101 protein-coding genes, 2 tRNA genes and 1 pseudogene (1 of these 104 cut by a window edge) are annotated in these 102,912 nt (G+C 59.2%); 54 read left to right on the forward strand and 50 right to left on the reverse strand.

Annotated elements, in window-relative coordinates; genetic code table 11:
- The 4 genes in view from GOV79_RS10540 to trpS are tightly spaced (at most 60 nt apart) and all read right to left on the reverse strand, a layout consistent with a single transcriptional unit that may run on beyond the window.
- Nucleotides 1-23: the beginning of a 2-hydroxychromene-2-carboxylate isomerase gene (locus GOV79_RS10540; RefSeq protein ID WP_170789747.1), read on the reverse strand. Its footprint begins 571 nt before the window's first position; 23 of the gene's 594 nt are visible here — the first part of the coding sequence; the start codon lies at nucleotides 21-23; the stop codon falls past the left edge of the window.
- A gap of 9 nt (nucleotides 24-32) precedes the next feature.
- On the reverse strand, nucleotides 33-488 hold the full coding sequence (locus GOV79_RS10545; protein ID WP_170772489.1) for a universal stress protein: 456 nt from the start codon (nucleotides 486-488) through the stop codon (nucleotides 33-35).
- A 60-nt stretch (nucleotides 489-548) separates the two neighbouring features.
- Nucleotides 549-1,412: a branched-chain amino acid aminotransferase gene (locus GOV79_RS10550; protein ID WP_170789748.1), complete on the reverse strand. Its 864-nt coding sequence runs from the start codon at nucleotides 1,410-1,412 to the stop codon at nucleotides 549-551.
- Between the two features lie 59 nt (nucleotides 1,413-1,471).
- Complete coding sequence (gene trpS, locus GOV79_RS10555; RefSeq protein WP_170789749.1) at nucleotides 1,472-2,500, reverse strand: tryptophan--tRNA ligase; 1,029 nt, start codon at nucleotides 2,498-2,500, stop codon at nucleotides 1,472-1,474.
- 86 nt (nucleotides 2,501-2,586) lie between these two features.
- Between trpS and GOV79_RS10560 the strand changes: the two genes are divergently transcribed.
- Entirely contained in the window at nucleotides 2,587-3,273 is a 687-nt protein-coding gene (locus tag GOV79_RS10560) for a rhomboid family intramembrane serine protease (RefSeq protein WP_170772483.1), read from the forward strand.
- Here GOV79_RS10560 and murJ read toward each other — a convergent pair whose 3' ends face one another.
- Genes murJ through GOV79_RS10575 form a run of 3 tightly spaced genes read right to left on the reverse strand, consistent with a single transcriptional unit; the run spans nucleotide 3,274 to nucleotide 8,763 of the window.
- A complete protein-coding gene (gene murJ, locus GOV79_RS10565) occupies nucleotides 3,274-4,815 on the reverse strand; it encodes a murein biosynthesis integral membrane protein MurJ (RefSeq protein ID WP_170772481.1) in 1,542 nt (513 codons plus the stop codon).
- Nucleotides 4,812-7,631 carry a [protein-PII] uridylyltransferase gene (locus GOV79_RS10570; RefSeq protein WP_170789750.1) on the reverse strand — a complete coding sequence of 940 codons (2,820 nt, stop codon included), beginning with the start codon at nucleotides 7,629-7,631 and terminating at the stop codon, nucleotides 4,812-4,814. Before GOV79_RS10570 ends, murJ begins: the two co-directional genes overlap by 4 nt.
- Complete coding sequence (locus tag GOV79_RS10575; RefSeq protein WP_170789751.1) at nucleotides 7,591-8,763, reverse strand: penicillin-binding protein activator; 1,173 nt, start codon at nucleotides 8,761-8,763, stop codon at nucleotides 7,591-7,593. Before GOV79_RS10575 ends, GOV79_RS10570 begins: the two co-directional genes overlap by 41 nt.
- Nucleotides 8,764-8,851: 88 nt before the next feature.
- Between GOV79_RS10575 and rsmI the strand changes: the two genes are divergently transcribed.
- The 3 genes from rsmI (at nucleotide 8,852) to gshB (ending at nucleotide 11,076) form a co-directional block, all read left to right on the forward strand.
- Nucleotides 8,852-9,709, forward strand: coding sequence for a 16S rRNA (cytidine(1402)-2'-O)-methyltransferase (gene rsmI / locus GOV79_RS10580; protein ID WP_170789752.1), 858 nt, complete (start codon nucleotides 8,852-8,854; stop codon nucleotides 9,707-9,709).
- A 1-nt stretch (nucleotide 9,710) separates the two neighbouring features.
- Nucleotides 9,711-10,082, forward strand: a complete 372-nt coding sequence (locus GOV79_RS10585; RefSeq protein ID WP_170789753.1) for a YraN family protein — start codon at nucleotides 9,711-9,713, stop codon at nucleotides 10,080-10,082.
- 61 nt (nucleotides 10,083-10,143) lie between these two features.
- Nucleotides 10,144-11,076: a glutathione synthase gene (gene gshB, locus GOV79_RS10590; protein ID WP_170772470.1), complete on the forward strand. Its 933-nt coding sequence runs from the start codon at nucleotides 10,144-10,146 to the stop codon at nucleotides 11,074-11,076.
- Here the strand turns inward: gshB and GOV79_RS10595 are convergent.
- The 4 genes from GOV79_RS10595 to cobU are packed head-to-tail and all read right to left on the reverse strand — an operon-like array spanning nucleotide 11,073 to nucleotide 14,666.
- Nucleotides 11,073-12,584, reverse strand: a complete 1,512-nt coding sequence (locus tag GOV79_RS10595; protein ID WP_170789754.1) for a YifB family Mg chelatase-like AAA ATPase — start codon at nucleotides 12,582-12,584, stop codon at nucleotides 11,073-11,075. The two genes, gshB and GOV79_RS10595, sit on opposite strands and share 4 nt — an antisense overlap.
- A gap of 45 nt (nucleotides 12,585-12,629) precedes the next feature.
- Nucleotides 12,630-13,511: a glutathione S-transferase gene (locus tag GOV79_RS10600; protein ID WP_170789819.1), complete on the reverse strand. Its 882-nt coding sequence runs from the start codon at nucleotides 13,509-13,511 to the stop codon at nucleotides 12,630-12,632.
- Between the two features lie 58 nt (nucleotides 13,512-13,569).
- On the reverse strand, nucleotides 13,570-14,148 hold the full coding sequence (locus GOV79_RS10605) for a histidine phosphatase family protein (RefSeq protein ID WP_170772466.1): 579 nt from the start codon (nucleotides 14,146-14,148) through the stop codon (nucleotides 13,570-13,572).
- On the reverse strand, nucleotides 14,145-14,666 hold the full coding sequence (gene cobU / locus GOV79_RS10610; RefSeq protein ID WP_170789755.1) for a bifunctional adenosylcobinamide kinase/adenosylcobinamide-phosphate guanylyltransferase: 522 nt from the start codon (nucleotides 14,664-14,666) through the stop codon (nucleotides 14,145-14,147). The genes GOV79_RS10605 and cobU overlap by 4 nt, the downstream gene beginning before the upstream one ends.
- Nucleotides 14,667-14,766: 100 nt before the next feature.
- Here cobU and GOV79_RS10615 point away from each other — a divergent pair, with 100 nt between their 5' ends.
- The 6 genes from GOV79_RS10615 (at nucleotide 14,767) to GOV79_RS10640 (ending at nucleotide 21,296) form a co-directional block, all read left to right on the forward strand.
- Nucleotides 14,767-15,645, forward strand: a complete 879-nt coding sequence (locus tag GOV79_RS10615) for an RNA polymerase factor sigma-32 (RefSeq protein WP_170772462.1) — start codon at nucleotides 14,767-14,769, stop codon at nucleotides 15,643-15,645.
- Nucleotides 15,642-16,457: a ChaN family lipoprotein gene (locus GOV79_RS10620; protein ID WP_170789756.1), complete on the forward strand. Its 816-nt coding sequence runs from the start codon at nucleotides 15,642-15,644 to the stop codon at nucleotides 16,455-16,457. The genes GOV79_RS10615 and GOV79_RS10620 overlap by 4 nt, the downstream gene beginning before the upstream one ends.
- Nucleotides 16,458-16,520: 63 nt before the next feature.
- On the forward strand, nucleotides 16,521-17,717 hold the full coding sequence (coaBC, locus tag GOV79_RS10625; protein ID WP_170789757.1) for a bifunctional phosphopantothenoylcysteine decarboxylase/phosphopantothenate--cysteine ligase CoaBC: 1,197 nt from the start codon (nucleotides 16,521-16,523) through the stop codon (nucleotides 17,715-17,717).
- A gap of 15 nt (nucleotides 17,718-17,732) precedes the next feature.
- Complete coding sequence (dut, locus tag GOV79_RS10630) at nucleotides 17,733-18,188, forward strand: dUTP diphosphatase (RefSeq protein ID WP_170789758.1); 456 nt, start codon at nucleotides 17,733-17,735, stop codon at nucleotides 18,186-18,188.
- On the forward strand, nucleotides 18,188-19,225 hold the full coding sequence (locus tag GOV79_RS10635; RefSeq protein ID WP_170772454.1) for a HesA/MoeB/ThiF family protein: 1,038 nt from the start codon (nucleotides 18,188-18,190) through the stop codon (nucleotides 19,223-19,225). Before dut ends, GOV79_RS10635 begins: the two co-directional genes overlap by 1 nt.
- Nucleotides 19,226-19,283: 58 nt before the next feature.
- Entirely contained in the window at nucleotides 19,284-21,296 is a 2,013-nt protein-coding gene (locus tag GOV79_RS10640) for a M3 family metallopeptidase (RefSeq protein ID WP_170789759.1), read from the forward strand.
- Here the strand turns inward: GOV79_RS10640 and GOV79_RS10645 are convergent.
- The 6 genes from GOV79_RS10645 to GOV79_RS10670 are packed head-to-tail and all read right to left on the reverse strand — an operon-like array spanning nucleotide 21,285 to nucleotide 27,849.
- Nucleotides 21,285-22,217 carry a 2-hydroxyacid dehydrogenase gene (locus GOV79_RS10645; protein ID WP_170789760.1) on the reverse strand — a complete coding sequence of 311 codons (933 nt, stop codon included), beginning with the start codon at nucleotides 22,215-22,217 and terminating at the stop codon, nucleotides 21,285-21,287. The two genes, GOV79_RS10640 and GOV79_RS10645, sit on opposite strands and share 12 nt — an antisense overlap.
- 15 nt (nucleotides 22,218-22,232) lie before the next feature.
- Nucleotides 22,233-23,372, reverse strand: a complete 1,140-nt coding sequence (gene rodA / locus GOV79_RS10650; RefSeq protein WP_170784822.1) for a rod shape-determining protein RodA — start codon at nucleotides 23,370-23,372, stop codon at nucleotides 22,233-22,235.
- The gene (gene mrdA, locus GOV79_RS10655) at nucleotides 23,369-25,318 is read right to left on the reverse strand and encodes a penicillin-binding protein 2 (protein WP_170772450.1); all 1,950 of its coding nucleotides are present in this window, start codon (nucleotides 25,316-25,318) and stop codon (nucleotides 23,369-23,371) included. The genes rodA and mrdA overlap by 4 nt, the downstream gene beginning before the upstream one ends.
- Entirely contained in the window at nucleotides 25,315-25,851 is a 537-nt protein-coding gene (locus GOV79_RS10660; protein WP_170784820.1) for a rod shape-determining protein MreD, read from the reverse strand. Before GOV79_RS10660 ends, mrdA begins: the two co-directional genes overlap by 4 nt.
- Nucleotides 25,844-26,746, reverse strand: a complete 903-nt coding sequence (gene mreC, locus GOV79_RS10665; RefSeq protein ID WP_170784818.1) for a rod shape-determining protein MreC — start codon at nucleotides 26,744-26,746, stop codon at nucleotides 25,844-25,846. The genes GOV79_RS10660 and mreC overlap by 8 nt, the downstream gene beginning before the upstream one ends.
- A gap of 56 nt (nucleotides 26,747-26,802) precedes the next feature.
- A complete protein-coding gene (locus tag GOV79_RS10670) occupies nucleotides 26,803-27,849 on the reverse strand; it encodes a rod shape-determining protein (protein WP_039523195.1) in 1,047 nt (348 codons plus the stop codon).
- A 155-nt stretch (nucleotides 27,850-28,004) separates the two neighbouring features.
- Between GOV79_RS10670 and rlmJ the strand changes: the two genes are divergently transcribed.
- Nucleotides 28,005-28,790: a 23S rRNA (adenine(2030)-N(6))-methyltransferase RlmJ gene (gene rlmJ, locus GOV79_RS10675; protein WP_170789761.1), complete on the forward strand. Its 786-nt coding sequence runs from the start codon at nucleotides 28,005-28,007 to the stop codon at nucleotides 28,788-28,790.
- A 153-nt stretch (nucleotides 28,791-28,943) separates the two neighbouring features.
- Here the strand turns inward: rlmJ and GOV79_RS10680 are convergent, their stop codons facing one another.
- Entirely contained in the window at nucleotides 28,944-30,512 is a 1,569-nt protein-coding gene (locus tag GOV79_RS10680; RefSeq protein WP_170772442.1) for a 2-isopropylmalate synthase, read from the reverse strand.
- Between the two features lie 286 nt (nucleotides 30,513-30,798).
- On the opposite strand from GOV79_RS10680, the gene GOV79_RS10685 reads away from it, so the two are divergent.
- Complete coding sequence (locus GOV79_RS10685) at nucleotides 30,799-31,464, forward strand: SDR family NAD(P)-dependent oxidoreductase (RefSeq protein WP_170789762.1); 666 nt, start codon at nucleotides 30,799-30,801, stop codon at nucleotides 31,462-31,464.
- Between the two features lie 2 nt (nucleotides 31,465-31,466).
- On the opposite strand, the gene GOV79_RS10690 is transcribed toward GOV79_RS10685, so the two are convergent.
- Nucleotides 31,467-32,924 carry an MORN repeat-containing protein gene (locus GOV79_RS10690; protein ID WP_170789763.1) on the reverse strand — a complete coding sequence of 486 codons (1,458 nt, stop codon included), beginning with the start codon at nucleotides 32,922-32,924 and terminating at the stop codon, nucleotides 31,467-31,469.
- A gap of 146 nt (nucleotides 32,925-33,070) precedes the next feature.
- Between GOV79_RS10690 and GOV79_RS10695 the strand changes: the two genes are divergently transcribed.
- The 3 genes from GOV79_RS10695 to GOV79_RS10705 all read left to right on the forward strand — a co-directional run bounded on the left by GOV79_RS10695 (nucleotide 33,071) and on the right by GOV79_RS10705 (nucleotide 36,704).
- A complete protein-coding gene (locus GOV79_RS10695; RefSeq protein WP_170789764.1) occupies nucleotides 33,071-34,729 on the forward strand; it encodes an NAD+ synthase in 1,659 nt (552 codons plus the stop codon).
- A 282-nt stretch (nucleotides 34,730-35,011) separates the two neighbouring features.
- Nucleotides 35,012-35,245 (forward strand): hypothetical protein, encoded by a 234-nt coding sequence (locus tag GOV79_RS10700; protein ID WP_170789765.1) that lies wholly within the window; start codon nucleotides 35,012-35,014, stop codon nucleotides 35,243-35,245.
- Between the two features lie 130 nt (nucleotides 35,246-35,375).
- Nucleotides 35,376-36,704, forward strand: a complete 1,329-nt coding sequence (locus tag GOV79_RS10705; protein WP_170789766.1) for an NAD(P)/FAD-dependent oxidoreductase — start codon at nucleotides 35,376-35,378, stop codon at nucleotides 36,702-36,704.
- A gap of 3 nt (nucleotides 36,705-36,707) precedes the next feature.
- On the opposite strand, the gene GOV79_RS10710 is transcribed toward GOV79_RS10705, so the two are convergent.
- Nucleotides 36,708-37,640, reverse strand: coding sequence for an MBL fold metallo-hydrolase (locus GOV79_RS10710; protein ID WP_170784802.1), 933 nt, complete (start codon nucleotides 37,638-37,640; stop codon nucleotides 36,708-36,710).
- A gap of 218 nt (nucleotides 37,641-37,858) precedes the next feature.
- On the opposite strand from GOV79_RS10710, the gene gltX reads away from it, so the two are divergent.
- Nucleotides 37,859-39,184 (forward strand): glutamate--tRNA ligase, encoded by a 1,326-nt coding sequence (gene gltX / locus GOV79_RS10715; RefSeq protein ID WP_170789767.1) that lies wholly within the window; start codon nucleotides 37,859-37,861, stop codon nucleotides 39,182-39,184.
- 143 nt (nucleotides 39,185-39,327) lie between these two features.
- On the opposite strand, the gene GOV79_RS10720 is transcribed toward gltX, so the two are convergent.
- A complete protein-coding gene (locus GOV79_RS10720; RefSeq protein ID WP_170789768.1) occupies nucleotides 39,328-39,897 on the reverse strand; it encodes a gamma-glutamylcyclotransferase family protein in 570 nt (189 codons plus the stop codon).
- A gap of 94 nt (nucleotides 39,898-39,991) precedes the next feature.
- Between GOV79_RS10720 and GOV79_RS10725 the strand changes: the two genes are divergently transcribed.
- Nucleotides 39,992-40,438: an RrF2 family transcriptional regulator gene (locus GOV79_RS10725; protein ID WP_170789769.1), complete on the forward strand. Its 447-nt coding sequence runs from the start codon at nucleotides 39,992-39,994 to the stop codon at nucleotides 40,436-40,438.
- A 2-nt stretch (nucleotides 40,439-40,440) separates the two neighbouring features.
- On the opposite strand, the gene GOV79_RS10730 is transcribed toward GOV79_RS10725, so the two are convergent.
- Nucleotides 40,441-42,969, reverse strand: coding sequence for an ABC transporter permease (locus GOV79_RS10730; RefSeq protein WP_170789770.1), 2,529 nt, complete (start codon nucleotides 42,967-42,969; stop codon nucleotides 40,441-40,443).
- The gene (locus GOV79_RS10735) at nucleotides 42,966-43,661 is read right to left on the reverse strand and encodes an ABC transporter ATP-binding protein (protein ID WP_170789771.1); all 696 of its coding nucleotides are present in this window, start codon (nucleotides 43,659-43,661) and stop codon (nucleotides 42,966-42,968) included. Before GOV79_RS10735 ends, GOV79_RS10730 begins: the two co-directional genes overlap by 4 nt.
- 50 nt (nucleotides 43,662-43,711) lie before the next feature.
- Here GOV79_RS10735 and GOV79_RS10740 point away from each other — a divergent pair, with 50 nt between their 5' ends.
- A complete protein-coding gene (locus tag GOV79_RS10740) occupies nucleotides 43,712-44,347 on the forward strand; it encodes an arylesterase (protein WP_408015517.1) in 636 nt (211 codons plus the stop codon).
- Here the strand turns inward: GOV79_RS10740 and GOV79_RS10745 are convergent, their stop codons facing one another.
- The 5 genes from GOV79_RS10745 to ettA form a co-directional block, all read right to left on the reverse strand.
- On the reverse strand, nucleotides 44,348-44,908 hold the full coding sequence (locus tag GOV79_RS10745) for a L,D-transpeptidase (RefSeq protein ID WP_170789772.1): 561 nt from the start codon (nucleotides 44,906-44,908) through the stop codon (nucleotides 44,348-44,350). It lies immediately after the preceding gene.
- 160 nt (nucleotides 44,909-45,068) lie between these two features.
- On the reverse strand, nucleotides 45,069-45,275 hold the full coding sequence (locus GOV79_RS10750; protein WP_170378838.1) for a cold-shock protein: 207 nt from the start codon (nucleotides 45,273-45,275) through the stop codon (nucleotides 45,069-45,071).
- Between the two features lie 404 nt (nucleotides 45,276-45,679).
- Entirely contained in the window at nucleotides 45,680-46,309 is a 630-nt protein-coding gene (locus GOV79_RS10755) for a hypothetical protein (RefSeq protein ID WP_170789773.1), read from the reverse strand.
- 129 nt (nucleotides 46,310-46,438) lie between these two features.
- Nucleotides 46,439-47,035: a hypothetical protein gene (locus GOV79_RS10760; RefSeq protein ID WP_170789774.1), complete on the reverse strand. Its 597-nt coding sequence runs from the start codon at nucleotides 47,033-47,035 to the stop codon at nucleotides 46,439-46,441.
- Between the two features lie 128 nt (nucleotides 47,036-47,163).
- The gene (ettA, locus tag GOV79_RS10765; RefSeq protein WP_170789775.1) at nucleotides 47,164-48,819 is read right to left on the reverse strand and encodes an energy-dependent translational throttle protein EttA; all 1,656 of its coding nucleotides are present in this window, start codon (nucleotides 48,817-48,819) and stop codon (nucleotides 47,164-47,166) included.
- 137 nt (nucleotides 48,820-48,956) lie between these two features.
- Between ettA and GOV79_RS10770 the strand changes: the two genes are divergently transcribed.
- The 3 genes from GOV79_RS10770 to dacB all read left to right on the forward strand — a co-directional run bounded on the left by GOV79_RS10770 (nucleotide 48,957) and on the right by dacB (nucleotide 51,625).
- Nucleotides 48,957-49,427, forward strand: coding sequence for an MOSC domain-containing protein (locus tag GOV79_RS10770; RefSeq protein WP_170789776.1), 471 nt, complete (start codon nucleotides 48,957-48,959; stop codon nucleotides 49,425-49,427).
- A 32-nt stretch (nucleotides 49,428-49,459) separates the two neighbouring features.
- Complete coding sequence (locus GOV79_RS10775) at nucleotides 49,460-50,080, forward strand: nicotinate-nucleotide adenylyltransferase (protein ID WP_170772406.1); 621 nt, start codon at nucleotides 49,460-49,462, stop codon at nucleotides 50,078-50,080.
- 66 nt (nucleotides 50,081-50,146) lie between these two features.
- On the forward strand, nucleotides 50,147-51,625 hold the full coding sequence (gene dacB / locus GOV79_RS10780; protein ID WP_170789777.1) for a D-alanyl-D-alanine carboxypeptidase/D-alanyl-D-alanine endopeptidase: 1,479 nt from the start codon (nucleotides 50,147-50,149) through the stop codon (nucleotides 51,623-51,625).
- A 2-nt stretch (nucleotides 51,626-51,627) separates the two neighbouring features.
- On the opposite strand, the gene GOV79_RS10785 is transcribed toward dacB, so the two are convergent.
- Together GOV79_RS10785 and GOV79_RS10790 are read right to left on the reverse strand one after the other, a co-directional pair.
- Nucleotides 51,628-52,050: a tellurite resistance TerB family protein gene (locus GOV79_RS10785; RefSeq protein WP_170772402.1), complete on the reverse strand. Its 423-nt coding sequence runs from the start codon at nucleotides 52,048-52,050 to the stop codon at nucleotides 51,628-51,630.
- A gap of 83 nt (nucleotides 52,051-52,133) precedes the next feature.
- Entirely contained in the window at nucleotides 52,134-52,601 is a 468-nt protein-coding gene (locus GOV79_RS10790) for an Lrp/AsnC family transcriptional regulator (protein ID WP_170789778.1), read from the reverse strand.
- Nucleotides 52,602-52,703: 102 nt separating this feature from the next.
- Between GOV79_RS10790 and phhA the strand changes: the two are divergent.
- The 4 genes and pseudogenes from phhA to GOV79_RS10810 form a co-directional block, all read left to right on the forward strand.
- Nucleotides 52,704-53,510, forward strand: a pseudogene (phhA, locus tag GOV79_RS10795) (phenylalanine 4-monooxygenase); the annotation flags it as partial.
- 131 nt (nucleotides 53,511-53,641) lie between these two features.
- A complete protein-coding gene (locus GOV79_RS10800) occupies nucleotides 53,642-55,216 on the forward strand; it encodes a lysine--tRNA ligase (protein ID WP_170789780.1) in 1,575 nt (524 codons plus the stop codon).
- A 48-nt stretch (nucleotides 55,217-55,264) separates the two neighbouring features.
- On the forward strand, nucleotides 55,265-55,666 hold the full coding sequence (locus tag GOV79_RS10805; RefSeq protein ID WP_170789781.1) for a DUF4864 domain-containing protein: 402 nt from the start codon (nucleotides 55,265-55,267) through the stop codon (nucleotides 55,664-55,666).
- Nucleotides 55,667-55,795: 129 nt separating this feature from the next.
- Entirely contained in the window at nucleotides 55,796-58,084 is a 2,289-nt protein-coding gene (locus GOV79_RS10810; RefSeq protein ID WP_170789782.1) for a glycosyl hydrolase family 28-related protein, read from the forward strand.
- A 9-nt stretch (nucleotides 58,085-58,093) separates the two neighbouring features.
- On the opposite strand, the gene GOV79_RS10815 is transcribed toward GOV79_RS10810, so the two are convergent.
- A complete protein-coding gene (locus GOV79_RS10815) occupies nucleotides 58,094-58,777 on the reverse strand; it encodes a hypothetical protein (protein ID WP_237217996.1) in 684 nt (227 codons plus the stop codon).
- A gap of 123 nt (nucleotides 58,778-58,900) precedes the next feature.
- On the opposite strand from GOV79_RS10815, the gene GOV79_RS10820 reads away from it, so the two are divergent.
- The 5 genes from GOV79_RS10820 to GOV79_RS10840 all read left to right on the forward strand — a co-directional run bounded on the left by GOV79_RS10820 (nucleotide 58,901) and on the right by GOV79_RS10840 (nucleotide 61,081).
- Complete coding sequence (locus GOV79_RS10820) at nucleotides 58,901-59,227, forward strand: antibiotic biosynthesis monooxygenase family protein (RefSeq protein ID WP_170772389.1); 327 nt, start codon at nucleotides 58,901-58,903, stop codon at nucleotides 59,225-59,227.
- A gap of 66 nt (nucleotides 59,228-59,293) precedes the next feature.
- A complete protein-coding gene (locus GOV79_RS10825) occupies nucleotides 59,294-59,701 on the forward strand; it encodes a universal stress protein (protein ID WP_170772387.1) in 408 nt (135 codons plus the stop codon).
- Between the two features lie 82 nt (nucleotides 59,702-59,783).
- Nucleotides 59,784-60,209 (forward strand): excalibur calcium-binding domain-containing protein, encoded by a 426-nt coding sequence (locus tag GOV79_RS10830; RefSeq protein ID WP_170789783.1) that lies wholly within the window; start codon nucleotides 59,784-59,786, stop codon nucleotides 60,207-60,209.
- Nucleotides 60,210-60,226: 17 nt separating this feature from the next.
- A complete protein-coding gene (locus GOV79_RS10835) occupies nucleotides 60,227-60,580 on the forward strand; it encodes an MmcQ/YjbR family DNA-binding protein (protein ID WP_170789784.1) in 354 nt (117 codons plus the stop codon).
- A gap of 210 nt (nucleotides 60,581-60,790) precedes the next feature.
- On the forward strand, nucleotides 60,791-61,081 hold the full coding sequence (locus GOV79_RS10840) for an antibiotic biosynthesis monooxygenase family protein (RefSeq protein ID WP_170784767.1): 291 nt from the start codon (nucleotides 60,791-60,793) through the stop codon (nucleotides 61,079-61,081).
- A 121-nt stretch (nucleotides 61,082-61,202) separates the two neighbouring features.
- Here GOV79_RS10840 and GOV79_RS10845 read toward each other — a convergent pair whose 3' ends face one another.
- Both GOV79_RS10845 and uvrB read right to left on the reverse strand, forming a co-directional pair.
- Complete coding sequence (locus GOV79_RS10845) at nucleotides 61,203-61,631, reverse strand: hypothetical protein (RefSeq protein ID WP_170789785.1); 429 nt, start codon at nucleotides 61,629-61,631, stop codon at nucleotides 61,203-61,205.
- A 90-nt stretch (nucleotides 61,632-61,721) separates the two neighbouring features.
- Nucleotides 61,722-63,908 (reverse strand): excinuclease ABC subunit UvrB, encoded by a 2,187-nt coding sequence (uvrB, locus tag GOV79_RS10850; RefSeq protein ID WP_170789786.1) that lies wholly within the window; start codon nucleotides 63,906-63,908, stop codon nucleotides 61,722-61,724.
- A gap of 153 nt (nucleotides 63,909-64,061) precedes the next feature.
- Between uvrB and GOV79_RS10855 the strand changes: the two genes are divergently transcribed.
- From GOV79_RS10855 to GOV79_RS10865, 3 genes are all read left to right on the forward strand, one after another.
- Complete coding sequence (locus GOV79_RS10855) at nucleotides 64,062-64,373, forward strand: ETC complex I subunit (RefSeq protein ID WP_170772375.1); 312 nt, start codon at nucleotides 64,062-64,064, stop codon at nucleotides 64,371-64,373.
- Nucleotides 64,327-64,851 carry a GNAT family N-acetyltransferase gene (locus GOV79_RS10860; RefSeq protein WP_237217997.1) on the forward strand — a complete coding sequence of 175 codons (525 nt, stop codon included), beginning with the start codon at nucleotides 64,327-64,329 and terminating at the stop codon, nucleotides 64,849-64,851. The genes GOV79_RS10855 and GOV79_RS10860 overlap by 47 nt, the downstream gene beginning before the upstream one ends.
- A 21-nt stretch (nucleotides 64,852-64,872) precedes the next feature.
- Nucleotides 64,873-64,949, forward strand: a tRNA-Arg gene (locus GOV79_RS10865).
- A gap of 41 nt (nucleotides 64,950-64,990) precedes the next feature.
- Here the strand turns inward: GOV79_RS10865 and GOV79_RS10870 are convergent.
- Entirely contained in the window at nucleotides 64,991-65,182 is a 192-nt protein-coding gene (locus GOV79_RS10870) for a hypothetical protein (RefSeq protein ID WP_170772373.1), read from the reverse strand.
- Nucleotides 65,183-65,355: 173 nt separating this feature from the next.
- On the opposite strand from GOV79_RS10870, the gene iolG reads away from it, so the two are divergent.
- From iolG to iolB, 8 genes are all read left to right on the forward strand, one after another.
- The gene (gene iolG, locus GOV79_RS10875; RefSeq protein ID WP_170789787.1) at nucleotides 65,356-66,354 is read left to right on the forward strand and encodes an inositol 2-dehydrogenase; all 999 of its coding nucleotides are present in this window, start codon (nucleotides 65,356-65,358) and stop codon (nucleotides 66,352-66,354) included.
- 163 nt (nucleotides 66,355-66,517) lie between these two features.
- Nucleotides 66,518-67,432 (forward strand): sugar ABC transporter substrate-binding protein, encoded by a 915-nt coding sequence (locus tag GOV79_RS10880; RefSeq protein WP_237215832.1) that lies wholly within the window; start codon nucleotides 66,518-66,520, stop codon nucleotides 67,430-67,432.
- Nucleotides 67,433-67,516: 84 nt separating this feature from the next.
- On the forward strand, nucleotides 67,517-68,641 hold the full coding sequence (locus GOV79_RS10885) for an ABC transporter permease (RefSeq protein ID WP_170784759.1): 1,125 nt from the start codon (nucleotides 67,517-67,519) through the stop codon (nucleotides 68,639-68,641).
- 1 nt (nucleotide 68,642) lies between these two features.
- Nucleotides 68,643-69,461 (forward strand): ATP-binding cassette domain-containing protein, encoded by an 819-nt coding sequence (locus tag GOV79_RS10890; RefSeq protein WP_170789788.1) that lies wholly within the window; start codon nucleotides 68,643-68,645, stop codon nucleotides 69,459-69,461.
- A 79-nt stretch (nucleotides 69,462-69,540) separates the two neighbouring features.
- Nucleotides 69,541-71,373, forward strand: coding sequence for a 3D-(3,5/4)-trihydroxycyclohexane-1,2-dione acylhydrolase (decyclizing) (iolD, locus tag GOV79_RS10895; protein ID WP_170789789.1), 1,833 nt, complete (start codon nucleotides 69,541-69,543; stop codon nucleotides 71,371-71,373).
- On the forward strand, nucleotides 71,370-72,269 hold the full coding sequence (gene iolE / locus GOV79_RS10900; protein ID WP_170789790.1) for a myo-inosose-2 dehydratase: 900 nt from the start codon (nucleotides 71,370-71,372) through the stop codon (nucleotides 72,267-72,269). The genes iolD and iolE overlap by 4 nt, the downstream gene beginning before the upstream one ends.
- Nucleotides 72,270-72,316: 47 nt before the next feature.
- Nucleotides 72,317-73,498, forward strand: coding sequence for a phytanoyl-CoA dioxygenase family protein (locus tag GOV79_RS10905; protein ID WP_170789791.1), 1,182 nt, complete (start codon nucleotides 72,317-72,319; stop codon nucleotides 73,496-73,498).
- A gap of 48 nt (nucleotides 73,499-73,546) precedes the next feature.
- Nucleotides 73,547-74,353 (forward strand): 5-deoxy-glucuronate isomerase, encoded by an 807-nt coding sequence (gene iolB, locus GOV79_RS10910; protein ID WP_170772357.1) that lies wholly within the window; start codon nucleotides 73,547-73,549, stop codon nucleotides 74,351-74,353.
- A 2-nt stretch (nucleotides 74,354-74,355) separates the two neighbouring features.
- On the opposite strand, the gene GOV79_RS10915 is transcribed toward iolB, so the two are convergent.
- Genes GOV79_RS10915 through GOV79_RS10925 form a run of 3 tightly spaced genes read right to left on the reverse strand, consistent with a single transcriptional unit; the run spans nucleotide 74,356 to nucleotide 77,005 of the window.
- Nucleotides 74,356-75,195, reverse strand: coding sequence for a class II fructose-bisphosphate aldolase (locus tag GOV79_RS10915; RefSeq protein ID WP_170789792.1), 840 nt, complete (start codon nucleotides 75,193-75,195; stop codon nucleotides 74,356-74,358).
- Complete coding sequence (locus GOV79_RS10920) at nucleotides 75,192-76,028, reverse strand: 5-deoxy-glucuronate isomerase (protein ID WP_170789793.1); 837 nt, start codon at nucleotides 76,026-76,028, stop codon at nucleotides 75,192-75,194. Before GOV79_RS10920 ends, GOV79_RS10915 begins: the two co-directional genes overlap by 4 nt.
- A gap of 8 nt (nucleotides 76,029-76,036) precedes the next feature.
- A complete protein-coding gene (locus GOV79_RS10925) occupies nucleotides 76,037-77,005 on the reverse strand; it encodes a PfkB family carbohydrate kinase (protein ID WP_170789823.1) in 969 nt (322 codons plus the stop codon).
- A gap of 127 nt (nucleotides 77,006-77,132) precedes the next feature.
- On the opposite strand from GOV79_RS10925, the gene GOV79_RS10930 reads away from it, so the two are divergent.
- Together GOV79_RS10930 and GOV79_RS10935 are read left to right on the forward strand one after the other, a co-directional pair.
- Complete coding sequence (locus GOV79_RS10930; RefSeq protein WP_170789794.1) at nucleotides 77,133-78,236, forward strand: Gfo/Idh/MocA family protein; 1,104 nt, start codon at nucleotides 77,133-77,135, stop codon at nucleotides 78,234-78,236.
- Nucleotides 78,237-78,272: 36 nt separating this feature from the next.
- Nucleotides 78,273-79,406 (forward strand): Gfo/Idh/MocA family protein, encoded by a 1,134-nt coding sequence (locus tag GOV79_RS10935; RefSeq protein ID WP_170789795.1) that lies wholly within the window; start codon nucleotides 78,273-78,275, stop codon nucleotides 79,404-79,406.
- On the opposite strand, the gene GOV79_RS10940 is transcribed toward GOV79_RS10935, so the two are convergent.
- Both GOV79_RS10940 and GOV79_RS10945 read right to left on the reverse strand, forming a co-directional pair.
- A complete protein-coding gene (locus tag GOV79_RS10940; protein WP_170784741.1) occupies nucleotides 79,407-80,405 on the reverse strand; it encodes a LacI family DNA-binding transcriptional regulator in 999 nt (332 codons plus the stop codon).
- A 506-nt stretch (nucleotides 80,406-80,911) separates the two neighbouring features.
- Entirely contained in the window at nucleotides 80,912-81,916 is a 1,005-nt protein-coding gene (locus GOV79_RS10945) for an AraC family transcriptional regulator (protein ID WP_170789796.1), read from the reverse strand.
- A gap of 142 nt (nucleotides 81,917-82,058) precedes the next feature.
- Here GOV79_RS10945 and GOV79_RS10950 point away from each other — a divergent pair, with 142 nt between their 5' ends.
- The 4 genes from GOV79_RS10950 (at nucleotide 82,059) to GOV79_RS10965 (ending at nucleotide 87,376) form a co-directional block, all read left to right on the forward strand.
- A complete protein-coding gene (locus GOV79_RS10950) occupies nucleotides 82,059-83,456 on the forward strand; it encodes an amidohydrolase family protein (protein WP_170464209.1) in 1,398 nt (465 codons plus the stop codon).
- A gap of 26 nt (nucleotides 83,457-83,482) precedes the next feature.
- Entirely contained in the window at nucleotides 83,483-84,247 is a 765-nt protein-coding gene (locus GOV79_RS10955; RefSeq protein WP_170789797.1) for a DUF3299 domain-containing protein, read from the forward strand.
- Nucleotides 84,248-84,267: 20 nt separating this feature from the next.
- Complete coding sequence (locus GOV79_RS10960) at nucleotides 84,268-85,422, forward strand: carbohydrate porin (protein WP_237217998.1); 1,155 nt, start codon at nucleotides 84,268-84,270, stop codon at nucleotides 85,420-85,422.
- 163 nt (nucleotides 85,423-85,585) lie between these two features.
- Nucleotides 85,586-87,376, forward strand: a complete 1,791-nt coding sequence (locus GOV79_RS10965; protein ID WP_170789799.1) for an amidohydrolase family protein — start codon at nucleotides 85,586-85,588, stop codon at nucleotides 87,374-87,376.
- Nucleotides 87,377-87,826: 450 nt separating this feature from the next.
- Here GOV79_RS10965 and GOV79_RS10970 read toward each other — a convergent pair.
- Together GOV79_RS10970 and GOV79_RS10975 are read right to left on the reverse strand one after the other, a co-directional pair.
- Nucleotides 87,827-87,902 (reverse strand) — tRNA-Val (locus GOV79_RS10970).
- A 62-nt stretch (nucleotides 87,903-87,964) separates the two neighbouring features.
- Nucleotides 87,965-89,218, reverse strand: a complete 1,254-nt coding sequence (locus GOV79_RS10975) for an aminotransferase class V-fold PLP-dependent enzyme (protein WP_170789800.1) — start codon at nucleotides 89,216-89,218, stop codon at nucleotides 87,965-87,967.
- Between GOV79_RS10975 and modA the strand changes: the two genes are divergently transcribed.
- From modA to GOV79_RS11000, 5 genes are all read left to right on the forward strand, one after another.
- On the forward strand, nucleotides 89,217-90,194 hold the full coding sequence (gene modA, locus GOV79_RS10980) for a molybdate ABC transporter substrate-binding protein (RefSeq protein WP_331252523.1): 978 nt from the start codon (nucleotides 89,217-89,219) through the stop codon (nucleotides 90,192-90,194). The genes GOV79_RS10975 and modA overlap by 2 nt on opposite strands.
- Before the next feature lie 3 nt (nucleotides 90,195-90,197).
- The gene (gene modB, locus GOV79_RS10985) at nucleotides 90,198-90,890 is read left to right on the forward strand and encodes a molybdate ABC transporter permease subunit (RefSeq protein ID WP_170789801.1); all 693 of its coding nucleotides are present in this window, start codon (nucleotides 90,198-90,200) and stop codon (nucleotides 90,888-90,890) included.
- The gene (gene modC / locus GOV79_RS10990) at nucleotides 90,887-91,984 is read left to right on the forward strand and encodes a molybdenum ABC transporter ATP-binding protein (RefSeq protein WP_170789802.1); all 1,098 of its coding nucleotides are present in this window, start codon (nucleotides 90,887-90,889) and stop codon (nucleotides 91,982-91,984) included. Before modB ends, modC begins: the two co-directional genes overlap by 4 nt.
- Nucleotides 91,985-92,110: 126 nt before the next feature.
- The gene (locus GOV79_RS10995; protein WP_170775789.1) at nucleotides 92,111-92,524 is read left to right on the forward strand and encodes a hypothetical protein; all 414 of its coding nucleotides are present in this window, start codon (nucleotides 92,111-92,113) and stop codon (nucleotides 92,522-92,524) included.
- A gap of 31 nt (nucleotides 92,525-92,555) precedes the next feature.
- A complete protein-coding gene (locus GOV79_RS11000; protein WP_170775791.1) occupies nucleotides 92,556-92,963 on the forward strand; it encodes a hypothetical protein in 408 nt (135 codons plus the stop codon).
- A gap of 2 nt (nucleotides 92,964-92,965) precedes the next feature.
- Here the strand turns inward: GOV79_RS11000 and hemF are convergent, their stop codons facing one another.
- The 4 genes from hemF to clpS are packed head-to-tail and all read right to left on the reverse strand — an operon-like array spanning nucleotide 92,966 to nucleotide 96,021.
- Nucleotides 92,966-93,850 carry an oxygen-dependent coproporphyrinogen oxidase gene (hemF, locus tag GOV79_RS11005; protein ID WP_170789803.1) on the reverse strand — a complete coding sequence of 295 codons (885 nt, stop codon included), beginning with the start codon at nucleotides 93,848-93,850 and terminating at the stop codon, nucleotides 92,966-92,968.
- A gap of 4 nt (nucleotides 93,851-93,854) precedes the next feature.
- Nucleotides 93,855-94,652: an SDR family NAD(P)-dependent oxidoreductase gene (locus GOV79_RS11010; RefSeq protein WP_170775794.1), complete on the reverse strand. Its 798-nt coding sequence runs from the start codon at nucleotides 94,650-94,652 to the stop codon at nucleotides 93,855-93,857.
- A gap of 37 nt (nucleotides 94,653-94,689) precedes the next feature.
- Nucleotides 94,690-95,655: a class I SAM-dependent methyltransferase gene (locus GOV79_RS11015; RefSeq protein WP_170789804.1), complete on the reverse strand. Its 966-nt coding sequence runs from the start codon at nucleotides 95,653-95,655 to the stop codon at nucleotides 94,690-94,692.
- A gap of 24 nt (nucleotides 95,656-95,679) precedes the next feature.
- Nucleotides 95,680-96,021, reverse strand: coding sequence for an ATP-dependent Clp protease adapter ClpS (gene clpS, locus GOV79_RS11020; RefSeq protein ID WP_170789805.1), 342 nt, complete (start codon nucleotides 96,019-96,021; stop codon nucleotides 95,680-95,682).
- A gap of 94 nt (nucleotides 96,022-96,115) precedes the next feature.
- On the opposite strand from clpS, the gene GOV79_RS11025 reads away from it, so the two are divergent.
- Nucleotides 96,116-96,817 (forward strand): HAD family hydrolase, encoded by a 702-nt coding sequence (locus tag GOV79_RS11025; protein ID WP_170789806.1) that lies wholly within the window; start codon nucleotides 96,116-96,118, stop codon nucleotides 96,815-96,817.
- 281 nt (nucleotides 96,818-97,098) lie between these two features.
- Nucleotides 97,099-98,478 carry a D-alanyl-D-alanine carboxypeptidase family protein gene (locus GOV79_RS11030; RefSeq protein WP_170789807.1) on the forward strand — a complete coding sequence of 460 codons (1,380 nt, stop codon included), beginning with the start codon at nucleotides 97,099-97,101 and terminating at the stop codon, nucleotides 98,476-98,478.
- An 85-nt stretch (nucleotides 98,479-98,563) separates the two neighbouring features.
- Here the strand turns inward: GOV79_RS11030 and GOV79_RS11035 are convergent, their stop codons facing one another.
- The 5 genes from GOV79_RS11035 to GOV79_RS22265 form a co-directional block, all read right to left on the reverse strand.
- Nucleotides 98,564-99,811 (reverse strand): hypothetical protein, encoded by a 1,248-nt coding sequence (locus GOV79_RS11035; protein ID WP_170789808.1) that lies wholly within the window; start codon nucleotides 99,809-99,811, stop codon nucleotides 98,564-98,566.
- A gap of 150 nt (nucleotides 99,812-99,961) precedes the next feature.
- Entirely contained in the window at nucleotides 99,962-100,723 is a 762-nt protein-coding gene (locus GOV79_RS11040) for a LamB/YcsF family protein (protein ID WP_170789809.1), read from the reverse strand.
- Nucleotides 100,724-100,736: 13 nt separating this feature from the next.
- Nucleotides 100,737-101,735 (reverse strand): 5-oxoprolinase subunit C family protein, encoded by a 999-nt coding sequence (locus GOV79_RS11045; protein WP_170789810.1) that lies wholly within the window; start codon nucleotides 101,733-101,735, stop codon nucleotides 100,737-100,739.
- Nucleotides 101,732-102,487, reverse strand: a complete 756-nt coding sequence (locus GOV79_RS11050) for a 5-oxoprolinase subunit B family protein (RefSeq protein ID WP_170775810.1) — start codon at nucleotides 102,485-102,487, stop codon at nucleotides 101,732-101,734. Before GOV79_RS11050 ends, GOV79_RS11045 begins: the two co-directional genes overlap by 4 nt.
- A gap of 224 nt (nucleotides 102,488-102,711) precedes the next feature.
- On the reverse strand, nucleotides 102,712-102,912 hold a 201-nt coding region (locus tag GOV79_RS22265; RefSeq protein ID WP_214648128.1), incomplete at its 5' end, for a hypothetical protein.

A 102,912-nucleotide genomic window follows, 5' to 3' on the forward strand; every position in this document is an offset into this window, starting at 1 on the left:
CAGAACTGAATGCTGAGCGTCATGGTTGACCCTTAGGTAATCGCTTCCAGCTTTTCCTTGCTCAGGTCACCCGGAACGATAGTGATCGGAATTGGCAGGCTACCCGAGTTCTTGGTCAGTTGCGTGACCAGCGGGCCGGGCCCTTTCTTTTCGACACCTGCACCCAGAACGAGTACGCCAATCTCGGGGTCGGATTGCACGTGTTCGATGATCTGCGGCACGGGGTCGCCTTCGCGAATGGCCAATTCGGGGTCGACGCCCTGCTTGTCACGCATCCACTTTGCGAAAACCTCATAATGGGCGTGGATACGTTCACGGGCTTCTTCGCGCATCACTTCTGCCACGCCGATCCAGTGGTTGAACTCATCGGGGGGAATGACCGACAGGATCGTCACGCCACCGCCGGTATGCGCCGCGCGCATAGCTGCAAAACGCATTGCGTTCAGACATTCGCGGCTGTCATCCAATACCACCAGGAACTTACGCATGGGTGTCCTCATTCATTTCGGGCGATCATGCCCGACCTGATGCGCGCTGGCAACCGAAGCCTATCGCGAGCTGGCAGCCCAATCCCAATACAACTCGCGCGCACGACGGGCGATAGGCCCGACCTGATATTGCGTATCCTGCAGCGCCGTGACCGGGGTGATTTTGCTCATGTTGCCGGTCATGAAGACCTCATCAGCTTTGTGGAAATCCTCGAAACTCAGGATCGCTTCGTGCACGGTCACACCGTCTGCACGCAGGTTTTCGATATGGCGCGCGCGGGTGATTCCGGCCAGAAAGGTGCCGTTCGGGGTGGGGGTAAGCACCTCGCCATCCCGGACCATAAAGATGTTGGCGGTCGCGGTTTCAGCCACATGTCCCAACGCATCCGCGACCAGCGCGTTTGAGAAACCGTTGGACCGAACCTCTTGCAACATTCGCGCGTTGTTGGGGTAGAGACAGCCTGCCTTGGCGTTCACAACCGCCGACTCCAGAACCGGGCGACGGAAGCGCGTATAGCCCAGTGTCACCGACGCAGATTCGGGCGCCATTGGAATCTCTTCCAGGCAAATCGCGAAGCCCGTACTGTTCTCCAGTGGCACGATCGCCGTGCGGTCGCCGTCGATGCCCCAATACATCGGACGGATATAAACCGCTGCGTCCGGCGCATAACTTTCCAGCCCTTCGCGGATGATCTCGACCATCTGCTCGGTGGTCACAAACGGCGTCAGCATCAAAGCCTCGGCTGAGCGGTTCACGCGGGCACAGTGCGCCTCAAGATCTGGGACCAGACCGTCGAAATAGCGGGCTCCATCGAAGACGGACGACCCCAGCCAAGCGCCGTGATCGGCTGCCCGCATGATGGGCGCATCCCCGTCATGCCACTGACCTTCGAAATACGTGCGAATATTCTTGCCGACTGCCATCACGCCCTCCCAAGCTTTGCGGCAAACCTAGGAAGACGCCGCGGTAACGTCCAGAGCAATCAGCCCTGTTTTGCGCCAACCATGCCCACGATTTCGTAAGTTTGTTGCAGGATCGGGGCGGCAACAGCGCGCGCCTTTTCTGCCCCATTGGCCAGAATCCGGTCAATCTCGTCCTCTTCGCCCATCAGGCGGGCCATCTCGCCCGAAATCGGAGCCAGTTTCGACACGGCCAGTTCGGCCAGCATCGGTTTGAACTCGCCAAACTGCTTGCCGCCAACCTCGGTCAGAACCTGCTCGGCGGTCTGATCGCTGAGCGCCGCGTAGATATTGACCAGATTGCGCGCCTCAGGGCGTTCGGACAGGCCATCCACATCCGAAGGCAGAGCATCGGGGTCGGTCTTGGCCTTGCGGATTTTCTTGGCAATCGTGTCGGCGTCATCGCTCATGTTGATCCGCGTCATATCCGACGGGTCCGAGGACGACATCTTGCGCGACCCGTCCCGCAGGTTCATCACGCGCGGGGCGGGGCCGCCGATGACGGGTTCGGTCACCGGGAAGAACTCGACGCCATAGTCATGGTTGAACTTGATGGCGATGTCGCGGGTCAGTTCCAGATGCTGTTTCTGATCCTCACCCACCGGCACATGCGTCGCGTGATAGGTCAGAATATCCGCCGCCATCAGCGCCGGATAGGCAAACAGACCCAGTGAGGCATTCTGAGCATTCTTGCCGGCCTTATCCTTGAACTGCGTCATCCGCTGCATCCAACCCATCCGGGCGATACAGTTGAAAATCCAGGCCAGTTGCGTGTGCTCGGGCACTTGGCTTTGATTGAACAGGATGGATTTTTCCGGGTCCAGGCCAGCAGCGATAAAGCCTGCGCAAACCTCGCGGGTCTTTTCGCGCAGGCGGGTGGGGTCCTGCCAGACGGTGATCGCGTGCAGATCGACCATGCAATAGATGGTCTCAAAATCGTCGCCCTGCATATCCACGAACCGCTTGAGCGCACCCAGGTAGTTGCCAAGGTGCAGGTTCCCCGACGGCTGGATGCCGGAAAACACGCGCGGTGTGAACTGGGTGTCGGTCATCGAAGGGAACTCCCGTCTGGAAAAATCAGCCCCCGTCGCTTACCCATGAGGCAAAGGGACGTCAACAGCCGCGAAAGGCCAGCCCAATGAGCAGTGAGCATTATACACCCGCCGTGAACCCTTTGCCGCCCGTGGTGGTGGCGCTGGTCTTGTTCATTTTCGGGATCGAGGTGATCTTCATGCTGGGCGCGCGTGGTCTGGTCGGCGGACCAGGAGCGATTGGTTGGCGGCTGGATGCCTTGCAGCACTACGCGTTTTCGCCGGACATTTTCGATTGGATGATGAAAAACGGGCGCTGGCCGTTTGAACACCTGATCCGCTTTGTGACTTACCCGTTTGTCTCGGCCAATTTCACGCAGGCGGTCTTTGTCTGTGTTTTTGTTCTGGCCATGGGCAAGATGGTGGCCGAGGTTTTTGGCAGTGTTGCGATGCTTGTGATCTTTGTTGTCTCGGGCATTGGCGGTGCGCTGGTCTATGCACTGCTCTTGGACCCGCGCTATCCCTTGGTAGGAGGGTTCCCTCCGGTCTACGGCCTGATCGGCGCGTTCACGTGGATCTTGTGGCGCAAGCTGTCGCTCGTCGGTGAGAACCAGTCGCGCGCGTTCAGTCTGATCGCGGTTCTGATGGGCATCCAACTTGTGTTTGGCCTGCTTTTTGGCGGAACGCTGGATTGGGTGGCGGATCTGGGCGGGTTCGCTACAGGCTTTGCTCTGTCATTTGTGGTTGGTCCCGGCGGTTGGACAAGGATCATTGGGGGTATCCGCCGCGATTGATCAGGACCGCCGCAGTGCCTTTTTGAACTCGGTGATTTCAAAGGCGCGCAGAAGGTGGCCCAGCACAAAATACAACGCTGCCGCACCGATGATGAGGGCCAACAGTGCCACATAACGCCAGCCTGGCAGGTGAAATGCCCACCCGAACAGGGAAAGCGCGGCAAAAAGGCCAACGCCCATCCCAAGCGATGCGGCCACGATCCGCCATGCCCGGCGTTTGAACCGGTCATCAAAGCGCGCCTCCTCGCCCATGCGACGAGCGCCCAGCGCCAGCAGTCCGACCATGGCCCACCCGGCGACCGAGGCCGCAATCGCAGGCGCAATCCAGCCCAGCAGCGGATAAAGCCCAAAGGCCAGCCCCGCGTTCACCACCATCGCCACCACCGCATAGCGGAACGGAGATTTTGTGTCCTCGCGCGCGAAGAACAGCGGTTGCAGCAGCTTTTGCAGCATGAAAGCAGGCAGGCCGATACCATAGATCGCCACGGCCAGCGCGGTGGCGGCGGTATCCTCGGCGGTGAATTGGCCACGCTCGAACAGGACCGAAACCAGAGGGATCGGCATGATCACAAAGGCCACGGTTGACGGAAGGGTCAGCAGGAGCGTGAACTCTCCGGCGCGGGAAAAGGCGTTGCGGGCACCGTCTTTGTCACCCGCACGCAGGCGGCGAGACAGGTCAGGCAGCAACACGATTCCCACGGCGATGCCCACCACACCCAAAGGCAGTTGATACAGCCGGTCCGCGGCAAACAACCAACTGACCGCGTTTTCGGTTTTTGAGGCCACAAGCTGCCCCACCACCAGATTGACCTGTGTCACCCCCATCGCCAGCGCGGCGGGAACGGCTATACGGACCATACGCCTCATCTCGGGGCTGAGTTTCGGCAGGCCGGGGCGGATACGGATACCCGCGCGCTCGGTCGCGACCCAGACCAGTGCAAGCTGCGCCACACCGGCCAAGGGGATGATGGCGATCAGCCAGCGTATGACTTCGCCGCCCGACAGGGCTCCGGCGATCATGGCGGTGCAGGCAAAGATGTTCAGCAGAACGGGCGCTGCGGCAGCGGCCGCAAAGCGGCCCGTGGCGTTCAGAACGCCCGAAAACAGTGCTGCCAGTGACATGAACAGGATGTAGGGGAAAACCACGTAACCATAATCCACGGCCAGATCGAACCGGTCGTCGCCATAGAACCCTTCGGCGGTTATCCAGACCAGTGCGGGCATGAACACCATCGCCAGCCCAACCAGCGCTAAAACGGCCACGGCCAGCAGGTTGAAGGCATCCTGTGCGAATCCTTCGGCGTTCTCGTCCCCTTCCAGCCGTTTGGAAAACATCGGCACGAAGGCCGCGTTGAACGCACCTTCGGCAAAGAAGCGGCGGAACATGTTGGGCAGGCGGAAGGCGGCCACAAAGGCGTCCATCACAGGGCCCGGCCCGATAAAAGCCGTCAGCAGGATTTCCCGCAGAAACCCCAATATCCGACTGGCCAGGGTCCAGAACCCGACCGTGAACAGGCCCGAGAACAGCCGGATCTGCTTCATGATTCCGCGCGCTCGGCGCCCTCGGTGATGGCTTTGCGCAGCTTGGCCTCAAGCCCACGCTGCTTGCTTTCGGAGTGGTATTTCAGCCCGAACATATCCTTGACATAGAACGTGTCCACCACCTGCTCGCCATAGGTCGCGATCACCGCGTTGGCGACATAGACATTCGCTGCGGCCAGCGTGCGTGCCAGATCATAGAGCAGACCGGGGCGGTCGCGGGTATCGACCTCGATAATCGTATAGATCTCAGACCCGTCATTGTCGAAGATGATATGTGTCGGCACGTTAAAGGCGCGTTCGCGTTTCTTGATCTTGTCGCGCGATTTCAGCGCGTCGCGCGCCACAACTTCGCCCTTTAGCGTTTTGTGTATCATCTGCGTCAGGCGTGGCAGGCGGCTGGCTTCGAATGGGCGACCATCTGCGTCCTGTATCCAGAATGCATCCGTGACATAACCATCCTTGGTCGTATAGCTGCGCGCGTCGACCACGTTCGCCCCAACCAGCGCCAAGGCCCCCGCAATCCGTGCAAAGATGCCCGGATGGTCGCCCATGGCGAAACAGGCGCGGGTGGCGTCGCGGTCCTCGTCCGGTTGCAGGCGAATCTCCATCGCGCCCGCGTCGCCACTGCGGTCAAGTGCCTGCAGCATCTCCGCGAATTCCACATGGGTCGAGAGGTTGAGCCCCTGCCAATACGGGTCGTAATGCCGCCCGGTCTCGGTCTTGAGGTCGGCCTTGGACCAATCGGCCAATTCGGCGCGTAGGGTCTTTTTCGCCTCAGCCCCGCGATTGGCACGGTTGAGGTCTTCCATCCCGGTCTCAAGCGCGCGTTTGGTTTCCGCGTGCAGTGCGCGCAACAGGGTGGCCTTCCAGTTGTTCCAGGTATCCGGACCGACGCCGCGAATGTCACAGACCGTCAGGACAGTCAGCAGGTCCAGCCGCTTGACCGTCTTCACCGCCTTAGCAAAGTCGCGCACTGTGCGCGGGTCGGAAATATCGCGCTTCTGCGCCATGTCGGACATCAGCAAATGATAGCGCACCAGCCATTCGACCGTTTCCGCGTCAGCCTTGTTCAACCCAAGCCGAGGTGCAATTTTGCGGGCCAACTGTGCGCCGAGGATCGAGTGATCTTCGGGCCGCCCCTTGGCAATATCGTGGATCAGCAGGGCGACATACAGAACCTTGCGGTTCACCCCCTTTTTCAGAATCGAAGAGGCCAGCGGTAGTGACTCGATCAACTCGCCCCGTTCGATCTGGGCGAGGTTCACGATGCACTGGATGGTGTGCTCGTCCACCGTGTAGCTGTGATACATGTTGAACTGCATCATCGCGACGATGTGCTCGAATTCCGGGATAAAGGCCGACAGGACCCCCAACTCGTTCATCCGGCGCAGGGCGCGTTCTGGATTGCCATGTTTAAGCATCAGATCAAGGAAGATGCGCTGGGCTTCCTTGTCCTCGCGCATGTCGTCGTCGATCAGGTTCAGATTGGCTGTTACCAAGCGCATCGCATCCGGGTGAATCAGCATCCCCGTGCGCAACCCTTCTTCGAACAGGCGCAGCAGGTTCAGCTTATCGGCCAGAAACGTCTCGGCGTTGGCCACATCCAGACGTCCATGCACCACCTTGTAACCCGGTTTGGCCTTTGGACGGCGACGGAATATCCGCTCAAGCAGAGGCGCACCCTTCATATGGGTGGCTTCCAACTTAGTCAGGAAGATGCGGGTCAGCTCACCCACCTTCGTCGCTTCGCGGAAATAGCGCTGCATGAACACCTCGACCGCGCGTCGTCCGGCGCGATCCTCGTATCCCATGCGCTCGGCCACCTCGACCTGCATGTCAAAGGTCAGTTGTTCAGTTGCGCGCCCAGTGACCAGATGCAGGTGCGAGCGCACGGCCCACAGGAAATCTTCGGCCTGAACGAATGTGTTGAACTCATCAGGTGTGAACAGGCCAAGTGGCACCAGTTCGGCCACGTCCTGCACGCCATAAATGTACTTGGCGATCCAATAGAGCGATTGCAGATCACGCAGCCCGCCTTTGCCCTCTTTGACATTGGGCTCGACCATATAGCGCTGGCCTTGCTTCTGGTGGCGTTCGTCACGCTCTTGCAGTTTGGCTTCGATAAAGGCCCGTTCGCTGCCTTTGAACAGCTCATCCCGCAAGCGGGTGTTCAGTTCATCTGACAATGTTGTTTCACCAGCCAGATAGCGCTGTTCCAGCATCGCCGTTCGGATGGTGAAATCCTCGGCCCCCAGCCGCAGGCAATCCTTGATCGTGCGCGAGGAATGCCCGACCTTCAGCCGCAGATCCCACAGGATATACAGCATGGATTCGATAACACTCTCGGCCCAGGCGGTGATCTTGTAGGGGGTCAGAAACAGCAGATCGACATCCGATGACGGGGCCATTTCACCCCGGCCATAGCCGCCCACTGCCAGAACCGCGATCCTTTCGCCCTGCGTTGGCGTCGCCAGAGGGTGCAGATCTTGGCTGGCCACCTGCATCGCCGTACAGACCAGCCCATCGGTCAGATAGGTGTAGGAATGGGTTAACGGGCGCGCGTCGAACGGACGCTGGGCAAAGGCGTCGGCAATGGCCTGACGCCCAGCCTTTTGCGCAGCACGCAGGACGCGCACAGTCTCGGATCGCCGTGCGCTGTTGTCTGCGGTGTTTTCAAAGGCCTCCGAAAGATCGGCCATGACGGCGGCACTGTCGAAAATATCTTCGGCCGAGCAAATCAGCTCACCCTTGGGGGTCAGCGTCAGGGCCGGTCGATCAGAAACCGGCGCCAGAGAAGCTTTGTGGGGCAGGGTCAATCACTACTACCTGTTTATTCTGGATCGTGGCGACTGCCAGACCGCGTTCATTGGTGCCATCGGGGCGCAGGCGGAAGATGCCGCCGACACCTTGGAAACCGGCATTCTGGGTCAGGGCAGAAGCCGTCAGCGCGTCTGCTTTCCCCTGACTGACCAGAGCGCCGATCGCGGCAATACCGTCATAGGCCAACCCGCTGATCGGATGAGGCGCTTCGCCATAGGTGTTGTTATAACGCTGGCGGTAGGCTTGCGCCTTGGCAGGGTCGGGCAATGCGAACCAGCCCCCCTGCACACCCGGCAGCTCTAGTGTTTGTGCCGGGATGTCCCAGCGGGTCAGGCCAATATATTGCGTTATGGTCGGTGACACGCCTGCTTCGGGCAAAAGCTGCGACAGCAGCGGCAGAGCCCCCGCCGTAGTCGCTGTCAGGATGATCGAATCCGCGCCTGCGGCATCGACGGTTGCTTTGATCGTCGGCACCGAGTTGATCACGCCCTGTTGTGACCGGTCATAGCCGACCGTGCCCGCATTATTCACCCGGCTGGTGCTCAGCGCGCGGGCAATTGCGGATTGGCCCAACTGGCCCGCGGCATCGTTGGAATGTACGATGACCATTCCGTTCTTGCCTTGCGATCCAGCGAAATTGACCAGCCTGTTGGCCGTGTTGTCAAAAGTCGGACCCAGAACAAAAACATTGCCACCTGCAATGCTTGTGTTGTTTGAGAAGGAGAGGACATTGACGTTGTTGTTCAAAACCGCCAGACCGGCCGAGTTTGCGGCCTGCGCATAAACCGGCCCCAGGATGATTTTGGCCCCCTCGGCAACCGCACGTTGCGCCGCAGCCGAGGCTGTGCCCGAGTTGCCTTGCGTGTCATAGACCCTCAGATCAATTTGCACATTCTGCAAGTCCGCCATGGCCAGGCGGGCCGCGTTCTCCAGGCTACGGGCCAGCGCTGCGTCACCCGAATTCGCTGAACCTGCTGGAACCAGCAGGGCCACGGGAACGGGTTTGGACGTGTTGATCGAGGGGCCACCACCGGTTCCGCCGGGGACGCAGGCGGTCAAAAGCGCCGCGGTTGCCAATGCGATGGCGGATTTCGCCAGTTTGCGAACGGGCTTGCAAACGCTAAACATCTAAAAGAAAACTCCCTGTCCCAGCGGCTTGATGCTCCGCCATTCTGTTAGGCCGCGATAATAAACGTCACGCTGTGAGGGTCCAGCTTTGAATCACCAAAAAGTCAGATTGGGCGCGGGCCTGTATTTTGTTGCCACTCCGATCGGCACGGCGCGCGACATTACGCTCAGGGCACTGGACGTGTTGGCCTCGGCAGATGTGATCGCGGCTGAAGACACCCGCAGCCTGCGCCGGTTGATGGAGATACACGGTGTTCCGCTGGAAGGCCGTCGTATTCTGGCCTATCACGATCACAGCGGCGCTGGCGCGCAACAGAAAATTCTGCAAGCTCTGGCGGATGGCAGCTCGGTGGCCTACGCGTCCGAAGCCGGGATGCCTTTGATTGCCGATCCGGGCTATGACCTTGGCCGCCAGGCGGCCGAAGCGGGGCACACCGTCACCTGCGCCCCAGGTCCCTCGGCGGCTTTGATGGCGCTGACGCTTGCTGGCCTGCCCACGGATGCCTTCTTTTTCACTGGATTCCTGCCCAACACATCGAACGCGCGAAAGTCAAGGATCGAGGCGCTGCGCGATGTGCCGGGCACACTGATCTTCTACGAATCACCCAAGCGCGTTGCGGCCTGCCTGTCGGACTTGGCCGCAATGTTGGGTGACACAAGACAAGCGGCAATGTGCCGGGAACTGACCAAGAAATTCGAGGAAGTGAAACGCGGAACTCTGGCCGAGTTGGCTGCTGATTTAAGCGGACAGACTGTCAAAGGCGAAATTGTCCTGCTTGTGGATCGCGGGCATTCGGAAACTGTTAACGAATTGGACGTAGAACAGGCTTTGAAGGAAGCCTTGGAAACCCATTCGGTTCGGGATGCGGCAGATCTGGTGTCGGATATGTTCAAACTGCCCCGTCGCCCGATCTATCAAAAGGCTCTGAAGCTAGGAAAGAGATGACATGTCCGCACGCGCTGTTCGAAGTTCAGTTTCTTATCAGGCAGGCCAATCCGCTGAATTGCAGGTGGCTACGGACTATGAACGTCGCGGCTATTCCATCGCACATCGCCGCTGGCGCGGGGCCGGAGGGGAGATTGACCTGATCGCGCGGGATGGTGACTGCCTTGTGTTCATTGAAGTTAAGAAAAGCAGCAGTTTTGACCGAGCTGCGGCACGGATCAACCAGCGTCAGATGAAACGGATCTGCGCCTCTGCTTCACAGTTTTTGGAAAATGAACCCGCAGGACAACTGACGAATGTGCGCTTTGACGCAGCGCTGGTGGATGCAACTGGCGCAGTCAAAATCGTTGAAAACGCCTTTGGGCAAGTCTGACCCCCATTGAACCCTCGGGCTCGCTGGGCCATGTATCTGGCGTGAAACTGAGGGACACGCCATGAAAATCGCCTTTCAGATGGACCCAATCGGGGCCGTGGATATCAATGCAGACAGCTCATTCCGACTGGCCGAAGAGGCGCAGGCACGTGGGCATTCGCTGTTTTTCTACGGACCGGATCAGTTGGCGTATCAGGAAGGGCGCATAAAAGCACGCGGCCATGACATGACGGTGCAGCGTGTGGCAGGAAACCCGGCTGAACTGGGGCCTGAGCGTGAGGTTGATCTGGCCGATTTCGATGTGGTCTGGCTGCGGCAGGATCCACCGTTCGATATGCACTACATCACCTCGACGCATTTGTTAGACCGTTTGAAGGGCAAGGCGCTGGTGGTCAATGATCCGTTTTGGGTGCGCAATTACCCCGAAAAGCTGCTGGTGCTGGATTTCCCCGATCTGACGCCACCGACAACGATTGCGCGCGATCTGCAGACAATCAAAGCTTTCAAGGAAAAGCATGGCGATATCATCCTCAAGCCGCTTTATGGCAATGGTGGTGCGGGCGTGTTCCGGCTGGATGCCAACGACCGCAACCTGACTTCGTTGCATGAGTTGTTCACCGGTTTCTCGCGCGAGCCGCTGATTGTTCAGAAGTTCCTGCCCGATGTAAGCAACGGCGACAAACGTGTGATCCTTGTGGATGGTGAGCCGGTTGGCGCAATCAATCGCGTGCCAGCCAAGGGCGAGACGCGGTCGAACATGCATGTGGGCGGTCGCCCTGAAAAGATTGGCCTGTCCGACCGGGATTTGGAGATTTGCGCCGCCATTGGTCCTTTGCTGAAGGAAAAAGGCCAGATTTTCGTCGGCATCGACGTGATCGGAGATTACCTGACCGAGATCAACGTGACCTCGCCCACCGGCATTCAGGAGCTGGAACGGTTCGACGGTGTCAACATCGCTGAAAAAATCTGGCAGGCGATTGAAGCCAAGGTTTAAGACGCCGCCCGGGCGCTGATACGAAAGCTCAGCGCCTCGGCCACATGGGGGCGGCGGATATCCCGCGCGCCCTCAAGATCGGCAATGGTGCGCGCGACCCGCAGGATGCGGTGATAGGCGCGCGCCGACAGGCCGAACCGTTCGGCGGCTTTCAGCAACAGCTCTTTGCCTTCGGCGTCGGGGGCGGCGATTTCCTCCAGCAGCTTACCCTCCATATCCGCGTTCTGGCGGGGCTCCATGCCCTCGAACCGCTGAGCCTGCACGGCGCGTGCGGCTTCGACCCGTGCGGCAACGGTGGCGGAGCTGTCCCCAGAAGGCGGCAGGTCCAAATCGGTGAACCCGACCGGAGGCACCTCGATCCGCAAGTCGAACCGATCCATCAGCGGGCCAGAGATGCGGCCCAGATAATCCTCGCCACAGACCGGCGCGCGGGAACAGGCGCGGGCAGGGTCGGTCAGGTAGCCGCATTTGCAGGGGTTGCCGGCGGCCACCAGCATGAAGCGGCAGGGGTATTTCACATGGGCATTGGCGCGGGCCACCATGACCTCGCCCGTTTCAATCGGTTGGCGCAGGGTTTCCAGAACGGTGCGTGGAAATTCAGGGAATTCGTCCATGAACAGAACTCCGTTATGAGCCAAGGAAATCTCACCGGGTTTCGCGCCTCGACCACCGCCGACAATCGCAGCCATCGAGGCGGTGTGATGCGGTTCTCGGAATGGGCGGGTGCGGCTGATCCCGCCTTCGTCAAGCAATCCGCAGAGCGACTGGATCATAGAGGTTTCCAGTGCCTCGGATGGGGTCAGAGGCGGCAGAATTCCCGGCAGACGCGCGGCTAGCATCGATTTGCCCGACCCCGGTGTGCCGATCATGATCAGGTGATGCCGCCCGGCAGCGGCGATCTCTAACGCGCGTTTGGCTCGCTCTTGCCCTTTCACGTCGCGCAGGTCGCGGACGCTGGGCGCAAGGCAGACCTCGCCGGGTTGGGCGGCGGATAAAGGGGCCTGACCTGAGAAATGCCGCACCACATCGCCCAGTGATGTGGCCCCGATAACCTGTGTAGCATCGACCCAAGCCGCCTCGGCGCTGGAGGCTTTGGGGCACAGCAGCGCGCGATCTTCGGCGGCGGCGGTCATGGCGGCGGGCAGGGCGCCGACGACGGGTACGAGCGATCCGTCCAATGACAGCTCACCCAGCGAAACCGCGCCTTCGGCAGCATCGGGAGGGATTATTTCCAATGCAGACAGCAGCGCGACGGCGATGGGCAGGTCGAAATGGCTGCCCTCTTTCGGCAGGTCGGCGGGCGAAAGGTTGATGGTGATGCGTTTGGACGGCAGCGCGATGGCCATGGAACTGAGCGCGCTGCGCACCCGGTCGCGGGCCTCGGACACGGCCTTGTCGGGCAGGCCGACGATGGAAAAGGCGGGCAGGCCCGGCGAGACGGCGCATTGCACCTCGACCGGGCGGGCCTCGACCCCTTGGAAAGCGACGGTATGAGAGCGGGCGACCATGAACGACCTTTTGGGTTAACAGGTCGTTGCTGGCACGCAGGCGGTTTAGGAATCGTTAACGCCTGCGACCATGTCAGAGAATTTCGGCCAAGCGCCAGGGTCTGCGGCGGTTTTGTCACGGCAGAACGGGTTGCAGAAGCCCCAGATGCGCCCGTCCAGTTCAAGGAAATCCGTCACAGGGTCGCCGGAATAGGGGCAGGTGGCGTTGACCGAGGGGCCTGCATCAACGGCGCGGGCTGGGAGCGACCCGACTGGCCAGGGTTGTGTTGCCAATCCCAGTGCGTATGGGAAAGGGTCATAGGTCACAGTCAATCCCATCGCGCGCCATTGGCGTGCGGACAGGTCCGACAGCAGAGCTAGGCAATAGGTTCGGTTTGCGTCCGAAACGGGCAGGCCATAGCCGATAATCCGCGCGGCCACGGGTGTGTAGAACACATCCGCAAGGGAATAGTCCCCAAACAGTGGGCCGCTGGCCGCCCCGGATACGCCGCGAGCATGCGCCCAAAGGGTCTCGATCCGATCAAGGTCACGCAGTGTATCGGCCGATGGTTCAAACCCAGTCCAGCAATGGTGCAACTGCATCGGGCATTCGCCGCGCAAGGCGGTGAACCCGGCCACCATCTCGGCGCATAACCAGCGCGCGGTGGCGCGGGCGGCTGGATCTGCAGGCCACAATCGGGCCTCGGGGTGGCGTTCGGCCAGCGTTTCGGCCATGGCGAGGCTTTCGCCCACCACCGTTCCGTCGGGCAGGCGTAAGGCGGGCACCAAACGGGCGGGGGCGAGTGGCTTCATATCCTCGGCCATGGTGCCGGAATAGAGGCCGATCATATGGGCTTTGTAAGGCAGGCCGAACCGTTCTAGCATCAGCCAGCCGCGCATGGACCAGCTGGAAAACAGGCGGTCCCCGATTAACAGATCATAAGTCATGTGGACAGAATGGCGCGGCATGACGCGGCGGTAAATCAGTGATTTGTGCGCAGGTGCATCACGCCAGGTGATTGATCCGCCCGACCGACCAGCGATCCCCGTGATGTGTCAGTTCCGTGACCGAGAGGTTGTCGATCTTGTGGCTGAACGCCTCTTGCGCGGTCACGTCCAGCGCGCGCTGCACCTGCGTCAAGATCACGCCGAAATGCACCACGACGACCAGATCGTGCCCTGTATGATCGGCCATCAGCCGGTCGATCACGGCATCCACCCGTGCGCGCACCTCGTTCCAGCTTTCGCCATCCGGAGGGCGCACGTCGCCGGGATTGTCCCAATAAGCAAAGGCGAGGTCGGGGTCTTCGGCCTCAATCTCTCGGAACCCACGCAGCTCCCAAGTGCCGAAATTGATCTCGCGCAGGTCGGGGTGGTGGGGCAGGCGGGTGCGTGTCCCCTGAATGGCCGAAGCCGTATCGGCGGCGCGGGACAGGTCGGACGAGATCACAACCGCATCAGACGGCAGATGGTCATGCAAGCGCTGGAGCGCCACTGTGTCGCTGAGGTCAGCGGGCAGGTCGGACCAGCCGACCATGGTTTTCGCATGGGTCGGCCCATGGCGGACAAGGTGCAGCCGGGTCATGGAAGCTGCCCTTTCAAAACCAAGGGCAGGCCCACCGTGACCTGCACCACCAGATCGGCCTGCGCCGCCAGCGCGATGTTCAGCCTTCCCTGCGCCTCGCGGAACCTGCGGGAAAGGGCGTTGTCGGGGACAATGCCCTGGCCCACCTCGTTCGAGACGACGATGACCGGGGCCCGACATCCGGCCAGAGCATCCAAAAGGTCCGCCTGCGCCTGATCCAGATCGTTGTCAGCCAGTAGGTGATTGGTCAGCCACATGCTGGCGCAGTCGATCAGGCAAACTTGGCTTTTGTCCAGCGTGGCCAGCGACGGGCGCAGGTCCAGCGGGGCCTCAATGGTGGTCCAGCCATCGCCCCGCTGGGCGACATGCCGCTTCACCTTTTTGTGCATCTCGTCATCAAACACTTGTGATGTCGCCAGATAAATGCGGCTTTTTTCTGTTGAAACAGTAAGTTGTTCTGCAAATGCAGACTTGCCCGAGGCAGCTCCGCCTATCACAAAGGTTAAATCCGGATACACTATTCTTACCTTCCATGTGATCCACCCGGTTTCGTTCTGCGTATCGACCATAGGTCGGCAAGGCAAGGCCGGGGTGCGCCTGCGAAAAGGGGAGGTTTCCATGGCACTGGATAACGCAAACGATTTTTCGATGTCACGGCAGGCAATGAAGGCCGAATTGCTGGACGCGGAGACCGAATTGAAATTGGCCTATGCGTGGCGTGACCACCGCGATGAAAAGGCGCTGCATCGGTTGATCACCGCATATATGCGGCTGGCGATCTCTATGGCGGCCAAGTTCAAACGCTATGGCGCGCCGATGAATGACTTGATTCAAGAGGCCGGTTTGGGCCTGATGAAAGCCGCCGACAAGTTCGACCCGGACCGGGGTGTGCGGTTCTCGACCTATGCGGTCTGGTGGATCAAAGCTAGCATTCAGGACTATGTGATGCGCAACTGGTCGATGGTGCGCACCGGGTCGACATCGTCGCAGAAGTCGCTGTTTTTCAATATGCGCCGAGTGCAGGCTCGTCTGGAACGTGAAGCCGCGACTGAAGGAATGGAATTGGACAGGCACCAGCTTCATCAGATGATCGCTACCGAAATCGGTGTTCCTCTTCGTGATGTCGAAATGATGGAAGGTCGTTTGTCTGGATCAGATTTTTCGCTGAATGCGGTGCAATCTGCGGATGAGGATGGGCGCGAGTGGATTGACGCGCTGGAGGATGAGCGCGAGCAAGCTGCCGAAACCGTCGAGAACAGCCATGACACCGCACAGTTGCGTGAATGGCTGGTAACTGCCATGCGATCCCTGAACGATCGTGAGCAGTTCATCGTGCGCGAACGCAAATTGCGCGAACCGGCGCGGACATTGGAAAGTCTGGGTCAGGAATTGGGTCTGTCGAAAGAGCGTGTGCGTCAGTTAGAAGCCGCCGCTTTCGTCAAAATGCGCAAGAACCTTGAAGCGCAATCGCGCGAGGTGCAACACTTCATCGCATGAGACAGTTAGCGATTCTGCTGTGTGCGCTTGTAGTTACAGCCGGTGTAGGCCGGGCCGACGGACTGATTCCTGATGATGTTGCCGACGCAATGCGCGCGGCGGACGTGGTGATCCTGGGTGAAATCCACGACAACCCACAACATCACATTGTCCAAAAAGAAGCGTTAGAGATAATCAACCCCTCGGCCGTGGTCTGGGAAATGGTCACTGAAGAGGGCGCGCAACGGCTGGCTCAGAAAGCTGCGACCAACCCCGAGGAATTGGACCGTATCCTGAAATGGGCCGAGATGGGGTGGCCGTCCCTCAGCATGTATTACCCGGTCTTTCAGGCTACCGATGCGCCGGTCTATGGGGCGATGGTTCCCCGTGCGGCGGCGCGCGCTGCAATGGAACGGGGTGCTGCCACGGCGCTGGGCGCGGATGCGGCGCGCTATGGGCTGACCGTGCCTCTTTCGGCTGCGGATCAGGCTGAACGCGAGGCAGATCAACTGGCGGCGCATTGCGATGCGCTCCCGCAAGAGGCGCTGCCTCAGATGGTGGCCATCCAACGTTTGCGCGACGCGGTTCTGACGCGTTCGATCTTGCGTGCCGATGACGAAACAGGCGGGCCGATTGCTGTGATCACTGGTAATGGGCATGCCCGCAAGGATCGCGGGATTCCGACATTCACGTCCCGGCTGCGCCCCGGCCTGAAAGTCTTTGTGTTGGGGCAGTCCGAGGATGGCGCGATCTCAGGCGAGTTTGACGCGGTGATCGACAGCCCTTCGGTCGAACGCGAAGACCCCTGTCTGGCATTCCAGACGCAGAATTAACCGCTGGAACTGTCTGGCCTGCTTGCCTAATGTCAGGGCCGACCGGGACGGGAAGGGCTGAACATGCTGGCATCGAAACGAATTCTGCTGATCATCGGCGGAGGCATCGCAGCCTATAAATCGCTGGATCTCATCCGCCGCCTGCGCGAACGCGGCGCGGCCGTAACCCCGGTTCTGACCCGCGCGGCTGAGGAATTCGTGACCCCTTTGTCCGTGTCTGCCTTGGCCGGAGAGAAGGTCTATCGCGATCTTTTCGATCTGACCGATGAGGCCGAGATGGGCCATATCCAACTCTCCCGCTCTGCCGATCTTGTAGTGGTTGCCCCGGCCACTGCCGATCTGATGGGCAAAATGTCCAGCGGGCTGGCCAACGACATGGCCTCGACCCTGTTGATGGCGACGGACACGCCGGTTCTTTGCGCGCCTGCGATGAATGTACGGATGTGGGATCACCCAGCGACGCAGCGCAATCTGGCGCAATTACAGGCGGATGGTGTCCGCTTTGTTGGCCCGAACGAGGGCGACATGGCCTGTGGCGAATACGGCCCCGGTCGTATGTCCGAGCCGCTTGAAATCGTTGCTGCGGTCGAGGCGCATCTGTGCGGCGGCCCCTTGCAGGGCAAGCGTATTCTGGTCACTTCGGGCCCCACCCATGAACCCATCGATCCGGTGCGCTATATCGCCAACCGGTCCTCGGGCGCGCAAGGAACGGCGGTGGCGAGGGCGCTCGCCGCGCTGGGGGCCGAGGTGGTGTTTGTCACCGGCCCGGCGGATGTGGCTCCGCCCCAAGGCGTAAAGGTGGTTTCGGTCGAGACCGCGCAACAGATGTCGGATGCGGTGGACGCCGCCTTGCCCGTGGATGCGGGCGTGTTTGCGGCGGCTGTGGCGGATTGGCGGGTGGCCAGCGCCTCGGACCGGAAGCTGAAGAAAACCCGCGACGGCCTGCCCGCGCTGGAATTTGCGGAAAACCCCGACATTCTGAAACGCGTCTCGCATCTGGAAACGGGTCGCCCCGCGCTGGTCGTGGGCTTCGCCGCCGAGACCGATAGTGTGATCGAACACGCCACCACGAAGCGCGCGCGTAAGGGGTGCGACTGGATTGTGGCCAATGATGTCAGTCCCGCCACCGGCATCATGGGTGGGTCCGAGAATGCGGTCACGTTGATTTCGGACGCAGGGGCCGAAGAATGGCCACGTATGAGCAAGGACGCTGTGGCCGAGCAGTTGGCGCGCAAGATCGCTGACGCGCTGACCGCGTGAGGGAAAGGAAACAAGATGGTTGCAATTCGCGTGATCCGCGAGGACGGCTCTGACCCCTCAGTACCGTTGCCGTCCTACGAAACCACTGGTGCGGCGGGCGCGGATGTTCGAGCCAACCTACCGGATGGAGCGTCGATAACGCTGGACCCCGGACAGCGCGCCTTGGTTCCCACCGGCCTGCGGATCGAAATCCCGAATGGCTATGAGGTGCAGGTGCGTCCAAGGTCCGGGCTGGCGTTGAAACATGGGATCACGCTACCCAACACGCCGGGTACGATCGACAGCGATTATCGCGGCCCGCTGGGTGTGATCGTGCTGAATGCCGGGCAGGAGGTGTTCGAGATCACCCACGGCGAACGCATTGCGCAGCTTGTCGTGGCCCCGGTCGTTCAGGCCACGTTTGAGTCTACCGATACGCTCAGCGACACCGAACGCGGCGCGGGTGGGTTCGGCTCGACCGGGCGCGGCTGATGCTGTTGGTTTTCATTCTGGCTGCCGGGCTGTGGGGCGTTGGCTATCTGGCTGGCGTGTCGCGCACCGCGCGGATGACATCCGTCGGGGTGTTGCTGTTGGGCGTGATCACGGCGCAGCTGGTTCTACCGGACGGGCACCCCTTGCGTCAGGCGACTGGCGGCTCTGCGGCGATGTGGCTGATCCTGGCTGGTTTCGCGGTTCTGGTTCTGGTTTATGGAAGGGTGCTGAAAGCGTTACGCAACCGCGCGACGCCCGCCACGAAGGAGTCCGCCATGCCATCCGACCAATTCTCTGAAACCGAGCTGGAACGTTATGCCCGCCATATCGTGTTGCGGGAACTGGGTGGGCCGGGTCAGAAAAAGATGAAACAGGCCCGTGTGCTGGTTATCGGTGCCGGGGGGCTGGGCGCGCCAGCGCTGCAATATCTGGCTGCCGCCGGGGTTGGGACCATCGGTGTTATCGACGATGACGAGGTCGAAAATGCCAATCTGCAACGTCAGGTCATACACCGCGACGCGGATATCGGGATGCCCAAGGTTTTCTCGGCGCAGCAGGCCATGCAGGCGCAAAACCCTAATGTGATCGTGCTGCCTTACCACCGCCGTCTGACTGATGAGATCGCGCAGGATTTGTTTGCCGATTTCGATCTGATCCTCGATGGCACTGACAATTTCGACACTCGCTATCTGGCCAACCGCACGGCGGTTGCGCTGGGCAAGCCGCTGATCTCGGGTGCTCTGTCGCAATGGGAAGGGCAGCTGAGCGTCTTTGATCCCGCCCATGATGCCCCTTGCTATCAGTGTATATTCCCAGAGGCTCCGGCCCCAGGGCTGGCGCCTTCCTGCGCCGAGGCTGGCGTGATTGGCCCTCTGCCCGGCGTTGTGGGCTCGATGATGGCGGTGGAGGCGATAAAGGTGATCACCGGAGCTGGGCAGGCTCTGCGCGGTGAGATGCTGATCTATGACGCGCTTTATGGGGAAAGCCGCAAGATCACCCTGTCGCGCCGCGCCGATTGTCCGATTTGCGGTAAGTGAGCGCGCGCACTGGATCATCCCGCCCTGCGTTCCTAGGTTGTGCTCAAAGGAGAGTTTCATGACCAACCCGATCCTGTCCGACTGGACCACACCGTTTGAAATCGCGCCCTTCGACACGATTGCCGACACCGATTTCGCGCCCGCGCTGGATGCGGCCTTGCAGGCGCATAACGCGCAGATCGCCGCCATCGCGGACAACCCCGACGCGCCCAGCTTTGCCAATACGGTTGAGGCGCTTGAGGCTGCGGGTGAGCAATTGGACAAGGTCCTGTCCGTCTTCTTCACTGTGGCCGGGGCTGACAGCAACCCGGCGCGAGAAGAGCTGCAGCGTGACTTCTCGCCCAAACTAGCGGCGCATTTCTCAGGCATTTCGTCGAACAAGGCGTTGTTTCAGCGGGTGGCCGATCTGTGGGCGCGCAAGGATGATCTGGGCCTGACGGACGAACAGGCGCGGGTGTTGATGTTGACCCATCGTGGCTTCGTTCGCGCAGGCGCGGCGCTGACCGGGGATGCAGACGCGCGGATGCAGGAAATCAAGGCGCGGCTGGCCTCGCTGGGTACATCCTTTACCCAGAACCTGCTGGCGGATGAGCGTGAGTGGTTCATGGACCTGTCCGAGGATGATCTGGAAGGTCTACCAGATTTCGTCGTGGATGCGGCCCGCGCTGCCGGGCAGGAAAAGGGTGTAGATGGTCCCGTTGTCACCCTGTCCCGCTCGATCATCGTCCCATTCCTGCAATTCTCGCCCCGCCGCGATCTGCGCGAGGTGGCCTATAAGGCCTGGACTGCGCGTGGCGCGAATGGGGGCAAGACGGATAACCGCGAAAATGCCGCCGAAATCCTCAGCCTTCGCCAAGAGCGCGCCAAGCTTCTGGGCTATGACAATTTCGCGGCCTACAAGCTGGAAACCGAGATGGCCCGCACGCCGGACAAGGTGCGTGACCTGCTGATGCAGGTCTGGGAACCCGCCAAGGCCCGCGCCGATGCGGACGCCGAGATTCTGACGCAGATGATGCAGGCGGATGGGGTCAATGGCCCACTGGCCGCGTGGGATTGGCGCTACTACGCCGAGAAACGCCGCAAGGCCGAGCATGATCTGGATGAGGCGGCGCTGAAACCCTACCTGCAGCTGGACCGGATGATCGAGGCCGCCTTTGCCTGTGCCAACCGCTTGTTCGGGTTGGAGTTCGGGCCGCTGGACGTGCCGCTCTACCACCCCGATTGCCGCGCTTGGGAGGTCACGCGCAATGGTCAGCATATCGCGGTGTTCATCGGGGATTACTTCGCGCGGGGCTCCAAGCGATCCGGCGCGTGGTGCAGCGCGATGCGGTCTCAGGCCAAGTTTCCCAAGGTGCAGGCTCCGGTCGTGATCAATGTCTGCAATTTTGCTAAGGGCGATCCGGCGCTGCTGTCTTATGATGACGCCCGGACGCTATTTCATGAATTCGGCCATGCGCTGCATCAGATGCTGTCGGATGTGACTTATGAAAGCATATCGGGTACGTCTGTCGCGCGTGATTTCGTAGAACTGCCCAGCCAGCTTTACGAACACTGGTTGGAAGTGCCCGAAGTTCTGGCCGAGTTCGCCACCCATGCCGAAACCGGCGCGCCGATGCCGCAAGACATGCTGGACAAGGTGCTTAAGGCCGCCAATTTCGATCAGGGGTTTCAGACGGTCGAATATGTCGCCTCGGCGCTGGTCGATCTGGAGTTCCATGACGGCGCGGCCCCGGTGGACCCGATGGCAAAACAAGCGCAGGTGCTGGACGGTCTTGGGATGCCTCCGGCCATCGGGATGCGCCACGCCACCCCGCATTTCGCGCATGTCTTTGCGGGCGACGGCTATAGCGCGGGCTATTACAGCTATATGTGGTCCGAGGTCATGGACGCCGACGCCTTCGCCGCCTTTGAAGAGGCCGGTGGCGCATTCGATCCCGACCGCGCCAAGGCGCTGGAGGAGAACATCCTGTCCACCGGAGGCTCCCGCGAGGCCGAAGACCTGTATCTGGCCTTCCGGGGCCGGTTGCCGGGGGTCGAGGCGTTGCTGAAAGGGCGCGGGCTAGTAGCCTAAAGCGCGGTCGACGAGGTGCAGGTAGGGTTCACCCGCCTCACCGCGTTGAATGTTTTCAACGATCACCTGCGCGGCTGTCACTGGCCGCGTTTCCGAGGCGATATGCGGCGTGACCGTCACGTTCGGATGCGCCCAATAAGGGTGGTCGATTGGCAAGGGTTCAACCCGGAACACGTCCAGCGTGGCGTGGCCGATTTGTCCGGCGTTCAGCGCATCCAGCAGGGCGCTGTCGTCGATGAGAGGGCCTCGGCCCGGATTGATCAGACATGCGCCCTTAGGCAGCAGGGCGAGAGTTTCCGCGTTCAACAGGTTCTCGGTCGCCGGTGTGTCGGGCAGCAGCAGAACGACGATTTCAGCTGTGGTCAGCGCCGCGCGTAGCCCGTCTTCGCCGTGCAGGCAGGTGACACCGGGGATGTCCTTGGGCGACCGACTCCAGCCCGTGACGTTGAAACCCAATACAGCAAGTGCCCGCGCGGATGCCTCGCCCAACATGCCAAGGCCCAGTATGCAGACGGTGCGTTCAGGGGCCAGCGGTGGGGCCTCGGGTGTCCATGTGCCGTCCTGAACAGTGATATGGCGGTCCATTCCAAGATGGTATCGCAGCGCGTGGCCGACCACCCATTCGGTCATGCCTTGCGTCAGGCCGAAATCCACCATTCTAGCGAGGGGAACGGTTAGGGTCGCGTTATCTGCGATGCTTTCGACCCCGGCCCACAGGCTGAGCACGGCCTTCAGCCGCGAATACGGCGTGAAGTCCAATAGCCCACCGTTTGGCGCATAGACCACGTAATCGACCTGATCCGGGTCCATCTGCGTTCCGATTGCCGCATCCACCCCCGCATTGGTCAAGCCGTCTGACAAGAGGGGTTCATACACGGGCCACAATTCAGGGCGCGCGGAAAACAGGACGTTCACGGGCATCGGAGGCCTTTCAAATCAGCGAGGACGATGGATATGCGCGCTTTGCACAATACCGAAGGCCGCCATCAGGACAAGCATGGCCGAGCCGCCATAGCTGACCATTGGCAGGGGCACACCCACGACCGGGGCCAGTCCCATCACCATCGACATGTTCACCGCGAAGAACAGGAAGAAGTTCAGCGCGATGCCCAGCGTCACCAGCGACGAAAACCGGTCCTTGGTCGACAACGCCGTCACCAGACAGAACACGATGATCAGGCCATAAAGGATCAACAGGGTAATGCCACCGACAAAGCCGAACTCCTCGGCCAATGTGGTGAAGATGAAATCGGTATGTTTTTCCGGCAGGAAGTTCAGCCGCGATTGCGTGCCCTGCATGAAGCCGCGCCCGTTCCAACCACCTGATCCAAGCGCGATTTTGGACTGAGTAATGTGATAGCCCGCGCCCAGCGGGTCGGTGGAGGGGTCTAGAAAGGTATCAATCCGGCGGAATTGGTAGTCCTTAAGCAACTGCCACTCGGTTCCGCGGCTGTTGAAAACGGTTGCGATCAGCCCGACCACGGCGGCGATGACAGCGGCGAAATAGGCCCAGTGGACCCCTGCCAGAAACATCATCCCGCCTCCAGCCGCCAGCAACAGGATCGAGGTGCCAAGGTCGGGTTGTTTCAGCACGAAGAACACGGGGATCAGGATCAGGATCACCGGAAGGATCACCCACAGCGGGCGCGAGGTTTTGTGCGAGGGCAGCCAGTCGTAATAGGCGGCCAGCACCATCACAAGGGCGACCTTCATCACCTCGGACGGTTGCAGGCGCATGAAACCAAGGTCGATCCAGCGCTGTGCGCCCATGCCAATCGTCCCGAACAGCTCGACCACGATCAGCAGGCCAATTGAGCCCAGATAGGCCAGAACCGACATGTTGCGCCAGAACCAGATGGGGACAAGCGCGATGATGAACATCACCGTCAGGCCCAGCCCGAACCGTTCCATCTGCGGTTCGGCCCATGGGGTCCATGACCCGCCTGCGACCGAGAACAGCATCAAGAACCCAGCACTGGCCACGCTGATCAGCAGCAGGGTCAGGGGCCAGTTCATATACAAGAACTTGCGGAACCCCGAGGGCGTGGATTTGACCGTATATTCAAGATAGCTCATGCGCGGTCCTTTTCGGACGGGCGCGCTTTGGGACGGCGATCGCCTTCAAGCTTCTTTTGCAGTTCCTTGATCCGGTCGCGGTCTGCCACCGGATAGGCGTCCAACGGCGGCGTTCCATTATAGAGCGCCTGTAACATGATATCCCTCGCCACAGGGGCTGCGGCTTTCGACCCGCCGCCGCCATGTTCCACCACCACGGCAATCGCGTATTTCGGCTTGTCATAGGGCGCGAAGCTGACAAACAGAGCATGGTCTCGACGCTCCCACGGCAGGTCTTCGTTGCGGATGACGCCGGCGGCACGTTCGGCCTTAGTGATGTTGCGCACCTGGCTGGTGCCGGTTTTGCCCGCCATTCGGAAATCATCGGCTATGATGCGGCTGCGATAAGCTGTACCGCGCCGGTCATTCGATACCGTCCACATCGCCTGCCGAACTTGTTCCAGATTACGCGGGTTGACGTCCAGCGGCTCACCTGCGCCCGAGGGTTGCTCGACCCCGTTCATCGACCGAACAAGACGCGGCGAGACAGATCGCCCGGTCGCAATCCGTGCGGTCATCACGGCCAGTTGCAGCGGCGAGGCCAGCATGAACCCTTGACCGATCGAGGCATTGGCCGTGTCACCCACCAGCCATTCCTGCCCATGCACACGCCGCTTCCAGTCTTGATTGGGCGCCAGCCCGGCGGCCACGGCGGACATCGGTATGTCATGCTTGATGCCCAGCCCAAAAGTCCGTGCCATGTCCGAGATTTTGTCGATCCCCGTGCGCAGGGCCACGTCATAGTAATAGACATCGCAACTGCGTTTGAGCGAGGTTTCCAGATCGACTGTGCCATGCCCGCCGCGTTTCCAGCAATGGAACCGGCGGCTGCCAACCTTCAGGTGGCCAGGGCAATAGACGGTGTTCGATGGTCCGATCACTCCGGCCTCCAACGCGGCCATGGCGGTGATCATCTTGAAGGTCGATCCCGGCGGGTAGGTGCCCTGCACGGTCTTGTTGGCCAGCGGGCGGTAATTGTCCTGCGTCAGGGTCCGGTAATCCGCGACCGAGATGCCGCGCACGAACAGGTTGGGATCAAAACTGGGGGCCGAACTTATCGCCCGGATATCGCCGGTTTCGCAGTCGATCACGACCGCAGCGGCGCTTTCGCCCGCCAGACGTGCCTGCGCGTATTGCTGCAGATCGGCATCGACAGACAGTTGCAGATCGGCCCCGGCGGTACCTTCCTGCCGGTCAAGCTCGCGCATGACGCGGCCAGTGGCGTTGACCTCGACTCGTTTGGCCCCGGCCTTACCCCGCAGGCTGATTTCCTGTTTGGCCTCTAGCCCGACCTTGCCGATCTGGAACCGAGGTATGCGCAGCACGGGTTCGGGGTCTTCGATCTGGCTGAGGTCATAGTCGCTGACCGGGCCGACATAGCCAACGACATGGGCGAAGTCCTCGTATCTGGGATATTGTCGTGTCATGCCGACCTCGGGCGTGACACCGGGCAGGGCGGGGGCGTTGACGGCGACTTTCGAGATATCTTCCCACGTGACCTGATCGGCCAGCGTGACCGGCAGGAACGGGGCCGAGCGGCGCATCTCGGTCTTGGCGCGCTCGATCTCATCATCGGTCAGCGGGATTAGGTCAGACAGTCTGGCGATAACGGCGTCTACGTCGCCCGCATCCTCGCGCACCATCACGATCCGGTAAGAGGGCGAGTTCTGTCCGATGATCTGCCCGTTGCGGTCGTAAATCCGACCGCGTGTCGGTGGGATCAGGCGGATGTTGATGCGGTTTTCTTCGGCCAGCAGGCGGTATTCATCCGCTTGATCCACCTGCATATACCGCATCCGTGCGGCCAGACCGCCAATAAACACGGCCTGCAATCCGCCAAGAACAAAGGCGCGACGGGGCAGTCTTTTATAGGCCAAACCCTGCGATTTCTGTTTGCGTGGCTTCATGGGCGGGCTCCTACTGCGCCGGACTCCGAGGTCGAAACCCGCCGCACGCCGAATCCGCTCTGGCTGAGCAGAACAATCAGCGGATAAACCGCAATCGTCAGAACCACTTGTATCACGACCGGACCCAATGCTGCCTGTTGCACGGACAGAATAGCAAGAATGACGCGGTTGAGGGCAAAAACAGCCGTGATGACGACGGCGGCGCTGGTCCATTCGCCCATGAACCCGGCGTCACGTAGGCCGGGTGCTGCGTTGCGCAGATAGGACGCGCCCATCACAACCAGCGCGGCCAGCAGACCCGGAGGACGTTGCAGCAGCAGATCGGCCAGCAACATCACCACCGCGATCAGAGGGATGGGCACAAACTCGGGACGCCGCAACACCCAGGCGAATGTCAGCGCAATTATCAGATCAGGAAAGGGCCAGCGATCTGGCCGCGCGTTCAGTGGCAGCAGATGAAAAAACAGGATCAGAAGGGCCAGAAACAGATACAAGCCGCGTTTGGCCCAAAGCTGCGAAGTCTGACTATCCATCGCCGACCTCCGATGGGGTCAGGGCCGCTTCGGGGCGTCTGGGGCCGACGACATCGCCGGAATCTTCGATACGTGGAGCCGAATGGAAGCGCAGCACGCGCAAAAATTCCAGTCGCTCGAAATCGGCGGACAGGCGCACACGTAGGCGCCCACCGGGGTCGGCGGCGATCTGTCCGATCAGCAGGCCGCCAGGAAACACCCCGCCATCGCCCGAGGTCACGACCCGATCACCCGGTCGTACAAGCTCGCGGTTTTCCAGGAATTCCACAGCGGGCGAAGGCGTATTGTCGCCGGTGATCAGCGCGGTTTGACCCGAAGGCTGGATCGTCGCCGGAATGGCGCTTGACGCATCAGTCAGCAGAATGACCCGCGCTGTATCGGGGCCGACTCCGGAAATGCGCCCGACGACGCCGATCCCGTCCATCGTGGCCCAGCCATCCATGATGCCGTCCCGTTCGCCCACATTCAGCAACACCGATTGCCTGAAGGGCGAGCCGCTATCGGCCATCACAACCCCGGTAATATAGGTCAAGCGCGGGTCAAGCCGCACATTGTTAAGGTCCAGCAGGCGCGCGTTTTCCTGTTCAAGCTGTAGCGCGGCCTCTTTCCAGGCCCGCATCAGGCGCAATTCGCTGCGCAGCTCCTGGTTCTGTGCGCTCAGCCGCTGATAGCTTTGGAAATCGCGGACAAGGTTTACAACTGCGGTGACTGGCACCATCGCCCATTCCATCGACGGCACCACGCGGTCCACCACCTGCGCGCGAAACCGCTCGACCCGAGGGCTGTCAATGCGCCAGACCAGAAAGATTCCCAGCAAGCAAAGCACCACGATCCCCAACAGCAGGCGGCGCAGAGGGGCCGTGTATTCATCGCGCTGTGATCGGTCGTTTGCCACAGGTTACCTTCCCGTGCTGCTCTTGCCCGAGTTTTCACCCCGAAAGGGTGCGCGCCTTAGCTTTCGTAGTCAATCGCGTGGCGCAGTTGTTTTTCATATTCCAGCGCTTTGCCGGTGCCCAAAGCCACACAATTCAGGCTTTCATCGGCAATCGACACAGCCAGACCAGTCTGTTCGCGCAGGGCAAGGTCCAGATCGCCCAGCAGCGCGCCGCCGCCGGTCAGCATCACGCCCCGGTCCACGATGTCGGCGGCCAGATCGGGCGGTGTGGTTTCCAATGCTGTCATTACCGCCTCGCAAATCTGTTGGACGGGTTCCGACAGAGCCTCGGCGACCTGAGCCTGGCTGATCTCAATCTCTTTGGGTACGCCGTTAAGCAGGTCACGGCCCCGGATATGCATCGACTGGCCACGACCGTCGTCAGGCATCCGGGCAGTGCCGATGGTGGTCTTAATGCGTTCAGCGGTGGATTCGCCCACGAGAAGGTTCTGCTGACGGCGCAGATACGAGATGATCGCCTCATCCATTCGGTCTCCGCCCACGCGGACCGAGCGCGCATAGACGATGTCGCCCAGCGACAGAACCGCAACCTCGGTGGTGCCGCCGCCGATATCAACGACCATGTTGCCGGTCGGGTCGGTGATCGGCATGCCTGCACCAATGGCGGCTGCAATCGGTTCGGCAATCAGGCCCGCGCGGCGCGCACCTGCCGACAGAACCGACTGACGGATCGCACGCTTTTCTACGGGGGTCGCACCGTGTGGGACGCAGACGATGATCTTGGGCTTCGAGAAGGTAGACCGTTTATGCACCTTGCGGATGAAGTGCTTGATCATTTCCTCGGCAGTGTCGAAATCAGCAATCACGCCTTCACGCATCGGACGGATCGCCTCGATCGAACCGGGGGTTCGGCCCAGCATCAGCTTGGCGTCCTCGCCGACGGCCAGCACCTTTTTGACACCGTCCTTGACGTGATAGGCGACAACCGAAGGCTCCGACAGGATCACACCGCGCCCTTTGACATAAACCAGCGTGTTTGCCGTCCCAAGGTCGATGGCCATGTCCGCTGTGAACAAGCCGCCCAGATTGCCAAAGATTCCCATGCTTTTAATGATCCCGTTCGTCAAAATTACCACTGCCCGCGACTCGACGGTTCCGGGACGGATGTCTTATAGGGTGCCATCTCGCCCGGTAAAAGGGCTGATTCCGCGTCAATCAGCACCTTTCCGCCTTATTGATAGGGACTTTAGAAGGCAACATGCTCTCATATCAACATATTTACCATGCTGGAAATCTGGCTGACGTGCAAAAGCACGCTTTGCTGGCGTGGATGCTGGATTATCTGGCGCGCAAGGACAAACCCCTGACCTATGTCGAGACTCATTCGGGGCGGGGTTTGTACAAGCTGGACGCTGCTGAAGCGGTCCGCACCGGCGAGGCCGCTGCAGGAATTGAGCGCGCGCGGCGTGACGGGTGGTTTGGTGCTGATCATCCTTTGTCGAAGGCGTTGTCCAGCGTTCAGGCAACGCACGGGGCGCAGGCATATGCGGGATCGCCCCTGATTGCGGGCAATTTGCTGCGTGATCACGACAGTTTGCATCTGGCTGAAATGCATCCGCAGGAATATGAGGCGCTCTCACTGGCCGTTTCGCGGTTCGGAGCGAAGGTCTACAAGCAGGACGGCTATCCGCTGGCGCATTCATTGCTGCCGCCTACCCCTCGGCGGGGTTTGCTGCTGATCGATCCAAGCTATGAGGTGAAATCGGAATATGACCGCCTGCCGGGGTTCATTTCCAAGGTGCACCGAAAGTGGAATGTTGGGGTCATCGCGTTGTGGTATCCGATCTTGACCGATGGGCGACACAAGCCGATGATTGCGGCGCTGCGGGCGCAAACCCTGCCCAAAGCAGCATGCCACGAGGTGCGCTTTCCAGCCGCGCGCGAGGGGCACCGTATGATCGGGTCGGGAATGTTCATTGTGAACGCACCGTTTGGCATTCAGGACGAGTTTATGCGCCTATCCACCTTGTTTGAGCGGTTGTAGAAAGCCCTCCCGCCCCGATTGCCAGCATCAAAGATGCCGTCAATCGAGTTGGGCCCGGCAGCGCGCCGCAGGCGCGCTGCCGGGCCCAAAACCCAAGAAGGGTCGGCGAAGCCGGGCCGCCGCGGGTGCGGGAGCCTCTGCGCTCTCAGACGATCAGGTCAGGTCCTTGTAGCTGATCTCACGTGCATCCGCGCCCGGACCGGCCTTTTCGCGTCGCATGATCAGGCGGTTCAGCGCGTGGATATAGGCTTTAGCCGAGGCAACGACGGTATCGGTGTTGGCCGATTGACCGGTTGCAATCATGCCATCCTCTTCCAGCCGCACCGAGACTGTGGCCTGGGCGTCTGTGCCTTCGGTCACCGCGTGCACTTGGTACAATTGCAGATGCGCCTTGTTGGGATAGATCGCACGGATTGCCTTGAAGGTCGCATCAACCGGCCCATCGCCGTGTTCTGTGGCGATGATGTCCTTGCCGTCCATCTCAAGTTCGACCGTCGATTCCGCCTGACCGCCTGTGCCGCAAGTCACTTTCATCGACACCAGTTGCAGATAGTCGTCATGCTCATCCATGGTCATCAGCGCGATGAGATCGTCGTCAAAGACTTCTTTCTTGCGGTCGGCCAGATCCTTGAACCGAACAAAGATGTCCTTCAGCTGGTTGTCGCCAACATCAAAGCCTAAGGTTTCCAGCTTGTCACGCAAGGCCGCGCGGCCTGAGTGTTTGCCCAGGGGCAAAGACGTGCCGGACAAACCGATATCTTCAGGGCGCATGATCTCGAAGTTTTCGCGGTTCTTCAGCATCCCGTCCTGATGGATGCCGCTTTCATGCGCAAAGGCGTTCTTGCCGACAATCGCCTTGTTGAACTGCACGTTGAAGCCCGACACCGTCGCCACACGGCGCGAGATATGCATGATCTTGGTGGTGTCGATACCCGTGTGCCACGGCATGATGTCATTGCGGGTGCGCAGTGCCATGACGACCTCTTCCAGCGCGGTGTTGCCCGCGCGTTCCCCCAGACCGTTGATGGTACATTCGATCTGTCGCGCTCCGCCCGCGACGGCGGCCAGCGAGTTTGCAGTCGCCATGCCGAGGTCGTTGTGGCAGTGGGTGGCGAAGATCACCTCATCCGCGCCCGGTACGGTCTCGATCAGGCGCTTGATCAGGTCGGCGCTTTCCACCGGCGCGGTATAACCCACCGTGTCGGGGATGTTGATCGTGGTCGCGCCCGCCTTGATCGCAATCTCGATCACGCGGCACAGGTAATCCCACTCGGTCCGCGTGGCGTCCATCGGTGACCACTGCACGTTGTCGCACAGATTGCGCGCGTGGCTAACCGTTTCGTGGATTTTATCGGCCATCTCGTCCATCGTCAGGTTCGGAATGGCGCGGTGCAGCGGAGAGGTGCCGATGAAGGTGTGAATGCGGTTTTGCCGTGCGTGTTTAACGGCGTCCCAGCAGCGGTCAATGTCTGCGAAATTGGCGCGGGCCAGACCGCAGATGCGGCTGTTTTTCGACCGCTCGGCAATTTCGCTGACGGCCTTGAAATCACCTTCAGAGGCGATGGGGAAGCCTGCTTCGATGATGTCGACGCCCATTTCGTCCAGCAGCTCGGCAATTTCGAGCTTTTCGTTATGGGTCATGGTTGCGCCGGGGCTTTGTTCGCCGTCGCGCAAAGTGGTGTCAAAGATCAAGACGCGGTCTTGGTCGGTCACGTTGGTCATGGGAATCTCTTTCTTCTTCTGTCCTAAAGCCTATGGCGCGCGGGCGTCCTCCTCTGAGCGGGCGCGCCGGATGGCACGCTCAGAGGCGGATTAGGATCAGTAGGCCACGCAGCCACGTACCGCGAAGGGCGGTGTCGGCAACAAGGATATCTGCGTGGTTGATCATGGGATTGAGGTTATACAGTGCGGAACGCGAATGAAAAGACGGAATTTACAGGTCTTACACGCGCAGGGACGTTTTTTGCGATGCGTTGAAGTAAGCGCTTGGGCTGCTAGGTGATCGGCTATGAAAAAAGCACTCATCATTGGCGCGTCGGGCGGGATCGGATCGGCGCTTTGTAGGCGGTTGGAGAAACAATCGGTCGCGGTAACAGGTTTGTCCCGGTCTTCGGTTGGGTTTGACCTGACCAAGCCAGACACCGTCAGTACCGCTCTGGCAGCGCTTGAAGGACCCTATGACCTGATCTTCGTTGCGTCTGGTGCGCTTGAAATCAACGGGGCTGAGCCGGAAAAGACGATCCGCGCTTTGTCAGCCAAGGCGATGATGGATCAGTTTGCCTTGAACGCGGTGGGGCCAGCTTTGGTTTTGGCACAAGCTGCGCGGTTGTTGCCGCGGGACCGGCGGGCCGTCGTGGCGGTGCTGTCGGCGCGGGTCGGGTCGATTGGCGACAACCGTCTGGGCGGGTGGATCAGCTACCGCGCGGCCAAAGCTGCTGTGAATCAGATCGTTCATACCTCGGCGATCGAACTGGCGCGGACACACAAGCAGGCGGTATGCGTTTCGCTGCATCCCGGCACGGTGCGCACTGAGTTCACTCGAAAATACGCAGGACGCCACGCGACCGTTGAACCAGACGAAGCCGCGCAGAATTTGCTGTCAGTGATCGAGGCGCTGGCCCCGGACGATACAGGTGGTTTTTTCGATTGGGCCGGGCAGCCGGTGCCTTGGTGAACCTAGCCGTCCGAAGGCGCGTCGGATGTGGTGTTTTCGGCCGGTGCAGCCTCGGGCTCGGCGGCGGTTTTGCCCGGTAGGACACCGTTTTCCCACACGCCTGATTCTTCTTGGCCGTTGGCATAGCGCATGGTTCCGTCGCCGTGGCGTTTGTTGTCCAGAAAGCCACCCTCATAGACGTCGCCCGTGGCATAGGTGGCGATCCCAGTGCCGCTGATTTTGCCACCCGCCCAATCGCCGGTATAGGTAAACCCACGGGGAGTGGTGATCGATCCGAGCCCTTCGCGGACGCCATCTACGAATTCGCCTTCGTACACGGTTCCATCCGGGAAGCTGGCGCGCCCTTTGCCGTGGCGGGCGCCCTCGATCCAATCGCCCTCGTACGTATAGCCGTTGGCAAAGGTCAGAACGCCGGTGCCATGGCTGAGGCCGTTTTTGAACTCACCCGAATACACGACGCCGTTGGGGTAGGTTGCCTTGCCGGTGCCTTCGAAGATGCCTGCGATCCAGTCGCCCTCGTAGATGATGCCGTCCGGGTAGGTGTGCAGCCCTTTGCCATGGGGCAGGTCGGCGCTGAAGTCACCCACATAGGTGGAACCGTCGGGATAGGTCATCTCGCCAAAGCCTTCGATCTGCCCGTCCTGCCATTCGCCGGTATATTCAAAACCGTCCGTGCCCACGAACCGGCCTTTGCCGTGGCGGCGGTCGTCGGTGTAGTCGCCCTCATAGGTCGCGCCATTGGCGTAGGTGGCCTTGCCCTTGCCCTGACGCCGCCCGTCGACCAGATCGCCTTCGTAGACGTCACCGTTGGCCTGTACCATGCGCCCCTTGCCGGTCATGCGATCCTGCACCCAGTTCCCGGTATAGGTCATGCCGTCGGGCACAGTCAGCGTACCCTGTCCATGGCGCACACCATTGTCGATGTCGCCCTCATAAACGCTGCCTTGGGTCGAGGTGATCTTGGCCTTGCCCTGTTTCGCGCCCTCAACCCAGTCGCCCTCATAGATATATCCGCTGGGGTCGGTCAGAGTTCCTTTGCCGTGGTACTGCGCCTGCTTGAACCCGCCTTCATAACGCGCGCCATTGGCATAGGTGGCAATGCCTTGCCCGTTGATCGTGCCATCAGACCATTCGCCCTCATAGCTGCCACCATCGGGATAGATGATCCGGCCGCGCCCTTCCGGCTGACCCTTTGCAAACGCGCCGTCATAGATTGACCCGTTCGCATAGCGGGCAATACCCCGGCCTTGAATTTCACCTTCGGACCACTCGCCCTCATATTCGAAGCCGTCGGGCAGGCGATAAGTGCCGGTGCCGTGCCGTAGCCCGTTCAGGAAAGTGCCTTCATAGACGCCGCCAACCTCATCATCCGCAATGATGACCTGCCCGTCCTGCGCACTGGCGGGCAAGACCAACAGGGCCATCGCGGTAGCGGCGATTGAGGTGCGGATGACGTTCATAGGGTTTTCCTGCCTGCGGGTGGTTGTTCTACAGCGCAAAACTAAGATACCGCCGGGGGCAGGGCAACGGGTTTTGCCGCATTTGCCTTTTCCTCGCGGTGCGATCTGGTAAATGGCATAGGAACTGACGAGGGCAAGAGGGCACCATGGCCGACCGTTTCCGCATCACTCTGGCGCAACTCAACCCTGTTGTAGGGGATATCGAGGGCAACGCGGCCAAGGCCGTCGCGGCATGGGAACAGGCGCGCGAAGCAGGCGCGGACATGATTGCCTTCCCCGAGATGTTCATCACCGGCTACAATACGCAGGATCTGGTGATGAAGCCCAGCTTTCACCGCGCCGCCATGGCTGCGGTCGAGGCATTGGCCGCCCAATGCGCCGACGGCCCTGCGCTGGCGATCGGCGGGCCATGGGTCGAGGATGACAACCTGTATAACGCCTACCTGATCCTCAAGGGCGGCAAGGTCGGCAGCAAGGTGCTGAAGCATCATTTGCCGAACGAAACGGTCTTTGACGAGGTTCGCCTGTATGATTCCGGCCCGTTGGGCGGACCGTATTCGGTGGGCAATACGCGGATCGGCAGCCCGATTTGCGAGGATGGTTGGCATCCGGATGTCGCGGAAACTCTGGAAGAGACCGGGGCCGAGTTTCTGTTGATTCCCAATGGCTCGCCCTATTTCCGCAACAAATACGACGTGCGCCTCAATCATATGGTGGCGCGCGTGGTCGAGACCGGCCTGCCGCTGATTTACCTCAACATGGTTGGCGGTCAGGACGATCAGGTCTTTGACGGCGGCACGTTTGGCCTGAACCCCGGCGGCGCGCTGGCCTTTCGGATGCCTGTGTTTGACGAGGCCGTTACCCATATCGATCTTGAGCGGGGCGATGAGGGGTGGCGGATCGTTCCGGCCGAGGTCGCGCCTCAGCCAGATGAATGGGAGCAGGACTATCGCGCGATGGTGCAGTCCTTGCGCGACTATATGGGGAAGACCGGGTTCAAAAAGGCGCTGCTTGGTCTGTCAGGTGGGGTTGATTCCGCTTTGGTCGCAGCAATTGCGGTGGATGCGATTGGGTCCGAGAATGTCCGCTGTGTGATGTTGCCGTCAGAATATACCAGTCAGGGTTCATTGGACGATGCAGAGGCCGTCGCCAAGGCACTGGGCGTGCACTATGACTACGTGCCCATCTCGGACAGTCGCGCCGCCGTGACGGACACTTTGGCCCCGTTGTTTGCCGGGCGTGACGCAGACTTGACCGAGGAAAACGTCCAGTCGCGTTTGCGTGGGCTGCTGTTGATGGCGATTTCGAACAAGTTTAGCGAGATGTTGCTGACCACCGGGAACAAATCCGAGGTCGCGGTGGGATATGCCACGATCTATGGCGACATGAATGGCGGGTACAACCCCATCAAGGACCTTTACAAAACCCGTGTCTTTCAGACCTGCCGCTGGCGCAATGAAAACCACCACGACTGGATGATGGGGCCGGAGGGCGAGGTCATTCGGTCCTCGGTCATCGACAAGCCCCCCAGCGCGGAATTGCGGGCGGATCAGAAAGACAGCGACAGCCTGCCGGACTATCCCGAGCTGGATGCAATCCTTGAAATTCTGGTCGACGGCGAAGGCTCGGTCGCGGATTGCGTTGAGGCCGGGTTTGATGCCGCTACTGCGCGCCGGGTTGAGCATCTGATCTATATCAGCGAATACAAGCGGTTCCAGTCAGCCCCCGGAACGCGGCTGACCAGCCGGGCTTTCTGGCTGGATCGCAGGTATCCAATCGTAAATCGCTGGCGCGACCCGTCCTGAGTCGCCTGCCGCTGCGGCGCCTGCAGATCGTATCGTATCTGTAATCAATGCCGCGGCTAGGGTGGCATTGTCTGCAATTCGTCGTGCGATGGGTTGCAAGTTGATCTTTTCTCAAGGGCTTGCTTGAGCGCGCGCCATTTTTCCGACACATTTTTGCTTGATTATCGCCCTAGCTGGGGCAGGTGTGACACATCCGAGATTGGGTGTCTGTGTTAACGATTTGGTATCGCTATGTATGAGGAATATGACAAACCTCTTCATGCTCCGCCGCCGTGGAAGACAATGGCAGACAAGGGGCAGGATCTGAACGAAGCCGAGGTGGATGCCGCCATCGCCGGTATTTTGAGCGCGGCTGAGCCGCCTCTGCCTAAAGTTAAGCCTACCGAGTTGCGCGAAGAACTGGTCGATGTTGACCTGCCCTTGCTCAAAGCTGCGGAGGATGAAGCCGAGACTCCGGTTGTCGGCTTTACCCAGGTTCTGCGTCAGAAATGGGCCGAATTATGCGGTGTGGCTTAGTCTGAATATCCCCGAAAATGGCGTGATTGACACAGGTTGTTTAAATCTGTGATCTGCGCCGAATGTCGTATTGCCTTGGGCCCAATCCCGCGCCTTCATTGCATTTCATAGAATGCAGTATGAGCGGTTGATGCCCGGCCCCAAACCAACCCCCGTTGAACCTGATCTGAAACTTCCCAAAGTGGTAGACGTTGTCGTGATCGGGGGCGGAATCATCGGCGCGGCAACTGCATTGGAGCTGTCCGAACGGGGCGTCTCGGTTCTGTTGTGCGAAAAAGGCCAGATTGCAGGCGAACAGAGTTCGCGCAACTGGGGATGGGTGCGATTGGGGCTGCGTGACCCGCGCGAAATTCCGTTGATGTGCGTGGCGCAAAAGATTTGGGACGGGCTGGACGAGAGGACCGGGCGTAAAACCGGGTTTACGCGATCAGGTATCCTGTTTGGCGCCTCCGGCGCGCGGGATGCGCAAAATCTTGAACGTTGGGCGCGACATGTCGATGGGTTGCAGATTGGCGCTCGGATGGTATCGGGGGCAGAACTGGACGACTTACTGCCCAGTCATCGGACCGATCTGGAGTGTGCCCTGCACATGCCCCGCGACGGCCGGGCCGAGCCGCAATGGGCGGCCCCCGCCATCGCCGAGGCCGCGCGCGACAACGGCGCAGTGTTGATGACCAATTGCGCTGTTCGCAGTGTTGATTTGCAGGGCGGGCGCATTGCGGGTGTTTTCACTGAACGCGGTCGTGTCGCCTGTGATCGCGTGGTGTTGGCCGGTGGCGCATGGTCGCGTTTGTTTGCTGGGAATGCGGGCATTGACTTGCCGCAGCTCAAGGTGCTGAACACGGTGCTGCGCACCTCTCCGGTCGAAGGGCCCGAGGCGGCGTTGTGGTCGGATGACTTCGCCGTGCGCAAGCGTGCTGACGGTGGCTATACGATCGCGTCCGGCCATGAAAACACGGTTGATATCGTGCCCGACAGCTTTCGGTTGGCATGGTGGTTCCTGCCCGCATTCCGGCAGGAGTGGCGATCGCTGCGATTTCGGTGGTCGAAAAGGTGGACCATTGAAGCCAAGCAGGACCGGAAATGGTTGCCTACGGATGTCACTCCGTTCGAACAGTGTCGCGTTCTGGACCCTGAGCCGTCTGGCAAGGTGCTGCGGCGGGCGTGGGCGAACGCGCGAAGGGGCATACCCGCGTTGCGGAACGCCGAGTTGGTGCAAAGCTGGGCAGGGATGATTGATGTTACGCCGGATGCTATCCCAGTAATCTCGGGCGTCGAAGAAATTCCGGGCATATTCATCGCAACCGGTTTTTCCGGCCACGGATTCGGCATCGGTCCCGGAGCGGGACGGTTGATGGCCGATCTGGTCACAGGGCGATCGCCCTGTGTCGATCCGGCCGCCTTCCGCCTGTCCCGTTTTACGGATGGCTCAAAAGTGCGGCCGGACCCAGGATACTAGAGCTTAGCCTGCCATCTGATAGCTGACGGGGACAAAGCGGAACCCGTCGCCGCGGGTCTCGACATAGCCAGCGGCGGGGAAGGGCATGTGGTAGCCGATCATCGGAACCTTGTCGGCGGCGAGCATACCCAGAACATTGCGACGCGCTGCTGTCGCGGCCGCTTTATCCATATCAAAGCGGACCTCCCACTCGGGGTGTGCGAAGGACCAGACATAGTGGTTGGCAAGGTCGGCGGTCAGTACCAGACGCTGGCCGTTGCTTTCCAGGTGATAGACCGTGTGGCCAGGTGTGTGCCCATAGGCGGCGACGGCGGTGATGCCCGAGGTGACTTCTCCACCATCGGTGAGGAAGGTCATCTTTTCGGCCTGTGGGGTCACTTTGGCGGCAACCAGATCACCGACGCGGTTGCCTGCATCCTGTGCAGCCCAGAAGTCATATTCCGGTGCGGCGGTCACGAAGCGCGCATTGGCAAAGGTTGGTGCATCGTCGGTGGTCATGCCGCCGATATGGTCGGGGTGCATGTGGGTGATCACAACAACGTCGATCTGATCGGGGGTGACGCCTGCATCTGCCAGCGCCGCCTGAATACCGCCCTGACCCAGCCCGGTGTCGAACAGAACCAGTTCGGACCCGGTATTGACCAGCGTCGGGGTAAAGAAGAACTGCGCCTTGTCTGCAGGGATGAAGTTGTCGGCGGATACTTTGGCAAATTCTTCATCCGATGCGCCACCGCCGAAGATCTCCTTGGCACCATCGCGGGGCAGGCTGCCATCCAACAGGGTCGTGACCGTGAAATCACCGAGGTGGTACGATTTGGCGATGGTCGAGTTGGCTTTGGTCTCGGTTCCTGCGGCCAAAAGCGGGGTCGCAGCTGCAGCAAAAGGTAGTGTGGCCGCGGCGCCCAAGGCCGCTCTTCGCGTCAAATTGATGGTCATATCTAAGTCTCCCTGTCAGAACGCCAGCTTCAAAGCTAGGCCGGTGCGCGTCTCTTGGTAGGTTATAGACCCAAGATATGGGGTGCGTTGTTGAACAATACGTGTGAATTTTTGTTTAGGTTGTGTGTTGGCCATGTTTGAGTTCCTTGGTGGGCCTTTGCCCACGGCTGGACAAAACGCCCATCCTGTGACAAGAGCCGCGCCAACAGGAGACACCTATGACAACCACCCGTTTCGCCCCGTCGCCCACCGGTTACATCCATGTGGGCAACCTGCGTACCGCCTTGATGAACTATTTGATCGCCCGCAAGGCTGGCGGTACGTTCATCCTGCGCATCGACGACACTGATCCTGAGCGGTCGAAAGAAGAATATGTCGATGCGATCAAACAGGATCTGGAGTGGCTTGGGCTGCAATGGGACCGCGTCGAGCGTCAGTCCGACCGTCTGGATCGCTATGCCGAAGCGGCCGACAAGCTGCGCGAGATGGGTCGTTTTTATGAGGCGTTCGAGACGCCGACCGAACTGGACCTGAAGCGCAAGAAGCAGCTGAACATGGGCAAGCCCCCGGTCTATGACCGCGCTGCGCTGAACCTGTCGGAGGCCGAGAAAGAGGCGCTGCGTGCGGAACGCGGAAACGGTGTGTGGCGTTTCAAGCTGGATCACGAGCGGATCGAGTGGAATGACGGCATTCTGGGCGACATCTCGATTGATGCTTCTTCCGTGTCTGATCCGGTATTGATCCGGGGCGATGGGCAGGTTCTCTATACGATCGCATCCGTGGTGGATGATACCGAGATGGGTGTCACGGACGTGGTGCGTGGCTCGGACCATGTGACCAACACGGCGACCCAGATCCAGATTATTGAAGCGCTGGGCGGCGCTTGCCCGCGCTTTGCGCACCACTCGCTTCTGACCGGCCCGCAAGGTGAGGCGCTGTCGAAACGTTTGGGCACGCTGGCGCTGCGCGATCTGCGCGAGCAGGGGGTTCAGCCGATGGCTCTGCTAAGCCTGATGGCGCGTCTGGGCTCGTCCGATCCGGTGGAATTACGTTCGGACATGGCTGAATTGATAGACGGATTCGACATCGGGCGTTTCGGCGCAGCACCGACCAAATTCGACGTGCAGGACCTATTCCCGCTGACCGCGAAACATCTGCAGTCTCTGCCTCTGGCGGATGTTGCAGATGCGGTTACGGATGCGGGTGTCCCAGCAGATATGGCCGAGCCCTTCTGGGCCATGGCGCGTGAGAACATCACCACTCTGGCTGATCTGCAGGGTTGGTGGGAATTGTGCCGCGATGGGGCAGAGCCGCTGATCGACGAAGACGATCGTGACTTCATCACCGAAGCCGTGGCATTGCTGCCCGAAGGGCCGTTTGATGGCGAGACCTGGGGTGTTTGGACCAAGGCTGTCAAAGAGGCCACAGGCCGGAAGGGCAAGGGATTGTTCATGCCGCTGCGCAAGGCGCTGACAGGGATGGAGCGTGGGCCCGAGATGGCCGCGCTTTTGCCATTGCTTCAGGTGATCCGCGCGCGAGGGTGAAGGAACGCGCCTCTTGACGCAGACCGGGGTTCCACCCGTTTGGAGCTGAAACTGCCTATCGGACAGTTTCCCGGACGCCACTCACCCTGCAGCGGAGGAATTTTTGAACAGAAGAAGGGCCGGGGTTTGACCTCGGCCTTTTGCTATGAGGTATGGACGATGTTCGCAGCCAACTGTTGCAGGCGGGAGTCCACGAATTCAGCCTCGTGCGGTTTCAACTGCTGGTGTCGCGGATAGCGGGGCTCGGCGCGGTCATTCAGGATCGGCGTCTCCCAGCCTTCGGTGGTGGCAAAGAAGCGATCTGCCCCGGCCTCGCCATAGGCGCGCAGATAGCCCTGCACGACAACGTCGATATAGCTGAGTACCAAGGGGTGGTGGTTCGTGGGCTCGGTGTGGCGGCCATGTGGGACGGCATAGACGGCGATGTTGACGTCGTGGGTCAGCGTATGTGACACAGCCTGAGTTGCCGGGATGCGATCATAGGCCCATTCGCGTTCATCCAGCGCCGCCCAGTCGTTTTTCGGGACATGGGCGATCATCCCCTCAATCTCGCAATCGGGGTCGGGGATGGCTGTCAGAAAGGCCACCGGACGCAGGTTGGTGTGTCGCCAGGCGCGCCGCCAGCCTTTGAGTTTCGCAGGGCGGGGATCGGGGAAATCATGGGTGGCAAGGTTCACCAAGCTACCGTAGCCAAAAAAATAGGGGTCTGCCATCTGTGCCGCGTCCTTTTCCGCCGATTGATGTATGTCAAACCGCTTTTTAGCCGGACATGCAATAAGGTCGCATCTTGAAATTTGGGAGGCGATCATGCGCATTACCAAACGGACGAATATCGCGGTGCGCTTGCTGATGTATTGCGCTGCACATCAGGACCGGCTTGTGACCAAATCCGAGATTGCCGAAGTGTGCAATATCTCGGAGAACCATCTAGCGCAGGTGATCAATCAACTGAGTCAGCTGGACTATCTCAGCACACAGCGAGGCCGAAACGGCGGCATGACCCTGGCGCGCCCTGCCGAGCAGATTCGCATCGGGTCGGTGTTTCGTCATGTCGAGGGCAACCTGCCGTTGGCCGAGTGCTTTGCGGATGCGGACAATACCTGCCCCTTGACCGATGCCTGCCGGTTGCGCCTTGCGCTGCAGGATGCGGCCGAGGTTTTCTATGCGTCGCTGGATGACATCACGTTGGATGCTTTGGTTTGTGACAACGACCAGTTGCTGCAAATCTTGCAGCCGGTTGCTTGCGTTCAGTAAGTTCAGTCGCTGGCCCGCAGGATGCGGGCCGGTCGAACCGCCAGCGGGCGCAGTGCAAAGAACAGGCCTGCACCGAGGGTCACGAGGAGTCCGGCGACAATAATTCCCAGCGCCGAACCCCAGATGATGCTGAAATTGGTGTCGAAGATATAGGTCGCCACTGCCCATCCGCCCAATATGCCGGTGAGCAGGGCCACCGCGCCCGCAGCGGCGCCGAGTAGGGCAGCGCGCAGGGCAAAACTCAGCAGGATGCGACCGCGGTCTGCGCCCAGTGTTTTCAGAATCGCTGCTTCATGCCTGCGGGCGGGCTCTCCTGCGGCGGCTGCGCCGATTAGGACAAGGAAGCCGGTCAGCAGCGATACACCTGCGCCATAAGATGTGGCTGCAGCCAACCCTGCCAATAGCCCCGAGATTCGGTCAATGGCGTCGCGGACGCGAATAGCAGTAATGTTGGGAAATTGCTCAGCCAGATCGCGTTGGATTGCGGCTTCGGCGGGCTCTTCGGCATAGACAGTGGCAATAAAGCTGTGCGGGGCTCCGGCAAGGGCCGATGGGTTCATGGACATGATGAACCCAATCCCCGCCGTCGAGAAATCAACCTCGCGCAGTGAGGTCAGTTCAGCGGTGATGTCGCGCCCCAGAATATTGACCGTCAGGGTGTCGCCCAGTTTCAGGCCCATCTCTTGCGCTTCTTCAGCGGCAAAGCTGACTTGCGGGGTGCCGGAATAGTCATCTGCCCACCATTCTCCGGCGGTGACGCGGGTGTTTTGCGGGGGTGCTGTGGAATAGGTTACGCCACGGTCGCCGTCCAGAACCCAGTGGTCCCCGGCGACGTCACGAGCCGGTTGGCCGTTGATCTGCGTGAGGATGCCACGCAGCATCGGTGCGCTTTCGACGCGGGTGACGGCAGGGTCGGTTTCAAGACGTTCGGAAAAGCCGGGCATCTGGTCTTTCTGAATGTCGACGAAGAAATACGAGGGCGCGACGTCGGGCAGATTGCCGGATATTGCGTTGCGCAAGGTACCGTCGATTTGCCCAACGGCGGCCAGAACGGACAGGCCCAGACCCAGCGACAACACAACCGAAGACGCACCCTCGCGCGGGTCGGAAATGGCGGAAAAGGCCCAGCGTAGCGCCGGGTGTCCACGCGCGGGGCGCGCGCCGAAGCGGGCCAGTCTACGAATTGCCATCGCCGCGACCAAGAGAAGAATCAGTGCGCCAACCAGCCCACCGCCCGTCCAGAGCGTCAGGCGGGCAGACCCGCTGAACCACGCCGCCGACGCGATCAGCAGCGCCAGCCCCACCCCGGTGGCAACGATGTAGCGCAGGCGAGGCAGGGCGCGGGCCGATGACAGCGCGTCCCGAAATAGGGTGGCAGCGCGGACCTCTTCGGTGCGGGCCAAGGGCCAGAGGGTAAACAGAAAGGCGGTCAGAACACCATAGAGCGCAGCCTCGGCCAGCGGTTCTGGATACAGCGAAAAGACGGCTGGGATGGGAAGCTGGGCCTCGATCAGCGGGGCGAGCGCCAGCGGTAGCAGCCCGCCCAGAGCAATGCCAAGCAGGACGCCTATACCCGAGAGAATGCCGATCTGGATCAGATAGGTCTGAAAGATCGTTGCGCGGTCTGCGCCCAGTGTGCGCAGTGTTGCGATTGTCTCGGTCTTTTGGGCGAGGAATGCAGATACCGCGGCCGATACGCCGATGCCGCCCACGGCCAGACCCGAAAGCCCGACCAGTACCAGAAAGGCACTGAGACGGGAGACGAATTCGGCGATCCCCGGCGCGCCGTTTCGGGCGTCCGTCCAGCGCATTCCAGTTCCGTCGAACGTTGTGTTTGCCTGCAATGCAAGTTCTGCAAGGTCTGCCGATAGCGGTAGATCCAGCCGGTATTTAGTTGAATACAGGGTGCCCGGTGCCAGCAGGCCAGACGCCTGCAAATCCTGCGTGCGTACCAGAGTACGCGGACCCAGACCGAATCCATCCGCAGCCCCATCCGGTTCATGGATCAGCGCGGCGGTCAGCAGAAACTCTTGCGTGCCCAGAGAAAACCGATCGCCTACAGACAGATCCAACCGGTCGATCAGTGAAGGGTCCATGACAGCCCCGGGCAGATCGTCAGCCCCGTCAAGTGCGGAGGGCAGGGGTATATCGGGGTCCAGCACCGGCGTTCCCACCAGAGGATAGGCCACGTCCACGGCCTTGACCTGCGTCAACGCACGCTCAGGGGTTTCGCCTTGCCGCGCGACGGCCATTGATCGGAAATCGACGACTTCTGAGACGGCAGAGGCCACTTGGCCCATCCAGTTACGCTCGGTTTCCGTGGCAAAGCGATAGGTAAATTCCAATTGGGCGTCGCCACCCAGCAATGCGGCACCCTCTTGGGCTAGTCCGGTCTGGATGGCCTGGCGCACGGACCCGACGGTGGCGATGGCGGCGACACCAAGGGCAAGGCAGGCCAGAAATACGCGGAAGCCACGCAGCCCTCCGCGCAATTCGCGCCGCGCCAGACGTCCGGCAAGGCGCAGGCTCATTCCGCGGCCTCTTGCTGGATATCTTCTGCAATGCGCCCATCGCGCAAGCGGACAACCCGGTCGCATCTGCGCGCAAGGCTGTGACTGTGCGTGACCAGAACCAAAGTTGCGCCGTGACGGTCACGCAGGTCGAACAGCAGATCAACAATCGCGGCCCCGTTGGTTTCATCCAAATTCCCCGTTGGCTCGTCCGCCAGCAGGATCTGCGGGCGCGGGGCCGATGCACGCGCAAGTGCCACGCGCTGCTGCTCACCCCCCGAAAGCTGCGCAGGATAGTGATCGCGCCGATGCGATAGGCCGACCGCATCCAGTTCACTTTCAGCCCGGTCAAACGCGTCCCGATGCCCAGCCAATTCCAGCGGCGTGGCGACATTCTCAAGCGCTGTCATCGTGGGGATCAGGTGGAAGTTCTGGAACACGACGCCCATCGCATCGCGTCGAAACCGGGCGAGGTTGTCTTCGTCCAAATCAGTCAGTTCCCGCCCCAACGCTTCGATCTTGCCGCCAGTCGCACGCTCTAACCCGCCCATCAGCATCAACAATGAAGATTTGCCGGACCCAGACGGGCCAACAAGGCCCAAAGTCTCGCCCTTTTGAACCGATAGAGTTATGCCGTGCAGGATTTCCACCCGTCCGGCATTGCCATTCAGCGACAAAGCCGCATCTTGGAGAGAAAGAACAGGTGTCGTCATAGGTCAATCCACACGGAGGCGTTCTTTTGGGATATGGAGCGGTTCGGATATTGCGCAAGGCTTTGGTGTCTGGCCTGTTTATGGTTTGCGGCTTTGCAGCCACAGCCGAACAGGTCGTGATTGCTGCATTGGGGGATTCGCTGACACAGGGTTACGGGCTGCCCGCCCAGGACGGGTTTGTGCCTCAGCTGGAACGTTGGTTACAGGATCAGGGCGTGGATGTGCGCCTGATCAATGCCGGAGTTTCAGGGGATACCACCGCCGGCGGCGCGGCGCGGGTTCACTGGACGCTGACGCCGGATGTGGATGGCATGATCGTGGCTTTGGGCGGGAACGACTTGTTACGTGGGATCGATCCGGCTGTGTCGCGGGCCAATCTTGAGCAAATCATGCAAGCCGCGCGTGCGTCAGAGGTGGATGTGTTGTTGGTTGGGATGCAGGCACCGGGAAATTACGGGCCCGACTACAAAGCGGCCTTCGATGCGATCTATCCCGAACTGGCCGCTGGGTACCAATCCGGCTATGCACCCAGTTTTTTCGCCGGCCTGACCCGAGACGGCGATCCCGATGCAGCCCGCACATATATGCAACCTGATGGCATCCACCCCAACGCCCAGGGCGTAGCTTTGATCGTCGCCGAAATCGGCCCCTATGTGGTGGAACTGGTCCAAGCAGCGTCGGACTAATCAGATCACAGTCACGACGGTTCCTATCGGCACCCGCGCGTACAGGTCGATCACATGGGCGTTCAACATTCGAATGCAGCCATTCGAGGCGGCGGTTCCGATGGTGCTGGGCTGCGTCGTGCCGTGAATGCGGAAATAAGTGTCTACGCCGTTTTGGAACAAATACAGCGCGCGGGCGCCCAATGGATTGTCGCCACCGCCCGGCTGGACATAGTTGTTATCCTTGAAGCGGGCATAGGTGATGGGCTCGCGCTCGATCATCTCGTCCGTCGGGCGCCAGGTGGGCCACTCTTTCTTGACGTCGATCGTGGCGGTGCCGGTGAATTCCAGCCCGGCCCGACCAACCCCGCAGCCATAGCGGATAGCCTTGCGCGGCTCGGTCACGAAATACAGGTAGAATGAGCGGGGAACGACCAGCAACTGCCCCGGCAGGAATTCTTTCTTGATCCGCACATATTGCGGCGTGGGGTCGTATTCGGCTGTCTTCGTCTTGGCAGACGCCACATGCGGAACAAGGCTTGTCGCGGCAGCGGACGTCAGGAACGTGCGGCGTGTGAACATATCGGGTCTCTTCAATACAACAGGAAAATCATCACCATAGTGTCGGGATGATAGCTGATCCGGTCAAGCGGAGGCGAAGAGTAACTGAAATGTGATGTTGCGCTGAAAACGCAGCGCAGCTTGGCAAAAGGGCAGGGGATACCCCTGCCCTTGGACCGGCTTACGCCAGCTCGATATTGTCGGCGCTTTCGCGACCGTCACGACCCGAGCGCAGCTCGTAGGTGACTTTCTGGTTATCTGCCAGACCGGTCAGGCCCGAGCGTTCGACAGCCGAGATATGAACGAAGATGTCTTTGCCGCCATCTTCGGGTGCGATGAAGCCGTAGCCTTTGGTGGTGTTGAACCATTTAACGGTGCCTGCGGGCATATCCGTATTCTCCTGTTTGGTGCTGCCCACGGATTTGCGGCAGCCTGGCGTCGTAGTCTGGATCGAATGACTGAGCGCCGAAAAAGGAGACAGTAGGTCGAAATAGAAAAACGTTAGCCCTTTGGATATGGCATTGGTGTGGGGATGTGGCAAGGGTGATCGTCTATGTGTACCGCAATCGGTACAAACCGCGACGGGAATGGTTCGAGGGCAACTTCAGGATTGCGAAAAGGTCAAAAAGCACCGTCTGGGACCGGGCGCGTTCGGGCCCAAGCGGTTGAAGCATAAGACGTTTGCGTGGAAATCTTGACTTTCAAATCCCGAAACACACCGGAAAACGTCTGCATTGCAGGCGCTGTTGTCTTATTCTCGACCCGAGACGCCAGTCTTGTCGCTATAATGGTCTAGGCTGGGATAACCTTGCATTTGCTCAGGCCGAAGCGGCGTGTGAGCTTTGCTGCCCTCAGCGCTTTGACAAGACGATCACTGAGGAACAGGCTCCAGTGTAGCTGCGGATCAACCCACAAGTCCGGACCACCCAAGGCGACGTCCGACACAACGAAATCGAAATCAGCAGGCTTCAGACCCCGTGTAATCCAAGTGTCAGGTTTATTCCCCAACGGTTTGACTCTGTTCGATTGCTCCGGAACAAATGCCGTTTTCTGCTCCCCCAATGCCAGTGTAAAATACTCCCCCTCTACCGGCCTCACACGGTCGTGTTGGCAAAGTTTCAATGGGTAAAGCTGCGTCTTCCCAAGGTCCGCTTCCCGAAGAACATCTGCAACCGCGCGGGAAACAACAGGACCGTACGGCCCACTGAAAATATCCGGTTGCGCCTTTAGCTTTTGGTCCCGATAAATTCCAAAAACCATATCTGGAAACGCATCAGGAGGTTGGGCGATCCCTGCGTCGTTGTTTTTTGCAATTGCACCGGCAGTCGGTAAATCGCTCAAAGCCTGATCTGATGTGAACGGCTTCATCAATGTAGAGTCGGACATCATCCGGCTAAACCAAACCCCTGAATCACGCGTCACTTGCTTACCCTTCCCAACAAATACCTTTAAACCTCAGCAGGTTCTTACTCGGAACTTTCAAAAGCAAGCGAATAGGGGCGTCATCGATCGCCCGAGCTAGCGGGTTTGCGCTGGCCTTCCGCTTTGCACCTAAACCGGAAGCTTGGCGACAATATCAGCGTATTTGGGTGATGCTATAAAACACCTTGGCAGTTCTTCGACAATTTCATCAATCGAATCGTAAACATGGCTTGCCGCCGACCTGAGTTCAGTCGGAATCTCTTTGGGCGCGCGCTGTTCACGTTTCGGAAGCTTCATTTTCAGGCCGGTAAATTCCGATATGTCGCTTTGATGATCCCATATCGCATCATAGTGAACACATAAAACGGGGACGTCCTCAAATACGGCCCATTCTTTTATCTGCTTGGCTTGTTGCAGAATATCCCGCTGAAACAGATCGCAGTATTCGCCAGTCGCATGAAGGTGATAAAAATGCTGCCGGATCCATTCTTCCCCATACCGTTCTTTTGCCGAATAGACAGAAAAGGCCGAATCTTTGGTGGAACCGAAGCAAAAGATCACTCTGGTATCGGCTGGCCACTTCAACAACGCCTGCGGGAAATCATGGGTTTTGTAGACGAACGGCGCTTTGAATTCGGCGTCCCTGAGACGAGCAACGAAGGCCGAGCGTTCTGCCGCTGAAGGGTTTCTTTTTCTAAGTGCCTTGCTAAGAGCAAGATAAGTCACGGTACTTCCGGATCGACCGTTGCTTGCGACTATGACGCAATGGTCGCGGTCCGATGTCTTTCCAAACGGTGCAATGCGTCCAATCGCCTGAAACAGCGATTGGAACACACGTTTGAAAGTTCGGGTTCTCACCGGGCGAACTTCTTATGCTTCAAGCGCTTAGGTTCCAGCGCGTCCGGTCCCAGACGGCGCTTTTTGTCCTCTTCGTAATCCTCGAAGTTGCCCTCAAACCACTCCACATGGGCGTCGCCTTCGAAGGCCAGAATATGCGTGCAGATGCGGTCGAGGAAAAAGCGGTCGTGCGAAATCACTACGGCGCAGCCGGCGAAATCGACCAGAGCATCCTCCAGAGCGCGCAGGGTTTCGACGTCCAGATCGTTGGTCGGTTCGTCGAGCAGCAGGACGTTGCCGCCCTCTTTCAGCAGACGCGCCATGTGGACGCGGTTGCGCTCACCACCAGATAGCAGCGAGACCTTCTTCTGCTGGTCACCGCCCTTGAAATTGAAGGACGAGCAATAGGCGCGGGAATTGACCTGCGCGTCACCCAATTGGATGATCTCGGCCCCGCCGGTGATCGCCTCCCACACGGTGTCGTTGTCGGCAAGATCGTCGCGGGACTGATCGACATAGGACAGTTCGACCGTGTCACCCAGCGTGATGGTGCCGCTGTCGGGTTGTTCCTGACCGGTGAGCATCTTGAAGAGCGTCGATTTACCCGCGCCGTTGGGGCCGATAACGCCGACGATGCCGCCGGGGGGCAGGGCAAAGTCCAACCCTTCGATCAGTTGCTTGTCGCCCATGTGTTTCGACAGACCCTCGACCTCGATCACCTTGCCGCCAAGGCGCTGGCCGTTGGGGATAACGATTTGGGCGCGGGTCAGCTTTTCGCGCTCGGACTGTTCAGCCAGTTCGTTATAGGCGTTGATCCGGGCTTTGGATTTGGCCTGACGGGCCTTTTGGCCCTGACGCATCCATTCCAGCTCGCGTTGCAGGGTTTTCTGCTTGGATTTGTCCTCGCGGGCCTCCTGCTCCAGCCGTTTGGCTTTCTGTTCCAGCCATGCGGAGTAGTTGCCCTCGTAGGGAATGCCACGACCACGGTCGAGTTCGAGGATCCATCCCGTAATGTCATCCAGGAAATAGCGGTCGTGGGTGACGATCAGAATGGTGCCCTTGTAGTCGATCAGGTGCTGTTGCAGCCAGGCGATGGTCTCGGCGTCCAGGTGGTTGGTTGGTTCGTCCAGCAGCAGCATGTCGGGCGCTTCCAGCAGCAGCTTGCACAGCGCAACGCGGCGTTTCTCACCCCCCGAAAGGTTGGCGATGTTGGCATCGTCCGGCGGGCAGCGCAGCGCCTCCATCGAGACGTCGATCTGGCTGTCCAGATCCCAGAGGTTCTGGCTGTCGATTTCGTCCTGAAGCTTGGCCATTTCCTCGGCAGTTTCGTCCGAGTAGTTCATGGCCAGTTCATTATAGCGGTCGAGGATCGCCTTCTTTTCCGCCACGCCCAGCATGACGTTTTCGCGCACGGTCAGGGTTTCGTCCAGCTTTGGTTCCTGCGGAAGGTAACCGACTTTGGCACCTTCGGCCGCCCAGGCCTCGCCGGAGAAATCCTTGTCGAGGCCGGCCATGATCTTCATCAGCGTCGACTTACCCGCGCCGTTGACGCCGACAACACCGATTTTCACGCCGGGCAGAAAGCTCAGGTGGATGTTTTCAAAGCACTTCTTGCCACCGGGATAGGTCTTAGAGACACCCTGCATGTGGTAGACATATTGATAGGCGGCCATGTCGCGTCCTCTGGGTCGGGGAAATTGGGTTGATCCGCTTGATATCCAAGCGGGGCGGGCGGGGCAAGCTGGTGGTTTTGTGAATTTTGCATTCGGATGTGCGGCGGTAGTTGTCCGATTGTAGCAAAGGGGGAAGCATGGCGGATTTGGCGGCACTGATTGCAGGATGGGCCAAGCCGGGTCGGCTGGAATGGATTGGTCTGCGACCTGATCGCAGGGCCGAGGTTCAACCGGTCGATGCCGTTATGATCTCTGCCGATGGTTTGGACGGCGACCGCGCCCGTGCGGGCAAGCGAGCGGTGACTTTGATCCAACAAGAACATCTGGCGGCGATTGGCTCTTATCTGGGGCAGGGGCCTGTTACGCCTGAAGTCTTACGGCGCAACGTGGTCGTGTCGGGAATCAATCTGGCTGCGCTTAAAGGACGTGAGGTGCAGGTGGGCGAGGCGATTTTGCGTTTTACCGTGATCTGTGCGCCGTGCAGCCGGATGGAGGAAGCGTTTGGTAAAGGTGGCTATTCCGCCGTGCGCGGCCATGGGGGGTGGTGCGCTGAGGTCGTCAAACCCGGATGGGTTAGGTTGGGTGATGTCGTGCAGCCGGTTGATTGACAAGCCGTCCCAGTTCTGAACATCAGCAGGGTATGGAGCGTTACGCGATACCATATGCGCGGCCCGGTCAGGTGATTGGGCTGTTCGGGGGATCATTTGATCCGCCGCATCAGGGCCATGTGCATGTCACGCGTGAGGCGATGAAGGCCTTTGGGTTGGATCGCGTGTGGTGGCTAGTATCTCCGGGAAATCCGTTGAAGGAGCGCGGGCCTGCACCCATGTCCCAGCGGGTGCAGGCGGCGCGGGATGTGATGCAGCATCCCAGGGTCGAGGTGACGGATATCGAAGCTCTGACGGGGACGCGCGCGACCGCGGATACGTTGGCGGCGCTGCGCAGGTTATACCCGAGGGTCAGGTTCGTGTGGCTCATGGGGGCTGACAATCTGGCGCAGTTTCATCGCTGGAAAGACTGGCGGTTGATCATGGACAGCATCCCGGTGGGCGTGGTCGCGCGGCCGGGAGATCGCATCTCGGCCCGAATGTCACCGGCGGCACGGGTCTATTCCAGCTACAGGATCGACGGGCAGGCGCGGCATTTGCTGGGGCGGGCCGAGGCCCCGGCATGGTGTTTCGTCAACATGCCGATGGTTGACGTCAGTTCAACTGATCTTCGCAATCGCGGCATCTGGGCAAATGGGGTGTTGCCGGAATAACCTTCGTGCGCACATAATCCTTTTTGACTGGTTGTTTGCCTGAACCCTCTGGGATTTTATTGACCCATGGCTGATCGTTTTTCACGACGTGGTTTTCTTGCAAGCCTTGGGGCGGTTGTGGCCCCCGGCATTGCGCTGGCGAATGCGCCCTTGGTTTCGTTGCGGCCTCAGATCCGTGGACCACAGAAAAACGGGGCCGAACGGCTGATCCAATCGGCCGGGCTGCGGGGCGAAGTGGCTTTTGCCGTGGCCGACGTCAAGACCGGTGTCGAGTTAGAGGCGGTGGGCGGAGATCTCGGGTTGCCTCCGGCCAGTGTGGCGAAAGCTCTGACCGCGCTTTATGCGCTGGACGTACTGGGGTCAGACTATCGCTTTGAAACCAAACTGATCGCGAATGGGCCGGTCGAGAATGGCATTCTGAACGGAGATCTTATTCTGGTCGGCGGCGGTGACCCGCTGCTGGATACGGATGCGCTGGCCACAATGGCGGCCAATTTGCGAGAGGCCGGGATCACCGAGGTGCGCGGTGCGTTCAAGGTCTATGACGGGGCGTTGCCCTATGTGTTCAGCATTGACGCCGGTCAGCCGGATCATCTGGGATACAGCCCGGCGCTGAGCGGGATTGCATTGAACTTCAACAGGGTTCACTTTGAATGGAAGCGCGAGGGCACGGATTATACCGTGACGATGGATGCCCGAAGCGCGCGCTACAAGCCAGCTGTAGATGTGGCAACTATGCGGGTCGAAAGCAGGAAAGCCCCGATCTACACCTATGAGCCAAGCGCGCGGCAAGATCGCTGGACCGTTGCCCGCGGGGCGCTGGGCAAAGGTGGCGCCCGGTGGTTGCCGGTACGCAAACCGGCGCTCTACGCCGGGGATGTGTTTCGGACATTGGCGCGGTCGAACGGGATTGTGCTAGACCGCGTGCAGGTCGCGAACCAAGCGCCACAGGGCAGTTTGCTGGTCACGCATTATAGTGACACGCTGGACAATATTTTGCGGGGAATGCTGAAATATTCGACCAATGTGACGGCGGAATTGGTGGGCATGACGGCGTCCAAGGCGCGTGGTGCCGATCTGCACACCCTGCAAGACTCGGCCGACGAAATGAATCGCTGGGCCGCCGAGGCATATGGGGTCAACGGCATTGAGATGGTTGATCATTCGGGGCTGGGGGATGCGTCTCGGGTCGCGCCGGGTGATCTGGTCAAGGCGTTGATCGCAGCGCAGAAAGCCGGAGCGCTGCGGCCTTTATTGAAGAATTTCAGGTTGTTGGACAGTCAGGGAAGACCCGTCAAAGACCACCCGATCAAGGTGGACGCCAAGACAGGGACGTTGAATTTCGTCTCGGGTTTGGGAGGATTCATCACCACGCCGGACGGGTCCGAGTTGGCCTTTGCTATCTTCACAGCAGATGTCGACCACCGGGCCACGATCCCGCGTGCGAACCGGGAGCGCCCGGCGGGCGCACGCAGTTGGAACGCGCGGTCGCGCAGGTTGCAGCGCGCTTTGATCGCACGTTGGGGAACGCTGAGCGGCAGCTAGGATCAGGTGGTGTGACGTGCCCGTGCGCCGCGTTCAATTGCAGCGGCGTGCAGGCGGTCGACGTTCAGCTCGTAACGGATTTCTTCCAGCAGGCGCAGTTCGGTCTCGGCCAGGGATCCGTCCGCAGCGGCCACGTCGCAAGCCAGGGCATATGCGGTTTCGTTCAGCCGCTCGGGCAGGTTTTCCCGGATTAGACCAAACAGCGCATCCAGCCCGTCCTCTTGTTCGAACAGGTCGAACACGATCTGCGAGACGCGGCGGGTGCGGTCGATGTCATACTCGGCAAAGACCGGTAGCATGTTCACAGCGGCTTCGATTTTGACCAGTTCAGCCGTGCGAATGGTTTCGTCCGATGCTGAGATCGCCACCATGATCGCAACAAGGCAATCCTGCGGAGACATCGGGTGAGGCACTTGATCGGTCATGGCGTGGTCCTGATAGAGCTGTTCTGAACGCGCACGATAGGAGGGACCGGGATCGGGTTCAACGGATTTCGGCGGCCAAAGCGTCACAGGATGGGCAACGGCCCACGCGTTTTGGTCTGGCGCAGCACGAAATTGCTGCGTGTGTCGCGGACAAGGCCGGATTTCAACAGGCGTTGCATGATGAAATGTTCAAGGTCCTCGGGGGTGCGCGCGTAGACCTTCAAGATGAAATCGTGATCCCCGGTGATCGAGGCGCATTCGACGATCTGGGCTTCGGTCTCAACCAGGCGCAGGAAGGACGCGATGCTGTCCTCTTGGTGGTCTTTCAACGCGATGTGAACGTAGGCGATCGCATTCAGCCCCACCGATTTTGCGGGCACCCGCGCGGCATAACCGGAGACGACACCCGTTGCCTCAAGATCTCGTACTCGCCGCCAGCATTGCGAGGCCGACAGCCCGGTCCGGTCGGCGAGATCCTGCATGGACAGACGTCCGTCTGACTGAAGCTCTTGCAGGATAGCGATGTCAGCAGGTTGAAGGGTTTGGGTCATAATCAGCACATTATTGAAATGTTAGGGCCAAAAATCCAGCAATTCCTCACGACATTAAGTCAATTTTACCACGAGTAAGGGCTAAAATTCTATCAAGGAGGACGTTCCATGCCCAAATCCACCAAATACGTGGCCAAACAGGCCGACGCGCGCGGCCATATTGCTTATACCGCCGAGGAGGACGCGGTTTGGGCGGACCTTTATGCGGCGCAGCAGGAAAATGTGCAGCGCTACATGGCGCGGGAATATCTGGACGGGTTGAAGCGGTTGGAGATGCCCAAGACCCACGTGCCGTCCTGCGCGGATATATCCGAGCGTCTTCTGGAACTGACCGGGTGGCGCGTTCAGCCGGTTCCGGCGCTGATCGGGTTCAAGACCTTTTTTGGCATGCTCGCGGACCGGGTTTTTCCTGCTGCATCGTTCATCCGGTCGCGCGAGGATTTTGACTATATTGAAGAACCCGACATCTTTCACGAAATCTTCGGTCACACGCCCCTGCTGAGCGACCCGCGTTTTGCGGCTTTCAGCCATGCGATCGGCAAGGCCGGGGTTGAGGCGGGGGATAAAGATTATGCCTGGCTGATCCGGTTGTATTGGTTTTCGATTGAATTCGGATTGCGCCGTCAGGATGGGCAGATCAAGGCGTTGGGCTCGGGGCTGGCGTCTTCACCTACAGAGCTGGTTTATGCCGTGGAAAGTGACATACCCGACCGGGACCCGCTCGACGTGATGACGATCTTGCGTACGCCGTATCGGATCGACATGCATCAGATGGGATATTTCGTGCTGGACGATCCCGAAGAGCTGTTTGCCGCTGCCGATCGGGATCTGCTGGCCGATGTGCATCAGGCGCAGCGAATGGGTTTGCTGCCGAACAAGTTCCCGCCGAAAGTGACGGCAGCCGAATAAACCGCAACCGGGGTTTCCGCTCAGAAAAACAGCGCGCTTTATTGACTCATGCTGCACCGGCACAATAGGAGGGGTCGGTCGGGTCGCAAAGGGCGTCCGGCGCTGTATTTCCCGATGGAGCACCTGAGAACATGTCTGAACTGCGTGAAACCGCGATGTCGTCCAAGGCCTGGCCTTTCGAAGAGGCGCGCCGGGTCCTAAAACGCTACAGACAAGGTGCGCCGGAAAAGGGATATGTTCTGTTCCAGACCGGCTATGGCCCGTCGGGCCTGCCGCATATCGGCACCTTTGGCGAGGTCGCGCGGACCTCGATGGTACGGCATGCGTTTGAACAGATCAGCGATATTCCGACCAAGCTGATCTGCTTTTCGGATGATATGGACGGCTTTCGCAAGGTTCCGACCAATGTGCCGATGCAGGACGAGCTGAAAGACGACCTGCATCTGCCGCTCACCAAAGTCCGCGATCCATTTGGCACGCATGAAGGGTTCGCGCAGCACAACAACGCGATGCTGTGCGATTTTCTGGACAGTTTCGGATTCGAGTATGAATTCGCCTCGGCCACAGACTACTACACCAGCGGCAAGTTTGATGAGGCGCTGCTGATCGCGCTGGAGCGCTTCGACAAGATACAAGAAATCATGCTGCCGACCCTCGGGCCCGAGCGACGCGAGACCTATTCATGCTTCTTGCCGATCAGCCCGAAAACCGGCCACGTGCTGCAAGTGCCGACGCTGGAACGTAACGTAGCCAAAGGCACGATTGTTTATCAGGAGCCTGATGGCGAAAAGGTCGAAATCCCGGTCACGGGAGGCAACGTCAAGATGCAGTGGAAGCCCGACTGGGCCATGCGTTGGGCCGCGCTGGGCGTGGATTACGAGATGTCGGGCAAAGACCTGATCGATTCAGTCACGCAATCGTCGAAAATCTGCCGGGCGCTGGGCAAACAGCCGCCCGAAGCGCTCAGCTATGAGCTGTTCAATGATGAGCAGGGGCAGAAGATCTCGAAGTCCAAGGGCAATGGCTTGTCGATGGAAGAGTGGCTGACCTATGCCGCACCCGAAAGCCTGTCGTATTTCATGTATCAAAAGCCCAAGACGGCCAAGCGTCTGTATTTTGATGTCATTCCCAAGGCTGTGGACGAGTATCATCAGCAGCTGCGCGCCTATCCCGGGCAAGAGCTGAAGGCGCAGTTGAACAACCCTGTCTGGCATATCCATGGCGGTGACGTGCCTGCATCCACGCTTATGGTGCCGTTTGCGATGCTACTGAACCTTGCATCAGTGTCTGGTGCCGAGGACAAAGAAGCGCTGTGGGGTTTCATCCGCCGCTATGCGCCCGAGGCGACCGCAGAAACGCATCCCGATCTGGATCAGGCGGCGGGCTTTGCGGTGCGTTACTTCAACGATTTCGTCAAACCCACCCGACAGCACCGCGCACCTACCGATCAGGAACGTGAGGCGCTGGAAGCGTTGAAGGTCGCGTTGCAAGCCTATGATGGTCCGCTTGAGGACGAGGCGCTGCAATCGGTGGTCTATTCCATCGGGCGCGAGCGATTCGACCCGATGCGCGGGTGGTTCACAGCGCTCTACGAGGTGCTGCTAGGGGCCTCGCAAGGGCCGCGCTTTGGTGGGTTTATTGCCCTTTACGGTGTGCCCGAAACGATTGCGCTGATCGACAAGGCTTTGACCGGAGAGCTGGCCTGATTTGACCTGACATGATGTGGGGCTACCCTTGCCAAAGGAGGTAGTCCCATGCGTCGTATCTTGCTTGCCCTTTCGTTGAGTGCCGGTTTGGCCACGGGTGCATTTGCCCAAAGCACCGAGATCGAAGCCAATATCGCGGCGCAGATACAGGCGTTCAAAGCGGATGATTTCGCCACCGCCTTTACCTTTGCAAGCCCCAACATCCAGAGCATTTTCCGCACTCCCGAGAATTTCGGGAACATGGTGCGCAACGGCTATCCTATGGTCTGGCGACCCTCTGATATTCGGTTTCTGGAACTGCGCGAGATCGCGGGCGCGCTGTGGCAAAAGGTTCTGATCGTTGATGGTGCCGGACAAACTCATATTTTGGATTATCAAATGATTCAGTTAGAAAATGGCTGGAAGATCAATGGCGTGCAGTTGCTGGGCAACTCGGACCCCGCGGCGTGACGCAACACCACCGTCACGGTGACATGAGTAGCGATTAACACCCTTTCTGTACTCAGGCTTTTGCGCTCGGGGTGGCCCCGAGCCCTGGGTTAATGCGCGCTGATGGGTGCGATTGGGAAAGGGATTTCTATGAATAAGGCAATCACCGACGGCATCGTGTTCATGCCGTCTGCTTTTGCAAACGGCCTGAACGTGTGGTCCAGCGGCGACGGAACACCCGGCTCGCCGACCTATGAAGGCTCGGGCACCGGCGCTTTTGTTCCGGCGGATGCGGATTTCGGCGGCTGCCTTGAAATCCTCAAGGTCAGCGCAACGCAAAAGCTGCGTTATATGGGGCAGACCCCGTTGCAGCCGGGGTGCTATCTTCAGATCAAGGCGCGGGTGAAGGCAATCAGCGGGCCTTTGCCCGAGGTTCGGATCGCGGCCTGGGCTGGTGGCGCGGGTGAAACCCATGTTGATGGGGTGATCGAGCAAGGCCCCGCAACCCAACTGTCGGGTTATGGCGCCATCCATGAAATCACCGCGATTGTCGGGGCGGGGCAGCGCACTGGCGTGGATATGCCCTGGGGCGTGACCGCGATTTATGGCCATTTCGGACTTGATCTGATCGGAGCGAATGGCTCGATCGTGCGGGTGGACGATATCGAGATCACGGATGTGACCGGTGTTTTTCTGCGCGACATGATTAGCCTTGTGGATGTACGCGATTTTGGCGCGGTCGGTGATGGGGTTGCAGATGACACGTCCGCCTTTGTCGCGGCGGACCAGGCTGCGGGTGGACGCCGGGTTTTTGTGTCTGAAGGCACTTACCTGCTGACTGAAAATACCACCATCGCGTCCGAGATCGAGTTTGAGGGCACCGTCACGATGCCTGACGATAAGATGCTGCTGTTGACCAAGAATTTCGACCTGCCAGCTTATATCACCGCGTTCGGGGATGAGGAGTTGGCATTTAAAAAGGCATTTCAGGCGCTGTTGAACAATGCGGACCATGAATCCCTGGACATGGGTGGACGCAAGATATCGGTAAACGGCCCGATTGACATGGCCGCAGCCGTTCCGAACCGGCAGAGTGGTTTCTCCACCCGTCGCGTCATTCGCAATGGCCAGTTCGATGTCAAAGACAATGCAGCCTGGGATACCGAGACCTTCACTTCGGTCGCAACCTACAACCCATCCGATCCGACTCGGCTGACCAATGTCGCCAATGTTGCGAATATTCCGGTTGGGTCCTTGGTAGGGGGCAATGGTGTCGGGCGCGAGATTTACGTACGGTCCAAGAATGTTGGTGCGGGCGAAATCACTCTGAACGCCCCGATTTATGATGCGGCGGGCACGCAGTCGTTCTCGTTTTTTTCGTTCAAGTACCTGCTGGATTTCATGGGTTTCAGCACCCTGCGCAAATTTGGCATGGAAGAGATCGAGTTTCAGTGCAACGGGCGATGCAGCGGCATCCGTCTGGCACCGTCTGGCAGTACATTTGCGATTACCAACTGCTTTGTCAGCCGTCCGAAGGATCGCGGGATTACTTCAATCGGTACCGGCTGTCAGGGGATGTTGATCGACAATTGCCAGTTCCTGTCGGCTGAGGAGTCTTTCAACGTCTCGGATCGCAGATCCATCGCCCTGAACGCGACAGCGAATGATATCAAACTGCGCCACAATCGTGCTGTCAGGTTCCTGCATTTTGCCGTTCTGGGTGGGACGAACAACCTGGTGCTGGGCAACCACTTCTTCCAGGGCGACAGCATTGCTCAGGGCGTGCGCAGCGCCGGGTTGGTCATGATCGGGACCTATAACAGCTCGACCATTTCCGAGAACTATGTCGATAATTGCTTCTTGCAGTGGACTAATGAGCGGGACGCCAATCCGGCGTACACGGCGGGATTTTCGTTCAGCGCGATGACCATAACCGACAATATATTCTACTGTAACGAGGTCGCACCCTGGTTCAGCAATATTGTCATTCGGCCGCACGGGCCTGGCCATTTCCTGAATGGTGTCGTTGTTGCTGGGAACAAATTTCGCTCCGTCAACGGCGCGATCGACCGGGCCGAGCGGGTGGATACGACTTTCGCGGATTTCAACCATTTCGCGCATCTGAACGTGAGTTTCAGGGACAACACGTTTCATGGCATCTCGGCCAAGGTTGAAAACCCGCTGCGTCTGGTTCACGCGCAAAGCTCGAATTCGTCTGTCTGGAGTATTGGGTCGCAAGCGCGTCTTCCATTTGGCGGAAAAGCCCGTGGGTGTGACGCGGTTACGGTGTTGGGTCCATTGAAGAACGCTTTTGGCGGGACTATCCACGACACACCTTATGTGGAGCTGGAACAGGGCAGCGGGAAGGACGTTATTAACCTGCGCTGGGCGCAATCCTTGCACGGATCAGTCTCGACCATCATCCGAATGGAGCGCTGAGCGGCGGCGTCAGAACTCGGACCAGATTGCCAGTTTGATGCCCGTGTCATTGCGGGCATCTTTCCGCTCCAGCCCCAGAACCCAGGTTGTCGGGCTGTCCTGCCACCGGATCATGGCCGACGGCCGGACCCGCCAGAACAGAGAGCTTCCGCTGCGATAAGCGGTCTCGACCTGAAGCAAAGGGTTGATCAGCCGCGCTGAATTCAGGCCCGTTGTCAGGTCCAGTTTGCGATAGAGCGCGTCGTGGGTGCGGTATTCCAATGATGCATCCAGGGCCACCCAGCCATTGCCCCATCCGGTCGAGTACCCCTTTCCATAGGACAGGGTTGCCTTGTACAGCGCCCATGCTCCACGATAGCGGTGATGCACACCAACCCCGAACTCTGCGGCAAACCGCCCCTTTTGCTGCAAATCGGCAACCGGGATGCGGGCAAAGACGGTCGCATGACCGTAGAGGTCTCGGTTCTCTTCAAAATCGAACCCAATTGTCAGATTGTCCCGAGCACCCCATTCGGCATAAAGCGCGGATGCATAGTCATACCCCTGGTCGGGTTCCTTGAACACCGTCACCGACGCCGCCGTAAAAGCGGAATCCTTGCCGCGCAACCATGCGCCCGACCACGCAGGCGAGGCCAACAGGATAATGAACAAAAGGTAAAGAGCCCGGTACATGGGCGCAGCATCGGTCAGCATGGTTAACGGATCGTTAGTGAAATGACGAATTCCCGCAGCCGTGGCAAAGTGCTGAATTCGCCAACAAAGGCGGGACCTTTGGAAATCCTATGCTAGGCTGGGCTCAATAACAGGAGATTCCAGATGCCGAACATTGCCAAGAACACCAGCGTCCAAACCGTGATCACGACCTTCGAGATGACGCCCGGTACCTGTCAAGACCTGCTTGAGGCGCTGACTGACGCCTATGCCGATTTCATCTCGAAGCAGCCCGGCTTTGTGGCGGCGGGGCTGCATGTCAATGACGCTCAGACGCGGATCGCCAATTACTCGCAATGGGAACGGCGCGAGGATTTTCTGGCGATGCTGCGCACCCCGGAAATGCGCGACCGGAATCGCAAGATCAACGAGCTGTGCAAAAGCTTTGAACCGGTGATGTATGATGTTGCCGAAACTTTTAGCGGATCGTGACCTAAATCAAAGCCGTGCCTTGCGAATTGGCGCATCCTGACCGCGAAATGAACGGAGGTGCGCGTCATGTATCACAATATTCTGGTCCCGATTTCCTTTGATGCAGAGCGGGATATTTCCGGCCCGCTGAAACTGGCCAAGGTGTTGGCAACCCCGGATGCACAGGTCACGCTGCTGCATGTGGTCGAGCATATCCCGAACTACGCGATTTCCTATATGCCGCCCGAATATCTGCGCGAAGCCCGCAAGGCTCTGCAAACCGAATTGGACAGCTTGGCCGCCAAACTTCCCAATGCCAAAGGTGTGGTTGTCGAAGGGCATTCCGGGCGCACCATTCTGGATTGGTCCGAAGAACATAAGCCCGACCTGATCATCATGGCGTCGCATCGTCCGGGGATGCAGGACCTTCTGTTGGGATCGACGGCCAACCATGTGGTCCGGCACGCGTCCTGCGCGGTCCATGTCGTCCGTTAGCGGCGCGGATTTCTGCTCCCAACACTCTGGCCACCATCTTTTGGGCCTCGGTTTTGACATAAACCGGCGTTAGTCTTTGGCCATGTCGACGAACGAATCCGAGTCGCGCTCGCTTTTTACCGATCCCAAGGCTCCGGCACGTGTTCGACGCGCCGAGGCACTGCGCAAACGGGCTTTGTCGCCCGTTCGCATCTTGTTGATGGTCCTCATGCTGCCAGTAACGACTACGGGGATTGCGCTGGGCGTCTACCTGCGCACCTCGGAGTTCGAGCAGGAAGAGGCTATGCTACACCTAATCGCGATGGTTGGATGCGCGACGGCAGTCAAAGTGATCCCCGGCCCGTACTACGCTGGTGAGCCGGGTTATCACCTGCGAAACGACCCTGACGGGGATGGCGTGGCGTGCGGTTCGGCCCCGCGTCTTACCACCCCGGCCGTGACCGAAACCCCGCAAGTGGCTCAACCGGCCGAGCGCTCCGTCGGCAGTGCCAAATTTCTGCGACCCTAGTTTTCCAGGCAATGGCGATGACCCGAGACGAATTCAACGCGTTCTGTGCCAATCTCAAAGCCACAACCCATGTGGTGGAATGGGGCAATGCGGATGTGTGGAAAGTGGGCGGCAAGGTGTTTGCGATCTGCGGCTGGCACGAGGGGCGCGACGCCGTTACCTTCAAAGCCACCGATCTGGCGTTTGAGGTCCTGAGCGACGTCCCCGGCATCCGCCCCGCGCCCTATCTGGCCGCACGCGGGATGAAGTGGTTGCAGGTCTATGAGGAACGCGGGATGAGCGATGCCTCGCTGCGCGAGCATATCGTGACGTCCTATGATCTGGTGGTGGCGAAGCTGACCAAGAAGGTACGGGCGGAGTTGGGCGTTTAACCTACGCGCTAGCCCGGCAACATCTCAGTTCTATGCGCTGGGTTGCAACTTTGGAGTGTCAGTCAGCATGCTCGGGTAAGGCGCGTGGTTGAAAATGTGCTGAAATCGTAAGTATCAATACGAGATTTTTGCCTGCCATGCTACCTTCTGCGCGGCGAGAGTTCTTTGATCGCGCCCTACGGCAATTTCGCCAGACGAGGGAGGAAAGTCATGTTTGCACGTATTACTCAATTCAAAATGAAGCCAGGCACGCGCGAGGCCGCGACGGCGAAAATGAACGCGTTGAAGTCAGAAATCATGAGCATGCCCGGGATGCACAGCTTTACCAATGTGATGAACGAAGACGGCTCGGGCTATGTGATCTCGGTGGTCGAGAGCGAGGCGACCTCGAACGCGAATGCCCCGAAAGTGGCCGAACTGTGGGGCCATTTCGCCGAGTTCATGGAAGGGCCGCCGACACCGGTTGGGTATGATGTGATTGCCCATTGGGATAAGGGGTGAACGCTGACGTGAGCGAGAAAAACTCGCTCGGGTTCAAACCGATTGAGATTTGCTCACTTAGTCCACATTGCCGTGAAAACGCGATGAAATCTATGTCAGGGATGGTTGCGTTCCGGATGACTTAGGATAGTTGAGCTCCCGCACATTCGCGAAAAACCCGCACTGGGTCAGCAGCGCCGACCAGCGAGAATGTGGCCACATGATCCTGCGTGAATGCGTAGGCTATTTGGTTGTACTCCAACCCATCAAGCACGTTTCCGAAGCCTGTATTCGTGACGGTCAAAGACGTTGCGCCGTTGGAAAGGACATGGTGCGATGTAGAAATCTCGATCGGTGACGAGCCTTCAAAACGCATTGCAAACCACGGGGCTTGTTTCCAAACAGAGTTCGTTTGGGTCACGGTAATTGAATAAAGCGGTTTAGACGGGTCGTAGGTGAGAAATATTTTCGCTGCGTCAGTCTCGTGCGAAAGCGTGCAAATATGACCAACGGTTGCATCCCACGCATAGGCAGGCGTGCTAAGGATCAGTGATATCAGAACGGCTCGCATACTTTGAACCTAGCCACGGAATGCGGTTAGGCAAGGCGGCTGAAGCAAACAACGCGATGTGCTGCAACTTTGTATTGCGTCGCCAACAGTCTAACGCTTCCGTCGCTTCACATTCCCACCGCGTTGCCCCGGACGTCCAGCCGTTGACCGACCACGCGATTTCACCGCATCCTCGGACGCTTTCTCGACCGCCCATTGGCGCGCCATGGGGTCGTCGGCGACGGCCAGATCGACCGCCTCCAGACGTTTGATCTCATCCCGAATATTGGCGGCCTCTTCGAATTCAAGGTTCTCGGCGGCTTTGCGCATTTGCTCGCGCAACCCGTCCAGATGAGCCTCGAGATTCGCGCCATGCATCGGTTTGTCGATGGTGGCGGTGACGCGGTTCATGTCGACGTCGCCCTCATAGAGACCGGCCAGAACGTCCTCGACATTCTTCTTCACGGTTTCGGGCGTGATGCCGTGTTCCTCGTTATAGGCGATCTGCTTGGCGCGGCGGCGGTTGGTCTCTTTCAACGCGCGTTCCATGGAACCGGTGATCTTGTCGGCATACATGATAACCCGGCCCTCGGCATTCCGCGCGGCGCGGCCGATGGTCTGGACCAGAGAGGTCTCGGACCGAAGGAACCCTTCTTTATCGGCGTCCAGAATGGCGACCAGCCCGCATTCGGGGATGTCGAGCCCCTCGCGCAGCAGGTTGATGCCGACCAGCACGTCGAAGGCCCCCAGCCGCAGGTCGCGCAGGATTTCGATCCGCTCGATCGTATCGATATCCGAGTGCATGTAGCGCACCTTGATGCCCTGTTCGTGCAGGTATTCGGTCAGGTCCTCGGCCATGCGTTTGGTCAGGGTCGTGACCAACGTGCGGAAGCCATCGGCGGCCACTTTGCGCACCTCATCCAGCAGGTCGTCCACTTGCATCGAAACGGGGCGGATTTCGACCTCGGGGTCCAGCAGGCCGGTAGGGCGGATGACCTGTTCGGTGAAAACGCCACCCGATTGGTCCAGCTCCCACGCCGCCGGGGTGGCTGAAACAAAGACGGATTGTGGGCGCATGGCGTCCCATTCTTCGAACTTCAGGGGGCGGTTGTCCATGCAGGACGGCAGGCGGAACCCGTGTTCGGCCAGTGTGAATTTACGACGATAGTCGCCCCGGTACATGCCGCCAATTTGCGGGACAGAGACGTGGGATTCGTCGGCAAAGACGATGGCGTTGTCGGGGATGAATTCGAACAGGGTCGGGGGTGGTTCGCCCGGCGCGCGGCCAGTAAGATAGCGCGAGTAGTTCTCGATCCCGTTGCAGACGCCCGTGGCCTCAAGCATCTCAAGGTCAAAGTTTGTGCGCTGTTCCAGACGCTGTGCTTCCAGCAGCTTGCCTTCGCCGACCAGTTGATCCAGCCGGATGCGCAGTTCCTTTTTGATCCCGATAATCGCCTGTTGCATCGTCGGTTTCGGCGTCACGTAGTGGGAGTTTGCGTAGACCCGGATCTGCTCCATCGTGTCGGTTTTCTCACCTGTCAATGGGTCGAATTCGGTGATTTGTTCCAGTTCTTCGCCGAAGAATGACAGCTTCCACGCACGGTCCTCAAGGTGGGCGGGCCAGATCTCCAAGGAATCGCCGCGCACCCGAAAGGACCCACGCTGAAACGCCTGATCGTTACGCCGGTATTGCTGAGCCACCAGATCGGCCATCACCTGCCGCTGGTCATATTCGCTGCCGACTTTCAGGTCTTGGGTCATCGCCCCGTAGGTTTCGACTGAACCGATGCCGTAGATACACGACACCGACGCCACGATGATCACGTCATCACGCTCTAACAGCGCCCGCGTGGCCGAGTGGCGCATCCGGTCGATCTGTTCGTTGATCTGGGATTCTTTTTCTATGTATGTGTCGCTGCGCGGCACATAGGCCTCGGGCTGGTAATAGTCATAGTAGCTGACGAAATACTCGACCGAGTTTTCGGGGAAGAACCCCTTGAACTCACCATAGAGCTGCGCGGCCAGCGTCTTGTTGGGCGCAAGGATGATGGCGGGACGCTGGGTTTCTTCGATCACCTTGGCCATGGTGAAGGTCTTGCCCGTGCCGGTCGCGCCCAGCAGAACCTGATCCCGCTCGCCGTCCTGAACGCCGCCTGCCAGTTCCTTGATGGCCGTTGGCTGATCCCCTGCGGGGGAAAAATCGGTATGCATGACAAATGCCTTGCCGCCTTCCAGTTTCAGGCGGGCACGGACGTCTTCGGCAGTCAGCTGGGTCTTGTCGGAATGTGCATAGGCCATAAGGGGAGATTCCTTTCGGGCCTGATTTTGATCTGTTTTTGTTCTTGTTCAAGAGGCCATTTCAATCACACCAAGTTGCGACATTTACGGACTTGTCCACGCAGCAGCTCTGACGCATAAACATGCCCAGCCAAGTGAGTACGGAGAGGCGACATGCGCGCACGGATTTACCAGCCTTCGCGAAATGCGATGACCTCGGGGATGGCCAAAACCCGCAAGTGGGTTCTGGAATATGCCCCTGCTTCGTCGCGTGAAGTTGATCCGTTGATGGGTTGGACGTCCTCCAGCGACACGCAAACTCAGGTGCGCCTGAAATTCGACACCAAGGAAGAGGCGTTGGATTACGCCAAGGACCACGGAATTGATGCGCAGGTGACCGAGCCGCACAAGCGCAAACCCAACGTTCGAGCAGGTGGATATGGTGAGAATTTCGCCACCAACCGGCGCGCACCCTGGACGCACTGAATTGATCGACATCCGCGAAGCTGACCCAACATCGGACGCGCTGCGCCCGGTGATTGAGGCGCATTTTGCCCATAGTGAAACCGCGGGACCGGCGGAAAGCAATCATACGATGGATGCCAGCGGCCTTGCGGGGCCTGGTATCCGGTTCTGGGCGATGTTTGACGCCGAACAGGCCATCGGCTGTGGTGCGCTCAAGGCATTGCCGGATGGCACGGCCGAAGTTAAATCCGTGCATGTCGTCGTAGCGGCGCGCGGCCGGGGTCTGGCGCGCGCCATGATGGCCCATCTGGCGGATGTCGCGCGGTCTGAAGGGATGCAGGCACTGGTTCTGGAAACCGGGGCAGCCCATTTGCCCGACTATGACGCGGCGCGTAAGCTGTACGAGGCGCTGGGCTATTCCTATTGCGGCCCGATCTTTGGTTACTCCGAAGACCCGAACAGTGCCTTCATGCGCTTGGCCCTTGAACCCCGCGCATAAAAACCGCAAGAAGGGCGCAGCGGTCCCTTAGCTCAACTGGATAGAGCAGCTGACTTCTAATCAGCAGGTTGAGGGTTCGAGTCCTTCAGGGATCGCCATTTCTCACCGGTTTGGCCCGACAGGCCCGAGCATCGCGCGATCACCGCGCCAGAACATACCGCGCGACCAGAAAGATGCCGACAAGTGCGGCGATCATGATCTCGGGGTTCTGTTCGAAATATCCGACCCAGTACGAGATATTCGACCCTCCGCCACCACCTCCGCCGCGGTAGCCACCGCCACCGCCGACAGAACCGCCAACCGTACCCGTGGCAATTCCATATTCAACCATTGCAACACCCCCCGGAACTCGCAAACAGGGCTGCATCTTATCATGAAACTCAAGAAAAATCCTCTGTCGGTCGAACCGGGTGCTGACACTGGAATACGCAACAGCAAAAAAATTCTTGCAACCGGTTGCAAAAACCAACACTGTGGCTTGGAGTAAGGATTCGAGGAACCCTCATGCTGAACGTCGGATTGATTGGCGCGGGACGGATTGGCCGTGTTCATGCTGAGGCTGTAGCCGGGCATGCGCAATCCAAGTTGAGCGCCGTGTCTGACGCTGTGGCCGAGGCCGCCGAAGCTCTGGCAAGCGCATATGGGGCGCAGGCATGCACCTCCGAGGCGGTGATCAATGACCCGGCGATTGATGCGGTGCTGATCGCGTCACCGACGGACACCCATTCGGACCTGATCGAAGCGGCGACCCGTGCCGGAAAGGCGGTTTTGTGCGAGAAACCGGTTGATCTGGACCTGAAACGGGCAATTTCCTGCCAACAGGTCGCGGCCGCAACGGGCCAGCCCGTGATGGTCGGGTTCAATCGCCGCTTCGATCCCAGTTTCGCGTCTTTGAAGCAGGCTTACACCAGCGGAGATATCGGCAAGGCCGAGTTATTATCGATCACCTCTTTCGATCCAGCCCCGCCGCCCGTCAGCTATGTCAAAACCTCTGGCGGGTTGTTTCGGGACATGATGATCCATGATTTCGATATGGCGAATTACCTGATGGGGCAGGCGCCGATCACGATTTCTGCGGTTGGATCCTCGGTTGTGGATCCCGAAATCGGGGCTGTTGGAGACGTGGATACCGCTGTAACCACAATGACTTACGCCAATGGTGCCATCGCGGTGATCAAGAATTCGCGGCGTGCAGCCTATGGTTATGATCAGCGGGTTGAATTGCTTGGGGCCGCTGGGTTGCTTCAGGCCCATAACGTTCTGGAAAACACGGTCGTCAAATCCACGGTCGATGGCGTGGTTGGAGCAAAGCCAACGTATTTTTTCCTGGAGCGCTACATGCCTGCCTACCGGGCCGAATGGGATGCGTTTGTCGGCGCGGTGCAAACCGGCATGGCGATGCCCGTCACGTTGGAGGATGGCGTGACCGCCTTGGCAATGGCCGAGGCTGCGACCCGCTCGGCAAAAACCGGGCAACCGGTCGCTTTGGAGGAAGTGTTTTGAAACCGGTTGCAAAATTGCCGGATATCCTCAAACTGAGGAAAGCCCGGTGCCGAACCGGGGCAGAGGAGATTCGGTTTAACCGAATGGCCGGGCAAACCCGGCACACAGATTGACTGTTCTATTGGGAGGAATGGAAATGAAGAAGTTTGTAAAAGGCGTGCTGATGGCCAGCGCCGTTGCGTTCGCGGGCGTCACTGGCGCTGCGGCCGAGGGCGAGAAGTACATTCTGGTCAGCCACGCTCCGGACAGTGACAGCTGGTGGAACACCATCAAGAACGGTATCGCTCTGGCGGGCGAGCAGATGGGTGTCGAGGTTGAATATCGTAATCCGCCCACCGGTGACTTGGCCGACATGGCGCGGATCATCGATCAGGCAGCTGCTTCGGGTCCGAACGGGATTATCACGACGCTGGCGGACCCCGACATTCTGGAAGGCCCGATCAAAGCTGCCGTGGATTCGGGCATCGACGTTATCATCATGAACACCGGCACGCCGGAAAAGGCGCGCGAAGTGGGTGCGTTGATGTATGTCGGCCAGCCGGAATATGACGCAGGCTACGCCGCCGGTCTGCGCGCCAAGGGCGACGGTATCGGCTCGTTCCTATGTGTGAACCATTATATCGTACAGCCCTCCAGCCAGGAGCGGTGTCAGGGTTTTGCCGACGGTCTGGGGATCGAACTGGGCGAGCAGATGATCGACGCTGGTCAGGACCCGGCCGAGATCAAGAACCGCGTTCTGGCTTATCTTTCGGCTAATCCCGATACGGATGCCGTGCTGACGCTGGGGCCGACCTCGGCTGATCCGACCATTCTGGCTCTGGAAGAGAACGGCATGGCCGGTGACATCTATTTCGGCACCTTCGATCTGGGTGGTGAGATCGTCAAAGGTATCAAAAGCGGTGTGATCCAGTGGGGCATCGACCAGCAGCCTTTCCTTCAGGCCTATCTGCCGGTTGTCGTGATGGCCAACTACCACCGCTATGGCGTTCTGCCGGGTAACAACATCAACTCGGGCCCCGGTTTCGTGACCGCAGACGGTCTGGGTAAAATCGAAGAGTTTGCGGGCGAATACCGCTGATCTTCAATTTCGGTGCGGACGCGGTTGCTGCGTCCGCACCCTAGCAAAATCTAAGCATTCTATAGAGCGCGAGGGGAGGCACCTATGGCTGAATCAGCGCAATCCGCAATGGGCGGTGACGAACGGATCAAAGAGATCTCGCCGTTGCGTCGTGCCCTGATCCGTCCCGAATTGGGTGGTATGGTCGGCACCGTCGCCGTGTTCACATTCTTCCTGCTATTCGCCTTTGACAGTGGGATGTTCAACGCGCAGGGCGTAATGAACTGGTCAATTGTCTCGGCTCAATTCATGATCATTGCCGTGGGCGCCTGCCTACTAATGATTGCAGGTGAGTTTGACCTGTCCGTAGGCTCGATGATCGGGTTCGCGGGGATGATGATCGCAATCTTCTCGGTCACGCTCAGTTGGCCGGTCTGGATGGCGATCATTGTGACCTTCGCACTGTGCATCTTTATCGGTGCGGTGAACGGCTACATCGTTGTGCGCACCGGATTGCCCAGCTTTATCGTAACGCTGGCCTTTCTGTTCATTCTGCGCGGCTTCACTATTTACCTGCCCCAAACCATCGAGCGCAAAACCATCATTGGTGGCATTCGCGACGTGGCCGAAGGCGATTGGCTGGCTGCAGTCTTTGGTGGCAAGGTCGGGCAGGGTCTGTTCGTCTGGTTGGGTGATGCGGGCATTATCGAGACCTTCGAGCGCGGTACGCGTGCCGGTCAGCCTGTGGTCGACGGCATTCCGATGCTGATCATTTGGGCGCTTGCCATCATCCTTTTTGGTCACATCCTTCTGACCAAGACAAAGTTCGGCAATTGGATTTTTGCTGCGGGCGGCGATGCCGAGGCGGCGCGGAATTCTGGTGTACCGGTGAACCGGGTCAAGATTCTGATGTTCATGTTCACCGCCTTCTGCGCCACGGTTTTCGCCACCTGTCAGGTGATGGAGTTCGGATCAGCCGGGGCGGATCGCGGCTTGCTGAAAGAGTTTGAGGCGATCATTGCCGTGGTCATTGGCGGCGCGCTGCTGACCGGAGGTTACGGTTCGGTGCTGGGTGCGGCCTTGGGCGCGCTGATCTTTGGCGTTGTTCAGCAGGGGCTGTTCTTTGCGGGGGTCGAAAGCTCACTCTTCCGGGTATTTTTGGGTGTGATCCTGCTGGGTGCGGTGATCCTGAACACCTATATCCGCCGCATCATCACAGGAGAACGCTGAGATGACCGAAGATACCAAATTCCATCACGGCGATGCGCAGGAACGGGCCCCAATCATTCGGATGGTCGATATCCAGAAACACTTTGGCTCGGTGATCGCTCTGGCCGGGGTCAGCTTCGATCTGAGGCCAGGTGAGTGTCATTGCCTGCTAGGCGACAACGGTGCAGGCAAATCGACCTTCATCAAGACAATGTCCGGCGTGCATAAGCCGACGGCGGGTGAGATCTTTTTCGAAGACAGGCCGATGCATTTCGAAGACCCGCGCGATGCGATTGCGGCGGGGATTGCGACGGTGCATCAGCATCTGGCGATGATCCCTTTGATGAGCGTCAGCCGAAACTTCTTCATGGGCAATGAACCGACGAAGAAAGTCGCGGGCATCAATTTCTTCGACAAGAAACTGGCCGATGAGATCACCATGGAGGAGATGCGTAAGATGGGCATCAACCTGCGTGGGCCTGATCAGGCGGTCGGCACCCTGTCAGGGGGGGAACGCCAGACGGTTGCCATCGCCCGTGCGGTGCATTTCGGCGCGAAGATTCTGATTTTGGACGAACCGACCTCGGCCCTTGGGGTGCGCCAGACCTCGAATGTTTTGGCCACGATCGACAAGGTGCGCAGTCAGGGCGTCGGCGTTGTTTTCATCAGCCATAACGTGCGCCATGCCTTGGCGGTTGGCGACAGGTTCACTGTGCTGAACAGGGGACAGACGCTTGGTACTGCTAAACGCGGTGAAATCTCGCCCGAAGAGTTGCAGGATCTCATGGCCGGTGGACAGGAACTAGCCGAACTGGAAGGGTCGTTGGGCGGGACTGTCTGACACGGCCCCGTCACGCATATTGGCAAAACTGAAGTTCAACGGATCGCCCATAAGGGCCTTGTGTTGAAAGGAAACACGAATGAGCAAGACAATCCGACTGACCGCGGCGCAGGCTCTGGTCCGCTATCTTGGCGCGCAGATGAACGAGGCCGGAGAGCCCTTTGTCGCCGGTGTCTGGGCCATCTTCGGCCACGGCAATGTCGCCGGGTTGGGCGAGGCGCTGCACGCCGTCAAAGACAGCCTGCCCACCTATCGTGGCCATAACGAGCAGACCATGGCCCATTGCGCGATTGCCTATGCCAAGCAAAAGCGGCGAACGCAGACGATGGCGGTGACGTCCTCGATCGGGCCGGGAGCCACGAATATGGTGACGGCGGCGGCGTTGGCCTATGTGAACCGGCTGCCGGTCTTGCTGTTGCCGGGTGATGTGTTTGCGACGCGCGGGCCCGATCCAGTTCTGCAACAGCCCGAGAATTTCAGCGACGGCACGGTCAGCGCCAATGACTGCTTCCGCCCCGTCAGTCGCTATTTCGACCGCATCACGCGACCTGAACATCTGCTGACCGCTCTGCCGCGCGCCTTCCGCACGATGACGGACCCCGCCGATTGCGGGCCGGTCACGTTGTCCTTCTGTCAGGATGTGCAGGCCGAAGCCTATGACTATCCCGAAAGCTTCTTTGAGCCCCGCGTCTGGTATCAGCGCCGCATCCGCCCGGATGAAGGTGAGCTGGCCCGCGCAGTGGCGGCGCTCAAGGCGGCCAAACGGCCGGTGATCATCGCCGGGGGCGGCGTGCACTATTCGGATGCGACGGAAGCGTTGCAAAGCTTCGCGGAAATGCACAACATCCCCGTCACCGAAACGCAGGCGGGCAAGTCCGCGTTGGCCTGGGACCATCCGTTGAACCTGGGCCCCGTTGGCGTGACCGGGGGCGAACCGGCCAATGAGGTCTGCGCCGAAGCTGATCTGGTTTTGGCAGTAGGGACGCGGTTGCAGGATTTCACCACCGGATCGTGGGGCCTGTTCTCGAACCCGGATCGCGAGATGGTGTGTCTGAACACCAACGCCTATGACGCTGAGAAACACAGCGCGATGCCGTTGCAATCGGACGCGCGCGTCGGATTGACCGAGCTGGGCGCTGCCCTTCAAGGCTATCGCGCCGATCCTGTTTCGGACACGCTCAAGGCGGATTGGTACGGTAAGGTCGACAAGCTCACGGATGCGCCCGGCGACGGGAACGCTCTGCCGACGGATATGCAGGTGGTGGGCGCAGTCCAGCGCGCCTCGCATAACGATACGGTGGTGATGTGCGCGGCCGGGACCATGCCGGGTGAACTGCACAAACTGTGGAAAGCCCCGCGCCCTGGCGCATATCACATGGAATACGGCTTCAGCTGCATGGGGTACGAGATCGCGGGCGCCATGGGCATCAAGATGGCCGAGCCCGAGCGCGACGTGATCTGCTTTACCGGCGACGGCACCTATATGATGGCCAATTCCGAGATGGCCTCGGCCGCGATGATGGGCGTGTCCTTCACCGTGGTGATCACCGACAACCGGGGCTTTGGCTGCATCAACCGCCTGCAGATGGGCACCGGTGGGGCCGAATTTAACAACCTGTTGGACCACGCGGTGCATGAGAACCCGTCCAGTATCGACTTTGCGGCTCATGCGGCAGCGATGGGGGCGACTTCGGTCAAGGCCGGCTCGATTGCCGAGCTCGAGGACGCGCTTGCCAAACGCGCCGATATCAAGGGGCCGTATGTGGTTGTCATCGACACCGATCCCTACCCCTCGACCGAATATGGTGGCACGTGGTGGGAAGTGGCGGTGCCCGAAGTCAGCATCCGCCCTGAAGTGAACGAAAAACGCGCGGCTTACGAGCTGGCGATCAAGGAAAGAAATACCAAATGAGCGTGAAAATCGGAATCTCTCCGATCGCGTGGCAGAATGATGATCTGCCGGATCTGACGGCCGCGTACACCATGGAGCAGGCGCTGAAGGAGTCGCGTGACATCGGCTATACAGGCGTCGAGCGCGGCCAGCGGATGCCCGGCGATACCGAAGGGTTGCGCGCCTATCTTGAGGCGAACGATATTGCGCTTTGCGGTGGCTGGTGCTCGGGCGCGTCGCTGGTGAATGATTTTGCCACCGAACGCGAGGCCGTGCGCGAACAGGTCGAACAATTCGTGGCGCTAAACAGTCCTTGTATCGTTTACGCCGAATGTTCGAACACCGTTCAAGGTCAGATCGGAACCCCGGTGAACGACCGTCCGAAATTGTCGAAGGATGAGGTTCTGGCCTATGCGGCCAAGATCACCGAATTGGCCAAGTGGATGGCGGATCAGGGTATGCCAATGGCCTATCACCATCACATGGGCACGATCATCGAAAGCGAAGATGACGTGAACTGGCTGATGGAAGGGTCGGGCCCCGAGGTGAAGCTGTGCTTTGACACCGGTCACCTGCTGTTCGGGGGTGGCGATGTGCTGGCCACTCTGAACCGTTGGGGCGACCGGGTGCATCACGTGCATTTCAAGGATATCCGCCCGCAGGTCGTGCAGGAAACGCGCGAGAACAATGGCAGCTTTCTGGATGCCGTCATTGCCGGCGCCTTCACCGTGCCCGGTGATGGCTGCATCGACTTCCAAGCCGTCGCAAACGCGCTGAAGACGATGGATTACCGCGGCTGGATCGTGGTTGAGGCCGAACAGGACCCCGCCAAAGCGCCACCCTACGAGTATTCGAAGAAGGGTTACGAACACATTGTCGAAGTCTGTGAGGAGGCTGGGTTGACGATCACTGCATGACTCACCGCCCGATGGGCAACACCAAAGCCATGAGAAAGGAGAAAATCATGGTAAGCCAAGAGCTTGGATATGTCGGATATTTTGACCGGGAATCCTGTGATCTGGATGAATTCAAGGTGTTGACCTCTCAGGCCCTACAGGCGTCAGCGGTGCCGCATGCGGCGGGCATTGAAAAGAACGTACCCGTTTATGACATGAGTGCCCTGCGGCCTGCGCTAGAGGATGGCGCGCGGCGTCAAGCTCTGCTTGCGGAATGGGGGCAGGTGTTGAACAGCTCGGCCGGGGTGATCGCGCTGAAAGGTGCTTATGCGGATACCACCGTGATCGACCGGGCGACGGAGGTGTTTCAACAGATCATCGACGAAGAGCGCGAAGGCGGGGCAGGCGAAGGCGATCACTTTGCGGCCTCGGGTGCCAATGACCGGGTGTGGAATGCGCTGCAAAAGCAATGCATGAAGGATCCCGAGGGCTTTGCGCTTTACTTCGGCAACACCTCGATTGCGGCCGTGTGTGAGGCGTGGCTGGGACCGAATTATCAGATGACCGCACAGGTCAATCAGGTCCGCCCCGGCGGCAAGGCACAGCAAGCGCATCGGGATTATCACCTAGGCTTTCAAAGCGCGGAAAGCGCCGCTCGGTATCCGGCCCATGCGCATTTGGTGACAGCGACTCTGACCTTGCAGGGCGCGGTGGCTCATTGCGATATGCCGGTCGAAAGTGGTCCGACCAAGCTGTTGCCGTTTTCGCAGCTTTATGCTCGGGGCTATCTGGCGTTTCACGATGAGGCGCATCGCGACCATTTCGAAGCCAACTATATCCAGTTGCCATTGGACAAAGGTGACGCTGTTTTCTTCAACCCGGCGCTGTTTCATGCGGCGGGCGAGAACTGCAGCGGGGATATCAACAGGATGGCGAACCTGCTCCAGGTCTCTTCAGCCTTTGGGCGCGCGATGGAGGCCATAGATCGACGTGCCATGTCGCTGAGGGCGTTCCCGGCGCTGGTGTCGCTGAAGCAGCGTGGCGATCTGTCGGGGCCTGAGCTGGACGCGGCCATCGCGGCCACTGCCGAGGGGTATCCGTTTCCAACCAATCTGGATACGGACCCACCGGTTGGCGGGAACGCCCCGGCCAGCCAAGCCGATATCCTGCGCGGCGCGGTATCCGAAGGGTGGACAGAAGAACAGCTGGCACAAGCGCTTGCAGCGCTGGAAACCCGACAGGCAGCATAAGGCAATATCGGGCGGGCGAACGTGCCCGCCCAATACGGAGAACACGAGATGGCAGACCTTTTGAAAAAACCCTTTGGCACGCGCGGAAAGGTGCATGACATCACCCCGGCAAATGCCGGATGGCGCTATGTCGGGTTTGGCCTCTACCATCTGCGCGCGGGCGACACAGCTTCCGAGGTGACCGGTGATCGCGAGGTCATCCTGGTCATGGTCGAAGGTAAGGCGCAGATCACCGGGGCCGGGCAGGATTGGGGCGTGCTGGGCGACCGGATGGATGTGTTCGAAAAGACCCCTCCGCATTGCCTTTATTTGCCCAACGGGACCGATTGGCAGGCGGTTGCGGAAACTGATTGCGTTCTGGCCGTGTGTTCCGCCCCCGGTCAAGGCGGACATCAAGCGCGTCGTATCGGGCCGGACGGCATTACTTTGACTGAACGGGGCAAGGGCACCAACACGCGCCATATCAACAACATCGCGATGGAGGCGGAAGACTACGCCGACAGCCTGCTTGTGACCGAGGTTTTTACGCCAAACGGCAACTGGTCATCCTATCCAAGCCATCGCCATGACGAGGATGACTATCCCCGCATCACCTATCTGGAAGAAACCTATTATCACCGCCTGAACCCCGCCAACGGGTTTGGCATTCAGCGAGTCTACACGGATGACGGCCAATTGGATGAAACCATGGCCGTTTCAGATGGCGACGTGGTCTGTGTCCCGCGGGGCCACCATCCCTGCGGCGCGCCCTATGGGTTCGAGATGTATTATCTGAACGTCATGGCCGGGCCCTTACGCAAATGGCGCTTTGTCCCGGCCCCTGAGGTCGAATGGATCATGGAACGCGACGCCTGAGCTTAGCGTTGAGGTGGTGCGCCAAAGGCCCGAATGACGGTACGAGCGGCGGCCTCGACCGGTTCATGGGTCTCTTTCAGGATGGTCACGCGGTCGAACCGCTCCGGGTCACGGTTCACGGCTTCTCGCATGGCGGCGCCAAAGGCCATGCGCAGCTCGGTTCCGATGTTGAACTTGCAGATCGACGTCTCGCGGGCCAGGCGCGCGCGTTGCTCGACCGGCACGCCCGAACCACCATGGATCACCAGCGGCACCTCGGTCATCGCGTCAATCTCGGCGATACGGGCCTCATCCAGCCCGCCCTCTTTGTCTTGTTGCAGATGCACATTGCCGACCGAGATTGCCATCGCGTCGACACCGCTTTGCCGGGCGAATTGGGCGGCCTCGGCAGGATCGGTTCCGTTTGACCCCTCACCCCCAGAATAACCGACAAAGCCAATCTCACCCTCGCAGGAAATCCCTGCGGAATGGGCCATTTCGGCGATGGCAGCGGTCTCATCGATATTCTGCTGCAAGGGCTTGCGCGAGCCGTCAAACATCAGCGAGGTAAAGCCGCTGTCCAGTGCGATCTTGCAGTCCTCATACGTATAGCCGTGATCCAGATGCGCCACGACCGGGACTGAGGCATTTTCCGCCAGATGCCGGAACATCTTGCCCAGAACGGGCAAAGGGGTGTGCTCACGACAGCTTGGGCCCGCCTGCAGAATAACCGGGGCGTTTTCCGCCTCGGCCGCGGCCACATAGGCGCGCATGTCCTCCCATCCCAGCGTCACAAGCCCGGCGACGGCATAACCCTGCGTGTAGGCCGGTTGCAGGACGTCTTTCAGCGTAACGAGGGTCATTTGAACTTGGCGATCATGTCTTTGATGCCCGGAATCGTCTCGATCTGATAGGCATGAGTGGGTTGGAAGTACTGCACCAGAGACCGCTGGGTCAGACCGCCTAGGATGGTGAAATAATACATCTCATAGCCCGGCAGGACGCAGCAGGGGTGATACCCTGTATCAATGCAAACGGTCGAGCCATCGACGATGTGATAAGCATCCCCCGGTTCGTTATCCTCGCGCTGCAACATCTGCAGGCCCGAGCCCCAGTTGGGTTTGAAACGGAAATTATAGGTCTCATCATGCCGCGTCTCATCGGGCAGGCGGTTGGTGTCGTGCTTGTGGCTGGGGAACCCGGACCAGCCGCCCTGACCGACGGTGAACAGCTCGCTCACCAACAGACGGCCCACTTTGTCGTGCTGCTTTTGACCCAGAATGTGCTTGATCTTGCGATGAGTCTTGGTGTCGTCACTGCCATATTGCACAAGGTCATGCTCGCGCACATCGAACGGGTCCAGCACCTTGTCATATTTGGCTCCGGCCACGAAGACCTCAGCACTATTGGACAGGCAGACCATCTGCGCCTTGGCGCCTACCGGCACATAGGCCCCTTCGGGCTCGCCGTCCCAAACATCCTCGCCCCGGTTTCCCAGCGCCGGGAATTGTACGCCCTCGACCTCGATATCGACACTACCGGTGGCGGGCACGATGCAGGTCTCATAGCCGGGCACCTGGTATTCGAACGCCTCGCCCTTTTTCAGTTTGACGATGTTGAAATAGTTCAGCGGCACCGTCGGATCGTCGACATCCACGATGGGTTTGTTCTGGTTATCGAATGGAGCGATATGCATGGGACCTCCTAGGTCGTGGGACCGGGATGGGACGCAAGAAAGGCGTCCAGTTGAGCCGTGGTGGGCATGGCGGGCGCACAGCCGGGTTGCGAGACCACGATGGATGCACAGGCTGATCCCCGCATCACCGCGTCGCGCAGCGAATGGCCCGCCGCGATCGATGCCAGTAAACCGGCCATGAAACTGTCGCCTGCGCCCACGGGTTTGATGGCGTCAACAGCATAGATGCCGGTTTTGTATTCCTGCCCATCCGCCAGCGTGATCGCACCCTTTTCACCCATTTTATAGATGACGACGCGCCCCGGCTTGCGGGCCAATTCCTGAGCTTTAGCAAAGCCTTTCTCGATACCGCCGGCCATGAATCCGAACTCTTCGTCGTTGCCCACGATCAGATCGCTGGCTTCGCCCGCGCGGGACAGCACGTCAGCGGCCACTTCGGGCGAGGGCCAACTATAAGGTCGGTAGTCAATGTCAAAGATGATCGGCAGCCCGGCGGCGCGCGCATTGTCGAACGCGCGGAACGTCGCGCTGCGCGAGGGTTCGGCGGCAAAGACTGTTCCGGCCGAGATTGCGGCGGAAAATCGGCCATAGTCCACCCGGTCCATGTCCTCTTCGGTAACTTGAAAATCGACCGCACCGTTGCGGTAGATGACGTTCTGGAAATTCTCAACACAGCTTTCATAGACCGCCAGCGAAATCCGATATTCACCGCCAATCACGCGAATGAACGAGGTATCCACCCCATAATGCGCCAGCCGGTTCAGGCAGAACCGCCCCACCGCGTCATCCGAGACCGAGGTGATCAGCGACGCCTGGCTGCCCAGCTTGACCAGCCCGGCGCAGATATTGGCGGACGAGCCGCCCAGATCGGCGCGAAAGGTTTCGGCATGTTCGCTTTTGGTGCCGATGGGGTCGGCAAACATATCCATGCCTGCGCGTCCGAAAACGGCAAATCGGTTTCCTTTGATCCCATCCATCAAAGCGCTCACGTCTTGTCCTCCGGCGAAAAGTGGCGTGCAGGGATCGTTGGTCCTTGCGTTAAGTCGATTCTCACGATACTGATTTTGCAACCGGTTGCAAATATATTGTTCGGAGCCGCTGCAAATGCCTGAAATCGGAATTGGAATCGTCGGTGGCGGCTATATGGGTAAGGTCCATTCGGTTGCGATGGCCGCTGTTGGCGCCGTGTTCAACACAGCCTTACGCCCGCGTCTTGAGGTGATCTGCGCCTCGACCCCTGCCAGTGCGGAACGCTACCGCGCAGCCTATGGGTTCGCGCGTGCGACGGATGACTGGCAGATGCTGGTCAACGACCCAAAGGTCGAGGCGGTCGTGATCGCCTCGCCTCAGTCCACGCATCGCCAGATCGCCGAAGCCGCCTTTGCGCTGGGCAAGCCGGTGCTGTGTGAAAAACCCCTGGGGGCGTCTTTGGAGGACAGCCACGCAATGGTGGCGGCCGCCGAAGCAGCGGGTGCGATCAACATGGTTGGCTTCAACTATATCCGAACACCTGCCAGCCAATATGCGCGGCAGTTGATCGCGGATGGAGAGATCGGGGACATCACCTGGTTTCGGGGCGAACATACCGAGGATTTCTACGCCGACCCTCAGGCCCCGGCAACGTGGCGCACGACCGGCATGGCGAATGGCACTATCGGTGATCTGGCCCCGCATATGGTCAACGGTGCGATGGCGCTGATCGGGCCGATCACGCAGGTGATGGCCGATGTGGAAACCGTCCACCGGCACAGGCCGGGCGGAGAGGTCACGAATGACGACCATGCCCAGATGATGTGCCGGTTCGAAAACGGCGTCATGGGGAACCTCTATTTCAGCCGCGTCGCGACGGGACGAAAGATGGGTTATGCTTATGAGATCACGGGAACCAAAGGCGCGATCCGCTTTGATCAAGAGGATCAGAATGCCCTGTGGCTGTATCGCCGGGAAGGCCCCGAGGCGTCGCGGGGTTTCACCAAGATCCTGACCGGACCCGCGCACCCGGATTATGAACCCTTCTGTCAGGGACCGGGTCATGGAACTGGCTATCAGGACCAGATCATTATCGAGGCGAAGGATTTTCTGCACGCCATCGACACGGGTGAAAATATCTGGCCCACCTTCCGCGACGGGCATGAGGTGAACCGTGTTCTGGCGGCGGTGCTTGCGTCTTCGGACCAGCGGCAATGGCAGGACGTCAGTCAATTCTGACCGAAGAAACGACAAGACAACAGAGAGACTAAGATCATGGCAAAGCTGAAATGGGGCATGATTGGTGGCGGCGAGGGCAGTCAGATCGGGCCCGCCCACCGGTTGGGTGCGCTGGCCGACGGGATGTTCGAATTCGCCGCAGGCGCGTTGGACCATCGCCCAGCAGTCGGGCGGGAATATGCGCAGCGTCTGGGTGTGGCGCAGGACCGTGCCTATGGCGATTGGCAAGAGATGCTGGCTGGTGAAAAAGACCGCCCCGACCGCATTGATCTGGTGACGATTGCCACCCCGAACGCCACACATTTCGAGATCGCCAAAGCCTTTCTCGAGGCCGGTTTCCACGTTTTATGCGAGAAGCCGATGACCATGACCGTGGAAGAGGGCGAAGAGATCGTGCGCGTCGCCGAAGCCTCGGGCAAGATCTGCGCGGTGAACTATTGCTATTCCGCCTATCCGATGGTGCGGCAGGCGCGTGCGATGGTGCGGGCGGGCGATATCGGCAAGGTGCGTCTGGTGGTGACGAATTTCAGCCATGGCCACCACGGTGACGCGACCGACGCGGATAACCCTCGTGTGCGCTGGCGCTATGATCCAGCGATGGCGGGCGTATCCGGGCAGTTCGCCGATTGCGGCATCCACGCACTGCACATGGCAAGCTTCATCAGCGACGATGAGGTGAAAACCCTGTCTGCCGACATGGCCTCGACCATCGTCAGCCGTGAGCTGGAGGATGACGCCATGATCAACTTCCGCACCGAGGGCGGCGCGGTTGGTCGGCTGTGGACGTCATCTGTGGCTATCGGGCGGCAGCATGGGTTTGATATTCAGGTCTTTGGTGAAACCGGAGGTCTGCGCTGGGCGTCCGAGCAGCCCAATCAGTTGGTCTATACCCCGGTCGGAGGGCGCACGCAGATCATCGAAAAAGGCGAAGGCGGGTTGCATGACGACGCGCAGCGCCTGTCGCGCGTAGCGATTGCTCACCCCGAAGGATTCCCGCTGGCGGTGGCCAATATCTACTGCGATCTGGCCGATGCCATTCAAGGAGAGGTCCGAGACGGGCTGCCAACCCCCGCCGACGGCGTGCGGTCGATTGCCGCCGTTCACGCGGCGGTCGCGTCGTCCAAAAATCATGGTGCCTGGACCGACGCGCGCCCGCCAATGTTTCGCTGATCAGGGGCGGGGCCGTAACGTGCCCCGCTCGATCACCCGGCAGGGAAAGATACGGGCCTCGGGGTAACGCTCGGGGTCTTTCAGCATCTCTTCGACCAGATCGACGGATGCAGTGATGATCTGCTTGATCGGCTGGTGAATCGTCGTCAGATCGACGCTTTCCCAGCGCGACATCTCCATATCATTCAGACCAATGATACCAATATCTTTGCCGGGTTGCAGGCCGTGGTCGGACAGGGCCGACAGCGCACCGATCGACAGGATGTCGTCGCCGCAGAAATACCCTTCGGCCGGGGTGCCGGCCAGCAGGCGCAGCATTTCGGCGCGGCCAGCCTCGAACGAATATCCGGTCGCGAAAGAATGTGAGACTTTCAGGTTTGGGTGTTTTTCAACCTCTTCCATGAACCCGTGATAGCGATCCATTGCCGATGTAGCATCCTTGGGACCACCCAGATAGCCGACGTGCCGATATCCCCGCGCCAGCAATTCCCGCGCCGCCATCCGCCCGCATTCGACGTTGTCGATCCCGACCACATGAACCTCGGGCGAGGTGGCCGACCGTCCGAATGTGTGCACCACCGGAACGCCCGCATCATGAAACGCCTTTGCAAAGCTGGGCGGCAGGGTAGATGAGGCCACAATGACGGCATCCACCGAATATTGCCGCAGCATTCTGACCGAGTTTGCGGGCTCGGTCTCATCCGTCAGGTTCACGATCAACGGGCGCAAGCCGCGTTCTTGCAGGGCGCGGGTAAATTGATCAAACACCTCCAGGAAGATCGGGTTGTGGAAGTTGTTCGAGATCAGCCCGATCAGTTTGGTCCTCCCGGTGGTCAGGCTGGAGGCCAGCGCGTTCGGGCTATAGCCCAGCTCGGCTGCAGCCTTTTCGACTTTGCTGCGGGTTTTGGCAGAAACCGACGCGCCTTCGGTAAAGGTGCGCGACACGGCGGACCGCGAAACCCCAGCAAGTGCGGCAACGTCTTTTAGCGTGACACTCATGAACGGGGCCAGTGAGCAAGTAAGGTGGTATTCGACATTTTCATGGGCAAATACTATGCCCCGTTGCACCCATTTTGCAATCGGTTGCAACAAGGTCGCATCGCCGCAGGCCTGGATTGAGGGGATGGTGGGTGATGAAAGACACGGCCTTCCGGCAAATTCGGAGCCAACGAAGCGTTTTAACTCAAACCGCACGTGCAATAAGGTGTTGTTTTCCTCTGCCGCGACCAGTGCTATCTTGGAGAGATGCCTTGCGTTGTCAGTGGCTTGGGGGTCGCACCGTTTTCCCAACGGTCCAAAAGCGCATGACAACTTGCTTCAATCAGAATTGCTGCCGATCGAACTTAATCAGAGGTTTGCTGAAGCGGAGGCGTAGCACTGTAAGAGCTGCCGTAGGGGCTATGGGGAAATTGTCCCCCTGCGATCCTAAGATAGGGGCTTCAAAAAATGTGTTGCGAATACTTGTTGGTCCCCACTTGTAAAGAAGTGGAAAAGCAGTCCAGCAATTATGCACCAAGGCGGAACTTGGTCGGTGTCATTCCGGTTTGGCTTCGAAAAAAGCGAGTGAAATGGGACTTGTCAGAATAGCCGAGCATCAGACCGATCTCTGCAATTGTCATCTGGTCTTCTTTTAGGTGCTCCTTTGCCACATCGACACGCAGCCGCTTGATTTCGCGGGGTAGCGTTGTGCCTTGTTGCTGAAGGGCCTTCAGAAACCGTTCCGGCTGTATCCCCAGCAACCCAGCCACTACATTTGGTCCCAAATCGGTTTCATCTAGCTTGTCACGTAAAACAGATCGCAAAGCTGCCACCACGGTTACTTCTTCATCTTGTCGCGGTGCGGCTACGGGTTTGCCAGAACACTCAGAGACATGGTGCAAAAACAACCATTCCACAGGAAAGCTAATTTGCATTCCGGGATAGGTTCCCAAGCCAACCTCGATCCCCTTATAGTCGATAGGTAGACCATTGATGTATCTGCTTTCCCATCGCACGCGCGAAGAATCCCAGGAATCGCCGACGACGGTCTGCAATAGGCGCACATAGATTGCGGCTCCAAAGCCGGTCACCTGAACGGGTGGAACAGTCGGTTCTTGCTGCCTTTCGATACGATAGGTCGCTTTGTCCGCTTCAATGACAAGGCTGTGCCGCACAGAATTGGATTCCTGCGGCACAAGCCGGACAAATCGGGCAAAAAACTCGAATAATGTCTTTGTCGATTGCAAGGCCTGGGCGAAAGGTGGCCATGCTTGCAGGTCAAACGTCTCCCCAACATTCAGTCCAAGATACCGATCCCTTGAAACTTCTGAGAAGGTATTAACCAACCCGTAGACCAACTCTGAATGAACGAACACGGATGGGTCAGACAACAGTTCGGCCTTCAACCCGACCTGATCCAAAGCTGGTTGCGGATCGATCTCGCGGTCGATGAGATACTGCAAAAACGGGGCAGCCAAAGAGAGGCGAATAAAGCCCTCGCTATGCTCTTGAAAGGTGGTGTTGAAAGGCAATCTCTTCACCATTTTTAGGATTGAATGCGCTGTTCAGTGGCCATTTTTACCATCACATTCGAACATTATAATTCGAAACTGGCAACCGCGGTAAAGTTTTCCGGACTACAGTTGGTAAAACAAGAATATGAAGGGAGTACCTATGTCCGGTCTGCGAATGTCTCTTTGCTCGGCGTCAATTGTCGCTGCAGGTCTCTTTGTTGCAACGTCTGCACAAGCTCAGGATCAAGAAGAACCCCAAACGCTGTTTACCAACGTGCATGTCTTCGACGGTGTGAATGAACAGCGTATCGAAAATGCCAGCGTTCTGATCGAAGGCAACCTGATCAAGGCCGTCTCAACAGATGCGATTGATGCCCCCAATGCGGAGGTGATCGACGGCGGCGGTAGGACACTCACACCTGGCTTCATCGAGCTTCACGCACACCTCATGCTCATGGGACCGTCTATCGCTTCCATGGAAACGAACTCGACCTGGGAGGATTTTGGCATCCATGGAACCAGGATGGCCGAGATGTACCTGATGCAAGGATTTACGACTGTAAGAGATGCTGGCGGCGCCAACGGCGGTCTGCGGAGGGCCATCGACGCCGGACAGATCGTCGGTCCACGTCACTATGCGTCAGGCGCGTTCCTCGGGACACGCGGCGGCCACGCTGACTTCGCATCCTTCACCTCGCCGCCGGGCGGACAGACCAACTTCGGTAATCTGAACATGGCGCAACAGGTCAGCGGTGTCGATGATGTCTACTTGTATGGTCGTAATAACATGCGCATGGGGGCGACACAGCTGAAATTCATGCAGTCGGGTGGGGTGATCTCGGCCTTTGACCCATGGCAGTTGCTCGCCGGCTCCAAGGAAGAAATCGAAGCTGCCGTTCAGGTTGCCAACGAATACGGCACCTATGTCATGGCGCATTCTTATCGCAAGGAAGCAATCATGAACGCCCTTGAGGCCGGTGTAATGTCCATTGAACACGGCTTCTCCTTCGATTGCGAGATTGCCGAGATTATGAACGAGAAAGGGGCTTACATAACGACCAACCTCACGGCTTTTGATCCGGGTTTGTTGGATATTCCATCGGTCAAGAACGAGCCCAAGAGCCTCGCGAAAGCGATATCGGCGTCCGCGACTTTCGCGAACTACATTCCGAATATGAAGGAATGCCCTGTAAAACGCGGCTTTCAGACCGATTGCGTGGGATCAGTGGAAGCCTGCAACATCCAGATTGCTTATGAAAAACATCTCAATAACGAGTTCTTCGGACCGTACCAGTCGATGGTGACGCTTACGTCAATCGGCGGTGAGGTCGTAGCATTGTCAGGCGATTTCTCGAACCCTTACACGGCTGGCAAGCTCGGTGTGATCGAGGAAGGCGCCTATGCGGATATCCTGCTGATCGACGGTAACCCGCTCGAAGATTTCTCGGTGGTTGGTACGGGTGATCAATGGTTTGGGGCTGACCCGAGGCCTGAAAGCCCTGATACGATTCGACTGATCATGAAAGATGGCGTTATCTACAAAAACACACTGAATTGACCTGCCTAAGTAGCCGGAGAGAATTTATGCACCATTGGTTCCGCTGGGTAGTATTCGCAGGGTTTTTATGGTGTGGGCATTCTGCGTTGGCAACGCCTGAAACCGCATTAGATTGGACCGACTTGCCAGACCCATCTGCGCAGGTCTTTGAAGACCCCTACCGTGATCTTAGCCCTGAACAATTTGACGATGTTCTTTACGTCGTTCGATTGCGTGGCAGGCTGCAGCAGGATGGTGGTAGCGAAGAAGAGCGGCAAAAGTGGCAAATGCTTTTGACCGAGACTGAGGATGCCTTGGCATCTGATGGAATTGACGTCGACTGGCTGCTCGATCAGCGTGAAGTTGTGATGGAACGTCGGAGAAAGGCTGGGACCAACGGAAATCCACAATTCGACGGCCAAACAATCACACTGGCGGGCTTTGCCATTCCTGCTCCGAATGATCCGGACGGGCGGCCTGTCGCGTATTTAGTGCCGGAACGAGGGATGTGCAGTCATATGCCTCCACCCCCGCCGAACCAGATGATCCGCGTGCGGTTGAACGGGGACTGGACGCCCAGCTATGTCCACGAACCCGTTCGGCTGACCGGTAAGCTGACTATCGATCCTTCCGTTCAAAATATGATGGTTGTGGATGGTCTCATGCCGATGAATGCGACCTTCCAGCTAGAGACGGAACGTGTCGAAACTCTGGAAACTGAAGCAGATAGGCTGGAATGGAAGCAGCGTGCCGCTGATCGCATCCGGGCGGCGGGAAATCGCAAGACCGGCGGGGCAAGGGCGCCTGAATGATAAGACTTTTGGTTGTCGCAATGAGCATTGCCTTCGCTGACGCAGCGTCGGCTCAGGGACTATCCGGTCCATCTTCGGTCGAAGCTGATCTAGAGCCCGGAGACGGCCTGACCGACCCACAATACCGTTCCGATTTTCCGCGCAACATCGCGCCGGGTTGGTTTGAGTGGAAAGACCGACTGGCTGAGGGCGGGTTTCGGTTCAACATTGATTACTTGGCGCTGGGTCAAACCACGAACGCTGATCTGGGAGCCAGTGAAGCGGCAAGTGGAATTGCACGCCTCTACGGCAGTTGGCAGGCAACTGAACGGGGCTCTCTAACATTCAAGATCGAAGACCGGCACAGTTACACTGACGTTGCTCCGCAGTTTCTTGGGCTGGATGGCGGAGCGCTTTCGATCACGGGAACAGCCTTCAACGACAATGGTCTTCTATTGACTAACCTTTTCTGGACCCAAAGGGCCGAGAATGGGTCGTGGACGCTGCAAGTCGGGCAGATTGATGTAACGGACTTTGTGGATATCTACGGGTTGGTAAGCCCCTATAGCGGTTTTCAAAACCTGTCTTTCAATACCAACCCGACAATTAACACGCCCAACCAAGGCCTTGGTATTGCCGGTGGGGTAAAGCTGAGCGAGAACCTCTACGCCGTTGCCAGCGTATCAGACGCAAACGCCGACCCGTCCGATCCAAACTTTGATGTGTTTAGCGACGGCAATCTCTTCAAGTCACTCGAGCTTGGTTACACTTCCGGCTTTGATCGCATCTACTTCGACAATATCCATCTGGCTCTCTGGCATGCGGATGCGGCTGACGATGGCAGTCGAGCGGAAGATTACGGCGCAGCATTTTCAGCGGCATGGTTTGTTGACAACAAGTGGATGCCGTTCTTTCGGGCTGGGGCCTCAAAGGGGACCGCAGCGCTTTATGACCGGTCCGTCTCTGCAGGTCTGGGCTACTATGGTCGCAATACCGATTTGGCCGGGCTGGGCCTGAACTGGGCCGAGGCAAGAGGCATAGACGGTGACCAGTTCACGCTCGAAGCTTTCTACCGTTTCTCGATTTCACCCGGACTGCAGATCACACCGTCCCTGCAATACGTTTCCAACCCTCTGCTGAATCCCATGCAGGACAGCATTACACTGTTCAGCCTCAGAACCCGGATCGTTTTCTGATGTGTCGCGAAAGCAGACGCCAAGAAATTACGAAACATCCTGAATTGCTGACCAAAGAAAGGACTTAACCATGCGTACCCTGTTTCTGGCTGGCACATTGTCTGTGTGTTCGACCTTATGTGTCGCGTAGACGTACGACGTGGTCATTCTCAATGGTCGGGTAATGGATCCGGAAACCGGTTTCGACCAGATCGCTAATGTTGGAATAAGCAACGGCTGGATCACTGCGATTACCGACGAAGATATCGGCGGCAGCGAAGCCATCGATGCGACAGGGCACGTTGTGGCGCCCGGGTTTATCGACCTTGAACAACACGGGCTGGATCCTTGGGGTATCAAGGTCAATCTTCGTGACGGCGTTACGACGCAAATGGATTTTGAGGTCGGGGCCGCGAATATCGACGACTGGTACGCAGCGCGCCAAGGCGTGACGCAGGCAAACTATGGCACGGTCGTTGGACAAGAATTCGCGCGGATGCGGGTGCATGACGGCCTTGTGCTGGAAGGTGGGGACATAGACTTCCGGAACTTTTTCGCACTGCGGGCACAATCCGTGGAAGACGGCGTCGAAGGGTGGTCGTCGGTTCCAAGCAACCGCGAGCAGATGAACGAAATCACTGCCCAATTGGATGAAGGACTACGTCTTGGAGCACTCGGCGTGGGATCGACCATCGGCTACGCCCGCGAAGGCATCACAACCTACGAGATGTTCGAAGCACAGCGGGCTGCGGCGCGTTATGGGCGTTTAACTTCGGTGCATCACCGGTTTCATCCCAGTGCCTCGACACCCACTGAGACACAAACCGGCGTCAACGAAATCCTAGTCAATGCGATGGTGCTCGACGCGCCGCTGCACATTCATCACGACAACGATTATGGGTGGTGGGAAAATCAGGAAAAACTCCAGATGGCCCGCGACCAAGGCTACAACGTCTGGTCCAGTTACTATCCCTGGACCGCCGGATCGGGAAACTACGGAGCCTCCATCATCGCCCCCGAAAATTGGGAAGGCTCGATGGGGTACAAATACGAAGACACTATCTTTGATCCCCAACTCGATCGCTTTGTGACCAAAGACGAGTTCTTGAGCTTTGCCGAGAATGAACCGGGACGGACAGCCATTGTTTTTAGCCCTCCAAGAGAGCAATGGCTCAATGATTGGATCACCATCGCAGGCTATGGCATCTCGGGCGACGGTATGGCCGGGTTGGATATCGAGGGCAATCTGATGAGTTGGGATGCACCCTACGAAGACTATGCCGGGCATCCTCGGTCAGCAGGTAGCCGCGCGCTTGTCCTCAGATTGGCCCGCGAAGCGAATGTGCCACTGATGCTTACGCTCACACAGCTAAGCTACATACATGCGAAGCGATTGGGAGATACGGGCTTGCGCGCAATGCTGGTGCGTGGGCGTATGCAGGAAGGCATGGTCGCAGACATCACGATCTTTGATCCGGAGACTGTGACCGAAAAGGCGAACTATACCCTCGGTCAGCAAGGTCTTCCGTCAGAAGGCATTCCGTATGTGCTTGTTAACGGCACGATTGTTGTTCGGAACAGCGAAGTCCAACGAGATGTTTATGCTGGGCAGCCAATCCGGTTTCCAGTTGAAGAAAGTGGGCGCTTTGTTCCGGCTGGTCGCGAGCAGATCATGGGTATTCTTACGCCGGATACTGGCACTGCCCGACCAACACTGCTTGATGACATTTCAAATAGTGAAGCCAGTGTCGCACCTGCGACTTCACCAACCAATCAGACTGCATCGGTAAAGCCGAGCGATCCCTTTGATTGGTTCACACCTCGCAACGGACGAGATGACAGTACCCTATATTTTTGCGTCGTACATGCTCGCTTCGAGGACCCTGCTCAGGCAAAACGCGACTACGCGAAGGCCATGATGTCCAAAACAGGCAGATCCAAACCCAATCAGTCAGAACAACGAAGAGCAAACTAATTCGCGGAGCCTCGGAGTAGCGAAAAAAACAAAGTCTGCTTTAGAATGGAGAACGATCATCAGCAACCAGTCGGCTTTGGGTAGCTTTGTCCGCATGGCAGCTGTCCGTCAGATCAGAATGACCACTCTGAGCCCAATGTGCCGAATGCTGTGGCGCGGCTGAATGATCGCTTTGATTGTCTCCAGGAGCGACCCTCCTTGGCGCGTAACTCAATCTCTGACGCCCACTTCGCCGCACCAGCAGGCTTTAGAAAGGTCTTGGGTCGGGATTGCCCGTCGTTCCGGACCGTCGCCTGCCACTTTTCGCTAGGCCGTTTTATGATTGTTGCCATGGCCCATCTCTCCTGTGTTGGAGACAACTTATCTGTCTAGGCGCAGCGGACACAGTTTTTCGCGCAGCACAACAATAGGCACTAGTCGCGAAAGACCTTGATACATTGTGGGAAAGGATGGTGGGTGATGAGAGACTCGAACTCCCGACATCTTCGGTGTAAACGAAGCGCTCTACCAACTGAGCTAATCACCCGTGACGGTGCATGTAGCCAAGCCTGCGCGCGGGCGCAAGAGGGTTGGACAGAAATTCTTTGATCAGTCCGTCATCTCGTTCAATGCGGCCAGCAGTTGGGCTACTTCCTGCTCGGTATTGTAGTGGCAAAGTGAAATACGGATGCAGTCGTTCAAGCCCAGCGGGGTCAGAACGTTGCCGCTGTAGTGATCGGCTTTGCGGATATGGGTGCGGATTCCCTGATCGTTCAGCCGGGTCACGACCTCGGCCGAGGGTTTCCCGTGCACCACGATAGACACCAACCCTTCGCGCGCGGGATTATCTGCGCCGCCCAGGACCATGATATGCTCCATATCTCGCAGGCCGGGCAGGTTGTCAGTGCCGTTGATCATGGTGTTTGTCAAATGAGTTTCATAGGCGTGGATGGCGCGGCCCGCGGCCTCGATCCTTGCTCGGCGGTCCGTGGCGTTCGAGACCTGCACGCCCAGCCAGTCGAAATAGGCCACGACATCGGACATGGTGGCGTAAGAGCCGGTGTCGCGGGTTCCGAACTCCCACCCGTCTGAGGGGGCGTCGATCAACTGGTCATGGGGTAGGGCGGTCAACCGGTCCGAGATCCAGGCAATGCCATAGCCGTGACGCGAGAACACTTTGTAGGGTGAAATCGCATAGCCGTCGACGTTGTAGCTGTCGATATCCAACTGCCCATGGGCTGCGTGCTGGATACCGTCGACAATGATGAAACAGTCAGGCGAGACGTCGCGGATGGCCTGCGCGATGGCGGCAACGTCCATACCCATACCGGTCACGGGCGACGCGTGAACGATCGTGGCCACACGGACGTCTGGGGTCATTGCGGCGCGGTAGGCATCGGCGGTGACCAGCCCCGTTTCGTCATCGTGCTGGATGTTGACATAATCCAGCCCCGCAATATCGGCCCAGCGTCGGGCGGCGCTGCGGCTAGCGGGATGCTCGATCGAGCTGCCGATCACTTTGCTGCCTTTGGGCGCGTTCACGCAGGCGGTGCGGATCATCCGAAACAGCAGTTCGGTCCCGCTTTCGCCCACAAAGAACTGACCCGAAGACGCATTCATGAACACCGACAAATCGGCCTTGGCTGTGTTGATGATATCGACCAGCGCATGGCTAGCCACGTTGTCGCGGCCCTGATTGTCGGGGATTGCGGCGAATTTGGCCGAGGTCTTTACCACCGAATTGAGCGTCAGCGCGCCGCCTGCGTTTTCAAAGAAGATGCGGGGCCCTTGAAACGGGCAGGTTTCAACATGGGCAAAGCGCGCGCGGATCGCGTCAATCAGACCGGGAGTAGTGTGCAGCATGACGGTGGTCCTGTTCTGTGGCTCAGAGCAGCATCCTTCCAGCGGTCGGGCAGATCAATCCTCTTTGCGACACGGCACCGCCTTTTTTGTGCGTAATTTCGGGCTTCTGGACGGGGTCGAAGTGCATCGGTACTTGCGTGCGCCCTGTTGCCTCAGATATCCCCGAGGGGATGTTGATCTAACGGGCGGGCTGGGAATGATCCTGTCACATCTGCGCCGGGCGCTGGTCACGGTTTTCGCTTTCTGCGTCCTGATGCTGACCCCGATGCGAGCGGGGGCCGACGGCGTTCTGGTCTTTGCTGCCGCCAGCCTGAAAAACGCGTTGGACGAAATCGCCATCCAGTACGAGGACGCGACCGGGCAAGAGGTCACGGTGTCCTACGCGGCCTCTTCGGTTCTAGCGCGCCAGATTCAGCAGGGCGCTCCGGCAGACCTGTTCATCTCGGCGAATGCCGAGTGGATGGATGTGTTGCAGGAGGGCAGCCTGATTGCGCCCGGATCACGGGTTGATCTGCTGGGCAATAGGTTGGTTCTGATTGGTGGCCCAACGGTCCCAGGGCTGAACGGGTTCGCGGTCGAGACTGATCTGCTGGCGGCATTAGAAGACGGGCATCTGGCCATGGCGCTGGTCGATGCGGTGCCCGCCGGGATTTACGGCAAAGCGGCTCTGACCAATTTGGGCCTGTGGGACGATGTGCAGGGCAAGGTGGCGCAGACTGATAATGTGCGCGCGGCGCTGGCCCTTGTCGCGGCAGGTGCGGTGCCTTTGGGTGTCGTCTATCGGTCGGATGCTACGGTCGAGGACCGGGCCCGCGTCATGGCGACTTTTCCGGACGACTTGCATCCTCCTATCATCTATCCAGCCGCGTTGACCGCAAAAGCGGGATCAAAGGCCAAAGCTTTTCTGGATCACTTGCAATCCCCGACCGCGCAGGCGGTTTTCGAGAGGCAGGGATTTTCCCTGCCGGGCCAGTAACGCATGGGTTGGCTGGGACCAGATGAGCTTGAGGCGTTGCGACTGTCGCTGCGCGTTTCATTCTGGGCGACGCTGGTGACGCTGCCGTTTGGGATATTCGTGGCCTATGCGCTGGCACGTTGGCGGTTTCCGGGGCGGCAGGTATTGAACGGGCTGGTGCATCTACCCTTGATCTTGCCTCCGGTTGTCACCGGGTATTTGCTGTTGCTGACCTTTGGGCTGCATGGGCCGCTAGGACGCGTGCTGGCGGAGGTCGGCATCGTTTTCGCATTCCGTTGGACCGGCGCTGCGCTGGCCGCCGGCATAATGGCCTTTCCGCTGATGGTGCGCGCGATCCGTCTGTCGATCGAGGCGGTTGACCCAAAGCTGGAGCAGGCGGGGGCGACGCTTGGGGCCTCGCGCCTGATGGTCTTCGCAACCGTCACTCTGCCGATGATCCTGCCGGGCGTGATAGCGGGCGCTATTCTGGCTTTTGCCAAGGCGATGGGCGAATTTGGTGCCACGATCACTTTCGTCTCGAACATCCCTGGACAAACCCAGACGTTGCCGTCGGCAGTCTATGCCTTTCTCCAGGTGCCGGGCGGTGAGGCGGCGGCGACCCGACTGGTCGTGATCTCGATTATCATCGCCATGGGCGCGCTTTTGTTGTCGGAATTCATTGGCCGCCGAGTTGCGGCAAGGGTGGCCGGGTCATGAGCCTTTCCGTCCGGTTGCAGCACGATCTACCTCATATCAAACTGGATCTCAGCTTTGATGCACCTTCGGGCGTGACGGTGCTGTTCGGGCGGTCTGGCTCGGGCAAAACCACTGTCGTCAATGCCGTAGCCGGGTTGCTGAAACCTGCCTCGGGCCGCGTGGCCGTGGACGGATGGGAGTTGTTTGACACCGAACAGGGCTTGTGGCTGCCGCCGCATAAACGCCGCCTGGGCTATGTGTTTCAGGAAGGGCGCTTGTTCCCCCACCTGACCGTGCGCCAGAACCTGTCCTACGGGCGTTGGTTCGCACCCAAGGGCGCGCGGCGTGAAAACCCGGACAAAGTGATCGAGATGCTGGGTATCGGCCATCTGCTGGACCGCCGCCCTGCGGGTCTGTCGGGGGGTGAGAAACAGCGCGTGGCGATTGGCCGGGCCTTGCTGGCCAGCCCGCGCCTTATTCTGGCCGACGAGCCTCTGGCCGCTCTGGATGATGCGCGCAAGGGTGAGATTCTGCCCTATTTCGAACGGCTCAGGGATGAGGTCTCGGTCCCAATCCTCTACGTCACCCACTCTGCGGCTGAGGTCGCGCGGCTGGCAACGTCGGTCGTTGCTTTGCAGGACGGCAAGGCGGTGCGCCACGGACCAGCCTCCGAGGTTCTGGCCGACCCGTCGGTTGCGCCTGCGGGTATCCGGGCGGTTGGCGCGGTGTTGCAGGTTCGGGTGTCGAAGCACCATGTGGATGGCCTCACGGAATTGGATGCGGGCGGGGCCAGCCTGTTTCTGCCGCGTATTCCGCATCAAATTGGCGAGACCCTGCGTATCCGCATCCCAGCACAAGAGGTCATCCTGTCGAACAAACCGCCCGAGGGGCTTTCGGCCCTGAACGTGCTGTCTGGCACGGTCGACACGATCCGCGCAGGCGACGGGCCGGGCGCTATCGTGTCGCTGCAAACCACTGCCGGTCCGGTTCTGGCCCGCATCACGCGCCGTTCGGTCGATGCGCTGGGTCTGCAAACCGGGATGCAATGTTATGCGGTCATCAAGACAGTTGCGCTTGCCCCGCATGACGTGGGCGGACGGGTGAATCAAAGCTAACTTCTGGCTTTTGTTATCAATCGGGTAACGCAATCGTGGTCAAGCGTGCGCTTGTAGCTAAATATTTCAATTCGTCTTATGGACCTAAGCCCAGTGGCATCAGGCCTTTAGGACGGAGGTATTTTCGTGAAAGCTATTCTGGCCGCGATTTTTCTGGTCGTCGTCGCAGGGTCCGCGACCGCGCAGTCAAACAGACCGGGGGTGGGGATTTTCCCCACGTTCCAAGTGATTGTCACGCCTGAGGAGGGTGGCGTCTACAGGGTGGAACCGGTCGGCATTTCGTCGGCCCCGGTCTATTGGTGTGGTATTGGGGACTACGCGGTTCAGACCTTGGGCAAGGCAAGAACTCAGCGTATCTACATCGCCGAAGCCTATGTGCCGGGTGCGCGCACCGTCAAATTCTCGTTCGATCCTCCGGCGGACATCGACACGACCCCTGGCTATTCGCTCACTGTTAACCGCGTGGGGGAAAACTTATCTGCGTCGCGGGCCGAAAACCTGTGCTATGATAGCGTTATTGATTTCCGAAGGAAGAAATAGCGCGGCCAATTCGGCCCGATTAAGGACGCAGATGACATCATGGAAAGCGGCGATTGTGGCAATCGCTATTGTAGTGCCGGGCCTGGCACAGGCTGTTGGGGTGGGGTTCAGGTTGAACCCGGCCATTCGGATCAATGTGGCAGACAAGGGCAATGGCGTTTACGAAGTCTCGACGCGGGGAACGTCGGCGCCGGTGGCCTATTGGTGTGGTATTGGCGATTATGCTATTCGGACGCTCAGAACCAAGGCGACCCAGCGCATCTATATCTACCGCGCCTACGAAAAACAGACCCGCACCGTGCAGTTCTCCCTAACGCCGCCGGAGGGCGCGGATACCAGCACGAGTTATTCCGTCACCGTCAAACGTGTGGGCGAAAATCTGTCGGCAGCCTCGGCGCAGGGGTATTGCTTTGACAATTTTCTGGAGTTTGGGTTCTGACCTCAAACCCACTTTGCCAAAGGTGGCAGGCTCATCAGCACAGCATCGGGATCGTGGCCGGTTTCCAGCCCGAACTTGGTGCCCCGATCATAGACTAGGTTGTATTCCGCATAGAGTCCGCGATGCACCAACTGGGTGTTTTTGTCTGCGTCATCAAACCCCTGCACCCGGCGCTTTTCAACAAGCGGTAGGAAGGCAGGCAAAAACGCGCGGCCGATATCCTGAGTCAACGCAAAGTCCGCCGTCCAGTCGCCGGTGCAATAGTCATCCATGAATATCCCGCCCACACCGCGTGCGCGTTTGCGGTGGGGGATATAGAAATACTCATCCGCCCACTCTTTGAGGCGCGGGTAATGTCCCGGCCCATGCGGGTCCAGATGCGCCTTTTGGACGGAGTGGAAATGGTTGGTGTCGTCTTCATATTCGATACACGGGTTCAGGTCCGACCCGCCGCCGAACCACCAGGCATGCGGGGTCCAGAACATTCGGGTATTCATGTGAACCGCCGGGACATGTGGGTTTTGCATATGCGCCACCAGCGAAATGCCCGAAGCCCAGAACCGCGGGTCCTCGGTCATGCCCGGAATGCCCTTGCGCGCTGCCATAGCGTGCTGCGCTCGCTCGCCCAGCGTGCCGTAAACGGTCGAGACGTTGACGCCCACTTTCTCGAACACACGACCGCCGCGCATGACCGACATCAATCCTCCGCCCGCGTCTGACCCATCATCCGAATGGCGCTTGGTTTCCTTGACCTCGAACCGGCCGGGTTGAGCTGCGGCAAAGGGGCCGGTGTCGTGGCTGTCTTCCAGCGCTTCAAACGCGACTACAATGTCGTCGCGCAGTTGGCGGAACCAGGCAGAGGCGGTGGATTTTTCGATCTCGAACATAAGCTTAGTGGGCCGGGGCTGCGACGGGGTCTAGCAGGGTGCGACCGCCGTCAATGGTAAGGATTTGTCCGGTGATGAACCCTGCCGCGTCCGAGGCCAGGAACTGCGCCGTCTCGGTCAATTCGGTCGGGGCGGCAATGCGTGCCAGCGGCGTGTGTTTCTCGATATCATCGCGGAAATCGCGGTTTTCCTTGAGCGTGGACTGCAACGAGGCGCTCATCACCGACCCCAACGCGATCGAGTTTACGCGGATGCGATGCGGGGCGAAGGCCACGGCCAACGATCGCGTCATCTGATCCAACGCGGCGGTCGAGACCGAATAGGCCATCAGGTCCGGGTGCGTACGGCGTGCGGCAATCGAGGAAAGGTTGATGATCGATCCGGCGGGCGCGTCGCCGTCACCGGCCTGTTTGATCATGCGCTTGGCCACAACCTGGCTGAGACGCAGAGCAGGCATCAGGTTCTGATTCAGCAAGGTTTTGACCGAGTCATCATCGGTATCCAGCGGGTCCGACGGGATCACCTGCCGTGAGCCATTGATCAGGATATCCACTTGGTCGAAGGCGTCTATCGTGGCCGAAAGTAGGTTTGCAATGGTCAGTTTTTCACGCAGATCGCCCGCGAAGAAGCGGATGTTGCTGTCATCGGCCTGTTCGCCCAGTTCCTCGGCCAGGCGCTTCTCGTCCATGTCAGCGAACATCACATTGGCGCCTGCATCCGCAAAATGCCGACCGATTGCCAGGCCAACGCCATTGGCGCCGCCGGTCACGATGGCGGTCTTGCCTGTTATGGAAAAGGACATGCGGAACCTCCCTGAGTTGCGCGCAGGTTAACCGGGATCATCGCCGAGGGCGAGAGGCGTGGAACACCTTGAACCGATTGTCTCCGGTCACTTCTTCGACACGCGCGAATGTGTCGTTCAGAGTTGTTTCGTAAGGCAGGTGGCGATTGGCCACCATCCACAGCTCTCCGTGCTTCGCCAGATTGCGCGCAGCGGATTGAATAAAGCCCTGACCCAGCGCGGGGTCTGCGCTGCGCGAAGTGTGAAAGGGCGGGTTCATAACAACCGCGTCCAGCCCCTCGGGCGCACGCCACGTCACGGCGTCCGCCCAATGGAACGATACCTTTTCGTCGGTGACGTTTGTCTTGGCGCAGGTCAGGGCGATGTGGTCTGCCTCAACCAGATACAGACTGCGCAGCCCTTGTTTTTGCAGCAGGTTTGCAGACAGGAAACCCCAGCCCGCGCCCAGATCAGCCACCCTCGCGCCTAGTTTAGCGGGCAATGCGTCCAGCAACAGGGCTGAGGCCGGGTCAACTCCGTCCGCCGAGAACACACCAGGGGCCGTTGTAAACCCGTCCACCACTTGCGACTTGGGCGCAGCCCAATCGGCGAACGCCGCAGGATCCGAGGTGAACCAGAATATCTTGCCATGCGCCTTGGAAATCGGCCCTTCGACTGGAACGCGTTTGCGAATGTCCTTCAGCAGGCTGTCCACCCCGTCGGTTTTGGCTCCGTCCACAACGACTAAGCCTTTAGCCCGCAAGCAAGCCTGATGCACAAGGCTGCGGGCCAGCGCCTTGGCGCGGGGCAGAAAGATCACTGCGTCCTGACACGCCTCTCTGGCCTCGGGTGTGACGTCAAACCCCTGCGCTTCAAAATGGTCGTGGAATGGTTTGAACGGCTGCACCACCTGCGCCTCGCGCGGCATCGCGGACAGGTCGTGGGTTGGTGTCGGACCGATCACTGTCAGCGGCTGTGACAGCGCAAGGCCGCTGTTCAAGGCAAGATCAAGACGAGGGGACATCAGCGATTTACGGGAAGAGTAGGGTTACTCTTCGCGTTCCATGGTGCATTGCAGGGGGTGCTGGTGCCTGCGGGCGAAATCCATCACCTGACCCACTTTGGTCTCGGCAATCTCATGGCTGAAGACGCCAACGACGGCGACGCCTTTCTTGTGCACAGTCAGCATGATCTCGAACGCCTGCGCGTGGGTCATGCCGAAGAAACGTTCAAGCACATGGACCACGAACTCCATCGGGGTGTAGTCATCGTTCAGCAAAAGGACTTTGTACAGCGGCGGGCGTTTGGTCTTTGGGCGCGTCTCGACCAGGACAGACGAGTCACCCTCGTCATCCGATTTGTCAGACATTGTCCATTGGTTTTCAAACATTGCGCGCACCTATACCGATTCAGGCTTCGGTTTATCTGAGCGGTTATATAACGTCCAAGGGGCCAGAGAAAAGAGCCAGCAGGACGCAAATGCAATGGAAAACAAGCTGACCATCGTCGGGTTCGATGCAGATGACACGCTGTGGCACAATGAGCGTTTCTTTCAACTGACACAGGCGCATTTTGCCGATCTGCTTGCAGATCACGCCGAGCGGGATCACCTGATGGACCGTCTTCTGGCCGCAGAAAAGCGCAATATCCGCCATTATGGTTATGGAATCAAAGGCTTCACCCTGTCGATGATCGAGACAGCGATTGAGGTGACGGAAGACCGTGTGCCTGCCTTGGTCATTCGCCAATTGATCGAAGCCGGGCAAGAGATGTTGGCCCACCCCATCGAATTGCTGCCCCATGCTCGCGAAGCGATTGAGGCCGTCGCGACGACTCACAAGGTTGTTTTGATCACCAAAGGTGACCTGATCGACCAAGAGCGCAAGCTGGCCCAATCAGGTTTGGGCGAGTTGTTCGATGAGGTCGAGATCGTGTCGGAAAAGACCGCGGCGACATACACTGAGATTTTCGCGCGTCACGGGGATGGGCCGGAACATGCGATGATGGTTGGCAATTCGATGCGGTCCGATGTGGTCGCCCCGATTCAGGCTGGGTGTTGGGGCGTCTATGTACCCCACGGGCTGATATGGGAGATCGAAGAAGCCGAGGTCCCATCCACCTCACAGCGCTACAAAGAGCTGCGGGATCTTGGGGAGTTGTCGGGGTTCATCAACACGTTTTCCTGATGTTGCCGAATGGCCCCAGTTACAAAAAAATGATGCCAAGGGGCGTGGAGGCGCTGCGTCAGGCGCTGATCTAGTGGGTGCGCGGTGGTTCTATTCTACATATTGTGGTGCGACACGCCTTGAAACAAACGACGATTTAGCCAGCTTTCGGTTTCTTTCGCGCGACCTCTGTGTTACGCTGGTGGGCAATAAAATAAATGATTTGCTGACCGGGAAAACCCGGCGGCCCGAGGTAGACAGAGGCAAAGATCGTGCAGGTTCGGCGGACAGTTCCGGCCCGAATGGGCTTATTTCTTATAGCATTCGTATGGCTGCTTTCCTTGGTGCCGGTGCAATCGGTTGCCGCGCCTTACGCAGCGATGGTGATTGACGCACGTACGGGCGAGGTGCTGCATTCGCGCAATGCTGACACTCGGCTGCACCCTGCGTCACTGACCAAGATGATGACGCTCTATATAGCTTTCGAGGCCGTTCGGAATGGCGAGATCGAGCTGGACACGCAAGTTCGCATCACCAAGGCCGCGGCGGCGGAACCTCCGTCCAAGTTGGGTTTGCGCTCGGGGCAGCGGATTGCGTTCCGGTATCTGATCCGCGCAGCGGCGGTGAAGTCTGCCAATGACGCGGCGACGGCCATCGGGATCGCCATCAGCGGGTCCGAAGCAGCATTTGCCCGCCGCATGACCCGCACCGCCAAAGCAATGGGTATGAGCCGCACGACCTTCAAGAACGCCCATGGCCTGACCGAGTCGGGCCACCTGTCCACGGCGCGAGACATGACCACTCTGGGGCGGCATCTGCTGTATGATTACCCGCAATATTACAACCTGTTCTCGCGTCGTTCGACCGATGCCGGGATCAAGACGGTGCCCAATACGAACCGCCGCCTTTTGGCCGCCTATAAAGGCGCGGACGGGATCAAGACCGGCTACACGCGGGCTGCGGGTTTCAACCTTGTGGCCTCGGCCAAGCGCAAGGATGAACGGATCATCGCTACCGTCTTTGGCGGCAAATCGGGTGCATCGCGCAATGCCAAAGTGGCAGAATTGCTGGATATGGGCTTCCGCCGCGCTCCGTCGCGCGCGCCCATTCGCAAGCCTTCGCGTCCGGCTTATGCGGGCAATGCAGGGCTGAATGTGCAGGTTGCGCGACTGGTCGGTGCCCCGACCACCAGCCTGCGTCCGGTTTTGCGCCCAAGCGCGGCGACTGTGCAGTTGGCCGGGGCCGTCGCGGCCACGGCTGCGCAGCATGATACACGCATCCAGAATGGGATCGCCGCAGCCATCGCGCAGGCGGATGTGCAGGCTCCAACGGGGGACACACCGCGCCCCGCAGCGCGCCCGGATAGCCTGGTTCTGGCCTCGACCGACCCGAATGTGCAGCCAGAACCCGAGCCCGAAATCGTCACCCGTCTGTCGACGTCGGGTGGACATTTGTGGGGTGTGAATGTGGGTCGCTACACAACGCGATACGAGGCCGAGAAGGTGCTGTTGAAAACCGCTCTGGCGGAAATGACCACTCTGGAAGGCACGTTGCGCAAAGTGAACCAAAGCGCGCGCGGCTTCGATGCGACGTTTCAGGGCATGACCCGCGAACAGGCCGATCTGGCGTGCCGCAGGCTGCAGGCCCGCAACGTCACCTGTTTCATGATCGGGCCGTCATAAGACCCGACATTCTCTCTCCTGGTTGGATTTGGCTGCGAGGAAACTCGCAGCCTTTTTTTGGCGCTTTATACAGGACATCAGCGCTTCAGTCGAACACATGGCCGTGCTGATACTGCTCATCCTGCCCGGCCGCGGCGGTCAGCGCGGCGACATTATCCTTGGTGAAAAAGCCATCATATTTGTGGCAACGTTCGATATATTCGGTGATCAGCAGCGTGTTTTTCGAGTGTTTCGAGAAGATCTGCTTAAGGTTCGGATCATCCTTACATTCACCCACCACATGGGCCAGAAATGGCACGCCCTTATCCTTGAGCGTATTCACCACGAAATCCACGTTCTTTTCACCCGCGCCGTGATCGCCATCCTGAACTTCGACCGCCATGTGATGCAGGCGACGGCCGAAATTGCGGACAAAATCCTCGGTCGGCATCGGCAGCTTGGCGAAGGAATTCACGAAGGACGGCGTGTTGTTGGCGGTGAACACTTTGGCAGGCGATTTCTTGTCATCATCTACGTTTGGGTTTCGGTTCACATTGGTGGACGAATTCATCTCAGAGATGTTGTACGCCCCCCAGAAATAGTAGGGCACCATGGTCAGAAATTCGAGGATCGCGTCCTCACGCTCGCCGGCCAGAACCCGCGTGGCGAGGTGGTCAATGCCCAGCATCAGCGGTGCAATCTTGCTGTCCGCACCAAATGCGGCGGCCTGATCCAGACGGGCTTTTTCGTCGTCGCTCAGCAAAATCCGGTCGCCTAGGCCCAGGCTGTCGGTGTCGTTGAAATCCAGCGTCGAATAGCCCACCCGGTTGCAGGTGAAATCCGACGGGGTTGTGAAGCGCAGGCCATCCAGCGTGTAGAACGGGTTTTCGGTGTCCCCAGAATATTCGAATCGAATATTCTGATCCTGCAGCGTTTGGGTCAGCGCAGTCAGGTCGGAAGCGGCAAAAACCTCTCCGACATAGCGGGTCTGCGGGGTCTTCCGCGCCAGCGGATACATACGGTTGATGCGGGGTATAAAGTCTTCGAACGATGGATTGAGTGGCGCCATCACAACCAGCGCCGGATAGTCGGGATGCGAGTGCAGGACCGAGAATTTATGTGTGTGCCCCAGATAGCTGGCCGTGTGGCGATAGGGTGTCATCACGTAGAGCTCGACCAGAGTGTCAAACAGCGCATCAGTTTCCACCTGTATCACGATTGCCTTCATCGCCCCGACCAGATCGGCAACGCCCGAGCTGGTGCGGCGTTCGTAGATTTTGGGCAGATATTCGGTGAAAAAATCCGAGTTTTTCTTGTCCCCGCGCGGTTGGTAAGACATCAGATCGAAAGACATTAAGCTATCTCCTTGCTCCTGCGCCTTGCAGCTGGCACAGGGTGTTGCCGGGATTGTGGTATTCAGAACATGGACTTGTGGTCATGCTAGGGGCTGAAACTGACCCCGGCAACACCAAGGGTGTAGCCGCTTCGTTTTAAGCCAATCTTATCAGCGAATGAACTTCGTCACCTCGACCCCACCTGCAATCAGGTTTTCGCGCACCGAGGCCGCGATTTGCACTGCCGTTGGGCCATCTCCGTGCAGGCAGATGGTGTCGATCGAAGTTTCAAGCCGTTTGCCGGATTCAGTGATGATGGCTCCTTCGCGCACCATGTTCAGGATGCGTGGCCCGGCTAGATCCGGGTCATGGATGACAGCGCCGGGCAGACTGCGATCCACCAGCGTTCCGTCGTCATTATAGGCGCGGTCGGCAAAAATCTCTCCGACCCATTTGCAGCCAAGGTCGCGTACAGCTTCTTCCTGTTTGGTGACGGCCAGCACCATGATGATGATATCGGGGTCCACGTCCAACGCACCCTGATAGCAGGCGCGCGCCATATCCACATCAACCGAGCACATATTGGCCAACGCGCCGTGCAATTTCAGATGCCGGACTTTGGTACCAACCGCCTGCGCCATACCCAACGCGGCCCCCAGTTGATAGCGCACCAGATTGCGCAGGGACGCATGTGGTATTTTCATGTTGCGGCGACCAAAGCCCTGTAGATCGGGAAAGCCGGGATGCGCACCGATTCCAACGCCGTTTTCTGCGGCCAGCGTCATCGTCTGCGCCATCACATCCCAGTCGCCTGCATGAAAGCCACATGCGATATTGGCCGAGGTGATGATCTTCAGCAGGCTGTCATCATCGCCCATCTTCCAGGGGCCAAAGCTTTCCCCCATATCCGCATTCAGATCGACGCTGGGCATCGGCAATTCTCCTTTATTCGGTGGCTGAGATCACTCCGCCGATTAACTGGTAAGACAGAAGGTCCGGGATGTCGCGTGGATCGCGAATCATCGGCTCAACACGGCCGGGTAGCCGCTCCAGATCGGCCAAATAGGCGGCGTGCAGGGTGATAGCCTCTTCCAGAGACACAAACTCGAACCGTATCTCTCCCCCAGCCGGGGTTTGCGCCGCGCGGGCGACGTCGCAGGGCAGCACGGTTGCGATGCGGGGATAGCCGCCCGTTGTCTGACATTCGGGGAGCAGGATGAAAGGATTGCCCGTGCCGGTCATCTGAATGTCTCCGGGAGTGATAACCTCGGACAGGATATTGAGCTGCCCATTGGCGGCAAAGCCCTCGCCCGCGCTTTCAAGCTGCATCCCCATCCGGTTCGCTCGCGCGCCCCGCTGGAAACCGGTCAGCGCGAACCGATCCAGCGTGTCCTGATCGAACAGAGAAGTCTGGAAGCTGGCCAAAACGCGAAGACGCCCCCCGGAAAACCTATCATCGGGCCGCAGCTTCATACCCGCTCGTCCAGCCCCGCCTTTGGCAGGCAACTGATCTCCGGCCTGAACGGCCCGCCCGACTTTGGCGGTCAGATGGGCCGCGCGAGACCCCAGAAACCGAGGCGTATCAATCCCGCCGCTCAGGTGGAGGTAGCCATACGTGCCTTGCGTGGCCGCCCCAATGGACAGACGTTGACCTGGCTCCAACCTGTGCGAGGCGTTCCACATGGCCGGACTGCCATCAATGCTGGCCTGCATCGGTGCACCGGTCAGGGCGATATCAGTGCCCAGAGTAGCTTCGAATTCGCCACCCATTCCAGCCATTTCCAACGCAGCCAAGTCCGGGCTTTGCGCCAACAGCGCTGCGCCTTCGTGAAGGGCGGTGATATCCGCAGCCCCCGAACGCGACAGACCCTGATCCAGATATCCGGTGCGGCCTTGATCCTGAATGGTGCAGGCGGGACCGATGCGCAGAACTGACAGGCTCATCCTTCGATCTCCTGACACGTCGCGCCGCCCATCCCGTCTCCATTGTCTGCGCGGATGGCGTTCAACTCATCGGCAGATATGGGAACGAATTGCATCTCGTCACCGGGTCTTAGGGCAAAGCTGTCGGGCGCATCTGGACGGAAGCATCGGAACGCCGTTTGCCCCACATGCCGCCAGCCCGTGGGTGTAGGCCCCGAAAACAGAACGAATTGCGATATGGCTAGAACCAGGGCACCTTCAGGCACCATAGGGGTCAGATCCTTGAGGCGCGGAATGTTGAATTCCGGCCCAAGCGGCCCGAGGTAAGGTTGCCCAGGGGCAAAACCAATGGTCAGTACCCGCACCCGCGTGGCACTGAGGCGCTGCACAGCCTCGGCCGGTTCCAGACCAGCGGCCTGGGCGGCGTCATCCAATTGCGGCGCAAGCTCACCACCATAAACAGTAGGGACGGTCCAAAGCCTGCGACCCGCAGGCATCGCCGCTTTGTACCAGTCCTGTTGTGCTAACAGGTGTGTCAACCGGTCCTTGATGTCAGAATGCGGCAGCACGGCCGGATCAAAACGAACATAGGCCGACGCCAATGAGGCTGATGTCTCAAGAACGCCGGCCCAGTTTAACGCATCGATTGCCCCCCGAAATGCCAATGCCGCCCTGTTGGAAGGTTCAGCCATGGTATCTGCAAATGAGATCAGCAGCCCGTCGAGGCCAACGGTGCGAATACAGGGAAAAGTGTCAGCGTATTTAGAGGTCATTTCATGATGCGCGCTTATCCTGACTGCGACCTGACCCCATTAGGTCAGATTGCGCAAGGTTAAGCTGGGGCTGTTCGGTTGAAATTGGTTTTTTTGGCGCGGTCCACTTGGTTTTGGGTGGGCGGATTCCGAGTCGAATCCACCCTTCGACTCGGGGGTTATTGTGGCCAAACAGGTATCATCCACTATATATAGACTGGATTGGAGGTTCGCCGTGTGCGTACTTAGGTGATTGCGATGGGTGGACGCAGGTTTCCGTCATCGAAGTGCAGCCTAAGTTCTTGTGATAAATAAAAGAAAAAGAGTTTTGCAAAAAAATTTCGCTTTTTGTCATTTTGCTGTTGCAGAGGCCATCGGTAAACCTTAGAACCCCCTTCACCGGCGCTGCTGAGGCGGTGCTGGGGCGCTGGAGACGGTGCTGACGG

Origin of the sequence: Ruegeria lacuscaerulensis (assembly GCF_013034745.1) — a bacterium.
GTDB lineage: Bacteria > Pseudomonadota > Alphaproteobacteria > Rhodobacterales > Rhodobacteraceae > Ruegeria > Ruegeria lacuscaerulensis_B.

Excerpts from the sequence above, each read along its gene's own strand:
- GOV79_RS10545 (WP_170772489.1), bottom strand. The coding sequence starts at position 488 with ATGCGTAAGTTCCTGGTGGTATTGGATGACAGCCGCGAATGTCTGAAC.
- GOV79_RS10550 (WP_170789748.1), bottom strand. The coding sequence starts at position 1,412 with ATGGCAGTCGGCAAGAATATTCGCACGTATTTCGAAGGTCAGTGGCAT.
- trpS (WP_170789749.1), bottom strand. The coding sequence starts at position 2,500 with ATGACCGACACCCAGTTCACACCGCGCGTGTTTTCCGGCATCCAGCCG.
- GOV79_RS10560 (WP_170772483.1), top strand. The coding sequence starts at position 2,587 with ATGAGCAGTGAGCATTATACACCCGCCGTGAACCCTTTGCCGCCCGTG.
- murJ (WP_170772481.1), bottom strand. The coding sequence starts at position 4,815 with ATGAAGCAGATCCGGCTGTTCTCGGGCCTGTTCACGGTCGGGTTCTGG.
- GOV79_RS10575 (WP_170789751.1), bottom strand. The coding sequence starts at position 8,763 with ATGTTTAGCGTTTGCAAGCCCGTTCGCAAACTGGCGAAATCCGCCATC.
- GOV79_RS10585 (WP_170789753.1), top strand. The coding sequence starts at position 9,711 with ATGTCCGCACGCGCTGTTCGAAGTTCAGTTTCTTATCAGGCAGGCCAA.
- gshB (WP_170772470.1), top strand. The coding sequence starts at position 10,144 with ATGAAAATCGCCTTTCAGATGGACCCAATCGGGGCCGTGGATATCAAT.
- GOV79_RS10595 (WP_170789754.1), bottom strand. The coding sequence starts at position 12,584 with ATGGTCGCCCGCTCTCATACCGTCGCTTTCCAAGGGGTCGAGGCCCGC.
- GOV79_RS10600 (WP_170789819.1), bottom strand. The coding sequence starts at position 13,511 with ATGACTTATGATCTGTTAATCGGGGACCGCCTGTTTTCCAGCTGGTCC.
- GOV79_RS10605 (WP_170772466.1), bottom strand. The coding sequence starts at position 14,148 with ATGACCCGGCTGCACCTTGTCCGCCATGGGCCGACCCATGCGAAAACC.
- GOV79_RS10615 (WP_170772462.1), top strand. The coding sequence starts at position 14,767 with ATGGCACTGGATAACGCAAACGATTTTTCGATGTCACGGCAGGCAATG.
- GOV79_RS10620 (WP_170789756.1), top strand. The coding sequence starts at position 15,642 with ATGAGACAGTTAGCGATTCTGCTGTGTGCGCTTGTAGTTACAGCCGGT.
- coaBC (WP_170789757.1), top strand. The coding sequence starts at position 16,521 with ATGCTGGCATCGAAACGAATTCTGCTGATCATCGGCGGAGGCATCGCA.
- dut (WP_170789758.1), top strand. The coding sequence starts at position 17,733 with ATGGTTGCAATTCGCGTGATCCGCGAGGACGGCTCTGACCCCTCAGTA.
- GOV79_RS10635 (WP_170772454.1), top strand. The coding sequence starts at position 18,188 with ATGCTGTTGGTTTTCATTCTGGCTGCCGGGCTGTGGGGCGTTGGCTAT.
- GOV79_RS10640 (WP_170789759.1), top strand. The coding sequence starts at position 19,284 with ATGACCAACCCGATCCTGTCCGACTGGACCACACCGTTTGAAATCGCG.
- GOV79_RS10645 (WP_170789760.1), bottom strand. The coding sequence starts at position 22,217 with ATGCCCGTGAACGTCCTGTTTTCCGCGCGCCCTGAATTGTGGCCCGTG.
- rodA (WP_170784822.1), bottom strand. The coding sequence starts at position 23,372 with ATGAGCTATCTTGAATATACGGTCAAATCCACGCCCTCGGGGTTCCGC.
- mrdA (WP_170772450.1), bottom strand. The coding sequence starts at position 25,318 with ATGAAGCCACGCAAACAGAAATCGCAGGGTTTGGCCTATAAAAGACTG.
- GOV79_RS10660 (WP_170784820.1), bottom strand. The coding sequence starts at position 25,851 with ATGGATAGTCAGACTTCGCAGCTTTGGGCCAAACGCGGCTTGTATCTG.
- GOV79_RS10670 (WP_039523195.1), bottom strand. The coding sequence starts at position 27,849 with ATGGGAATCTTTGGCAATCTGGGCGGCTTGTTCACAGCGGACATGGCC.
- rlmJ (WP_170789761.1), top strand. The coding sequence starts at position 28,005 with ATGCTCTCATATCAACATATTTACCATGCTGGAAATCTGGCTGACGTG.
- GOV79_RS10680 (WP_170772442.1), bottom strand. The coding sequence starts at position 30,512 with ATGACCAACGTGACCGACCAAGACCGCGTCTTGATCTTTGACACCACT.
- GOV79_RS10685 (WP_170789762.1), top strand. The coding sequence starts at position 30,799 with ATGAAAAAAGCACTCATCATTGGCGCGTCGGGCGGGATCGGATCGGCG.
- GOV79_RS10690 (WP_170789763.1), bottom strand. The coding sequence starts at position 32,924 with ATGAACGTCATCCGCACCTCAATCGCCGCTACCGCGATGGCCCTGTTG.
- GOV79_RS10695 (WP_170789764.1), top strand. The coding sequence starts at position 33,071 with ATGGCCGACCGTTTCCGCATCACTCTGGCGCAACTCAACCCTGTTGTA.
- GOV79_RS10700 (WP_170789765.1), top strand. The coding sequence starts at position 35,012 with ATGGCAGACAAGGGGCAGGATCTGAACGAAGCCGAGGTGGATGCCGCC.
- GOV79_RS10705 (WP_170789766.1), top strand. The coding sequence starts at position 35,376 with ATGCCCGGCCCCAAACCAACCCCCGTTGAACCTGATCTGAAACTTCCC.
- GOV79_RS10710 (WP_170784802.1), bottom strand. The coding sequence starts at position 37,640 with ATGACCATCAATTTGACGCGAAGAGCGGCCTTGGGCGCCGCGGCCACA.
- gltX (WP_170789767.1), top strand. The coding sequence starts at position 37,859 with ATGACAACCACCCGTTTCGCCCCGTCGCCCACCGGTTACATCCATGTG.
- GOV79_RS10720 (WP_170789768.1), bottom strand. The coding sequence starts at position 39,897 with ATGGCAGACCCCTATTTTTTTGGCTACGGTAGCTTGGTGAACCTTGCC.
- GOV79_RS10725 (WP_170789769.1), top strand. The coding sequence starts at position 39,992 with ATGCGCATTACCAAACGGACGAATATCGCGGTGCGCTTGCTGATGTAT.
- GOV79_RS10730 (WP_170789770.1), bottom strand. The coding sequence starts at position 42,969 with ATGAGCCTGCGCCTTGCCGGACGTCTGGCGCGGCGCGAATTGCGCGGA.
- GOV79_RS10735 (WP_170789771.1), bottom strand. The coding sequence starts at position 43,661 with ATGACGACACCTGTTCTTTCTCTCCAAGATGCGGCTTTGTCGCTGAAT.
- GOV79_RS10745 (WP_170789772.1), bottom strand. The coding sequence starts at position 44,908 with ATGTTCACACGCCGCACGTTCCTGACGTCCGCTGCCGCGACAAGCCTT.
- GOV79_RS10750 (WP_170378838.1), bottom strand. The coding sequence starts at position 45,275 with ATGCCCGCAGGCACCGTTAAATGGTTCAACACCACCAAAGGCTACGGC.
- ettA (WP_170789775.1), bottom strand. The coding sequence starts at position 48,819 with ATGGCCGCCTATCAATATGTCTACCACATGCAGGGTGTCTCTAAGACC.
- GOV79_RS10770 (WP_170789776.1), top strand. The coding sequence starts at position 48,957 with ATGGCGGATTTGGCGGCACTGATTGCAGGATGGGCCAAGCCGGGTCGG.
- GOV79_RS10775 (WP_170772406.1), top strand. The coding sequence starts at position 49,460 with ATGGAGCGTTACGCGATACCATATGCGCGGCCCGGTCAGGTGATTGGG.
- dacB (WP_170789777.1), top strand. The coding sequence starts at position 50,147 with ATGGCTGATCGTTTTTCACGACGTGGTTTTCTTGCAAGCCTTGGGGCG.
- GOV79_RS10785 (WP_170772402.1), bottom strand. The coding sequence starts at position 52,050 with ATGACCGATCAAGTGCCTCACCCGATGTCTCCGCAGGATTGCCTTGTT.
- GOV79_RS10790 (WP_170789778.1), bottom strand. The coding sequence starts at position 52,601 with ATGACCCAAACCCTTCAACCTGCTGACATCGCTATCCTGCAAGAGCTT.
- GOV79_RS10800 (WP_170789780.1), top strand. The coding sequence starts at position 53,642 with ATGTCTGAACTGCGTGAAACCGCGATGTCGTCCAAGGCCTGGCCTTTC.
- GOV79_RS10805 (WP_170789781.1), top strand. The coding sequence starts at position 55,265 with ATGCGTCGTATCTTGCTTGCCCTTTCGTTGAGTGCCGGTTTGGCCACG.
- GOV79_RS10810 (WP_170789782.1), top strand. The coding sequence starts at position 55,796 with ATGAATAAGGCAATCACCGACGGCATCGTGTTCATGCCGTCTGCTTTT.
- GOV79_RS10815 (WP_237217996.1), bottom strand. The coding sequence starts at position 58,777 with ATGCTGACCGATGCTGCGCCCATGTACCGGGCTCTTTACCTTTTGTTC.
- GOV79_RS10820 (WP_170772389.1), top strand. The coding sequence starts at position 58,901 with ATGCCGAACATTGCCAAGAACACCAGCGTCCAAACCGTGATCACGACC.
- GOV79_RS10825 (WP_170772387.1), top strand. The coding sequence starts at position 59,294 with ATGTATCACAATATTCTGGTCCCGATTTCCTTTGATGCAGAGCGGGAT.
- GOV79_RS10830 (WP_170789783.1), top strand. The coding sequence starts at position 59,784 with ATGTCGACGAACGAATCCGAGTCGCGCTCGCTTTTTACCGATCCCAAG.
- GOV79_RS10835 (WP_170789784.1), top strand. The coding sequence starts at position 60,227 with ATGACCCGAGACGAATTCAACGCGTTCTGTGCCAATCTCAAAGCCACA.
- GOV79_RS10840 (WP_170784767.1), top strand. The coding sequence starts at position 60,791 with ATGTTTGCACGTATTACTCAATTCAAAATGAAGCCAGGCACGCGCGAG.
- GOV79_RS10845 (WP_170789785.1), bottom strand. The coding sequence starts at position 61,631 with ATGCGAGCCGTTCTGATATCACTGATCCTTAGCACGCCTGCCTATGCG.
- uvrB (WP_170789786.1), bottom strand. The coding sequence starts at position 63,908 with ATGGCCTATGCACATTCCGACAAGACCCAGCTGACTGCCGAAGACGTC.
- GOV79_RS10855 (WP_170772375.1), top strand. The coding sequence starts at position 64,062 with ATGCGCGCACGGATTTACCAGCCTTCGCGAAATGCGATGACCTCGGGG.
- GOV79_RS10860 (WP_237217997.1), top strand. The coding sequence starts at position 64,327 with ATGGTGAGAATTTCGCCACCAACCGGCGCGCACCCTGGACGCACTGAA.
- GOV79_RS10870 (WP_170772373.1), bottom strand. The coding sequence starts at position 65,182 with ATGGTTGAATATGGAATTGCCACGGGTACGGTTGGCGGTTCTGTCGGC.
- iolG (WP_170789787.1), top strand. The coding sequence starts at position 65,356 with ATGCTGAACGTCGGATTGATTGGCGCGGGACGGATTGGCCGTGTTCAT.
- GOV79_RS10880 (WP_237215832.1), top strand. The coding sequence starts at position 66,518 with ATGGCCAGCGCCGTTGCGTTCGCGGGCGTCACTGGCGCTGCGGCCGAG.
- GOV79_RS10885 (WP_170784759.1), top strand. The coding sequence starts at position 67,517 with ATGGCTGAATCAGCGCAATCCGCAATGGGCGGTGACGAACGGATCAAA.
- GOV79_RS10890 (WP_170789788.1), top strand. The coding sequence starts at position 68,643 with ATGACCGAAGATACCAAATTCCATCACGGCGATGCGCAGGAACGGGCC.
- iolD (WP_170789789.1), top strand. The coding sequence starts at position 69,541 with ATGAGCAAGACAATCCGACTGACCGCGGCGCAGGCTCTGGTCCGCTAT.
- iolE (WP_170789790.1), top strand. The coding sequence starts at position 71,370 with ATGAGCGTGAAAATCGGAATCTCTCCGATCGCGTGGCAGAATGATGAT.
- GOV79_RS10905 (WP_170789791.1), top strand. The coding sequence starts at position 72,317 with ATGGTAAGCCAAGAGCTTGGATATGTCGGATATTTTGACCGGGAATCC.
- iolB (WP_170772357.1), top strand. The coding sequence starts at position 73,547 with ATGGCAGACCTTTTGAAAAAACCCTTTGGCACGCGCGGAAAGGTGCAT.
- GOV79_RS10915 (WP_170789792.1), bottom strand. The coding sequence starts at position 75,195 with ATGACCCTCGTTACGCTGAAAGACGTCCTGCAACCGGCCTACACGCAG.
- GOV79_RS10920 (WP_170789793.1), bottom strand. The coding sequence starts at position 76,028 with ATGCATATCGCTCCATTCGATAACCAGAACAAACCCATCGTGGATGTC.
- GOV79_RS10925 (WP_170789823.1), bottom strand. The coding sequence starts at position 77,005 with ATGGATGGGATCAAAGGAAACCGATTTGCCGTTTTCGGACGCGCAGGC.
- GOV79_RS10930 (WP_170789794.1), top strand. The coding sequence starts at position 77,133 with ATGCCTGAAATCGGAATTGGAATCGTCGGTGGCGGCTATATGGGTAAG.
- GOV79_RS10935 (WP_170789795.1), top strand. The coding sequence starts at position 78,273 with ATGGCAAAGCTGAAATGGGGCATGATTGGTGGCGGCGAGGGCAGTCAG.
- GOV79_RS10940 (WP_170784741.1), bottom strand. The coding sequence starts at position 80,405 with ATGAGTGTCACGCTAAAAGACGTTGCCGCACTTGCTGGGGTTTCGCGG.
- GOV79_RS10950 (WP_170464209.1), top strand. The coding sequence starts at position 82,059 with ATGTCCGGTCTGCGAATGTCTCTTTGCTCGGCGTCAATTGTCGCTGCA.
- GOV79_RS10955 (WP_170789797.1), top strand. The coding sequence starts at position 83,483 with ATGCACCATTGGTTCCGCTGGGTAGTATTCGCAGGGTTTTTATGGTGT.
- GOV79_RS10960 (WP_237217998.1), top strand. The coding sequence starts at position 84,268 with ATGAGCATTGCCTTCGCTGACGCAGCGTCGGCTCAGGGACTATCCGGT.
- GOV79_RS10965 (WP_170789799.1), top strand. The coding sequence starts at position 85,586 with ATGGATCCGGAAACCGGTTTCGACCAGATCGCTAATGTTGGAATAAGC.
- modA (WP_331252523.1), top strand. The coding sequence starts at position 89,217 with ATGACGGTGGTCCTGTTCTGTGGCTCAGAGCAGCATCCTTCCAGCGGT.
- GOV79_RS10975 (WP_170789800.1), bottom strand. The coding sequence starts at position 89,218 with ATGCTGCACACTACTCCCGGTCTGATTGACGCGATCCGCGCGCGCTTT.
- modB (WP_170789801.1), top strand. The coding sequence starts at position 90,198 with ATGGGTTGGCTGGGACCAGATGAGCTTGAGGCGTTGCGACTGTCGCTG.
- modC (WP_170789802.1), top strand. The coding sequence starts at position 90,887 with ATGAGCCTTTCCGTCCGGTTGCAGCACGATCTACCTCATATCAAACTG.
- GOV79_RS11000 (WP_170775791.1), top strand. The coding sequence starts at position 92,556 with ATGACATCATGGAAAGCGGCGATTGTGGCAATCGCTATTGTAGTGCCG.
- hemF (WP_170789803.1), bottom strand. The coding sequence starts at position 93,850 with ATGTTCGAGATCGAAAAATCCACCGCCTCTGCCTGGTTCCGCCAACTG.
- GOV79_RS11010 (WP_170775794.1), bottom strand. The coding sequence starts at position 94,652 with ATGTCCTTTTCCATAACAGGCAAGACCGCCATCGTGACCGGCGGCGCC.
- GOV79_RS11015 (WP_170789804.1), bottom strand. The coding sequence starts at position 95,655 with ATGTCCCCTCGTCTTGATCTTGCCTTGAACAGCGGCCTTGCGCTGTCA.
- clpS (WP_170789805.1), bottom strand. The coding sequence starts at position 96,021 with ATGTTTGAAAACCAATGGACAATGTCTGACAAATCGGATGACGAGGGT.
- GOV79_RS11025 (WP_170789806.1), top strand. The coding sequence starts at position 96,116 with ATGGAAAACAAGCTGACCATCGTCGGGTTCGATGCAGATGACACGCTG.
- GOV79_RS11030 (WP_170789807.1), top strand. The coding sequence starts at position 97,099 with ATGGGCTTATTTCTTATAGCATTCGTATGGCTGCTTTCCTTGGTGCCG.
- GOV79_RS11035 (WP_170789808.1), bottom strand. The coding sequence starts at position 99,811 with ATGTCTTTCGATCTGATGTCTTACCAACCGCGCGGGGACAAGAAAAAC.
- GOV79_RS11040 (WP_170789809.1), bottom strand. The coding sequence starts at position 100,723 with ATGCCCAGCGTCGATCTGAATGCGGATATGGGGGAAAGCTTTGGCCCC.
- GOV79_RS11045 (WP_170789810.1), bottom strand. The coding sequence starts at position 101,735 with ATGAGCCTGTCAGTTCTGCGCATCGGTCCCGCCTGCACCATTCAGGAT.
- GOV79_RS11050 (WP_170775810.1), bottom strand. The coding sequence starts at position 102,487 with ATGACCTCTAAATACGCTGACACTTTTCCCTGTATTCGCACCGTTGGC.